Genomic DNA, 115,343 nt, shown 5'->3' with positions numbered 1-115,343 from the left:
TACTGGTCACTACCAAAAGAGGGGCTGAAGGTAAGACAAATATTCACTTGGAAACAGAACAATCAATATCTACCATTGCCAAAAAGCTAGATCTATTAAGTGCAAGTGAATATGCAGAATTCTATAATGAGTATCGTCGGGAAAAGGGGGCTAATCAAGATTTCTTTTCTCCGGATGAAATCACTCAGTGGAAAAAAAATGGAGGTACAGACTGGCAAGATCTAATGTTCAGAACAGCTCATACTCAAAATTATAAACTCTCTATTTCAGGAGGTATTCCGAAACTTCAATATTTGGTATCTATGAATATGATGGACATAGAAGGCATTTTGAAGGAATCGAAAAGTCAGAAATTCAGTTTACGGTCTAATATAACTGCTGATGTAACTAATTGGTTGAAAATGAACTTAGACGTAAATGCAGTAAGACGAAAAACAAATAAAAATGGTCCCCGTGGAGGAGTCGGAACTATTATAGCAGATGCAATTACCTATAGTCCTACCTTGAAATTAAAAGATGAAGAAGGAAACTGGTTGAGAGATAATATCAATTCAACAAAAGATAACCCTTATGGCCGATTAACTCAAGATTTGGATGAAAGTTACACTAATTATCTAGCAGCAAATTTACAGTTTATGGTACAATTACCAGTAAAAGGGTTGAGTTTGAATTTCCAAGGTGCTGCCCATTATAAAGATTACAAGAATCGTTGGATGAAGTCGAATGCAAAGGATTTACGAGCTCAAAACAATTCTGCAAATAATAATCAAAACGATAGTTTTGACTGGTATAATGTAAATCAAATAAATTATGCAAGAGAATGGAAAGAACATAAGTTGAATCTTATGGGAGCCATAGAATTATCACAATCAACAACTACAGGATTGTCTAATGAAGTAGCTAACCTGAGAACAGAATCTGTTGATTTTTGGAATTTGAGTTTGGGAGATATGAATCTGTTTAGCAATTCATTTTCACGCTCTTCGTTAGTTTCACTTATGGGACGTGCAATGTATCAATTCAAAGATAGATACTTACTTACTGCGACTATTAGACGAGATGGTTCTTCCAAATTCCAAGGTAAGAATAAATGGGGAAATTTTCCATCAGTTGCCGTTGCCTGGAGAATGTCAGAAGAATCTTTTATAAAGAATCTCAATATTTTTGATGTCTTAAAGTTAAGAATGAGTTGGGGCAATACAGGTAACCAAGCCATTGGAGCCTATTCAACCTTAGGGCTTCTAGCTGAGTCGAAGTATGGTTGGGGAGGTACAAGTGATTATCCCGGATACGGAGTTTCCGGACCTGCCACTCCTAATCTGACATGGGAAAAAACTACTCAATATGATTTAGGCTTAGATATGGCATTTGCAAATAATAGAATTCTGGCAAATATCGATCTATATCAAAAGAATACAACCGGGTTGTTACTAAAGAAACCTATACCATACTATGATGGCGGAGGAACCACTTGGGTAAATCTTGGTGAAGTGAAAAACAGAGGTATTGAATTCTCTTTAACCGGAATTCCTATTCAAAACAAAAATTTAATATGGGAAAGCACATTTAATGTATCCTACTCAAAAAATGAAGTTGTCAGTTTAGGAGATGAAACAAGATTACATCCGGGAACAAAATTAGACCAAGCTTCTCTCAATACGGCCGTATTGCAAGTAGGAAAACCATTAGGTAGTATCTATGGATATATTTGGGAAGGTTTATGGCGTACTGACGAGGCCGAAGAGGCAGCCAAATGGGGGCAAAAGCCAGGAGATAACAAATTTAAGGAGAAAAATGTGAATTACAAATTGGAATCTGATGACGCAGATATTATCGGACAAGCATTTCCTGATGTAATATTAGGATGGAATAATACCATCAAATGGAAGAATTTAGATTTCAATTTATTCTTTCAAGGTTCACTGGGAGCTGACCGTTTGAATTTATCACGCTATCTCACCAATGAATGTGTCAGTGATTCACGTTTTATCACCTCTAAAGAAGGTTATTATAACAGATGGACACCCGAAAATCAAAATACTAAAATACCAAACCCGTTCAGTTCGACAATCAATTCCAGATTTGAAACTGCTCAATATTTGGAAAAAGCTGATTATCTAAGATTAAAGAATATAAGTATTGCATATACAATCCCCAGAGCAAAAACAAAATTTGCAGATATCAGAATCTCCCTGAGTGCTCAAAACCTGTTTACGATCACGTCTTACACAGGATATGATCCGGAAGGAACTATGGATATCACAAGCAATGGCGGCAATAGTGACATTAACGCAGGCGTTGATGGCGGTTCATACCCATTACCAAGAACATTTACTTTGGGGCTTGGATTCTCATTTTAGTTTAACCAATAAAATAGATGCAAAATGAAAAAAATATTGATTTATAGCATATTATTATTTGCTTTATGTTCTTGTGACAATTTCCTGGAAGAAGACCCTCGTGGCAAACTTACCCCTTCCTCTTTCTTCTCAAGTCCGGAAGACTTGGATATGGCTATAACTGGGATGTACAACAAATATTACCAGACTAATGCTCGCGTCTTCAGAGCCATTTATGTGTGGTGTGCAGATGATGTAACAGCCCATAGTGGTGGTAATAAGTCACGTTTTTCGGAATATGACCGGTTTAATTTCAACTCGGGAAATACAGATATTCTTGAAATGTATCAACTCTATTATCAGACAATCAAAGCTTGCAATTATGTAATTAATAATGCAGAAAGAACACCGGTTGAGAAATCTTTCCTGGAGCCGAGACTGGGACAAGCCTACTTTTTAAGAGCATTAAACTATTTTATGCTTGTACGCATTTGGGGACGTATACCTCTAGTCACAGAGAATGAGATAAATTACAATACCCCAAAAGCAGAGGTGAATAAAATATATGAATTAATAGAATCGGATGCATTAACAGCAGAAAGAATGCTGCCGGATAATCATAAGATAGCCCCCTATTTTCAGAACGGAATTAATGTAGCTCCTAACAAAGGCGCTGCAAAAGCTTTACTAGCCTCTGTTTACATGACGGAAGCAGGCTGGCCTTTGAAAAAAGGAGCGGAATATTATGATAAGGCGGCTGCAAAGTATAAAGAAATCATTGAAAACGAAGATACGTATGGTTATATATTAGAACCGGACATACGTACATTGACTAAAGAACCTGAAGCTAATTACTCCAAGGAAATAGTATTTGGAGAGTTCCATAACAAAACGAAAAACTATTTCTCTGGACCCAAAAGCGAATTACCAGAGGAGTCCGGCGGATGGTGTGACTATATGGTTGAATTGGAATTCTTTAAAAGTATGCCGGAAGGAATACGCAAGGATGCTTGGTTCCTGACCAAGGTGACGATGACCGGGCAGGAGCGTAACCCAGAAACGGGACGCTATCCATTACTAAATTGGGATGATCCCGCAACCAATCAGAAACATCCTTATTGGAAGAAAAATATAGAAAGTTCAGACTGGGTATTTAATTATGATGACGGGTATTATGAAACCAAAGGAATTTCAAGCGCAAGCGGGAAAACCAGAATGATATTTAGATATGCTGATATCTTACTATTGTACGCAGAAGCAGTTGCTTATGGAACTAAGAGTATTGATGATTTAGCATTTGACTGCATGTGGAGAGTACAAGAAAGAGCTGGAGTACCACTTATTTCAAAGGATGTCACTAAAGAATATTTCCAAAAAGCTGTTCTGGATGAGAGACGGTGGGAAACCGCAGGTATGGAACATAGCTGTATGGGGCGTTTCTTTACTATGCAAAGACATGAGATTCTTCATTTGCAAAAGAATTATAGAGATGCAGCCGAGCTTTCTTTAAATCCCAATTTAACATTAAGCGAAGAATTCTATTATTTTCCGATACCAGACAATGAACTCTTGATAGTTCCTGGATTAAAAGATTAATTCTACTTTTCTAAAATGAGGGTTTTAAGAGTTCGCGTTTCTTTTGAAACCCTCTTTCATTTATAAAACATTTAATATGAGATACTTTAGTATAATATTTGTATTATGCTTGGCCCTTTCTATGGTTCAAGCTCAGCAAACCTCTTTTGTAAATCCTTTCATTGGTACTTCCGATGATCATGGACAAACCGATCCATCCGCAACCATTCCGTTCGGGATGATTAAACCGGGGCCAGAAACTATACCTCGCGGAAACGGAGGTTATGATTATCAATCACAACAGCTGAAAGGATTCTCACAGACCAGAATGTCTGGAGTAGGCTGTATAGGCGTCGGAGGAAACCTGCTGATAACACCTTTTGTCGGAACAGCATGCAAGACTTTAAAAATGGATAAGGCGTCAGAAACTGCAATTCCCGGATATTATAGCGTAACTTTAGATAATCAACTTAAAGTTGAAATAACCACAGGTAGGACTGCAGCTATCTATCGTTTTACCTATCCTGCTACAGAGACCGCCGGCATAAAAATAAATTTCAAACATTCTTATGGTAAGCATATTGCCGAAGAACATAGCATTATAGGAGACAATGCAGTAAAAGGATTTGTGCGTTCTGCTTGCACTTGTGATTTAGGCAGTTACAGATTTTATTATTATATTGAAAAAGATAAATCTACTTATAAACCAGAAGATAACGATTCAGAATTACTATGGAAGTTTCAAACAGAGCCTAATGAACAAATTATACTGAAAATAGGATTATCCTCTGTCAGTGCAGAAGAAGCTGAGGCGAATCTCAAAAAAGAGTGCTCGAATCAGTCTTTCGAACAGATACGCACCAATGCACGTATTGCCTGGGAAAATCTATTGGGACAAATACAAGTAGAAACTTCTGATGAAGATTTAAAAACATCATTTTATACGCGGCTCTATCATGCCTGCCAGATCCCTTTCACAATCAATGATTATTCCGGTAGTTATAAGGGAAGTGACGGAAAAGTATATAAAAGCCAGCAGTTACCCTATTATCATGGTTGGTCTATTTGGGATACCTACCGAACAAAATATCCTCTGTTATCTATTGTTTGTCCCACGGAATACAAGCACATGATCTCCTCACTTGCGGAATTATACAAACAAGGCAAGCCTCGTTCTGCAACAAAGACAGAACCATTTCTGACAACACGTACTGAACACTCTATTATCACGATTTTAGATGCATTACAAAAAGGAATGTTTGATGGTTCTCTCGACGAGCTACTTCCACTGATGCTAAAAGAGGCAGAAGATATCTCCAATGACTCACCGGACAAAGCATTGGAACGAGGATATGATTTCTGGGGAGTTTCTGAACTCGCAGGGAAAATGGGTAATAAAGAGTTAAAAAAAGAGTTCTCTTTACGCTCAAAAGAATACAGACCAATATGGTTACAAAAATTTAAGGACATTGGTCCAACTTCAGATATAATGCATGGTGACGGTTTGTACGAAGGTACTATATGGCAATATCGTTGGTTCGTACCTCATGACTTCGACTGGGTTATTGCGACTTTGGGTAGCAAGAAAAAGGTTTTGAGTGAATTAGATTATTTCTTTGAGAACAATTTATTCAATATGGGAAACCAACCTGATATACATGTTCCATTTTTATATTATTACCTTGGAGCGCCATGGAAAACGCAAAAGTTAGTCCGCCAAATATTACTTGAACCGACCACTAATTATTATGGGACACATGAAAAGTGGGAAAAACCTTATATCGGCAAAATCTTCAATACCACTCCACAAGGGTACTTGAAAGAAATGGATGATGATGCCGGAACCATGTCCTCTTGGTTTGTGCTCTCTTCCATAGGATTATTTCCTGTCTGCCCGGGTATACCCTATTATTGGATAAATGCTCCGGTCTTTGATACGGTTACATTACACCCAACGTCTCAACAAGAATTTAAAATCCATGTAAATCGCCCTGATGCAGAGTGTATCTATATTCAAAAAGCAATTTTAAACGGTAAAGTTTTAAATAGAAGTTGGTTAAGCTATGACGAAATCATGCAAGGCGGAGATTTGACCCTAGAGTTAGGAAAGCTTCCTAATAAACATTGGGGACATAATACTGATTTTATAAAGTCACTATTAAAAAAATAAATTAAATGAAAAGAAAGGAATGTTTTTGGTGGGTATTTGCGATAATTGGAGTATGCTTTCTGAGCATAAGATGTAGTAATGTAAAAGAGGATTATTGCTGTTATGTAAATCCCTTTATTGGTAATGCAGATAATGGCCACACATTTCCAGGAGCTTGCGTACCATTTGGAATGATACAAGTAAGTCCGGAAAGTGGAAATGGTTCGTGGAGATATTGCTCTGGCTTTAATATTGAGGATGACTCTATCATGGGATTTTCCCAAAATCATTTGAACGGTACGGGATGTCCCGACTTAGGAGATATATTGATTCTACCATTTTGTGGTGATATACAAAATGAAAAATATAAAAGTAGATATGAGAAAGAACATCAAAAAGCTCATCCAGGATACTATTCAGTAGTTTTATCTGATTTTGGAGTGGAGGTAGAATTGACTGCGACACAACGCACGGCCATGCATCGTTATACTTTCAGAAAAGCAGAACCGGCACATATTCTGGTAGACCTTCAAAGTGGAATCGTAAGTAAGAATGAGCAGCTACGAACTCATGTAATAAATGCAGAAATGCAGCTGTTAGACCAATATAGTATCGTCGGAAAGAACAAGGTGAAAATGTGGGTAGAAAGAGAGTTCTTCTATGTTATCAAATTCGACAAACCCTATATAGCTATTGAAGAACTTCAACCTCAAGAAGGAGAAAAAGCCAAACGCCTTCTTCTTTCATTTGATTTAAAACCAGGAGAAAATGTTCAAGTAAAAGTCGGTCTGTCTACTGTCAGCATAGAAGGTGCACAGGAAGCATTAGAAAAAGAAAATCCAGATTGGAACTTTGAAAAAGTAAAGGCTCAATCTGCCGAAGCCTGGAACAATCTGTTGTCACGGATAGACGTATCAGGCACAGAAGAACAAAAAGTAAACTTCTACACTTCCATTTACCATTTATGTATCCAACCTAATAATATAACTGATGTGGATGGAAGATACAGAGGTCCTAATGACAGCATCCTCTACTCTCCCATAGGAGAATACTATTCTACCCTATCCTTGTGGGATACTTATCGTGCAGCTCATCCATTATATACTCTTTTAGTACCGGAGAAAATTAACGGATTTGTCAATTCAATGTTATCTCACTGTGATACACAGGGTTATTTACCCATATGGGCTTTATGGGGTAAAGAAAATCATTGTATGATCGGTAACCATGCCATCCCCGTTATTGTAGATGCATATCTGAAAGGATATAAAGGTTTTGATCCTGAGAGAGCTTATGAAGCAATCAGAAAATCATCATTAGAATCTCACCCGAAGTCTGATTGGGAAACCTACAATCAATATGGATACTATCCTTTCGATCTTATTCCTGAAGAATCAGTTTCCAGAACTTTAGAGAGTTGCTATGATGACTATTGTGTGGCACAAATGGCAAAAGCATTAGGAAAGAAAGAAGATTATAATTTCTTTTCCAAAAGAGCCCGTGCATATACATCCCTGTTTGATCCGGTAACCAAACTAATGCGCGGGAAGGACTCACAGGGCAAATGGAGAGAACCTTTTGATCCTTTCAGACTATCACATGCCGGAACTTCCGGAGGGGATTATACTGAAGGAAATGCATGGCAATATGTATGGCATGTGCAACACGATGTAGATTCTTTAATTGAGATGATGGGAGGAAATAAAGCATTTACAGCAAAACTCGATTCACTCTTCTGGCTTGAGAACAATACTGTAAATACAGGTTTTGTATCTGATGTGACCGGACTCATAGGACAATATGCCCATGGGAATGAACCTAGTCATCATGTAGCTTACCTATACAACTATGCAGGGGAATTCTGGAAAACCCAAAAACTTATCCGAGAAATCTTTGATCACTTTTATCTGCCCGTTTCCGACGGTTTGTGCGGAAATGACGATTGTGGGCAGATGTCCGCATGGTATTTGTTCTCAGCTATGGGATTTTATCCTGTAGATCCTATCAGTAAAGAGTATATTATTGGTGCTCCTCAACTGAAGGAGATGATATTACGTCTGGAGGGTGGAAAGAATTTCATCATTCGTGCCGAAGGCTTATCAGAAGAAAATAAATATGTAAAGGCAGTCTTTTTGAATGGAAAAGAATTAAAACGGTTTAGAATCTTTCATCATGAAATCACAGACGGAGGTATTTTAGAATTTATCATGACGGATAATCCGTCAAAATCATTTAATTAATTATGAAAGTATACATATTATCAATCCTTTTCTCCCTGTCTTTTTCGTTAGTGTGGAGTAAAGAGTATAATGCATCTTTTTTTGGCATAAAGTCTGATGGAGTAACATTGAACACCAACTCTATCCAGACTGGTATTAATTATATTCACAAAGAAGGGGGAGGCGTTTTAGTTTTTAATGTCGGCCGTTATTTAACAGGTAGCATTGAACTCAAATCGAACGTAGCGATACAATTAAAGGAAGGAGCAGTGCTGGTAGGTTCCCTAAACCCTTATGACTATAATATGGAAGGTCCTTGCTATAGTATGATTCGAGCTATAAACCAAAAAAATATAGCCATTTATGGAAAAGGAATAATTGATGCACAAGGGCGTCAAGTATCATACAACATAATCGACCAAGTACATAAAGGTTTTATCAAAGACCCTTTGGAAAACGACAGACCGCGTAGACCGCGAGGAATTCATTTTAAGCAATGCCGAGGCATAACTATAGAAGGGATTACTATAAAAAACACCTGTGATTGGACACAGGAATATGAAGAATGCGATTCGCTATGGGTCAGGGGTATTACAGTCGACAATAAAGCATATTGGAATAATGATGGTATTGATATCGTCGATTGCCAGAATGTTTTGATAGAGAATTCTTTCTTTGACTCTTCGGATGATGCAGTTTGCCTGAAATCCCATAAAACTGAAACTGCATGCCGGAATGTAGTAATTCGTAATTGTACTATGCGTTCGAGTGCCAACGGGATAAAATTAGGTACTATGACAGTTGGAGGATATGAAAATATCCGGATCATAAACAATAAGATTTATGATACTTATCGTTCGGCATTAACAATAGCTACTCCCGATGGAGGATACGCCCGAAACATAGTAGTGGATAGTCTGCAAGCCTATAATACAGGAAATGCTATATTTCTTCGAATAGGCAACCGTACGCATTCGAATAAAATCGGAACAATGGACTCTATCCTTATTTCTAATTTGTATGTAGAAATTCCCGAAGGAAAACCGGATGCAGGCTATGAATATGAAGGCCCCATAGAACATATGCCTAGAAATATATCTCCGGCAAGTATCATTGGGCTAAAAGGGCATCCCATAACACACGTGACACTGAAAAATGTGGTAATCAATCATCCGGGTGCAGGAAAACCGGAAATAGCAAAAGTTGGTATGACTCCGGAAGAATTAGATAGAGTTCCTGAATTGGCTGATTCATATCCTGAATTTTCATGTTTCAAGGAACTTCCAGCGTGGGGCCTCTATCTTCGACATGTTGAGCGAATTGTTTTAGAGAATGTTACATTTATTGCCCGAAAAAAAGATTATAGACCAGCTATAGTACTGGACGATGCACATCATGTCAGCATGAGTAAAATGAAAATCCAGGAACCGGGGAAAAAGAAGCAACAGATACATATATATCAATCTACTAATATCACTAAATAGAAATTACAATGAAACAATTACTAACAACTTTACTATTATTTTGGAGTATCAATATTTTTGCACAGCAAACATATGATATTGTTATAGTGGGAGGAACACCCGGCGGATTGACCACAGCACTCGCAGCTGCTAAACTTGGGAAAACTTCTGTTATTTTAGAACGAACACAGCATATAGGAGGTCTGCCCTCCAATGGACTGGGAGCAACGGATATTGTAACCCGGGCAGCAACAACAGGATTATTCAGAGAGTTCACCTGCCGCATCAAAGACTATTACAAAAAAAAATATGGTGTAACTTCTATACAATATCAGAGATGTGATGATGGTTTCCGTTTCGAACCTTCAGTGGCAGAACAAGTATTCACAGACTGGTTAGGAGAATATAAAGATCTAATCACAGTTTTGACAATGCGGCAATTCGATTCCAGTCCTCATAATATAAAAAAAGTAGATGATAAAATTGTGAAAATCAACGTTCTGAATCGTGATAATAATACTCAAGAAGAGTATCAAGGCAAGATTTTCATTGATGCCACTTACGAGGGAGATCTGGCAGCAGCAGCCGGTGTCCCCTTTAGAGTAGGGCGCGAAGGTAAAAATGAGTTTGGAGAACCCGGAGCAGGAAGTGTTTACAAATACTGGCATGGCCCGGAAATGGATGCTTCCACTTTTATTGGAGATAATGCTGTCCAGGCATACAACTACCGATTGTGCCTGACCAAAAATCCGGATAATAAAGTACCTATAACAAAGCCCAAAAATTATGACCGTAATGAATATGCATCTATTATCGATGATGTCTGGACGGGACGTCATACCCAAGCAGAAATGGTGAATGTTACTTTGGAAATGTTAGAAGCTAATAAGAAACATATAGCTAAGGGCAATCCGACTATGATTCCTGGTGACAAATGGGGGCTTGGTAAAGTAGTAAACCTGGTTGAAATTCCAAATGAAAAAACAGATGCTAACAACCAGCATGCTGCTTTTGTCTCATCAGATCTGCCTGAAGAGAACTGGGCATGGCCTACAGCCGGTTGGGCATGGCGTGACAAGTTTGCTACAAGACTGAGAGAATATACAGAAGGACTGCTTTGGTTTGCCCAAAACGATAAAGAATTACCGGTTCATTTTCGGAAAGCAGCTCGCGAATGGGGGTATGCAAAAGATGAATATACTGATAATGGGCATTTTCCCAGACAAGTATATGTACGTGAAGGACGTCGGTTCGAAGGACTTCATTTTTTCATAGCAAGTGATGCGATGCCTGTAAAAGGCAGTGGAAGACCTCCTGTGTATTCATCAAGCATCACAGCCAGCCATTATGGATTTGATTCACATGCCACCCATAAACGGGAACCCGGTATGGTGCACCTGAATGGATTTCTGGGTTATCCAACATCACCTTACACTGTCCCTTATGGAGTGATTGTTCCTAAGGAGATAGATAATTTATTATTTCCAGTTCCCATTTCCGGCTCTCATATCGGTTTCTCTACACTTAGAATGGAACCATGCTGGATGGCTATGGGGCAAGCTGCCGGTGTAGCATCTTCAATTGCAATAGAAGAAAAGGTAAAAGTCAGGAATATCAATATAGCTATGATGCAAGATGTCTTGCTTAAACAAGGCACTACTCTGATTTATTATAAAGATATTTCATTAGATGACGAAGATTTCTTAATGGTACAATACATGGGACTTCGGGGCTTTTTGCCCGAATGGGAAGCAAAATTAGATGAAGCGATAGAGGAACAGACTTTAAGTAACTGGAAGCGTTTGTCTAAATTGAATATAAAAATTCAACCGGGAATTTCTACCCGAAGGGAAATTTTGAATGAGTTATATGCAAAGATGAAAAAATAATATCTTGATACAATGCTGAAAAGAAAATTACTATATACTTTGTTGACTCTATTCCTCTATTGGACTGGTGTCCAAGGAAAAGATTACTCTATAATGGATTTTGGGGCAAAACCTGATGGGGTAACTTTAAACACGCATACCATCCAATATGCAATTGATTATGTTCATACAGCAGGAGGGGGAAAACTCATTTTTGATGCCGGAAACTATTTGACCGGCACCATATATTTAAAATCCAATGTTACTTTACACTTAGCGCAAGGGGCTGTCTTATTAGGTTCGTATAATGCCTTAGACTATAAGAAAGATGAGTATATACAACGAACAGCTTTACTTTTTGCCGTACGGCAAGATAATATCGGAATAACAGGTGAAGGTACAATTAACGGTAGGGGATTCATAGTAGCCAACAATCTGATATCATACATTCAGAGAGGATTGATAGATGACCCATTGCATATGGATAGGCCTGATGAAATAAACCGTCCCCACAATATTTATTTTAGAGAATGTCGAAATGTAAGAGTTGAAGGAGTACGGATGCACGATCCGGCAAGTTGGAATCAAGCCTACGACCAGTGTCGGCAAGTCATTATAGATAATATAAATGTTGATTGTAAATCTTACTGGAATAATGACGGTATAGATATCGTAGATTGTGATAGTGTCAGAATCAGCAATTCTTTTTTCGATGCTGCCGATGATGGAATCTGTTTCAAATCGCATGAGCCATCGCAAATCTGCCAAAATGTAGTAGTTGATAATTGCATCATACGTTCAAGTGCCAGTGGCTTAAAATTCGGAACAGCATCAAAAGGTGGTTTTCGTGATTTTATCATCAAGAATCTCACGATTTATAACACTTACCGTTCCGCCGTGACATTCGCCACTGTGGATGGAGGCATTATCGAAAATATACTTGTTGATAGTGTACGTGCCGTGAATGTAGGAAATGCATTCTATCTACGAATAGGAGACCGCTGGAATTCCGGACGAAGACCGCTTATGAAGAATGTTACCCTTTCCAACTTCAACGTGAAGCTGGCAAGCTCTAAGCCTGATGCAGGTTATTCATACGAAGGCCCGGTAGAACATCTACCTCGCAACATCTCTCCTGCAAGTATTATCGGTTTACCTGAAGATAGAATTCAAGGAATTATTCTCAAGAATATAGATATAGAATCTCCAGGAGGAGGTAATCCTTTCTATGCCAAATGCGGAGTGACCGCAAAAGAACTGGAAGGAATACCTGAGATGAGAACAACCTATCCGGAGTTTTCACAATTTAAGGAGCTTCCTGCGTGGGGAATCTTCATACGTCATGCAGATGACATCCGGTTGGATAATGTGAAATTAAAAGTTCACACCTTTGATTACAGACCTGCTATTGTAACATCGGACGTAAAAGGAGTTATTTTAGAAAAAGTAGATGTACAATCAACCCTTAATGATAAAAAAGAACAGCTTTTTATGTATAAAACATTTAATGTCATCCAATAGATATGCTGAAAAAAATATTAGCCCTGGTTATTATATGTTGGACTGTAACACTTGTCCACTCTCAGGAAGTATTATCTGAATGGGAGAATCCTGAAATAAATAGTGTAAATGCAGAACCAGCTCATGCCTCTTATATACCTTATCGATCTGTTGCAGAGGTAGAACGAGGAGAGTCTTCCATGGTACATTCTCTGAATGGAAAATGGAAATTTAAGTATATTTCCGGTATAGAAGCCTCCCCTACTGCTTTTTATAGCGTAGATTACGATGATAGTTCATGGAATTATATTAATGTTCCTGGTAATTGGCAACTACAAGGAGAATATGATCCGCCTATTTTTACAAATGTGAAATACCCCTTTGAACCTAATCCTCCCTATGTTCCCAAAGATTCCAATCCAATAGGACTATACCGTCGAAACTTTGTTGTTCCGACTGACTGGAAAGATGAAGAAATCTTTTTGCACTTTGCCGGAGTACAATCCGCCATGTATGTTTGGTTGAATGGGGAAAAAGTGGGATACCATGAAGATGGAATGTTACCGGCAGAGTTTAATATCAGCAAATATTTGCAGAAAGGTGAGAATCAGTTGACTGTCCAAGTCCTAAATTGGTCTGACGGCAGTTACTTAGAGGATTTGGACTATTGGAGATTAAGTGGTATATACCGTGATGTCTTTTTATTTGCACTTCCTAAAGTCCATATCAGAGATTTCTCCATTTTCTCTAACTTGGATACGGAGTATAAGGATGCAGAATTAAATGCAATCGTTTCTATAAAGAACGAGACAAGCGAATTTGTCAAAGATGGTTGTTTGCGTATTTCTTTAAAAGAAACATCCGGCAAATTAATATGGACAAGAAAGTTTTTGTTCAGTGTAGCTTCGGGTGAAGAGCAAGAAATCTCATTCTCAGAGAAAGTTTCTTCTCCTTTAAAGTGGACAGCAGAAACACCTGAATTATATCGCTTGGATATAGAATTATCCCCAAAGCATGGCAGCGTACAACAAGTTATTCACCAAAAGGTAGGATTTAGAAAGGTAGAAATAAAAGATGGACATCTGTTGCTTAATGGACAACCTGTAAAAATAAAAGGAGTTAACAGACATGAATTCGATCCTTATACCGGGCGATATATTACCCGTGAAACGATGGAACGTGACATCAAATTGATGAAATTATTTAATATCAATGCGGTGAGAACTTCCCATTACCCCAATCACCCGGATTGGTATGACTTGTGTGACGAGTATGGACTATATGTAATGGATGAAGCTAATGTAGAGAGTCATGGTTTGTGGGCAAAAGGATTCTATGTAGGAGAAAGAGATGAGTGGGAAAGTGCTATTGTCGAAAGGAATGTGAACATGGTAAAAAGAGATAAGAATCATCCTTCTATCATCTTCTGGTCTATGGGGAATGAATCTGGTTGGGGAAAGAACTTTGACAAGGCTTATGAAGAAATAAAAAGATGTGACCCAGAGAAACGTCCGGTTCATTATGAGGCAAAAAATCCTGCTTATGCAAAAGTACTTTCAAGGTATGATTTCATTTCAAATATGTATAATCCTCTTAATGAAATTATCAAGCAGTATAATGAAGATCAGTCACGCCCTATGTTGATATGTGAATATGCTCACTCTATGGGAAATGGTTTAGGCAATTTCAGAAAGTTCTGGAATTTATTCTATAAATATCCCCGTATACATGGAGGGTTTACTTGGGATTGGGTAGACCAGGGACTACGTTTGAAAGATAAAAATGGCAAAGAATATTGGGAAGTAATAAATTATAGTGACGGTGCAAATTCAAATGATGGTTTAGTAAATCCTGATCGGGAAGTTCAACCGGAGTTATATGAATTGAAGAAAGTTTTTCAAAATTTCAATGTAGAAAATATAGATATAAATGAAGGACTTGTTTCTATATCAAATGCGAACTATTTCACTGATACAAAAGGAATTATTTTATGTTGGACATTATTAGAGAATGGTCTTCCTATAGATCATGATACGATTACGGCCTTGAATATAGCTCCCCAAAGCAAGCAATTGATAGAATTGGACTTACCCAGGCAAAGCTTAAAAGCTGGAAATGAATACCATGTAAACTTTAGTTTTTATGATACTGAACAACGGAATTATTCTGACGGTAGTATTGAGATCGCTTCAGAGCAATTAGCTCTAGATATACTTCCCGAACCGTTCATAGAGAAAGAAGTTCAAACAACCTCTCCTCTTCGGGTAGAAAGAAAAAATGGACTAACAGTTATAGGGAAAAGTTTTCATATACAATTTGACAGACTCACCGGAGCGATATCACAGTTCAGTTATAAAGGAAACAATTTGCTGGAATCTCCTCTATTACCATGTTTCTGGCGGGTTCCGACCGATAACGATGAAGGACGTAATAATTCTTATGCAAGTTCATGGTGCAAAGTAGGATTGGATGATTATAAAATAAAAACCAAACAATTGGATTTCGTGATTTTACCTACCGGAGATGTGCAAGTTTATGTTAATAGCCTATTAGAATTCAAAGAAGGTAATATCCTGCAAAAAGCAAATTATACAATCTCACATGAAGGTGAAGTTCTCATTGATGCCATCTTTTATATAAATATAGATGTGCTGTCATTGGCAAGAGTCGGAATGAAGTGTGCATTACCTGTTGAGTGGAAAAATCTCACTTGGTTTGGAAGAGGCCCTCACGAAAGCTATGATGATAGAAAAGAATCAGCTTATGTTGGTATTTATAATGGAATTGTCAGTGAACAGTCTTTTCCACATATTATGCCTCAAGAAAATGGAAATAAAACGGATAACCGCTGGTTGGAGATATATGATGATTTCGGAAGCGGAATACGTATAACAGGAAAACCATTTTTCAATTTTAATATTCAAAATTACTCCGATAAAGATTTGAACCGCAGTAAAAAAGCGCATACATTAATTCGTGGTGAAAAGAATTGGTTACATATTGATTATAAGCAGATGGGGCTTGGAGGAGATGACAGTTGGTCACCTAGAGTTCATAAAGAGTTCTTATTAAAGAACAAAGTATATCACTATACGTATGCCATAGAACCTCTTTGATTATGGGACTCACATTATGACTAGTCGAGGCTGTAATTAAAACTGTGTCAGCAAAGCAAACAAAAAAAGTATTAACTTTGCTAACACAGTTTTTTTATGAGTGAAGAATTTGATTTTGAAAGGATCAAGAACAAGGCAATCGAGCAGCTCAAGGCTGGCAAGCCCTTGTTGGGTAAGGACGGAGCTTTTGCCCCGTTATTGGAGAGCATTTTAAATGCAGCCTTAGAAGGTGAGATGGATGCCCATCTTTCCGAGGATGAACGCATGAGTGGCAACCGTCGTAATGGCAAGATGCAGAAGCAGGTGCAAACTTCTATGGGTGAGGTGACCGTTTCTACACCCCCGTGATCGTAATTCCAGCTTCGATCCTCAGTTTATAAAGAAGCGGGAGACCATTCTTGCGGAAGGTGTTGCTGACCGCATAATCGGCCTTTATGCCCTTGGTAATAGTACACGTGAAATAAGCGACTGGATGGAAGAGAATCTTGGTAACCGTGTGTCTGCCGAAACAATCAGTTCCATCACTGACCGGGTACTTCCGGAAATAAAAGCGTGGCGTTCGCGTAGCCTGGACTATATTTATCCGATAGTTTGGATGGATGCCATTCATTATAAAGTCATGGATGAGAGAGGCTGTGCCATTACCCGTGCAATCTACAACGTATTGGCTATAGATAAGGACGGTCGTAAAGATTTGCTTGGGATGTACATCTCTAAGAATGAGGGGGCAAACTTCTGGTTGAATGTGCTGACCGATTTACAGAACCGTGGTGTACACGACATTCTCATAGCTTGTGTCGATGGTCTGAAGGGCTTCCCGGATGCCATCCAAAGCGTATTCCCTGATACCATAGTGCAACTTTGTATCGTCCATCAGATACGTAACTCCATCAAATATGTCGGCAGTAAACACCAGAAGGAGTTTCTTAAAGATCTGAAACGGGTTTACGGTGCAGTCAGCAAGGATGCCGCTGAAACGGAGCTTCTTGATTTAGATCAGAAATGGGGAGAGAAATATCCTATCGTCATCAAGTCGTGGCAGGACAACTGGGAAAAGCTCACTGAATACTTCCAGTTCACATCCGATATACGTCGTATGATTTATACGACGAATACCGTTGAAGGCTACCACCGGCAAATACGGAAAGTTACAAAAAACAAGGGCGTGTTCCCTAATGACACCGCCCTTGAGAAGCTTGTCTACCTCGCTTATCGCAACATACGCAAGAAATGGACTATGCCACTGGCTAATTGGGGCACCATTGCCCAACAACTGGCGATAAAGTTTGGAGATAGATTTAAGTTGTTGTAATTTTACGCTCGTCGGGAGTGCTGGTGCACCCCCTTGGCGCTGGCCGATCCCCGACCGATGAGCTTGAAAGAAAAACAGCGCATGACACAGTTTACTTTACGCCACCGACTAGTCCAATAAACCCTTTAATGGGGTTATTTAGGACTAGTCATATTTCAAGTATATTCATAATATCCCACAACGTTGTAATCATAAGTACTTCTTAACCCAGTACATACGACACAACACACCAATTACAATATAATTCAAAATCAGACGTAATTCTTCAACAACTTCTCCTGATATTTTGAATGTGTGCGATTTATTCTAGTCCCAAATTGGGGATCGAATCTGGAAGTCATCATACAACTACCATTCAATACTGTTTTCTCCTGGTACGAGAGAACGATCAACTCCGATAAACAAATTTATTACTGTCACCTATTGGGGCAATTTTTTCCCATACTATTTCATAATGAATCAGTTTCCTATCAACTCTTATTTTAAAGGTAAACTAATCTCCAATTTGGAGTCCTTGCCCGTATAGCAATTTCCAACTATTATTTTTCCTTCTTTCGGCAACTGCAAACGTATAGTTTTGTTGGCAGGCAAATTATATTGGAAATTATTTATCAAAAGGATATAATTCAAATCGGAAGTATTACATAGTTCCGTATAGCCACTATTGTTTTCTATCATCCTGAGATGTACAGATGCTAAGAAAAGTCTTCTAAGAATATCCTCTTTCCCCGCTAACACGCCATTGAATAATATAGCTGTACGTCTAGCAAACAAAGCTTCCTTTACTCCTTCTTCAGATCGTTCAGAAGAAAAAACCAATGTTATGGGACGTGCTAATTTTTCTCCACCATAAGTTTCAGTAACTAAATTATGAATATCAGAATTACCCATATAAGCCAAATTATATTTATTAGCATAATCAAATGCAATGGGATAATACTCTAGAAAATTGAAGCATTCAACTCCATCTATAACTTTATCTTTCAAAAGTTGTTCATGAATTGAATATAAAGTACTCTTATCATCGGGCCATCCCGGATGATTCCACATAATGAATGCCCCTTGCTTTTTAGCTTCACGCAAAGCATCCACAGGATCTTCTTGATCAAGTTTATTAGCATCATTTATGAATAAAGCATTAAGATGTCCTATGGGTTTTTCTCGTGTAACCTCTGCACCTTTGATAACAATGAACCCCAAATAATCAGCATGAGCCTTAGCTATTTTATAACTTTCATTCAAATCACCTATAACCATATCTTTAAAAGGACGATATTCAATATGGTCTGTAATAGCTATAGCATCCAACCCTTGTTGCCACGCCTCATTGACTCGCATGTCCGGCCATACTCTCCCATCAGAAAAAACCGTATGAATGTGAAAGTCACATTTCAACACTTCATATCCATCGAAGCCTGGAATATTAATATTTTCACGAATATTTTCTTTCCCCATTTCAGGTAACTTATAAACATCAGCATTTCTTAATTGTCCGAAAACTAATATTGGAAACACTAGCAGTAAACTAAAACAAAACTTTTTCATACTCTATCTTAATTTATTATTAAACATTCTTTCTAAAAAATCGTGTAGTCCCACGAATATATTTCATAATCCGGGTGAGGATTATCGATTATCATTTTTACCTTATATTTTCCATATGGCAAGTCATACTTCCAAAAAAAATCATGCTTACGAAGCTTATAGGAAGTAGGAAGAACACAGCGCTCTACTTCTTTATCATTTATACAAAATGTTACATTAAAGACATAGTCATTTAAATCTTTGTTTATTTTCGTAGCTTCACCACGCCAAGCAAACCCAGTACCTTCAAATTCAAAAGAAACTTCTTTATCAACAAGCCTCCAGAATGATTCTTTCTTTTTAGGAATCAGATTGGGGTAACTTTGTTCAAAGCGTACTTCCTTAAGATTTTGGAGTAAGATTTCAACACTATCTTCCTTTATAATTCCACCATTACGTTCAATCATCAACAAAGCATGTTTAAAACTAATTTCATAAGTCTTTTCTAAAGACATATTCGTATATTTAAAGTTTAATTGTTCCGCCTGAGAAAGGCTACTCTTCCAATATGTAGGAATTTTATCATATCCTATCATTGTTGCCAATACTCCGCCGGCCGTCGATGGATTACAATCTGAATCTTGCCCTGCCCGGGTACTTATTTCAAGCGTTCGAGTGAAATCTCCATTACCATATAATAAGCCCATAACCACATAAGCAGCATTTAATTTTGCATCAATATTGAAAGGTACAAATACACCTTCCGGACAAGCCTTATCTTCCGACCACTTCTTTTGTATCTCAAACCAAGTCTGATGCCAATCTTCCGGATATTCTTTATGCCATCTTATAACATCAGCTATACACTGGTAAAAAGTACTTTGCTGAGGTATAGTTTTCAAAGCTTCCGTTACAATCTCATAAATATTATCATAAACAAAAGCCAAACTATACATTGCCCCTACATATACACCACCATACCAACCATCACCATAACACATTATATGTCCTATTTTGTCACTAATATCAGAAGCTACATTAGGCATTGCAGGAGACATTAACCCCGCAAAATCCGCTTCGATTTGATAGTCAATATCATCGGCATGGGGATTATTCTTCCAATATCCAGATTTAGGAGGAAGTACTCCATTTAGTATATTATAACGAGCCGCTTGGTTAGCATGCCATAACATATAGTCAGCATTAGCGAAAGCATAAGCAAATGAGTCAACTGGTGCATCAAAACCTAGACGCTCAAATACTTCCACAAATGTAAGATCCATATAAAGATCATCATATAAGTCAGGCCATGAAAGCATTGTATTCTTTATTTGATTATCATTCCAAGGCAACGGCTGATAATCTTGAATAAAAGTGCCATTGAATTTGAATTCAGTTACTCCTCCAAAAGTTACTCCAATTGTTTGACCTGCCCAGCCACCCTTAATCTTATTCTCTAAATCAGCCTTACTTAAATGCAAATATTTCCTTTCTACATCAGAAGAAGTAGAATTACACGAACAAAATATTACGAGCAACAAAATAAATTCCAAATATAATCGTATCATCTTCATTATTAGTCTTTCTCTTTTTCAAAAATAAGATAATCAATTTTCACTATAGTATTATCCATCTTCTTTTTTCGTACGGTCAGAGTTTTAACCTGTTCGGATATTTCAATTTCTCCAGCAAAAGAAGTCGACTGAAGGTCCTTATTGCTTACAATCCATTCTGAAACCTGATTTGTCCGTTGCCATATAGAGAAGGGCTTATTTTCTTCTAAACCTGTATGAACAACATATACTTTATATTTACCATTATCCATTCCTGTAAGATCGAATTGTACCATAGGTACAGCCTCAAAATCAATATTGGTAGTCCAATGTTCTTCTCGTTTTGATGAAATAATCATTGAACTTCCATCAAATGAAGCCTGAGTGAACCAATAAAGCCGCATAGTCATATCTTGAGCCAAAAGAATATCTCTACGTTGCACTTCGTCAGTAACATCAAATAGATGCTTGTTCTCAAACTGTGGGCTATCTGAATAGAACAACCCAACAGAAGTATAATCCACATTCAATTTATTACCCTCAGGACCATGTTCGATAGTTAACACATAGGATGAATCGAAATTAACCTTATCTGATAAATAAAAACGATATCCACCCGTACGTGCCGTTTTCAAATCATATAATAAAGCCCCATGTATAGGCAAACTTACTCCTCTGTCCCAACGATCCATCACAGCGTACCAGCCACCATTAAAATAATCCTCAGAGCCTGTTCCATGTATGCGCATTTCTCCATCAATCAGAGAACAATCATCACTTTCCCAGTATTCAGTCATTCCTTCATTCAACCCTTGAGCAATAAGAATTGTACCTATGTAATGACCTTTTCCAAGCACATTGGCAATTGTAAAGGGAGAACCTACCGGAGGCAAATATTCCCTACGCGCCTGAGCATACAGTTTCCCTTCCCTTTTCCTATCACGCTTTTCTTCTATAAAATAAACTCTCCCTGAAATCGTAATTTCCCCTCCGGTACCATTATCTTTATATTCTACAGACAACTTCGCCTTGTTATCAAATGGCATCGGTAAATAAGAATAACACATAGATAAAGTTGATCCAAGCAAAATAGAACTCATGGATGGCTTTCCTGACACATATCCAAAAAAGCTATTGAAAGGTACATCTATTGCAGCCCTTACTTCATCATCCCAATTGGCTTTCAATAGCAGTTTTTCACTTTTTCTTTGCAAATCATATCCACCATCTAATTCTATTCCTACTATCCTACCACCATTTTGAAGTTCAAAGATTTCCCCTTCCTCTCCTTCTTTAATCGTTACATTTATTTGCTGTATGCTTACTTTATCACCATATACAGAAAGAGGGAGACAATTCCAAATTTTATCTATTTCAGGTAATAGCAACGTATTATCAAAATAGCTCCATGAAAAGCTTTTGACCTTTTCTTTACCAGACAATTCTCTGTATTGTATTTGGTGAAACTTCAAATCATTCCCTTTATATACAATTTTAATTGATTTTGCATAGGGTATAGGCATATAACAATAATATCCTCCTATTTCATTTCCACATAATGGGGCAATAAAAGGATAAACATTTCCGGAAAAAAGATCTATAAAAGGAATATTTATCCTCGGTTGTTGTTCTCCATCAAAATAAAACTGAATAGTATCTTTAGTAGGAGTAGGAGTCCATATCCGGTTAATAACCCCTGCCCCTTTGATGTCAGCCACCACTAAATCATTCCCTTCTTTACGAATGTAAGAGTACCTGCCAGAAAACCCATCATCATTGCCACCAGTACGATCATAACTGGATAATTGATATATGTTGCCTGTACGATATTCAGGCAATCGAGAAATATCTGAGAGATTCTGCAATTCCCATTTATAAAAATCAATTTGAGAAAAAACTTGGATATCAAATAACAACAAGATAGCAAGTAATTTGATTCTTTTCATAATATATTTAATTAATGATATATGTTTTTAGTTGAAGGATACATCTTCAAAAGAAAACTGATGCTCTTTATCCAATTTATACTCACGTAAATAAGGAGAATATGTTTTCACATCTATCTGTTTTTCCTTTACATTAATATCTATAATACGTAAAAAACCGTTTTTCCCCCTAATAGCTCCTTCCACACCATCTTGATAATTAGCTAACATTTGATATACCTTATTACCATGTATTCCAGTGCTAACTAAGGTACCAGTTCCATCATTTAAAACATGACCACTAAATACGAATAAAATATTAGGACACTTTTTTATTAGCTTATCCCATATCTGCTCTCCATTGTTCACTGTATTTTCTCCCGTATCTTTCCCAATTCCATATTCTTGGGGTAGCCAACAATCATTAGTTCCCATACGAGTATCATCTGAATACATATAAGCATGGGTATTTATAATTACTTTATAAGTAGGGTGAGAGTCTATAACCTTTCCCGCCCAATCTAAAACCATGTTACGAGGACCAAATTCCAAACAAAGAACTAACCATTCTAATCCACCTGCTTTAAATGAATACCATACATTATCCATTTTCCCTTCCTCGAATGCTCCACCAAAATGCCTCATCTGACTATGTTTTATATACGGAAAGTATTCATTAAACAATTTAGAATCTCTTTTATCAGAATTGTTTCCTAAATCATGATTGCCCATTACAAAGGCATATGGTACTTGATTGTCCAATATGTTCATTCCAGATGCTGCAACTTTCCACTGTTCATCAATATTATTTTCAGTCATATCTCCTTGTTGCAAGACAAATGTAATACTATCTGCATGTTCTTTAATCCATCTAGTTTGGCATTCTAAGATCTCAGGATAAAGTCGCGTATAGGTCTGTATATCCGGCATTAAAACAAATCTTATGTTTTTTTGCCCAGTACAACCGGTCACTATAATTATAGTGACTAGCAGAATTATTGAGTTTGTCAGGTATTTCATATGTTTTAATAGTCCTTTGTTATGTATTAGGCTTTTCATTCACCTCATTTCCCCACAATTTTGATCCATTTCCTGAATTCTTTCTCCATTCATGTCTCCAACGGTGCATATCCTGATCCCGAATAAATTCCTTAGGAGTTCTGTCAGCTTTAGGTGGGGCAGGAGGAAGAATACCAGCTTCAGACTGATACCAATAAGCAACACTACTTATATCCAACGTTAGATTGTTATTATGCCCATGTTCAATAGTTCCCTTCAGTGATTTTTCAAAATATATGGGATCGGAGATAAAGAAACGATATACATGGGTTCTTCCCAACCAACCATTATCATTATTTACTCTTGCATAACCGTAATAAGGATGAGTAAAGATAGTTTTAGGGCACCATGAAGTATTAAAAAAGTCTTCTGTCCCTGTTCCTAATAATGATGCTTTTTCTTCACCATCTATAAATATCATGTCATCACCTTCACCATACCACATGGGTGAAGGAGAATGGACATAATAGTTAATTCCAACAAACTGTCCTTCACCTTTAATATCTGCAAACAAATAGTTATCAGCACCATCTACATTATTAGTTTGTGGTCCCACCAACCCCCATTCAGTTTCACCTTCTGGTAATGCATCTGTTAATTCATGGTTATACCATGCATGAAAACGCCCTAAATCATTCGGCAGTTTTTTCATTTCCACATAATCTATATAAAAATAAAGGCGAGAAATTGTTTCATCACTTTGATTCTCTATTTCCAAACGAGCACCATTGGCAAAAGGCATCTGGAAATAAGAAACAAGCCCCGTTCCTCCTTGAGGACCTACAGCCAATGGAAGAGAAGCAAACTCATAATATTCATCCCAACCATTACCGAAAAAGGCAGCTAGAGGTGCTTCTACAGAAGGATATGATTTACCATCCCAATAAATTCTAAATACAAGATTATTTCTCATGATATTCATTGGAGAAATAGTAAACCAAATATGATTAATAATGCCTGTACCTGAGATTGCCACACTCCATTTCTCACCAGGCTTTATTGAATCTATCCAATCACCATTATTACTATTTTTATCAGTGCTACTTATTCTACGATTACGAAACCCTTTTTTAATTGCAGCTAGATTCCCAAGTTCTCCTCCAACTTTTTGAGCCTGACAATCAATATTCGTCAACAATAGTCCAATAAAAACCGATATGACTAAAAATAGTTTTTTCATAATATATATGTTAAGGATTTAAACTGTTTGTTTCATTATCTAACCCATCTTTCCAAATAAACGGAGCTATTTTTAACCCGTATGTTCCATCGAACCATCCGGCGCTACTGATGTAGTAGTTCCCTTTTTTATCTTTGATTAATTCAGATGCCCGACAATCATTTATTTCCGCTATCAAGTTAGCCTGTTCAAACTGTAGCGGATCATTACTAATATATACATCCGTATGCCCTCCATCACACAAAAACATATAATATTTATCACCACGTCTCACAACGAAAGGAGACTCGGTAGGTCCTCCGAAAGTTCCTTTTCGGGAATGGACAAAAACTATTTTCCTATCTGACCAATGAAATAAATCTTTACTAACATAAGCTGCAATGACATGATTTCCCCCCATTGGTGTAGAGTTTGCAGTATAGTACATTATCCATTGGTTACCATCCCTAATAATCATCGGATCACGTGCATCAAATCCATCCACAAATAACGGATTTTGCTTATATCTTTCCCAGTTCTTCAAATTTTTGGATATATAAAGATTCATTTGGTATGAATCATGAACATGTGCACCACCTTGCGATCCGGCACACACATACATGTAATATTTCCCCTTATGATGTACACAATAAGGAGCCCAAAGAACCGATTCCTTATATTTCTTAAAATCAGCAGTCAGTGCATGAGGATGAATCTCCCACGGAGTTTGAAATAGGCTATCTGCCGAAATATGAAGTAGATTGAGCCCAGGATCTTTTATATAATCCATTTTTCGGGCATGTGTTATACCGATCACATGCCATTTTTTCTTTTTTTTATCGTAAATGAAAGTATGGTCATTGATACACCATGGATCATCAGTCACCCCCCATGCAGGATTATGTACTTCTTTGAAGTTTCCAACTTCAAAATACTTGTTGGAAGTTTGTAAAGTCTGTGCACACAACATGGTGGTAGCAGAGAATAAAAACACAGCTAATAGTTTCTTTTTCATAACTTTATTGTTTTACTTATTATCATTCAATAGAATAAATGGTTGCCCTAGGAAGGATTTAAACTCTTCCTCTCCGGCATCACCTTGTGTAGGTACACAATATACACCTCCACCATTTCCCCAAAATACAGCATAAGAAAGATATTCGTACATATCAGAAATGGTTTCTAATAAATATTCCATTCGTTTAATGTCTACTTTTTGCGGATTATCCTTTTTAATAAAATATCCCACTTCAGTCAATGCACAAGGTTTCTTCTTCTCATTTGCCAAGGCTCCGACAATACGAATCCTCTTCCGAGCCTCATTCGTCCTTTTTTTATCATATTTGAAGTCTTCATAATCATCAAAACCTAATATATCAACATAATCATCGCCAGGATAACGCAATAGATAGTCCTCACGAGAATCAAATTTTATATCAGGAGAAAAAGCATAAAGCATATTATGGACATTCAGAATATCTCTCAGATAGTGTACTGTAAATCTCCACAAATCCTTGAATTCTTCCGGTTCATTGTAGGCTGCTCCCCACCAAAACCATTCCCCGTCAAATTCATGAAAAGGACGAAATATAAAAGGAATTAATTTACCGTCATCATCACGAAGAGATGATGAAAATTCTGCTACTTTCCGCAAATCCTTTTTATAACGTTCATGATTTTGACCGCCCGGAAGTATTGACTTAAATGACATCATTTTAAGTTCCTCAATCGGCAATTCTTTTGTATAAAATGTTTTTTGTGTATATGGATCATTATAATGCCAGCACATAGTTATAAAGAGACCTTCACGATTTGCAGCAATAATCCTTTCGCGTATTTCATGTTCTCTTATTCTAAACCAAGAGCCTTCTGTATTGTTTACATTGGTTATAAACATAAAATCATAACTTGCAATAGCTGGTAACCTACCAGATAATTTATGAATATGTCCTGTTATCTTTTTTCCTTCCTCCATCCACACACCATCGTGTTGGCCAAGCATTGTTCCTTTGCCCTGTATTTGGTGTATATTATATAACAGAGCAGCCGTTTCATCAGTCATTTGTGTATCAACGGCCTTTTTCTTTACATTTTTAATAGTCCCTCCTGCAAACATAGAAACGCCTACAAAAAGCACTACCATAAAAGAAAATAGTCTTTTTAAAATTATATCCATACTTGTACTATTTTACGATTAACGAATTTGGCATTTTATAAAACCAGAATATAAATATCATTGAAATATCTCCGCCCCATATCTATCTAAAATGCGATTAAAAGCTTCGGAAGCTGCGCCATTTCCCCAATCATAAATAGTAAACTCTCCCATACCTTCTCCAGTAAGTGAAGTGCGTCCTCCGTGCCCATAGTTTTCCATTGTAAAGCCATAATCCTTTTCATTAAAAAATGGCCACACTTTTTCCCATTGTTGCTTTGCTTTTAGATTTTGAGGGCAATACATCATTTCAAAGGATGTTTTCAAAGCACATATTCCTCTCTCTTTATATTCAGGAATATCCAATAGCTTTCCATATTGTAAGATAACTTCAGCAAATAAGCTTCCTCTTGAATCATTCCATTCACCATCAGTATTCATGACTCCAAACCCTCCTAGACCATTTACATATATATACGACGGTTGCCAAGATGCCTGTGTCATTAACATTTCATCTAATACCCTTTGCCCTAGTTTCAAGTAATCAAAACAACCAGTTATACGATAACACTCCAACAAGGCTTCCGCTGTCCAAAACATGGAAAAATTACATTGCTTATACATATTATTTCTCGTTACTTTTTTGCCAACCCATTGAGGAGTACCTATTCTACAACAGGACCAATAAGTCTCAAAATCTTCCCAACGTCCTTCTGTAATAGCTTCTTTAACAGCTTCTATACCTTTTAGAGCTGCAATTTTATATTTTTCTTTCCCTGTCATCTCATACAGTTTGAGTAAGAATGTAACCGATAGAGACGTTTCCGGAGAATCATTCAAATACTCCATAGGTTGCAATTTTTCCAGATCCAACCAGCCTGGAAAATATCCATTCTCATATTGTACCCCCAACAATGCACGTGCATAAGTCTCAGCATAAGCCAACAGGCGTGCATCCTTCTCCAATTCTTCATACCAACGAAGCATCAGCAGTGCAGTCCAACTCATATCCAAAATGTGGAAAGGTGATTGTCTGGCATCCCACGTAAACGGATTCCGATTGGAATTACCCCAAAAATAATGGTCCCAGCCCTTGGAACGATTGCATTTTTTTCCATCCATCTCTACCTCACACATATCGGTACCGATAAGACCGTAGAAAAATCCATCTTTCATCGGAAATGACAATGCCAATTCTTTAGTCAGATTCGCTTTTTCCAACAGCGTTCTGTCAGCAGTCCGTCTAGCATATCTGAACAATCCACTTGCCGAACGCAAAGAACTAAACCAAGCCTGATTCCAAATGGACCTAAACTCCCGTTCATTCACTTCACCCGGATAATTGGGGCTCTGGGTCGTATTTACAATAAATACAGGTGCACCCACTTTCTTTCCATTCAGTGTAAATTCCTGCCAAACACTTTTTTCCCAAGTATTAAACGCCCAGTTATAGGTATATTTTACATAAGGCTCAAAATCTTCAGAAGACAATTTCACCAATCGATCGTGTCCCCATTTGTTCCACATAAACTGCAATGGTAGACGAAATGGATTTGCCAACTCTTGCTTTTCCGTATATTTGATTATATAAAATCCATATTCCACAATACCACCCTCATAAACTGCTCCAGGCTGACGTTCATATAATACATGGTCAGATACCTTGCTTGCAGACATACCCAACGAAAGGATATTATTCTCCGCATCCATATCCATATACCACCTATTTTTACCAGACCTAGACAGTATATCCAAATCAGGTATGATTACGATACCCCGTTGTTGGTCTGTTGCAATAAGCGCAGGCGAACGAAAAACATGCTGGTCAATAATATTATTAACTGTAGGAGTCAAATGAGGTGCCCAGTTGAATTCAGGTTTGAAAGCCGGCTTTATCTGCACCTGCCAATCATCCTGTTTGACTGTATCCTTAAGGTCGAAACGGATATGTACTTTTACTATATTTTCATCCACTTGTGTAACTTCCGATGAGAACTCTGCATCTCCCAACCTATCTATCTCTATCGACTTTATCAATGAGTCACAATCAATGGGAAATTCTTTCAACTTCAAGCCATATTGCTCACGGACACTCGACGATGAACATCCGTATAAAAGGAACAATAGTAAAAATATATAAACTGAATATCTCATAACATTTCACTTTTCAATTTACTTCAAGTTCCTCCCAAGAAACCATTTCCGGGAACTTATTATGGGGCTCTGCTTGATACCAAAATGCAACAGATGCGATGTCTGACTTTTGAGGCAAATAACGACCACCTGCACGCCAGCCCAAATCCTGTATAGTAACTTTCAAATCTTTTTCAAATCGAATAGGATCTGTAATATGCCAGCGATACAATCCAAAACGTTGCTGGGAATTGTAAGTACCGTCCGGTCTGATCACCTGATGCAGACCGGCATAAGGAGTACAGAACTCTTTGTATTGACCTCCCCGGTCAAAATTGTACGAGCCACAGAAATAATCCTCTGTACCCGTGCCACATATTGTAGGGAACTTCTTATCACCATCCATAAAGAACTTGATTTCTCCTTCTCCCCACCATCCATTGTTGTTTACCCCCCATGCAAGGTAAGTACCGACAAAGTGTCCTTTTCCCTTAATGTTGTCAACAATTGTATAGTCTGATGTATGATTGGGATTCGTTCTTCTCCATTGAGCATGGAAGTAGGCCGCATCTTCAGGTACATCCGTCAATGTATAATCAACCTGATAATATAAATTCATTGCTTTCTCTTCATCTATATTCTCAATTGTAATCTTACATTTCTTTCTGAAAGGCATTGTCCAATAGCAGTTGAAAGCACTGCCGGGATTGATACAGACTGCCAAAGAAGAAAGTGGAGCATATATTCCCCAGCCCATACAAAAGAAATCACCGACAGGACATTCCACAGAAGGTTCCTTTTCATCGTCCCAATAAATGCGGATGATGGAGAAGCGCCAGTTTCCGGTAGGGGTCATCCAGATGTGCTGAATGGCACCCGGTCCTTCCATTTCAGCAATGGTAATGGTCTCTTTGGGATTTATGATAATATACGGATTCACTTTCCAGCCTTCACCAAGGTCTCTTGCCGCATATGCCGCATTGGCAATGTTCCGTTTCCCGCGGTCACAGACTTGAGCCATACCGCCTTTACCTTTCTCACCAGTAAAATTTTCGGGACAGATGGAGCGGGTCTTGGCATCAGACAGCCGGAACAGATTGCCCATGTGCACGTCCAGTCCGTCGAACGATTTATTTTGTGCCGATACTCCCCATATAGAGAGGCAACAGATAAGAGTTAAAATGATTCTTTTCATATTCTTTGGTCTATCTCTATTGATTATTTTAATAACAAAACGTTAAAAACAGCAACAGAGATAAAAGATATTCACCTCTGTTGCCACTTTATAATCATTATTTCATATTCTTTTCTTTTTTACAGATTCGACATGAATAAATGTTGCAACGATTAATCTTCAGGAAGCGGATCCATACGGAAGTTGTCAAGGCTGATTCCGGCTGGAAGAGAAGGACCAATCAGACCACTTAATGCCCACTGTCCCATAGGATGTCCAGTATCAAAATCTCCACCTATACCTAAGTCTTTGACTTTGCACTTAACGGTTATCCATTTCCCGTCGGTTGATTCGGGGAAGAAGTTACCAATCCAACACCATGTCCATCCCAAATCGAAGTGACCAGCCCATAAAGAAGCACCAAACGTACCTTCGTCAATTCTCACGTCAAGCTTAATCTCATACTCATTCATTTTTAAATCACCATCAGGACGGTTTCCATGCACATGACAAATAAATAAATCGCCACTGCCTGTATCTTCTGCCGTATAAATATAGGTATTGTTCCAAAAGAAATCATCCTCTGATTGTTCCTCATGAACAGCCACAAATCCGCTTGCCTTTATATCACTTACGCCGTTTGCAGGGTCTTCATGTTCGAAATCAGTAATCATGAAAGTTTCATCCGTAATCGGGTCGCACAATGCGAACGGATTTTGCCAAGGTATCACGATGTCAATTTTTTCATCCAAGTCCATTGTCTCACCATTCTTGAAAATGAGCTGTAGTGACACTACATCTCCTTTCTCGAAATTGTCAGGAATTATAAATTTGATATCATCGTTCGATTTACGTAGCAAATGCTTGTTATCTACCATACGCTTTTCTCCATTAACCATAAAAGCTACGGCATCGACAAACAATAGATCTTTACCTAAAATCGACATCTTAGTATTGATGGCAGCACCTTTCTTGTCGGTGAACAGAAAAGAATTAAACGCCGGTTTGGCGCGACGTATGGTTTGACGGCTGGAAACTTCCTCGCCCTCTCCTCTCACAATCAAGGGTGCTGCTTCTTCCGATACTCCGGCGGGTACAGTAACTTCAAACGAATATTCATCCTTTACGGTAATATCGGTAGCTATAACGCCACTGGGAAAAACCACCTCTTTTACCGATTTTACGTCTGTACCAACCACAGTCAGATTAATCCCTTCCATCACGATTGAGGGATAGAAGTCCACCACAGACAATCTCGCATTCTGCTCTTCGTCGTCATTCGAGCAAGCACAACAGGATACCAATGCCAAAAAGAGAATAGCCAATTTATTTATAATCTGCTTCATAATCTATGCTTTATTTTTATTAGTTCCAACCCGGGTTCTGTCCCAAATACTTGTTCTTGTTATACTCACTAAAAGGAATCGGAAAGAGATAATACTTATCTTCCCAACGTCTTTGCTCCTGCTTGCGTGTCAGGATAATGTCACCTGAAGCGTTCTTCTGCAATTCGGCAATGGAGATTTCACTCAGTTCCGAACCACACTTCCAACGACGTACGTCCCAAAAGCGTTGGTCCTCAAATGCCATCTCCACCATACGCTCGCGTTTGTAGCGTTCGAACCAGTTGGCAGGAGTTCCGTTCCAGTGAGGCATCATCACATCGGCACGATCGCGCAACAGGTTGATAGCATCATTAGCAGAGAAGCCGCCTTCGCCCTTTGCTTCAGCATCGCCATAGTATTGGAACATTGCCTCCGCATAGTTCAGGTAAAACTCACCCAAACGCATCACTACCCAAGCATGAGGAGAAGTGGTGGGGTTGTTCGTTGCCAGACTCACGTTGGGATCGCAATACTTCCGTAGATAGTAGCCTGTCGGAGTGGAGTTATGAATCGGCGCAGCGTTCAATCCACCTATAAAGGTCTCGATAGGATTAGGATTGTAATTCGGCCAAATATCACCGTTCTTCACTACCGTCATAAAAAAGCGGGGATCCAAACCAACGTAGGGGTCTTCTTGTGTGAGGTTAATCACTGTGTTGGAATGACGCTCGCCAAAGGTCTGGTTGCTGCCATCGTTATACTCATAGTTGTCGACCAAAGTTTGGGTAGGACACATACCACCGTTGGCGTTCTCCACACCGATGGGGTAGTTGTACGATTCCCAATAGTTACTGGTACCACGCTTAATGGCCCAAATCATCTCGATGCCGTCACCGTTGCGAGGTCCCCAAATCTTAGAGTACCTGTCCAAACCAATGCCCCACTCTTGCGCACGGAGTAAAACCTCACCATTAGCTCTGACGGCATCCAGCCACCACTCTTTATTATTCTCATTGTTAAACAACGGAGAAGCCTTATAAAGCAATGTACGGGCTTTCAGCGCCAAACACATCATACGGTTTGCACGACCTGTTTCCGGGCTCAACTCATCGGTGAAAGAGATAGGCAGATATTCAACGATGGCATCCAACTCTTCTGCAATCCAATCCATGATGGCAATGGCTGAAGTACGTTCGATTCTATTCGCTTCTTCCACTGTTAACGTTTTCAGCGTGAAAGGCACGTCACCGTAGGCACGGACCAGTTCAAAATAGAAATAAGCACGCAAGAAACGGACCTCATACTCAAACAGCTCGAACTTCTTTTTCATAGCTTCGAAGTCCAGGTTGTTCTTATACTCGTCCAAATTGATTTTATCGCGCTTCTCATGGAAGGTGTTCGCTTCGGCGATAGCCGCATACGAATTGCTCCACGTAAATGAGAAGGGATTGTTAGGATTCCATCCACCGTTGTAGAAACGGTGAACTGAAGAGTAAGACAATGCGCACTCTGCCTCATCGGTGGCAGCCGCCAGCGTAGCCCCTCTACCGCCCTCGTAGTTTTTCTCAAAACCATTGGGTACACGTGCATAAATGTTGTACACCAATTTCTGGATACCATACATAGGGCTTTTATATATCCACTCCTCATCGGCTGTAGTCACCTCAGTATAGTCCAAATTGACACAGCTCACTGTAAATGCGGAGAGTATTACTGCACAAAATATATTTTTAATTCGATTCATATCTGTTTTTTCTTTATCCGTTAAAACTTTACAGAAACTCCTAAGTTAACTCCCATCAAAGTCGGAAAATTGGTACCGATGTTCTCGGGATCCATCGCCTTCAGGTTAGACAAGGTCATCAGGTTCTCTCCTTTGACAAACACTTTGCATTGTGACATCTTCACTTTAGAAATCCAATTTTCGGGCAACATGTAATATACCTCGCAGTTTCTCAGTTTAAAGAAGTTCACATTTTTGTACCAAACATCGTTACCACGGTAGTTGTTAAGGTTGGTGCGTGAAGTCAGACGCGGATAAACCGGGGTCTCGCTTCTATCCCAGCAGTTGTTATAATACTCTTTAGAAAGGTTGGCACCGTCGATAATCGGAGTCCATACACCCACCGTACCTAAGTATGCGGTATACATACCTGCACCCTGAAACATGGCGTTCATACCAAAGTTCTTGTAGCGGAAACCCAGATTCAATGAAAAGTTCAGTTCCGGCACGCTGGTATCGTACCCCATTTTCACCACGTCGTTTTCATCGATGACGTTATCGCCGTTCTGATCCTTATACTTGAAGTCACCCGGACGGCAATTATCGAAGTTCTGTTGCGGTGAAGCGGTGATATCTGCTTCATCCTTGAAAAAACCGACTACTTCCAGCCCCCACGCCTGGCTTACACGTCCACCGATAGCTGACAAATAGTCATAAGCCACGTTCTCAATGTTACGTTTCTGCTTATTACGTCCCCAAGTCAGATTAGAACCCAAGTTAAAAGAGAGATCTTTGTTCATCTGCTTAACCCAATTCACACCCAGTTCAACACCGTAGCTAGCTACGCGTCCCCAGTTTACGTAAGCGGAAGGCCTACCGAATACAGCTGAATTCAAACCGTCACCCGACAATAGGATATCGTCACGCAATTGATAATAAACATCAAAGTTCACATCCACCTGTTTGAACAAGCGCAGGTCAGCCCCCCAATTGAATTTATAGGCCGTTTCCAAGTTAAAGCGTTTGGTAGGCTGGTAACCGAGAAACGTACCCCACTGCCATGAACCGTCACCTAGGCCTGTCAGATAACTACCTGCACTTCCATTGTAGTTCTCTAGCCACAATCCCTGAATAGGCACATAGTCGGTGTGCTGAATACCGGCTGAGAAACGCAATTTACCGAAGTTTAATATTCGGTTGTCCTCCTTGTTGGCAAATACATAACCCAAAGACAAAGTGGGAGAAAACGACCACTTCTCCGGATAGGAGCGGTTAGAACCATTCATCGCCAATACCAAGTCGGCTACATACTTCTGCTGCAAATCGTAGTGCAGGTAAGCCATCACATTCATCCGGTTGAAAGTCATATACTGGTCGTTATAGGTGGAGTTCTTTTGGTGCCATATCAATGAGGCAGAGAAATTATCATCGTCACGGAACGAAGTATGATAGTCAGTCGAAACTTCCAAGAAAGAAGAACGGTTGTGCTGGTTGGTCCAATGATCGAAGGTCAAGTTGTTGGTTTTGTCACCGGCAGAGTAGTTTATTAGCTCGGTCGGATGCCCGGCCTCGTCGAAGCGATAACGCTCGTAACCATACATAAAACCCAACGCGTTGGTCTCATAAATCTGAGAGAAGTTATTGTAACCCAAACGTGCCGACACACTCAGTCCCTTCGTGATGAAGTCCAGGTTCTGAATAAGCGAGAAGTCACCTTGGAAAGAACGGGAGTGGCTCTTCGTAAAGCCGGAAGCCCGAACCTGTGCGACCACGTTGTTAGCGCCATAGGTAGTGTTACCACCCCAAATCCCTGCCAATTTACCTTCCGGGTCGTTCATTACCGGAAATGCGGAAGCCGGAGTACGATAAAGCAGGTCGGTCAAACCGTTTTCGGTCACACCGTAAGGACGTTTGGTCTCTACGAAACTACCCACCGCATTCAAAACGAACTTGGTTGTCGGAGTAAACTGCACGTCCAAGTTGGTACGGATATTGGCTTTAGAGAATCTCATCTGTGAAGAGTATTGCTCTTGATCTGTTTTATCCAACAAACCACGGCTATCAGTATAATCCAACATAGAGAAATATTTCAACTTCTGGTTACCGCCCTTCATGGATAGGTTGAATTGGTCTTCCGAACCGTAGTTTTTGAATACCTCTTTCTTCCAGTCAACGTTCGGATAGTAGTAGGGATGAGTACCGTCAGCAAAAGCCTGCAACTCATAATCGTTGTACATCGGTGCCAAACCGTCGTTGACACGCGCTTGGTTCAAAGCATTAGCGTAGGTAGGAGCATCTACAAAATTAGCCACTTTTGGATTGAACGTGAACTTATGATCGTAAGATACAGAAATCTGACGTCCCTCCACACCACGCTTGGTCTTCACCAAGATAGCACCGTTCACGCCCTGATAGCCTAAAAGAGCCACAGCGGCAGCATCCTTCAATACCGTAACCGATTCTACCTCGTCAACAGTCAAATATTCGATAGAACGCTCGATGCCGTCTACCAGCACCAATACACCATTCTCCGTCGTAGTCTGCTGACCACGAATGTTGAATACTGCTCCGGAGCTGTAGTCACTGACCGTTCCGCCTGGACGCAACACCGTAAGTCCCAACAATTTTCCATAAAGAGCCTCTTTCAAAGAAATAGCGGCCGTTTTTTGCAACTCATCGCCACTAACCACCTCCACGGAAGCGGTAGTCAACATCTGACTCTGCTCAACACCCATTCCTAAATCAACCTTATCGGACTGGTAGTCTATAAGCGAACTTTGCGCCGACAAGTTTAAAGTGAGCATAGACGATACCAAAGCTATGCCCCACTTTAGTGTTTTATGTTTTCTATTCATTGTTTGCTATTTTAGAATTAAGATTTTAATACCATCCCGGGTTTTGTGTCAAACCATAGTTCTTATTAATTTCATCAGGTGGCAGCGGAACGAGCAACCACTTATTGGACCAGCGTTCGGGGTGTTCCCAAACAAAACGTGGGTTTGCAGTCATTCCCGTAGGTGATTCTATCTTTGACTCCTTTCCATCTTTTATTATAGTATAACCTACAGCTGTAGCATCTCCTTCATTCAGGTCATATGGCACATATAAGAATTTAGTCGGGAAAGGATCGCCGCTATCTTTCGTCCATTTCTCCAATACCAAATCATTATCATCATCCAAACGATAGATGTGGATTCCATGCAGATGTTTCTTAAAGTCTTTTTCCATGACACGACGATTCATGTCGTGTAAACGGGTTTCATACTCAAATCCTAATTCACAAGCACGTTCACGCATGATTTCTTTTATTAAGTTCTCCTTATTGGTAGTCAAGCTCAATTCGGGGTTCATTACTTCGAGTTTACCTAAACCTACACGGGCTCTTACCTTGTTGATTTGCTCCAATGCCTTTACGTTGTTACCAGTCTCTGCCAATGCCTCAGCGTAAATCAGATAGAGCTCGGCCAAACGAATATAAGAGGTTTGGAAAGGCTCTTTATCAATAGTACCTTTACCACCTTGAATAGCATCACCCAAATCCAATACAAATTTATAAGTAGGTAATCCCCAAGGCTTACAATTATATCTTCCACCGGAAGTCAAGAACTCACCACCTTCCCACAACTGTATGGGGTTATCCTCACCATAAATCTGATGTTTATAGTCACGCTTTTGTACGACGATAGATTCATACAAACGGGGGTCACGTTTTTCGAAGATATCCTTCTGCGCGGGTCTTTGATTGTAATATTTCTGTCCATCGTAGTTCTTACCATCAGCCCACGGGAACATTTCCATCCACTCCAAGGTAGGAGCGATACCACCATCATGCCAGAAACCGCCAGGTTGGTTATCCCACTCCAACATATATACACGGTCATGTACTTCAAGCAGAGACTCTCTGTTACCACGGGCACGGTATGCCTTGCGGAAAGCAGCACGATAGCCAGCTTCATCGGGAGTAGTTGCCTCTTCCAACTGGTAATAGTTACCGTTGGCGGAGTTCATCCGGAAGAACTCTTCACACGCATCTACCACAGCTTCCCAACGCTTCACGTCGTAATTACCATACCACACCTGAAGGGCGTTAACAGCCTCCTGGGGCTCTTCAACACAATACGGAGTATCGCTATTGAAGATGGGACTTGCCACATAGTTCAACAATTTTGCCTTAATACCCAATGCCGAAGCTTTGGTAACACGTCCTGCCCAAGTAGCCAATTCTGAAGTGGGAATGTTCCACGGCAATTCAGGTTCGGCAATGGCTTCATCCAGCAAACGAACAACAAATGTTACGGTTTCCTCAATGGTAGAGCGCGGTTTCTCCAAGACTTCGTCTGCGGCGAGTGCATGATCAACGATAGGCAGACCACCAAAATTGTGAATACCGTCAAAATATTTACTTGCCATAATCACTTTCGCCTCGGCTTTGTAACGTGCCTTTTCCGCATCGGTCATATCGGGCACGCGGTCGACATTATCCAACAGCAAGCAACAGTCGCGTATGCCGGTCCAAATGCAACGAAAAGCTGTATTACTCATATTCTCCATCCCCCCCGATGTAATGTAAGCCGCACGGGCAACCAACCAGCCCGGGTTAGCGTTAGAGGCAGACAAAACACCTGTATAATGGAAACGCCCCATAGAGTCCCATCCCTCTTCAGAGTGCATGATATCGGACAAGGTTTCAAATTGTCCATTACCTGCATAACAATTCTTAAACGGAGTAAAAAGTCCCTCGTAGCACTGCCATAACAAATAATCGGTATATACCTTCTTGGAGAAAATAACATCTTCGTTCACGTCTTCTCCCGGAGCCTTCTCCAGAAACGCATTTCCGAACTTAATCTCGTCCACACAAGCTACACCCACGAAAGAGATGATCGTCAGCAGCAGTATGGATTTTATTGAATTTCTTTTTTTCATATACAATTATTTAGAAGTTAACTTTCAAGCCTAAATTAACAACACGCATCAGCGGGTATCTAAATCCAGAACCACCACCTGTATTTTCAGGGTCGTTGGCATCAAACGGAGTAAAAGTCAGCAAATTGGTACCGTTTAGGTAGAAACGCATATTCGTGGTTTTCGGCAACCAAGACTTGTTTCTCAGCGTATAGCCAATCTCCAAGTTCTTCAGACGGATATAACGGGCATCCTGATACCAAAGGTCGGAGTTAGCACGGTTCTGCTTCTCATTGGTAAAGGTAAGACGTGGCAGATGTCCACTGGGGTTATCCTCTGACCAAGAGTTATCATACACCCACTGCATCAAAGCGGAACGATGAGATTCACCGAAGGGATTACGGTAAGGACCTTGTAGGATACGGTTCACCTGGCCAGCTCCCGTCCACAACATAGTAAAGTCGAAATTCTTATAACGGAAATCGAAGTTCAAAGAGAATACATATTTTGGGTTATCCGTAATTTCAGAGTAAATCTGGTCGTACTCTTCCAAAATCAAACCGTCACCGTCCAAGTCAACATAAACAGCATCACCGTTCTTCAAATCAGGAACCAGCTGCTGAGGAATATCCGTTCCATAAGCGTTGCGGTAAGCCTCTTCAGTTACACCTTCCTCGTAAAGGCCGAAGAAAACATATCCACGACGGGCACCAATGGCATGACCGGTTGAATAGGTCCAGTCCGGAGAAACCACTCGGTCTTCGGTCAAACCTAATTTACGACCCATATAACTATCGGCTTTCACCAACTTGTCTTTACGCTTCAACTCAGAATATTCAAGAACCTTATTCTTGGCATAAGATACTGAGGGAGAGATAGTGAAAGAAAAGTCCTCGCCAATTTTGTCGGAGTAAGACAAAGTCACCTCATAACCGTGGTTTTTTACGCGACCATAGTTGATGTAAGAAGGACGGACAGCTGTAGGTGACTGAATCATATTCACGTTAGAAATCAGGATGTCCTTACGGTTCTCCTTAAACAGGTCAACATTCAAGCCGATTTTGTCTTTACAGAACTTCGCATCGAAACCTATGTTATACTTTACTGCGGTTTCCCAAGTTACATCAGGTGAAGAAGAAGACATCTCACGTGCCACGTTCAAAAAAGTATTGTTCGTGGTACCGAAGTTATAACCTTGGTAATCTTGCATGCTGGAGAAATATCCGTTCCAAATGCCCCATGCAGAAGGCAGGTAAAGGAAACGACGGCCTTGGCAGTTGTCGTTACCTACGGTACCGACAGATGCACGTATCTTCAAGTAAGAGATCACTGACTTGATGGGTTCCCAAAATTTCTCTTCAGAAATGCCCCAACCAACAGATACAGAGGGGAAGAAGCCGAAACGCTTGCCTTCGGCAAAGTTCTCAGAACCGTTATAACCCATGTTAGCATCGATCATATAGCGGTGCTTATAGTCGTAAGTGGCACGTGCAACCAAACCTACATAACCGTAGGGGATAGAAGTATAAGAACCGGGGTAGTAGGTCTTAGACTGGTTGTACAGCAACAAAGCGCCTACGTTATGGTAGCCAAACGTGCGGTTGTAGTTGAAGCTTGCCTCAGCATACCAGTCACGGTTAGACCATGCAGACTCACTATAACCCGGATTCCAGTAGTCACCGGAACGTTGATAAACGACTTCGCCATTCTCTGTGAGATAAGGACGGAAAGAAGCAGGCTTACCACATGTACGGTTCTTTGTTTGCCCATAAGAAGAGTTGTAAGAAGCCTTTACACGGAAATCCAATCCCTTGGTCAGGAAATCCATGTTCAATTTGTAGATGATATCGGCATTCAACACGTTAGTAGAGGAAAAAGTATAACCCTGACCATAGAACGTGTCCAAACCGTCAATACCACTCACGATATTTTCAAGACCCGTCGGGTCGATAAGATCTCTATTAGCGAGTACCCATCTGCCATCTACAATACCGGCACCGGAGAAAGGTTGCGCATCCATCAAATAGACAAAGATACGTTCCTCCGAACTGCTAAGACTGTGCTTGTTCTCAACACGACCACCAAGGTTGATGGAGAGTTCGTGATATTTACCTAAAGAAAGGTCCAAGTTAGCACGGTAGTTGTAACGTTTGTATGAGAAGTTGGTGTTAGGATCCTTGTCGAAAGTACGGAACAAACCATCTTGGTCGAGGAAACCAGCTGACACGAAATAGCGTGCCACCTGGTTACCACCCGATACGGATATGTTGTGCTGGCTCTGCAAAGCACGGTCTTTCATCACATAGTCTATCCAATCGATGTCCGGATAGAGAAGCGGATTATCGTGATTCTTAAAGTGATCGATAATAGCAGGCTGGAAAGCCGGTTGATTACCGTCCGAAATACGGGCGTTGTTATAAGCGGTAGCATAGGTATAGGAGTTCGCCATATCAATAAAGTTGGTCACACTCTGTACACCCCATGAGGTAGATGCGGATACTTTAGTTCTACCGACTTCACCACGCTTGGTGGTTACCAAAATAACACCGTTAGCACCACGCACACCATACACAGCGGTAGCGGATGCATCCTTCAACACGGTGATGTCGGCAACCTCATTCGGGTCAATCTGCGTGAACGAACGTTCTACACCGTCCACCAAAATCAAAGGCGATGAACCATTGAATGAAGATTGACCTCGAATCAAAATCACAGGATCATCAGCACCGGGAAGACCTGAATACTGTACCGTAGAAAGCCCCGGCAACTTACCGGAAATGGCGTTACCCAAAGATGCTGACGGTGACTTCAGCAATGCTTCGTTATTAATACTTGACATAGAACCTGTAACCGAGACTTTCTTCTGTTGTCCGTAAGCTACGACAACGACTTCGTCCAGATTTTGAGCCTCTGGCTCCATCTCTATGTTCAGTTTTTTAGCTCCGTTTATGGAGATTTCTTGACTTTTATATCCGATATAAGAAATCGACAAAACACTATTCTTCGGAACAGAAAGCGAGAAATTACCGTTTACATCGGTAACTACTCCGGTTGATGTTCCTTTAACCAATACTGATACACCTATCATTGTTTCTCCTGTTTCATCGGTAATGATACCATGTACATTAATGTTCTGTGCGGAAACCGCTTGGATTATCAAGCCTAAGAAAAGAATGATAAGCCACTTTTGTAGCATATTCCTGTTTTTCATCAGCGTTAAGATTAAATGTAACTACTCAGATATCCACGATACCTTAATTCATTGATTATCAATATAATTTATTAAAGATTCTAATAAATTGAGTCTAATAAGACTCAAAACGAAGCATATTACTAATTATACCACATTAAATGATAGCAAGTCTGTATAACTGAGTAGTTACGATTAAATATTATAACATTAAATTTAGATAAAAAATATAGTTTTCATAATACTCGTTTAATTCACTTTACTTTCTTTCATTACCCCACAATTTAGAGCCATTGCCGAAGTTCTTTCTCCACTCATGTCTCCAACGATGCATATCTTGGTCACGGATGAATGGTTTCGGTGCTCTGTCGGCCTTAGTCGGAGCGGCAGGTAACTCATGAGCCTCGGACTGATACCAGTAAGCGACACTGCTGAGATCTAGAGTCAAGTTGTTATTATGTCCATGCTCGATAGAACCTTTGAGAGAGGTGTTGAAGTAGATGGGGTCGGCAATAAAAAAACGGTAAGCGTGCGTTCTTCCTAACCAACCGTTGTCACGGTTCACACGGGCATAGCCGTAGTAAGGATGCGTAAAGATGCTTGCCGGACACCAAGAAGTGTTAAAGAAGTCTTCCGTTCCCGTACCTCTCAAGGCTTTCTTCGGTTCACCATCGATGATAATTAGGTCATCGCCTTCGCCATACCACATAGGCGACGGACAGTGGATATAGTAGTTGATACCTACAAAGTGTCCTTTACCTTTAATATCAGCAAACAGATAGTTGTTGGCACCATCTACATTGCAACCCGGAGTGCCAACCAACCCCCACTCGGTTTCGCCTTCGGGGAGAGCGTCGGTTGTCTCGTGGTTGAACCAAGCGTGAAAACGTCCTGAATTGGCAGGTAACTTATCCATCTCGGTGTAGTCCACATAGTAGTAGAGGTGAGTCAAGGGCTCATCACTCTGGTTCTCAATCTCCAGACGTGCGCCCTTCTCGAAAGGCATCTGGAAATAGCAGGCAAGCCCCGTACCATCTCTTGGACCAACTGCCAATGGCAGAGAGATGAACTCATATTTCTCGTCCCAACCGTTTCCGAAGAAGGCAGCGATAGGAGCTTCTACAGAGGGATACTTGTTTCCATCCCAATAAATACGGAATATAAGATCGTTTCTCATGATGCTTGTCGGAGCGATGGTAAACCAAATGTGGTTGATGACACCTGTTCCGGGAATTTCCACGCTCCATTTTTCTCCCGGCTTAAACTGCCCTACGCAGTCACCGTTATTACCGGTTTTATCGGCACTGCTTATCCGACGGCTACGTAATCCGTCTTTGACTGTGGTCAGACTTCCTAATTCTCCTCTATCAATCTGAGCCGAACCATCAATAGTCAGAGCGGACAAGCTTATTAAAGTTGTTAAGAATAAAAATACTTTTTTCATGATATTTTGTTTTTAAATTATAAGTTTTCTACATACAATCCCCACTTTCCTGTTTTCTAGCAATGAAGAAACCATAATAGGCAATCACTGCAAAAGCGATGGCCGGTACAACATATGCAGCCATAATACTACCCGTCTGGTCGGAAACAATACCCTGGATTTGAGTCAGAACAGCAGCACCGGCAATAGCCATTACCATGAATGAACCACCGATTTTAGTGTCATTACCCAAACCTGTAAGACCGAATCCGTAAATGGTCGGGAACATCAATGACATACAGCCGGAAATACCCATCAGGCAATAAACTCCGAAACTTCCCTTACCGAACATGGCGCCCAAACAGCACATTACAGCAAGAAGGGCAAGACCTATCAAAAGTTTATAGGCTTTCACATACTTCATCATTGCAGTACATACAAATCTCATGATCACAAAAAGAATGAGTGACATGATATAGTAAGTGGCCGCAGCCTGTTCCGCCGTACGCGGCAGTAAGTCATCCAATCCGAGCCATTCGCATCCGTTATAGAATGCGGCGGCCACCGGTTCCACACCGCGCAATGCGTTGACAACGGCCTCCGCAGAGGCTGAGTCACCTAAAGAAGCCAATACACCATCAAAATTAAGTTGTTGCATAGCATAACGGATGACGAAAGACCATACGGCTATCTGTGCACCAATATTGAAGAACTGTGCAACCACCCCCCATACATAATTCCTGTTCTTTATCAGGCGACGGAGAGTAGCAGTAAATTCCACCTTTTCCCCTTTCTCACTGAGGTTCGGCATCTTGGTAAACCGGATAGCAAGCAGAAGCACCAACATCACCAGACCAAGTACCACATAAGCCGTAGTGACAGCACTCAGCTCCTGTCCCTGGATGGCAGCTAACTCCTCAGCCGGAAGTTGAGCACGCTCTGTCGCCGTCATTCCATTCAATTGTGAGAGGATGAAAATCTGACTGATTACTACTCCCGTAATTGCCCCGAACGGATTGAAAGCCTGCGACAGATTCAGACGGCGTGTTGCAGTACTTTCAGGACCGATTGCCAATACATAGGAATTGGTAGATGTCTCCAGGATTGAAAGCCCGGCAAAGAGAACAAAGATTGCAAGCAGATACATAAAGAAGCTGAAATCAACATTCACTCCCGAACTGAGCATGGCAGGATAGAACAGCAAGGCCCCAAAAGCATACAGCCCAAGTCCCAGCATTACACCTGATTTATAAGTATACTTCTTGATGAACAAGGCACCGGGAACAGCACAGCATCCATATCCTAACAGATAGCACACCACTTGTATCCAGGCCGTCTTCGAATCACTCATACTCATGATGCGCTTGAAAGCCGCAAGCATGGTATCCGTAAGATTGTTCGGCACAGCCCAGGCAAAAAAAAGTGTGGTGAGCAGGATGAACGAGAAGAGGATCCCTTTCGGTATTATCTTATTCGATTCCATACGAATTCTCCTATTTTTTATATAATTACCCTATTGAAACTTTGTCTTGATTACATTCAAATCCGCTCCGAACAATTTTTGCACGATGGGAGCCAGTTGCTCATCCTTCCCCTGTATATGGATTACTTTCTGTGTATGGACCAACGATGCGCCGGGAGCCAATTCTGCGCCGGGTGAGGAAGTCTCGATTTCATAGAAAGGCCCCATGATAGAGCCGTCTTCTACCGGACCGTCATTATAAGAATTGATTACATCACCAGCAAACGGATCTTCCTGAGGCCCCCATTGACCGTTTACATAAATTGAAGGGGTTTCGGGAAGACTGCACCACAATATGGTGAGCACGCCCTTCGATGAATCATAGCTTCCGCATAAATCCGTTGCGCGTGAAGCCGGCAATCCCAGTTTGGAGCGATAGAGCCCGTCAATCTTGAAATAGATGATGCCGTTTTCCTTTATCAGCCTATCTGCAGGAATCTTGCCAAAATATTCGTCATTTACGATAACCCCTTCAGCATTCTCCTTATAAGGAATGAATACAGTAGTGGTCGGCGTAGGATTAAAACAACCGAGCATCCATACAGATACCAGTCCGCCTTCTTTTGTCCACGCATTGTCCCCCGTATTGGTAATCTTATTCTCGCTCTTGTAAGCCACCATCTTCATGTCGTCTGCAAGTTCGATGTCAAAGTCCGCAGCCACTTCACCGGCATCCATCAACGATACAGTACGGTCAATATTCATATCAAAAGCAGTACCGGAAGCATTTGTCAAACGAGTATCTTTCACAAAACGGATGCTGCTGTTGTCTTGTGACTTAATGTCAAAAGCTTCAGTATCAAGTACCGGAGGAACTATCCAATTATCATAAACCTGCTCTTGTCCTTCCTTGAAATAGAGCGAGAACGGCCCACCTTCGGGACCAAGCCAAAAACGTTCTTCACCTCCTACCGGATTAAACTGAGAACTAACTTTGCCTTCATTTATGAAACGATAATTAATCCAGCCGTAGCTATCACCTTCATCGCCAGAAGCAGAAGTAGTCATTACACGGCCTTGCCATGCAGGAATAACCATCACTTTAGAATTTCCATCAGCAGATACTAATTCAGTATATTCAACGCCATGGTCCTTTAAGAACTGGGCATCATAAGCATAACTTCCCATCTTGATTTCTTTTTGTCCGCCGCACGATACAAGTATTGTAGTTGCACCTACCAGCAGAGTGTTTTTCAGTTTGGTTGATTTCAACATAACGCTTGTTTCTTTTATTTATAGAGAGGTCCATAATTCTTGCAAGCTCTATAATCACTGCCTTCCATATCTTCACCAAAAGCAGTCCATGCGCTGGGACGGAAAATATCTTCCTCAGAGACATTGTGCATGCATACTGGGATACGAAGCATGGAAGCCAAAGTTATCAAGTCAGCACCGATATGACCATAACTGATAGCACCATGATTAGCCCCCCAGTTATTCATAACAGTATATACATCACGGAAATATCCCTTACCTGTCAGGCGCGGAGCGAAGAAAGTAGAAGGCCACGTACGGTCAGTACGTTCATTGATAGCCTTGAAAACATCCTTATCCAAGTTTACTGTCCAGCCTTCGGCAATCTGCAATACTGGACCTTGACCTTTTACAAGATTCAAACGACACATTGTTACTGGCATCTCACCACGAGTCAAGAACTGAGAAGAATAACCACCACCACGCATATATTCGCGACTGGCCGGATACCATTTAGTTACTGAAAGACAAGCTTCCACTTCTTCTTCCGTAATTTCCCAGAAAGGCTTCATTACCGGTTTATTGTCACGTGTCTGACAACCTGTTCCATCAAGCGTACAAGAACCGGAGTTGATGAGGTGAATGAAACCGTTTGCCGCCTTACCTTCCAATTTCTTACCCGTTACCCGTTCTATAGCATTCGGACTCCAATAAGTACGCACATCTGCAAATATCTGTGCAGTATTAGTCAATAGATGATTGAAGAGCATTGAAGTACAATTCAGCGTATCATTTTCCGTAGCAAAAGTAAATGCTTCACGGATACCGTTCCAATCAAAAGAAGTGTTCAGAATAGCTTCTGAAAAATCACCGTCAGGCTTATAATCCGTCCACTGGCGCTGTCCTTGGAAACCTGCAGCAATCGCATTATGCCCCATTGACTCTTCCTTGAACCCCATTTCAGCTAATTTGGGATTACCAATCATCATATCACGGAAAATAAGGGTCATTTTTACCACGTATTCCCAACGGGCATCTTTCTCTTCACGGGAATATACCAGATGTTCCGGATTAAAATCTGTCCCTTCATTACTCTTGCAATACCTTTCTGTCCATGCCATGGCACGTTCAAACTCTTCATGGTCATAAATGCTCAACTGAACACGACGTTCTATTTCACTGGCATCTACATACTCATTACGCATGCCCAAATACTCCTGGAAGAAATCAGGATTAGGAATAGAGCCTGCAATACCCATAGATACACTACCGATTGAAAGATAGGATTTCCCCTTCATTGTAGCCACAGCTATACCTGCACGGGCAAAGCGCAACAGTTTTTCCTTTACGTCTCCCGGTATCTCCATATTGGTTACTTCCTGTACATCACGTCCATAAATGCCAAAAGTAGGTAATCCTTTCTGTGTATGACCAGCCAATGCAGAAGCCAAATAAACTGCCCCCGGACGCTCTGTACCATTAAATCCCCAAATAGCTTTTGGCATTTCTCCATCCATATCAATAGTCTCAAATCCATAACACCAGCAAGGTGTTACAGAGAGCACTACACCTACTCCATTATTACGGAACTTCTCAGCTGCCATAGCAGCTTCTGCAACTCCGCCAATAGTAGTATCAGCAATGATACACTCCACAGGAGTACCATCACTATGATACAACTCCGAAGAATAAAGTTCTGCTACTTTGCGAGCCATAGTCATAGTCATATCTTCCAATGACTCACGAATACCTCCACGACGACCATCAATTATAGGTCGTATACCAATTTTCGGTTTTCCACCAATTAATCTTGAATTTTTCATGGTTCAACTAATTTAGTTCAATATACATAAATGGTTAAATCGTTTAAGCAACCATATAAAAAAAAAGACTCTCCTAAGGAGCCATTTCTATAAACTCTCCCTCTGCAAGAACAGACTGTACTGTATTACCATTAGAGATATTATCCACTAATATACCAAGTGCCTTTTGCACCAAAACATCTATTGGTTGCCGAATGTAAGATATAGGTGAATAAAAAAAGTCAAATACAGGATTGCCATCAAATCCCACTAAACCGATTTTACTAATAACCTCTTGTCCCATATCCTTAATCGTATATAAACAAGCCAACGAAATCATATTAGTTCCAAAAAGGAATGCATCCGCTCCAGACTCAACCATCTTAGGGAGCAAACGGTCTGCAGATTTTTTAGGAGAGTCCTGCTTCAGAAAGACTACATTTATCATTTTTTTCTTACCTGCATCACTCATAGCCTTCTTATACCCACGTACGCGTTCCTTCATATGAATAAGATTAACATCATAAGCTACCATACATGGAGCATTATATCCAGAATCCAACAGATATTTTGTTGAGACATAAGCAGCATTAAAATTATTCAAAGCTACATAACTAACATTTATTTCAGGGAAATACCTATCAAATAAGACCACAGGTATATTGTCATTAACAAGTGAAGCTATAAATTTCTCTGAGTTTTCACAGGGAACGATCATCAGTCCATCAACACCTTTATTAAGAAGACTACCTACGATATGATTCATTTTACTCGCATCTTCATCGGAACTGCCAAAAAGTACAGTATACCCTTGTTTGGTGGCTTCATCTTCCAACACACGCGTTAATTGAGAAAAGAAAGGATTCGAAATATCAGAGACTACTAACCCAATTGTCTTGGTTTTACCACTACGAAGGCTTTTGGCCGCAAGATTGGGCTGATAATTCATTTCATTCGCAATTTTCAATATGCGCTGAGCAGTCTCTTCACCTACACGATACTCTTTTTTCTTCCCATTCAACACAAATGAAACCAATGCCGTTGAAACTCCTGCAGCTTCAGCAATATCTTTTAGCGATATTTTTTTTAATGATGACATATATTTATATATAACGTTTTTGCAAATAACGATATGATAATTTGAGATTATTATCTTGTAATCATACTATTTACCATATTAGTACGATGCAAATATAGACATTATATTTAAATTAGCAAACTATTTTTGCTAATTCGTTATAATATATTATATTTGCATTATGATTTCACAGTAAAAGCGCCATTATCACATTATAGCTTGAGATCAACCATAATAAATCATAGTATATAAAAGGCGTTATTCGGCCAATTAATCCAAGTAATTATTGAAATTTTAAATAAATGTTTCACTTAAACTAATAAAAGATGGATATACATAAAAAACATGTCATTATTTCCTGCACATTATTATTCTTAGGGATTATCTTTCCGTTTACAATATCAGCACAGAAATCTTTTAAGAACTCCTTTCAAGATTTAGATCCTATTCAAGCTCCTCTTATACCAGCACCATCAGATACCACTCAATGGAAGCATTTTAAAAAGTCTCTTCTAAAATGGAGAGAACAAATTCATGAGAAAGTCAACTATAATGCATCTCTTTATGACAGAGAAGACTTCCAATGGATAAGATCATCATTCAACTGCTGTTTTTTAATGATGTACGATCAAAGATTCTATGACCGGAACAATAATTGTTATACAATAGACAAGATACTGGTTGAAGGGCAAAAAAGATTTGGAGGGTATGATATTGTTGTATTGTGGCATGCCTACCCTCGTATTGGTCTTGACCCAAGAAATCAATTTGATTTCTATCGAGATATGCCGGGTGGATTGAATGCTTTAAAGGAAGTAGCAAATAAACTACATGAAAAAGGAGTAAAAGTATATATCAATTATAACCCATGGGATACAGGGACACGCAGAGAAAGCATAGGAGATATTGATGCATTGGCAATGATCATTAAGGCTATAGGGGCCGATGGCATCTTCTTAGATACCATGGACCGTGGTTCAGAGGAATTCCGCCAAAAGCTGGATATGTCTCGAAAAGGGGTGGTTCTTGAAAGTGAATTAGCCCTTCCTGTCGAAGATATATCAAGGCATCACATGTCTTGGGCACAATGGTTTTATGATTCTCCCGTGCCTGGAATATTACGTAACAAATGGATTGAGCCTCGCCATATGCAACATGGCATTAGTCGTTGGACAGAAGATAAATCAAAAGAGCTACAGACAGCATGGATGAATGGCAGTGGCATAATGATCTGGGAAAATGTTTTTGGCCAATGGGTTGGCTGGTCTCCCCGTGATTCTTATATACTTAAAACAATGTATGGAATCCAGCACTACTTCTCAGAAATGTTCACATCGGATCAGTGGGAACCTTTAGTTAATAATACATTAGCAACAGATGTCTACGCCAGTCTTTGGTATGATGACAATTGCCAGTTATGGACATTAGTAAATCGATCATATATACAAAAAGACGGTCCTCTATTACAAATAACACTAAATAAGGACTGGGCTTATTATGATTTAGTAAAAGGAGAAGAGGTGTTTCCTGACAAATCAGGTGTGATTGAAGGACAAATTATACCACGTGGTATTGGTTGTATAGTTGCATTCCCCAAAGACAAAACACCTAAAGATTTTGACAAACTCCTCTCATCTCAATCTCTTATAGCACAAGAGAAAACATATAATACTAAGTCTGTCCAGATTAAAGCCTCCTTAAAGCCTGTTTCTCCAACCAAACTATATAAGAGCATACCTCAGGATATGGTTGAAATAGACAATTATGAAGGAGAAATTCCTGTTGTTTTTAACTGTAGAGAAATTGGCTATTACCAGTCTTTAGAACATGATTTTATAAATAGAGGTCCCGCTGTCCCCCATCAGAAAATAACTTTTTCGCGCCACATTAAAGTGAATCATGTTGCAATAGATGCAACGCCTGTCACTAACGCCCAGTACAAAGAATTCCTTGAGGCCACAGGTTACAAGCCTCGTTTTCCCGAGAATTTCTTAAAACATTGGAAGAATGGAGAAATACCAGTAGGTTCAGAGCAACACCCTGTTGTATATGTTGATCTGGATGACGCAAGAGCCTATGCTAAATGGGCCGGCAAGCGCCTACCTCGCGAAGAGGAGTGGCAATTAGCCGCTGCTGGAAAAGAGATGTATAAGTATCCTTGGGGAAATAATATACAAGCCGGACACTGCAACGAACATACAAATGGTATAACCACTCCTGTAAAAGCGTATCCTTTGGGCAGAGCTACATGTGGAGCATGGGACATGTGTTCCAATACATGGGAAATGACTGAAAGTGAATATAATGATGGACGTAATCGTTTTTGTATTCTTAAAGGTGGCAGCAGTTATAAAGCAGAAGGATCTGATTGGTATTTTGACGGAGGTATTCAAACAACAGATTTCGCCGCAAAGCAATTATTACTATATCCTGGCATTGATCGTTGTAGCACAGTAGGCTTTCGCTGCGTTATAGACCTTAAAAAATAAAAAACACAAAGTGCATCGTAAAAGTTCTTATTCAACTTTCGTGATGCACTTTATACTCCCAAAAACAGTTTCTACCTTTAATAGAGAGCTACTCCAGATAAAGCGGCTCCACCTCCGTCACATTATCATGGAACCACTCGTCGAGCTTTGCCTCTACCTTATCCTTTATCTGCGGTGTGATATATTTCTTCACTTTTTTATAAGCATAAACAGCAGCAAATCCTTTACCTACCATAAAAATCTGTCCCAGAACATCCTCTATACTGGTAGGAAACACAATGGCCACCAAAGCAAGCATTATATTGGTCCGCTCATTATCGGGAGTCGTATCGGCAGTCATTACATAATAAGCCGTAAGTACGGGGCGACCGGTAGCACGACCTGCCTTTTTAATATACTCTTCTACTTTCGTACGGATATCATCCATGGATAAATTTACTTTCATAGTTCTTATTATTATTTATTCATTTACTTATTAGACGCAAGAAGATAAAGTTTGGTTGCAGAATATTGCTGTTTTTTTATCAAATAGTTCTATTTCATCATCCGAATTCACCGATTCATACCCGGAACTCATCGGCTTTTCTACCGGAAATCAGCCGGAAAGGCTATATGGAGAGGAATAATTCGCTTACCTTTGAGCCATCAACCCATGACAATGGAATATGAATCAATAACAATAGAAACAATGGAAAAGAAACAAAACTTCCCGTCTCATGCAGGCTTATCAGGTAAGGCACTGATAGCTTCGCTCTTCATCATCTCCGGAATATTACTATTTGCCCGTAACGTAGGGTGGATTACGTATGACCTATTCAATGTAGTGGTATCCTGGCATAGTCTTCTTATTATATTAGGTATTTATACGATGACACGCCGCCATTATCTGAGCGGAGCCACCCTAACCTTAATAGGTGTTTATTTCCTGATCGGAGGATTATCATGGCTACCGGAAAATTCACAGACCATCGTCTGGCCTGTTGCACTGATTGTAGCGGGTATCCTATTTTTTGTAAAGGCTCGTCGCAGAGAACGCTGGATGAAAAGCCACATGAACGGCCATTACCGGGATTGGGCCAAAAGAGGAGGCGGACACATGCACATGAATATGGAAAACAATGAGCAACAATGCGAATCGGAAAACGGGTATCTGCGCTCCGACAATGCTTTTGGCTCTGTACGCCATGTCGTTCTGGACGAATTATTTAAAGGCGCCAGCATCCGGGCTTCATTCGGAGGAACTGTCATTGACCTGCGCCACACGCATCTTGCACCGGGAGAAACCTACATCGATATCGACTGCACCTGTAGTGGAATAGAACTGTACATTCCTTCAGACTGGAACGTTCTACCCCAATGCAATGCTTTTGCCGGCGGATGCGAGGATAAGCGTTGGCAGGGAGCGAATATTAATAAAGAAAGTACATTAATAATCCGTGGAAACATTTCCTTCGGCGGATTAGAAATAAAAGACTAATCCTATGAGAGCACATCCAATCATAGATTACCCTTACCGTTGGTTTCCGATGCTTGTGCTGGCATTGGTTCTGGCAATCATCCAGGCGACTTTGTCGTGGGGATATGCCGGAGTTGACTGGTTGCCGGCCATCATAGACGGAATCACGACCATCGGATGGTTTGCAGCACTAGCATACCTGGCCTGGTTTGTGGTGGGCTACGTATCCATACTCCAGACAAAGGTCATCACGGTCGCAGCAGGAATATTACTCTGGATTGCGGGCAGCTTCATGATTTGTGACATTATGGTAAGAATAGCGGGAATACCTTATATATCTTTTGCTTCTACCATACCTTTCCGCTTGTTGTTTGGCGTACCAACCTGGATCGCTATCATTTTGTGGTATCAACTGATAGTAGTGAAAGATCCCGTACAGGAAGAAGAATTCATAGCACCGCAAGCAGCAGCAGAAGAAGAAAAGCCGGAAGCACAAGAGGAAATCATCGACCGTATTACAGTAAAGGACGGTTCACGTATACACATAATCAAAGTGGACGAACTACTCTACATCCAGGCATGCGGAGATTACGCAACCCTGGTTACCCCAACAGGCGAATACATCAAGGAACAAACCATGAAGTATTTCGAAGGGCATCTGCCGACAAACAATTTTGTACGTATCCACCGTTCCACTATTGTAAACGTGACACAAATATCCCGGGTTGAATTATTCGGGAAAGAGACTTATCAAGTATTATTAAAGAACGGGACCAAGCTGCGAGTCAGTCTGACGGGCTACCGTTTATTGAAAGAACGACTAGGAATATAAAAACCTGAACTATTTTATAAGCAAAAGCGAAGAATTCCTCCCCTGTTTCAAGGGGAAATGAATTCTTCGCTTCTTTTTTAAATGACAGAGAAAGTTATCTGATTATTTCTTCTTTTCGTCTTTCTTCGGTTCTTCATTCTTGGTTTCCTGCTTGTCTTCCTTTCCTTCCGGATGGAGGATTCCCTTCACAGTCTCACCAATAGGCAACTTATCCAATACACCCAAACTTGGAGCAACCGTCTTCACCAATGAACTCAAAAAGTTACTCGTCCCTCCGTTTCCACCATCGAATACAGTGATGTTTCCTAAGTTCATGTGTTCGAATGCCTTCACCTGTTCTCCGGCAATTTCCTTCCACTGATCTACCATCTTGTACTGGATGGCGATAGCCGGATTGGATTCCGCTGCACGTACCATGGCCTCAAAACCTTCAGCCTCGGCAAGCAATGACTTCTTCTTACCTTCAGCTTCGGCCTCCAGTTTCATCTGAATAGCTCTTGCTTCAGCTTCAGCCTGCGCCAGAGTAGCCTTTGCACGAGCTTCCGCCTCACGGGTAATCTTTTCGGCAACAGCATCAGCCTGAAGAATGGCCTCCTGTTTTGCAATCTCAGCAGGCACAATCTTTTCTGCCTTCAAAGAAGACTCCACCTTGCGTGCTTTAGCTTCTTCCACTTCCTTCTGTGCTATTTCACGGGCAGTCTGCACGGCAGCTTCCGAACGTGCTTCAGCTTCACCGGCCTGCTTGTCAGCATTGGCGCGAGTCACAGCCAGTTCAGCGTCAGACTGTGCCACAGCTTTCTGAGCTTCATTTCGTCCGATAGCAGCTTTCTTTCCGGCTTCTGCCTGTTTGATTTCCATGTCGGAGTTCAATTCGGCAATGCGGCTTTCCTTCTCGGTGTTGGCCTGTTCAATTTTGATATTCTTTTCGGCTTCCGCCTTTGCCACCTGTGATTCTTTTTCAGCATTGGCAATGGCTACCTGTGAGATTCTATCCTTATCCGCATTAGCCACAGAGATTTCCTGCAACTTCTTCGTTTCAGCAATAGCGATATCCTGGTCTTTACGTGTTTCGGCAACTTTCGTTTCACGCTCCTTTATCTGGTTGGCAATCTTGATGGCACCCAGTTTCTCCTGTTCTTCTATATTTGCCTGAGCCTCATTCAACGCCTTACTTTCAGCTTCCTTACCCAAGTTGACAATATAATTGGCAGCATCACGAATATCACTGATATTGATGTTCATCAGATACAAACCGAATTTACGGAGTTCCGTATCGATGTTGTCCTTTACTTTGGAAAGGAATTTGTCACGGTCAGAGTTCAACTCTTCAATCGTCATATCGGCAATAACCAGACGCATCTGGCCGTATACAACATCCGTAATCAGATTCTGCTTATCATCTATTGATAGCCCCAACATACGTTCGGCGGCATTCTGCATGACGTCGTGATCGGTACTGATAGCTACAGTAATAGTAGTCGGCACATCCACACGGATATTTTGAGCAGACAAAGCTCCGGTTAGTTTACAGTCTATCTGCATCGGCTTCATGGACAGGAATTCGTAACCCTGAATAATCGGCCATACAAACGCGGCACCACCATGATACAACTTGGCAGACTTCTTATCACCGCCCGTTTTACCATATACTACCAGTACTTCGTCACTTTTACATTTCCGGTAACGGGAAAGGATACCAATGAAGGTAAGCAAAATAACCGCCACGAGTATGGCGGCCATAATCATCATTTCTTGTGTCATAAATCTATGTTTTTGAGTTTCGTTTTTATTGAATATACAGTGTTCCTTCCTTGTAAGTCATGATAATGGTTTTGTCGCCCGTCTGATAAGACTTACTTGCTTCTGATATTACATCTATCTCTCGCATGGCTCCATCGCGGCTCACCTGTACAGTATATCTGCCATCCCCCTGTTTAAAGTAGATGGTACATTCTCGCCCTACAAGCTGTTCCGTCTTTTCCGTCTTATTCACCTGCTGCAACTGATAGGCTTTCTTATAGAGAAACCACACGGCAAATACGAAAAACAGACCAATCAGAATGGCAATGACATAACTCTGAATGTCAGTATTTCCAATCAGATACATGTACCAGCCGAAACCGATACCGAAATGTGTCAGTCCCTTAAAAGACACCATGCTGCTGATGTCGGCATCCACGTCTACATCCGCATCAATGTCTCCGAAGAAGATGGAAAGGATAAACTGTATCACAAAAATACCTGTTGTGACTACAGCGATAATCAGAAATATGTTACTGCTCATAGGAATTTGAGTTATTGTGGTTTACGATATATTTAGATATATTATTCCAAATATACACATTTGCAGAACATGTGCAAAGAAACCGTTCTCTATTTAACAAAATTTTCTTGAAGGGGAACACAACATTACACAAAGATATTTGTTATGTTTGCGGACGCTATGATGAAACATCTACACTATATATTCTTGTTTATGTGCCTCGCATTAGGAATGTCCGCCATTCTGCAAGAGGAACAGCCGGCACTTCGGATGCTTACCGAAGCCTCGGCAGATGCTTCTGTCACTCCTGCCCCAACGGGATGTTTCATTTCAATGTCAACCGATTACTTCTCGACCATTGCCCACCGCCCCTTCTTCAACGATGAAAATAATGAGCGTAAAATCAATGGTGTCCTTTTCCAGGAGAATTTCTACAATCAGGCCAGTGCTCCCTCAAAGCTGCTGAAACTAAAGATCCATCCATCTGTAGAACAGATGCAACGTATATTTTCCACCCATTTACCGGTGGAACAGAATGCCAGTCTTTCTTTCACTCCCAGCGCTATCCGTTATTCTTACGGGTATTACGTCTACGAGCTGAAACATATTCTGATTTAAACCGCCACCTTACTTATTACCAATCATCTTTCCGGAGGCATGCCATTGGCGTGTCTTTGGTCAGTCTATTGTTTATTCACTTCTAAATTAATGCAATAACTATGCTCGATTTATTAATAGCCACCCTCGAAATGATGGGGCTTACATTCGTAATCGGCTTCTTCGTGGCCTTCATCATCAAAATGATTGCCTTTGCCGCCGACTCATTCGACTTCTACAGCTCACACCAGAAAGAGCTGCTTCGCCTGCGACGTCTGCGCAAACTGCGCCAGAAGGTAGAACTCATGATACGGGACATCCCCATGGAAGATAACGGACTTCTCGATGACAAACGCGAAGAGTTCAGCCGGGGAGTAAACCGGGAACTCACCGACTATCACGGATATTACCACGGAGTAAGCACCGGAGTTTCCAAGACCAACCTGGTAGATTACTACTACCCCGAAGATACACACATGATGTACCTGAATCAACAAGAAGAGATGCTATATCAAAAAAACAAGAAACACTCCGGCAAATCAGCCGATAAAACCAAATAAGAAACAATATGGAAAATATAGATTTCGCAACCCTGTTCCAAGGTTTTGGAACGATGATGGAAAGTGGCTACCTGCTCGCGTCAGCCCGTGTATTTTTAATCCTTTTAGGTTTGCTACTTATATATCTGGGCTGGAAGGGAGTGCTCGAACCTATGGTAATGATTCCGATGGGACTGGGTATGGTCGCCATCAATTGTGGAACACTTTTTATGCCGGACGGCACATTGGGCAACCTCTTTCTCGACCCGATGCTTTCGGACACGGACGACCTGATGAATACGATGCAGATAGACTTTCTGCAACCTGTCTATACGCTCACCTTCAGCAACGGATTGATAGCCTGCTTTGTGTTTATGGGTATAGGCACATTGCTGGATGTAGGCTTTCTGTTACAGAAACCTTTCGTCAGTCTTTTCCTGGCTTTATGCGCCGAACTGGGTACTTTCCTGACTATCCCCGTAGCTTCGGCTCTGGGACTGACCTTGCAGGAAAGTGCTTCCGTAGCCATGGTAGGCGGTGCAGACGGCCCTATGGTTCTGTTCACGTCACTGGCTCTTGCCAAACATTTGTTTGTACCTATCACCGTAGTGGCTTACCTGTATCTCGGACTGACTTATGGCGGTTACCCATATCTGGTGAAACTCCTGGTTCCGAAACGCCTGCGTGCCATCAAGATGACTTCAAAGAAAGCTCCCAAGAATTATGATGCCAAAGTGAAACTGGCATTTTCGGCTGTACTGTGTGCGGTGCTGTGTTTCCTGTTCCCGGTAGCTTCACCGCTGTTCTTCTCCCTCTTCCTGGGAGTGGCTGTACGTGAATCGGGTATGAAGCATATCTATGATTTCGTCAGTGGTCCGCTGCTTTATGGTTCTACATTTATGCTGGGCGTATTGCTGGGTGTGCTTTGTGACGCGCACTTGTTACTTGATCCGAAGATTCTGAAACTGCTGGTATTGGGTATAGTGGCATTATTGCTTTCCGGTATCGGCGGCATCATGGGTGGATACATCATGTACTTTATCAAGAAGGGAAATTATAATCCGGTGATCGGAATTGCCGCCGTCAGTTGTGTACCCACTACGGCTAAAGTGGCTCAGAAGTTGGTGAGCAAAGATAATCCGGACTCGTTTATCCTGGGAGATGCCTTGGGAGCGAATATTTCCGGGGTTATCACTTCGGCCATTATTACGGGTATTTATATTACGATTATCCCACATCTTTAAATGAATTCATTCACCACAGAGTAACACAGAGTTTCACGGAGTTCTATTCTTTTGATTTCAAGTTGATTAAACTCCGTGAAACTCTGTGTTACTCTGTGGTGAAAACTCACTTCCATCCCAAAAGGAATTTATTCCACCAATAAGTTTATCAGCTTTTAACCTGTGCGAGTCTGTAGTGATTGGTAAATACCCGTATATCCCAGCAGAATCCTCCTCTTCAAAATAGTATCATTAAACAGCAAAATCTAATCATATCGGAAAAGGCATGTTCTGTACATTTGCACACAGAATAATAAAACCTTTAAACGTACATACCGATATGTTCAGACACATCCTTTATTATGTAACTTCAGTCTTCCTTTTACTTCATCCGTACGTCTGTTATTCCACTGATTACAAACCGGATAAGGAGACAGAAAAGCGTATCGAGGCACTCCTCGGAAAGATGACACTGGAAGAGAAGATAGGGCAAATGAACCAATTGCACTGTGAGAACTTCCCATACCTTAAAACTGAAACACGCAAGGGCAGAGTAGGCTCCGTGATGAGCATAACCGACCCAAACATCTTCAATGAAGTACAACGCATTGCCGTAGAAGACTCCCGCCTCGGTATTCCGCTTATCAACGCCAGAGACGTGATACACGGATTCAAAACCATCTTCCCTATACCTTTGGGGCAAGCCGCCAGTTTCAATCCGGAGATTGCGGAAACCGGTGCCCGGATTGCCGCGACCGAAGCTTCCGCTGCAGGAATAAGATGGACATTCGCCCCCATGATAGATATCACTCATGATCCTCGCTGGGGACGTATAGCCGAAGGATTCGGAGAAGACCCGCTTCTCGTCTCTCAAATGGGCGTTGCAGCGATAAAAGGTTTTCAGGGGAGTAGCCTAAACCACCCGACCTCCATTGCTGCCTGCGCCAAACACTTTGCCGGATATGGTGCTTCGGAAGGAGGCAGAGATTACAACTCTACCTACATCACCGAACGCCAATTCCGCAACCTTTATCTCCGCCCTTTTGAAGCAGCCGTCAATGCCGGAGCAGCCACCCTGATGACGGCATTCAACGATAATGATGGTATCCCCTCTTCAGCCAATCCTTTCCTGTTGAAGGATGTGCTCCGCAATGAGTGGAATTACCGGGGCACGGTAGTATCGGACTGGGCATCCGTCTCCGAAATGATCCGCCACGGATTCTGCGAGGACGAGAAGGAAGCGGCACTGAAAGCTACAAATGCAGGGACCGATATAGAGATGGTGAGCGAAACCTATATCAAGTATCTCCCTCAATTGATAAAAGAGGGAAAAGTTTCCATGGAAACCATCGACAATGCGGTAAGAAACATTTTGCGATTGAAGTTCCGGTTGGGATTATTCGAACATCCATACATTGCCGACCAAAGAAAAGAGACATTCTATCGCCCCGATTTCCTGGAAGCGGCGCAGACAGCGGCCGAACAATCGGCTGTTTTATTAAAGAACGAAAGGGGAACTTTACCCATTCAGAGCAACATAAAGACAATTCTCGTTACCGGACCATTGGCGGACGCACCCCATGAGCAATTAGGTACCTGGGTGTTTGACGGTGATGCCTCATACTCGCAAACGCCTCTACAAGCATTGCGCCGGATAAGTGGCGACAGCATCAAAGTGCTATATGCCCCGGGATTGAACTATTCACGCGATACGGCCACCAGCCAATTCAATAAAGTAGTGGAATTAGCCCGGGAAGCGGATCTTATTCTTGCTTTCGTAGGCGAAGAAGCCATACTTTCCGGTGAGGCGCATTGCCTTGCCAACCTGAATTTGCAAGGGGCGCAATCCAGGTTACTGCACCGTTTGTCCGAAACGGGAAAACCGCTGGTTACAGTAGTCATGGCAGGGCGACCGCTTACCATCGGACGGGAAGTGAATATCTCGGATACACTGCTCTATGCTTTCCATCCCGGAACAATGGGCGGTCCCGCATTGGCAAACCTTCTTTTCGGCAAGGTTGTGCCTTCCGGCAAATTACCCGTAACCTTCCCAAAGGAAACCGGACAAATCCCCATTTACTACAACCACACCAGTACCGGACGCCCGGCAAGCGGAAGTGAAAAGAATATCTTCACCATCCCTGTGGGTGCCGAACAAACTTCTTTGGGGAACACCTCTTTCTACCTGGATGCAGGCAAAGATCCCCTATTCCCATTCGGATATGGCTTATCCTATACAACATTTGCATACAGTAATCTGCAATTATCCTCCACTCAATATACCCGGAATGAAGTAATTATCATTACCTTTGACCTAACTAATACCGGCAGAACGGACGGTACCGAAATAGCGCAACTCTATTTCCGCGACCTGGCAGCATCCGTGACCCGGCCGGTAAAGGAACTGGCTGCTTTTGAGCGTATTCATCTGAAAGCCGGAGAGACACGGCACATACGGATGGAGCTACCGGTAAAGCAGTTATCCTTCTGGAACTATGCGATGGACTATTGTGTAGAGCCCGGAAAGTTTGATTTGTGGATAGGAGGCAACAGCCGGGAAGGATTAAAAGCGACATTCAACATAACTCAATAACTAACAGTCATGAAAAAACCGAATTTGAACATGAAGCGAGCGTCACTACTGACCTCATCACTCTTGTGCAGCGCCCTGCTAATAGCCGTTCCTCTCCGGAAAGAGTTGAACGAAGGCTGGCAATTCAAACAAGCCCGGCTAAGCAACTGGTATCCCGCCACCGTTCCCGGAGTGGTGCACACCGACTTAATAAACAACAAGATCATCGAAGATCCCTTCTTCCGCCTCAACGAACGCGGTATGCAGTGGATAGATAAGGAAGACTGGATCTACCAGACCTCCTTCCAACTGACTCCCGAAATAATGGAGAGGCAGAATATAGACCTCGTATTCAAAGGACTCGACACTTATGCAGACGTATATCTGAACGAAAAGAAAATACTGGAGACCAACAACATGTTCCGTGAATGGAAAACAAACATAAAGGCGGAACTGAAACCCGGAGAAAATATCCTGAAAATCTATTTCCATTCTCCCATCAAGGTGGACATCCCCAAATGGGATGCACTGCCCTACCATTACGAAGCCAGTAACGACCAGTCCGAAAACGGTGGATTATTCGACAAGAAAGTCAGCGTATTTGCCCGCAAAGCCGGTTATCACTACGGCTGGGACTGGGGACCTCGCTTAGTGACCTCCGGCATTTGGCGTCCTGTATACATTGAAGCATGGGACGACGCCCGACTCAGCGATGTCTTCATCCGTCAACAGGAAGTCAGTAAAAGCCGTGCATCCATCGTGGGAGAAATAGAAGTTCAATCGGACAAGGAAATAGACGAAGCCACCCTTACGGTGACTGATGCCGCTTCCGGCAGAGTAATGGCAGGCAAAACCGTTTCCCTCCACAAAGGAAACAATAAGATTTCCCTTCCGTTTATCATCCGGAATCCCCGATTGTGGTGGAGTAACGGACTGGGTGAGCAGCATTTATATGACTTCCGTACTGCGCTTACCATCAATAACGAAACATCCGACATTCAGAGCACAAAAGTGGGTATCCGCTCGCTGAAGATCATCAACCGCCCGGACAAGGATGGAAAGACTTTCTATGTGGAACTGAACGGCGTCCCCGTCTTTGCCAAAGGTGCCAACTACATTCCGCAAGACAACTTCCTGCCACGCGTCACACCGGAACTGTACGAAAAGACAATCCTTGACGCCGCCAATGTCAACATGAACATGCTTCGCATCTGGGGCGGCGGCATTTATGAGAATGACCTGTTCTATGAACTCTGCGACCGCTACGGCATCCTTGTCTGGCAAGATTTCATGTTTGCATGCAGCCTCTACCCCGCTGAAGGGGAATTACTGGAGAATATCCGCCAGGAAGCCATCGACAATGTGAAACGTCTGCGAAACCATGCCTGTATCGCCCTCTGGTGCGGAAATAACGAATGTAATGACGCCTGGTTCAACTGGGGTTGGCAGAAACGATACAAGGCGCAGAATCCGGAATATGAAAAGAAGATCTGGAAACAGTTCACCGATCAGTATTACGTCACCCTTCCCGAAGTTGTGAAGGAATACGCACCCGAGAGCTTCTATTGGCCTTCTTCCCCTTTCGCCCGTGAAGACGGCGGCAGCGATGACCACAACGGCGACCGCCACTACTGGGATGTGTGGCATGGCAAAAAGCCCATCGAGACGTACAACAAAGAACGAAGCCGTTTTTTCAGCGAATATGGCTTCCAATCCTTCCCCGAATTTGAATCCGTGAAGCGCTACGCTCCCTGTGAAGAGGACTGGGATATCTATTCGGAAGTCATGATGTCCCATCAGCGCGGAGGCATGCACGCCAACCAACTGATTGAGACTTATCTGCTGAACGAATATCGCAAACCCAAAAACTTCGAAGCCTTCCTCTACATGAACCACGTGCTGCAAGGAGATGCCATCAAAACAGCCATCGAGGCACATCGCCGGGATATGCCCTACTGCATGGGAACGCTCTTCTGGCAACACAACGACTGCTGGCCCGTGGCTTCCTGGGCAAGCCGCGACTACTACGGTCGCTGGAAAGCGCAGCATTACTTTGCCCGCAAGGTTTACCGTGACATCCTCGTTTCTCCCATCACCGACGAAGGCGAAGTATTGAACATCCAGGTGGTTTCCGACCGCCTCAAATCCTGCAACGGCACGCTCCAGGTAGAAGTTATGAAACTGACAGGAGAGAAAGTGAACAGTTACAAACGAAATATAAAGATAGACGCCAACAGTAGCCAGACGGTATTCTCGGTTCCTTTGGGTGAAGCCTTAAAAAACACACCTAAAGAAGATGTATTCGTTCATGCCGTCCTGCTGACCGACAAAGGGAAAAACAGTTATGCCAATAACTACTTCCTCGTGAAACAGAAAGAAGTGAACTATCCCAAAGCTGCTATCACTTCGAGCATAGAGCCCATCGAAGGCGGTTTCGAACTGACCCTCAACAGCGACAACTTTGCCCGTGCCGTATTCATAACCATCGGCGATGTGGACAGTTCATTCAGCGACAATTACTTCGATATATTGCCCGGCGGTTCTGTGAAAGTGAATGTCTATACCGATTTACCGCAGCCTGCATTTAAAAAACAATTAAAAGTTATTTCCCTGAGCGACGAATACTAATCCATTCGTACTTTTCCATTCGCATATTCCGCATCGCTTAGTTCTCCCTGGCTTCCCAATCGCCATCACCCGTATTCAGGTGATGATGATTGGGAAGCTTTTTTATTGTAAGGAATTAAGAACGCGGTATTCGCTCATTGATACAAGCATTGAAAGAAGATCGATTGGCTACTTTATATTTTTTTCTACCTAATCTTACTTGTTATTATTGCCTAATAGAAATTCGGTTTACTATAGTATATTTTTTGAATAACTATAGTAAACCGAAAAGTAACAAACGAATCATATCCTAATAGGAGGAAACTTATTTCACCTCCACATTCTCAGGCATCTGATACATGTCCGGCAGATCGCTACTGAAGAAAGTAAGCTCATTAGCATGGAATTTAATGAAATCCGCCTCAGAAGCATGTCCCTTGAATACAGAGAAATAATGCATATCCGATTCATTGCCTCCGACAAACTTATTGCGCCACATCACAATCATGCTGACTTTGCGCCCAGTTGCAGGAGTAAGTATCTGCTTACTCCAATAATCCTTATCAGTAAATCCTTCGACACCGGTTTCCGTCACTCCGCAAGGCTTCTTCTTTTTCTTCGATAATTCGGAAATAGTCTTTAGATTGGAAGAGAAAGTGGCAGGATTCAGACCGTGGTAGCAATCCATACCTATAAAATCGACATACTCATCACCCGGCCAACGGAAAAGGAAGTCCTCTTCACGCTTCACGGAATCCATCTGCGGGGAAATGGCATAGACAAACTGGTGTATACCTTTTGTATCACGGAGATAATTGACTGTAAACTTCCAGAGACCGATAAACTCCGCCTCCGTAGTGCAACTTTTTCCCCACCATGACCAAGTCTGTGTATGCTCATGGAAAGGACGGAAAATAACAGGGATCGGCTTCCCCTGATCATCTTTCAATTCACCGGCAAATGTAGCAAGACGGTCAAGCCAGGTCTTAAACTTAGCCTGTACGGCACTTCCGTCTTCCAAAATCCCACGTACGACTTCGGCACTTGAATTATCCCACGAATCACCTCCGGTCAAAGGATTATTCAGGTGGCAGCATGCAATAATTACCTCCCCACGGCGACGTGCCTCAAGAATACAGCGTTTGCGAATAGCGTTAGCCTCATTCCCTTCGCAGCGATCATCCATAATCTCCGCAAAATCTACACTGAATACAGCCGGATAATCTCCGCATACCTCCTTCGTATCGGAATTGCCCGGAACATCATACCATTTACGGCCATAAAACAAATCATCATGGTGTCCGAACATGAACCCGGTTTGCTGTATATCCCATAGACGGGCATACAAAGCCTTAGTTTCGGCTGTTGCACTTTTATCTACCATGCTCAGTTCGACAGTTTCGGTACCCGGCGGTTCGGGTGCAGAATCATCATTATCTTTAGAGCAGGACGAACAGCCCAACAAGGCGATAAAGATTGCCATATATACTTTTTTCATAACTATCTTATTATTGAATATCAGTTAATAACTGGAACGTCTGTGCCTTCAAGGTCGTTTTATACGTTCCTTTCAAATGAAATCCCGTTTCCTGGGGAACAGGAAATCCATCGGCATCCTTGGGTTGAAGATTTTCCTCATATTTATAAAGGGAGGCATTCTCCATCGGACGGGGTAAAGTGAGCTGCACAGATTTATCTTTCTCTCCCACATTCACCATAGCCACCGTCAATTTGCCCTGGTAAGTACCTGCCACCACATAGACATCTTTATCTTCCGAAGCTACAGCAGTATGCAATATATCCGTTCCGGCAGGAAAATAACGGCACATCAGCGACCAGGTATAGAACCAGGGCCGTATCTGTTCTTCATCGGGTTTATTAAATACTTCCTCTCCCAGAATATTCCACATACCCCATATCTTAACATCTTCCGTCTTTCCGGAATCTCCGCTGCTATGCATTGCATCATCCAGCATCCACACAGTCATACCCGAATATCCTCCGTTCATCACTTCCATGGCAAGCAACGGCATATCGAGGCCATAGAAATAGTCGTAACAGAGCATATTGCAGTCACTCCCTTTAGTGAAAGGATGCCCTTCGACCCGGCGGTTATATTCTGCCATCAACAAAGAATCAGCATCACGCCAATACTTATAACCGGCCTCACCCAAAACAATCTTTTTCCCCTCGGGAACATGACGTTTATAGCGGGAAAGAATTTCAGGATATTGTCCGGTACGCACTTCATTCTGACCCGGATAAGCATGGACATCGTACAATCCGATAATGGAGTCAGCATCCAGTGCCGTTTGTTTCACCCACCCCTCGGCATCATAGGCAGAAGCCTCATTCTTGTAATCGGCTACTACATCCGGCCCTGCAAGCATCACCTTTTCCGTCAGCCCGGGATACTCTTTCATTTTCCGGTGAAAACGGAAAAGCATTTGTTTCCACATTTCATAATCACCATTGGTAGATGCCCAGTTTCCATCAGGCTCGTTGAAGATTACAAAATACTTGATGCAGGAGAAACCAAGGTCATTCACCAGATAATTAAGATAGTCGACGGACATATCCACCCATTTCTGATCCTGCTTCATATCCCAGGCAGGCGGATTGTATTCACCGTACATGACGGTTATCCCCCGCTCGGTACAATACCTCAAGAGTCGGGAAATGGAAGCTATATTCCGCGTTTTATCATACGTGCCTGTTGCGGAATCATAATAGCGATAGGGGCTGTTTATCATGCAACGTATATACTGCGGCTTCATAAAGTCGAGTCGTTTGCAGAGTGTTTCCCAGTCTTTATCAGAGATAGAAGCACCCCAAGCTTCAGCCTCATCATAGGGATCCCACTCGGCACCATTGCCGATATATCCGGCATTCGTCACTTCCGGTGAGACCGTAATATCCACCACTTCTTGCGAGGTGCAAGCTGATACGAGCCATAACAGCATGCAACTTAAAATCATATTTATCTTCATCATAATCTTATTATGAACGGTTATCAATTAATAATCGAAATTCGTATATACCACCAGAGACTCTCCGGGCATTTGGAATGCCTCGCCTTTGGCCGGGCGCAATGTCACCCCCTGGCGATGGGGTAATAATCGGCAATCACCTTCTTTCTGCAACCGGCCTTCGGCATACAAGTACTGTTTCACACCTTTCAATACGGGGAGAGAAGTACTTTTAAGCAATACAGATTTCTCTTCCCTGGAAACATTGACCACGGCAATCATATATTTACCGTCTTTTTCCACAGCAATCGCCTTAAGAGACTTGTCTCCTTCCACCTCAACCTTATAAGCACGCGAACCGGCAGGCATATAGCGCGTCAGCAACGACCAGGCATAAAACCAGGGACGCACTTCCTCTTCTTCCGTACCGAAATACTCTTCGCCAAAGATATTCCAAAATCCCCATACCTTCAGTTTATCAGGTGCTTCTTTCGCATGCATGGCATCATCGAGCATCCACACCACCGAACCGGAATATCCGGCGTTTACTGTCTGGAAAAGAGCATCTGCCATGTCGGTACCATACATGAAATCATAAACAAACATTTGAGAATCATCCATCGAAGCATAAGGCTTTGCCGCTGCCCTACGAAGGTTTTCACGCTGATAAACAGAATCGGCAGGTTCCACAAACTTAAATCCGATCTCACCCATCACGATTTTCCGACCTGCCGGAACAGCTTGTTTGTAGGCACGGATAATGTCAGTATACTCCCCGCTGTTCACCGTTATTTTGGAAGGATAGGTATGGATATCATAAAGACCAATCTCATCTTTCAGATGCGTAACACAACTATCCACCCACCAGGCCTCATCAGCCGTCCAGATTGCAGCATCAGGCCCCACAACCGAAAGTTTACCTGCAAGTTTGTTCTTTTGCAATTCTCCATAGAAGAAGCGGATGGCACGTGCCCAAAGGGAGTATTTTCCGTCCGTTGAAGACCAGTAGCCATTCGGCTCATTCACCAGATTGTAGTATTTAATACAGGAATACCCTTTTTCCTCTATCAGAAAACGAACATATTCGGCAGCAGCGGAAAGATTCTTTTCACGGATCACCTCTTTCCGGGCATCTACCATTCCCCCACCCCAGTCACCGAACATTACTGTCACATCACGCGATTGGCAGTAATCCAATATATGAGACAAATGCTCCAAGCCACGTTCGGGATAAAGAACTCCATCCTGCATTACCGATGTAGTGTTGGTCATGACACGTATAAACTGAGGGCACATAAAGTCCAGACGGTCATACATCTTCTTCCAGTCGGCTTCGGAAATGTCCAAACGTCCTTTTCCGTAATCCAATTGATAAGGGTCCCACTGAGCACCGTTGCCGATGTAACCTTCATTGATAATCTGTTTCGCATCTACAGAAACAACAGTCTGTGAAGCGGCATAGCCGCCCCACAGAAAGAAAACAGAGAGTATAACAAACCGTTTCATAGGATATATCAACGTTTGGAGACAGAGATCCAGTAACGGCGCACTTTCTTGACAAACTTGTCATAGTCACTGTAAATATTCGTCCAGTCATCCGTACCACTCAGGTTGAAGGCAAAGGCATTCCGCTCGATAGTCATGCTCAGTCCGTTACCCAGGTCTTCTGTTCCGGCAGCCACTAAAGAACCCGTAGTCTTCCGGCCCTCTTTATCTGTAAAAGTAATCGTATTCGCTGCATAATCACGTACCCATGTACTTTCACCTTCAGGAATCTGGCGATAGAACTTCTTCAAGTCAATATCTACACCGGGATTCTCTTTGTTACCGTCACCCAGGAAGATGAAATCAGCATATTTTCCATCATCTCCCGCATCATTGATACAGATACCGCTTGTATTGCCCTCATCCGTCACTCCGGTCATTGTAAAAGTAAGCACATTGTCGCACTCAGCCTGCGGGCCATACGTTTCCGACCAGCACCAGGGCTTGTCCGTCAATTGCATCACGGCACCTCCACCATATTCCGGCCCGGTACCACCATAAATAGTCAATTTCTTTACATCCCAGGTACCTACAAGAGTTTCCGTAAATTCGGATACGGTAATCGTATAATTACGTGTTTCTCCGGTAGCGGAAGTAACAGTGATTGACGCACTCCTCGAACCATTCTCGAAATTCAAGGCATCTCCTACCTCTAAGGAAGCTTCCGCCTGATAGGAGAGTTGTAGCTTTTTCAGCCTGATGTTCGACAAATCGGGTACGGCATCAACATTAATAGCCAGGTTTATATCTCCCGTAGCAGCATCCACAGTCTCAATAAGGGCGGTTCCTATCTGATTTTCAAATTGTATATCCAGTATGGTACGTTCATGATTCCAGCCACCATCATTGATGTCGTCCTGCAAATCTTTCACACATGCCTGCTGGGTCAACACAATGCAGGCAAGCAAAATGTATTTCGTTAGTTTCACCATAATCTTACTTCTTTTTTAAGGTCTGAGACTTCCATTCAAATTTATTTCAGCCTGCGGTATCGGATAGAAAGTCACCTGATCTTCCGAAAGCCCGGCTGCCTCGGGAACATCTGTCGTAATCCGGTTCCATCGGCGCAAATCATATACATGATCGCCTTCAAAGGCAAGTTCAAAAGTTCTCTCTTTCAGTATTTCCCTGCGGAATTCATCTTTCCCCAGATTCGGCTTCATATCTCCCAAACCGGCACGGCTACGAATGAAGTTTACCAGTTCATAGGCCTTAGCCGTAGGACCTGCCGCCTCTGCATAAATAAGCGCCACATCAGAGAAACGGAGCAGGAAAGGCCGGGTACTGGTCTTGTCACCTTCAAACTTCGGATCTATATATTTGCGACAGAACGGATAAGGAATCTTTCCGGGATATTCTCCCAGCAGCGTACCATCTGCCTTGTAGACTTTATCAACAATAAGTTCTGTTTTGCGCTTATCACTTGCATCAAAAGTATTGTAAAAAGCAACCGTGGTCTGATATTCGCCCCAACCGTCATGAGTGGGGATATACTCATCCTTATCCCCCTGTTTCAGATACAGAGTGGCTCCGTCTATATAAGGAATAAACATCTTGGATATTTTAGAGTATTGCCCTTCGGAAGAACCGCTCCGGTCCATCGCCATGATAAAGATATGCTCTTTGCCGCGTGCTTTCTCAACGTCATAAATATCAAGCAGCGAGTTCTCGAAGCCATATACTGACTGCTTTTCAATCACTTCACCTGCAAAATATGCAGCACTGTCGTACATGACTGTTGCATCGCGGTGCATATCACGATAGAGTTTCACCCCATGTTCTTTAGCCGACGCCACATACAAGTATGCCTTTGCAGCCAGGGCCTGCGCAGCCACCCGGTCGGCACGCCCTATCTTAGGAGTTTCATAAACAGGCAGTAACTCTGCAGCCCGGCGACAATCCGAAAGAATCAGGTCGTACATGGCATCCATATCAGGCGCAAGCGCGGTTGAAGTCTGATCCACCGTTTCCACTACTGATTTATGCAAAGGAACAAGGCCGAAGTTACGCACCAGGTTAAAGTAATTCCAGGCGCGGAGGAAATAAGCCTCACCCAGAAAAAGGTCTTTTTGCTCTTGGCTGAAGCCTGCATCCGGCACTTTTTTAATGACGGCATTGGCACGGTTCACACCGATGAAGGCATACTTGAAGAAATTCTCCAACGAACCGTTTGTTTTAAAGTTACCCACTTTCCAGTTATTCAGGTCCTGATTGTCGGCACTTGCATCCGACTTGGTCGTCATGGTCTCACTTGCCATATCACCCAAAAAGAAAATGGTTCTGGAATATTCCAGGTAGTTCAGCGTGCCGTACGCATACATAACTGCGGCCTCTGCATCGGCTGCCGTCTTGAAGAAATTATCTTCAGAATAGAACCCGTAAGGAGTCTCATCCAGATTGCATGCTCCCAATGCCAGGGTTCCGGCAAGCAGTGATATTACAATTCTATTTTTCATATTGTATCAGTTATTTAGAAGGTTAAGTCAAGTCCGAAAGTCCATTTACGCAAACGGGGATATCCGCCGCTATAAACTCCATCCAACCCTACTTCGGGGTCGTATCCCTTGAACTTGGTGAAAGTGTATAAGTTAGAAGCATTCATATAGATACGCGCTTTAGAAAGGAATGACTTTTTCGGTAAGTCAAACGTATAACCTATATTCAGATTCTGAACACGCAGGAACGATCCGTCCTCTATCCACCAATCAGAAATCTTCACCTGACGACCGTCGCGTAAGCTCGGATACTTATTTGTCGGATTATCGGGTGTCCAGCGTAATGGAGAGTTACTGGGCTCACCGAATGCTTTCGTATTCAACACGTCCTGGCCAAATACCCCGTTAAGGAATACGCTCACATCAAACTTCTTCCAAGACAGGTTCAACGCCAAACTGGCTGTAAAGTCCGGATTAGGATCACCTATAATGGTCTTATCCGCTTCCGATATTTCGCTGTCTCCATTCAGATTCATGTATTTGAACTCTCCGGGGTTAGCATAATCGCCGGACAAACCGGCATCGATTCCTTCATTCAGGGTCTGGACAATACCATCCACTTTATATCCATAGAACACATTTACCGGTTGACCGATAGCCAGTATATTGGTATAGTCGCGATATTGCTCAAGACTATTGCCCGAATACTCAAAGAGCATCCCCGTCATCGGGTCGGTAACCAAACCGGATTCCAAAGTGTTACCCAAGTCTTTCACTTTATTGCGGTTGCGCGAGTAAATCAGGGTTCCGCTCAACTGCCAGTCTTTCGTTTGCAGGATATCGGCATCTACCGTTACTTCAAAACCACGGTTCTGGATTTTACCATCATTCACCCACATCTTGTCATATCCCGAAGACAGAGCCAGATTACGTTCACGAAGCAAGTCGCTGGTCTGTTTATCATAATAGTCAAAAGAAACTCTCAGACGACGGTTGAGAAATGCCATGTCGATACCAAAGTCGGCTTGTGCAGTTGTTTCCCACTTCAAATCAGGGTTCGGAATGCCACTCCATACCCGGTAAATCCATCCCGGACCTGTCCAGCCGGAAACATATCCCGGACCGATGGTAGTAGCCCAACTGCCATCATTATAATACTTATCCGTACCGTAACGGCTTAAAGTCTGATAAGGACTGATTCCCTGATTACCGGAAATACCATAGCTGAAACGGAATTTCAACTCATCAAATACATTCAGATTCTTAATGAACGATTCTTCATGCGCTTTCCAGCTAACAGCTCCTGAAGGGAACATAGCCCACTTGTTATTCTTACCGAATTTAGAGGAACCATCGGCACGAGCCGTCAAGGTCAGCAGATACTTATTATCGTATACATAGTTCAGACGGAACATTCCTGAAACGAGTTTATTATCCGAATATCCATTCCATATTTCATTCTTCTCCGGATTTCCGGCACCCATATTCTCATTGCCCAATGCTTCGTTCACAAAATCCTTACCTGTCAGGCCGGAACTTCTGGACATATAGTATTCATAAGAATAACCCACCATGGCACCAATGTCATGCTTGTCGAATTTCTTCTGGAAGTTGGCGAAAGTTTCAGAAACCAGATTGTGTCCCTCCCAGTTCTCTATCTCTGCCTGACCGTTGCTGAATTCTCCGGCTTCGGTATATTTCTTCGGATAGTATCTGTCGGATACGGACTTGCCAAACTTATAGTTCAATTGGGAAGTCAGTTTCAGGAAAGGGAAGAGTTGCCATTCCAACGCTACGGAAGAAATGACATCCAAAGACTTAGTTTCATTCTTCTGCAAGTCTGTAATCGCCATCGGATGGCTGAAGTCACTTGCATTGGTCAGATAATAGTCCCCGTTTTCGTCATAAACCGGATAAATAGGGTTTCTCCAGTACGACAAGCCACCATTGGCATTGCGCACACCGCGGGAAAGGATATTGGAAAAGCGTACTTTGAAGTTATCATATATATTATGATCTACACTCAAATTGTATCCACCTTTTGTGTAGTCATCTTTTATATACATACCATTATCTGTATAGAAATTAGCGCTAAGATTGAAAACAGTCCGGTCATTGGAACTGGAAATCGTAGCAGTGGTATTATTGGAAACCGGAGTGTCACGGAATACCAGATCATCCCAACGGGTATTGGTAGTCCAGGTAGTTTGCAGTTCTTCTACCGATGGATAGTAAACACCGGTGGAACTTACTTTTCCCACATAAAGCGGATCAAGCCCTCCATTGATGCGCGACTCGTTGTTTAAGGAAGCCATCAATACGGGGTCGCGCCACAAATCAAGTTTCGTATCAAACTGCGAAAGGGTAATCTGCTGGCGAACCGTTATGTTGGTAGTTCCTGTCTTCGCACGCTTTGTTGTAATCATAATAACGCCGTTCGCACCGCGGGAGCCATAAATAGCAGAGGCTGAAGCATCTTTCAGGATTTCCATATTCACGATATCCGACGGATTGATCTGCTTCAGATCTCCGGCATCTCCCAACGGAAAGCCATCTACTACCACCAGTGGAGCATTGGAACCACGCAACGAACTACCACCACGGATACGCACCGTAGCGCCGGCTCCCGGGTCCTGTGAAGAATTGATGACCTGCAGACCGGCTGCACGTCCCTGTAACAATCCTTCCACCGAATTGGCGGGGATTTCTTTCAAGGCTTCCGTCTTGACGGACGTAACCGAACCTGTAACGTCGCTCTTCTTCACACTACCGTAGCCTATCACCACTACCTGCTCCAGTTGAAGTGCATCGTCAAGCAGAGTTACATTGATCGTACTCTTTCCATTGACGGGCACTTCCTTATTTTGCATACCTACATAAGAAAACACCAATGTTGCCGTACGCGGCACATCTTTCAATATATAATTACCATCGATATCGGTAATCGTTCCGCCGGATATTCCTTTGACTTGCACAGTAGCGCCAATCAGGAAGTCTCCTGCTGCATCCTTTACACAACCGGCAACTGTTATTTTATCCGGTGACTGTGCATAAGAAACGGGAATGTTACTAAAGAACATGCATAATGCCATTATCTGCCAAGACAAAAATACATGCCACCAACTTTTTGATTCATTTTTCATACTTATCAAGAATTAAAGAACACACACATTTTACATTCATAGAATTCTATTTTTCATTAGCTATATCATGATAGGACAAAAGTAGGAGGATTATGAATGACAGCATTTATATTACTTGTTCAATGATTGTACTTTTTTGAACGTTTTTCCGGCTATAATCCACACCCCGCTACCGTTTTATTTCCAAGAGGTATCAATTATCGCATTTACATGGGATAACTATAAGAGATCAATAACAAAAGGGGATTTAGTGCAATCTACAGCTATCGGAAAGTAGATAATCAAGTAATTCATCAACGGCGCAAGTAGCTACACAGACATATTTATCGGCACTGCCATAGTATACGAAGAGTTCGCCGTCCACAATTACATTTCCTGTAGGAAATACACAACCATTATACAGACCGGACGTTTCAAAATCCAGTTCCGGTTCAAGTATAGGTTGAGGAGTTTTAGCCAGAATGTGCAGCGGATTTTCCAGATCAAGCAGCAGAGCGCCAACACGATAGTATCCCCGTCCGCCATGCTCCACACCATGATACAGCACCAGCCAACCCTTTTCCGTTTTAAGCGGAGGAGTACTTCCGCCCAACTTTTCCTCCCATGAGTTCTCGGTTCCGGTAATCAGCAAATGGCTTTCCTTATCCTCCCAATTCAACAGATCATCCGAGAACTTCATCCAGATGGATGGATAATCCACGCCATACTCACCGCCTATGTATTCTTTAGGACGATGCAGCATCACATACTTTCCCTGAACTTTTTCCGGGAAAAGAATAACATCCCTGTCGTCCAATACCGGAGAGGTCAGACGTCCCAGTCTCTTAAACTCACGGAAATCAGTAGTAACAGCCAACCCCGTATTACCCAGATTTTTACGGAGAGCCATAGGAGCATCACTACCGCAATCCGGCAACAACACTTCATCATGGCTGAAGTTCCAATATTGCCCCGGTGCATACGGACGATAGGCATAAGTGATGTAATACTCCGTATCATACTTCACAATGCGGGGATCTTCCACACAACCCGAATCAGGACCATCCTCACTGGGACCGAACACCGGAACATCGGATACACGCTCAAAGTGGAATCCGTCTTTACTGGTGGCCAATCCTAAACGGATCACATGTTCGGCATCATTTCCTGCAGCTCTGTACAGCATATAGAACGTACCATTGTCATAAACCACTCCGGGATTGCAGGTTACCAACGATTCCCAATCATTCGAATCCAACGGGGAAAGTATCGGATTTCCCTCAAACTTCTTTAATTTCATCTTCTTATTTCTTTATAATTATATAACAATCAACTGAATATAATCCATATCAATACACTCAACACCAACAGGACAATCGCCCATGAATGATAATTCTTGTACCACACCAGAGCACGGTTCGCCCGGAACTCCGCTTTCAGTTCACTCATGGAGAAGGTGGTATCCACAAGCTTCTCGGCAACCGGTTTCGAATAGCACATACTGACCAGATAAATAACGATCCCGCTCACCGCCAACAAGAAAGGAACAATCAACAGGAAGTGCATATCGCCAAATATTTCATTCTTATAGAAAAGCATCACAACCGCTATAGCCAAACCACTGAGCAGTCCGGCAAAAGCACCATTTCCATTCACACGCTTATTAAACACACCTAGCAGAAATGCCGCAACAACAGGTGGAGCAATGTAAGAAAGCATCTCCTGATAATACTTCAGCAACGAACCGAACTTCCCGATCTGAGGTGCCCATAAGGCGGCCGCAACAATAATGACGCAAGAGGTTATCTTTCCGATAATCACGAGTTTCTGGGAACTGGCATTCTTATTATATTGCGCATAGAAGTCCATTGTGAACAGTGTAGACGTAGAGTTAAGAATAGCGCTCAAAGTAGAAGTCAAAGCAGACAAAAGCGCTGCCAGCATGATACCCAACAATCCCACCGGTATCAGTTGAAGCACCATATTGGGATATACCATATCCGGCTTTTCAAGCCCCGGAAACAAATGGCGGGCAATCACACCCGGTATGGCAATGATAAAAAGAGTCAGCATGGTAAGGAAACCCGTAAACAATACACCCTTACGTCCCTCATCCACTGACTTTGAGCTCAATACACGCTGCACCAACGTCTGGTTATTTGCCCAGAAATAGATGCCCAGAACCGGCATACCGACTATCAGCCCCAGCCAGGGAGTGGCCGTATCCGTCAACGGACGAATCAGCTTCACCGATATATCGCCACTGGCAAACAACTGACAGAAATAATCCCCGCCTTGCTGGAAACAGTAGAAAGTCAGCAAGATAGATCCTAATATAAGAATGACAGCCTGTATCAATTCCGCATTAATGGCAGAAGACAAACCACCCGGGATAGTATAAGATGCAGCAATAATCGCAAACACAATAATGATCAGTTGCAAATCAGCATCGGGAAGTATCAGCTTAATAATCAGCGCAGCAGCATACAAAGCCCCAGCTGCGTCCAGGAAAATGTTTCCTATGATGCAAATGGCAGAGAAGTAATAGCGCGAACGGCGGTCAAAACGCTTCTCCAGAAATTCCGGTATCGTGAATATACCCGACTTAATATAAAGAGGTAGCAGGAAAACTGCAAAGAACACCATTACCACAATACCCGTCAGGTTATAATTAAACACAGCGATACCCGTGTGATAAGCATCACCGGACTGACCTATCAAAGTGGTACTTGAAATACTGGCAGCAAACAGCGACAACCCCACTACCCACCAAGGCATTGAGCGTCCCGCCAGAAAATAGGATTGGGAGTCTGAGCTCTTACCATTCTTCAGCCCCCACCAGATGATAAAGGCCAAATAAACAAGGACTATTACAAGATCTAAATTGCTTATTGAAAATGTCTCCATAGCATAGAAATTAATTGTTTTGAATTCATGCTGCAAAAATAGAGGGGATTCTGATAATTCGCTTATAATATTCTGTCTATTGATTATACTTTTTTGAATACCTGACTGTATTTTCATTAGAATTCGTAGCTTTGCAAGAAAGAAACAACTACGACCATGAAAGACATACAAAAAGAAATCACTCCCATTGCCGCAGATGACCTGTTCATTGTACTCAATCATCCGAACGCCAAGTTCGACTATCCGGTACACTATCATCCGGACTATGAAATCAATTTGGTTATGGACACCTACGGAAGCCGCATCGTTGGAGATTCGGTAGAGGCTTTCGAAGCCCTGGACCTCATCATGATAGGTCCCAACCTTCCACACGCCTGGAAAGGAGAAGTAGTAGAAGGAAACCATGTGATTACCATCCAGTTCTCGGACAAGCTACTGAACTTTCCGATATTGGAAAAACGCTTATTCAACCCCATCAAGCAACTGCTGCTTGAATCACAACGGGGCATTGGCTTTTCCAGACAAACCCAACTGGTGATGAAAGATAAGATTATCAAGTTGACCCGGATGCAGGGATTTCATACGGTATTGGAATTTTTCTCTATCCTGCATGAGCTTTCTATTGCCGACCGCCATATCTTAGTCAGCAACCAATATGATACCAAAGACACCGTACGCACTTCCAAAAGCCGACGGATAGCCAAAGTCTGCGACTATATCGAGAAAAACTTTGAAGAGCCGATTAAGCTGGGCGACGTGGCGCAACTGGTAAACATGTCCGAATCTGCATTCAGCCATTTCTTCAAAAAAAAGACGAATTGCACATTCATTGATTATATCACGAACCTGCGGATAGCCCGCGCTTGCCAGCTATTGGCAGAAACAACCCACACAGTAGCCGAGATCTGCTACACTTGCGGCTTCAATAACTTATCTAATTTTATAAGGATATTCAAGAAGAAGAAAGGGAGTACACCGCAAGAATACCGTATGTTCTTGCAACAGATGCTTATTAAGTATTAACCTCAAGGTTATACCATACCATATCCATCTCTTATCCCGGATATGCAAAAGATGCCATCTTTCGTTGCAAAAGGTGGCATCTTTCACTGTAAAAGATGGCATCTTTTGATGTAATAGATGCCATCTTTTGCATATAAGGTCTTAGTGTTGTTCAGGACATCCCTTAACTATCGGGTTGCTTTCAATGCTTCATCCAGATCAATACCTAAAGCTTTGGCTACGCCTGTACCGTAGGCCGGATCAGCTTTGTAGCAGTTGCGCACATGGCGTTGCTTAATGAAGAGTTCGGCATCACCCATGGCACGGGCTGTATTTTCGCACGTCAGTTGCTGATCTTCAGCAGACATCAGTCGGAAAAGATCACCCGGCTGGCTGTAGTAATCATCATCGTACTCACGCTCATTGTAGTTATAAACGTCGCCATGAACTTTCAAAGGCGGTTCTTTCTTCTCGGGAGAGTCCTGCCATTCACCGTAGCTGTTGGGCTCGTAGCTCTTGGCACTGCCGTAATTACCGTCTACACGCATGGCACCGTCACGATGGTAAGCATGGAACGGGCAACGGGGCTTGTTTACCGGAATCTGTTCCGCATTCACTCCCAAGCGGTAACGCTGTGCATCACCATAAGAGAAAAGGCGTCCCTGCAACATTTTGTCGGGAGAGAAACCGATACCTTCCACTATATTCTGCGGATTGAAAGCAGCTTGTTCTACTTCGGCAAAGTAGTTTTCCGGGTTACGGTTCAGTTCCAGGATACCTACATCCTGAAGCGGGAAATCTTTGTGCGACCATACCTTTGTAAGGTCGAACGGATTGATGCGGTATTCGTCCGCCTGCTCTTCCGTCATCAGCTGTATCTGGAATTGCCACTTCGGGAAGTCACCCTTTTCGATGCTCTCGTACAAGTCGCGTTGGTGCGATTCACGATCCTTGGCAATGATAGCCTCGGCCTCCTGGTCGGTCAGATTCTTGATGCCTTGCAGGGTGCGCAGATGGAACTTCACCCAAATACGTTCGTTGGCGGCATTGAAAAAGCTATAAGTATGACTACCGAAACCATGCATATGGCGATAGGAATAAGGAATACCACGGGGACTCATCGTGATGGTCACCTGATGCAAAGCTTCGGGCAGCAGGGTCCAGAAATCCCAGTTATTGTTCGGACTGCGCATATTGGTGCGCGGGTCACGTTTTACGGCATGGTTCAAATCGGGAAATTTCAACGGATCGCGCAGGAAGAATACAGGAGTATTATTTCCCACTAAATCCCAGTTGCCTTCTTCTGTATAGAACTTCATGGCAAAACCACGGATATCACGTTCAGCATCAGCAGCTCCCCGTTCACCGGCTACGGTGGAGAAACGCACGAAGCACTCCGTCTTCTTACCAACTTCGCTGAAGATGGCAGCACGGGTGTACTTTGTGATGTCATGTGTTACGGTAAACGTACCGTATGCGCCGGAACCTTTGGCATGCATACGTCTTTCGGGAATCACTTCACGGTCGAAGTGTGCAAGTTTTTCCAGAAACCAAGGGTCTTGCATCATGATAGGACCACGTTGTCCTGCGGTCTGAGTGTTTTGATTGTCGGCGATCAGGCGCCCGTTGGCAGAAGTGAGTTTTTTCTTTTCCATGGTATTTTTGTTTAGATAATTAATATATGAAACAAATGTAAGGATTCGTAAGTTCATTACAAACTGATAAATTCTATGAGGAAATAGACAAAATCTATGTATTCGCACGGAATGGCTAATCCGGTGGGAATTCGTACCTTTGCAGGCAAAGAAAAAAAAGGCATGAAGTATATATATTATTTTCTACTTGTTCTCTGGTTTATCCCCGCATCCGCACAAAAAAGTGAAACGGCAAGATATCTGGAAAGCATCGGACTGGTGAATATTGCCGAAGCGGACAGTAGCATCATCGTAGACCTGATGTATACCCGGGCGGATAATTTCACGGGAAAGGTGCTATACGAAGATCTGCATGAGGCGTACCTGCATCCCGATGCCATGAAAGGACTGCTACTGGCGCAACAGGAACTGAAAAAGCGATACCCCGGCCGTCGCCTCATCGTGTATGATGCCGCCCGCCCGATGAGTGTGCAGCAGAAAATGTGGAATGTAGTGAAAGGCACCTCCAAGTATATCTATGTTTCCAATCCCGCACGTGGTGGCGGACTGCACAACTACGGTCTGGCAGTAGACATCAGCATACAGGATGAAGCGGGAAATCCCCTGCCGATGGGTACGGAAGTAGACCACCTCGGTCCCGAAGCTCACATCACGAATGAAGCCGCACTGGTGCAAAGCGGAAAAATGACAAAGCAGGAACAGGCGAACCGGCAACTGCTGCGGAGCGTCATGCGTACCGCAGGTTTTCGCGCATTGCCCAGCGAGTGGTGGCATTTTAACTGGTGCAGCCGACAGGAAGCTAAACAAAAATACAAGGTTATACCATAAAGTTCCTTATATTCCTTTATATTTGTGCAGACAAACCGGGTAAGAACTCCATACCATGCAACTATGAAACAAGCTCTCAAACTTATACTTTCCACCCTGTTCGGTGCATGCATCGGCTTCGGTGCAGTGGTGCTTTGCATTACATTCTTTACGGAAACCACATTAAGTGAATTCTTCGGGAATATGGGAAACATACAGTTAAGCAGACTCTTGCTTTCCTGTATCTTATCATTGACTTGTCTCATCCTTGCCGTTTTTGTACAAATCATTCTCCACGAAGGCGGGCATCTGATCTTCGGACTTGCCACCGGTTACCGGTTCGTTTCTTTTCGGGTAGGTAGCCTTACACTGATAAAAGAAAAAGGAAAGTTCCGTTTCAAACGCTTCTCCATCTCCGGCACGGGCGGACAATGCCTGCTCTCTCCACCGGATAAGCCTTACGAACAGTTGCCTTATTTCTGGTATAATGCAGGCGGAGTACTGATGAATCTGCTGACGGCAATCCTTGCACTTGTTCTTTGGGTTGCCTATCCCGAGATACCGCTACCTTTACATTTATTCCTTCTATTCTCCTTTATCTGCGGCTTCTTCCTAGCACTGATGAACGGTATTCCATTGAAGATGTCGGGCATCACGAATGATGCCTACAACCTGATATTGATGCACCGGGACCTGAATACCCGGAAGTATCTGGCACTACAGTTAGCCGTCAACGCTGAAGTTCAGAAAGGCGTAAGACTGAAAGACATGCCGGACGAATGGTTTCCGAACGATGAAGTGACAGATTACAGGAATATCATGCAGGTTGCCGTTAAACTGCTCTATATTTCGCGCTATGTAGACCGGAAAGAATTTGAAACCGCACACGTCCTGTTTAGCAAAATAGAGCGGCATAAAGAGGAAATTGTCGGACTATACGTAAAAGAAATCGAGTGTGAACTCCTGTTCCTCGAACTGATAGGTAAACGGAGAAAAGAAGAAGTAGAGCGGCTTTATACAGATAAGATAAAGAGATACATCCAACGGTATAAGATTATGATGTCTTCCAAACAACGCTTGCTGTGTGCTCTTGCCTTGTATTGGGAGAATCAACCGGAACGGGCGAAAGAGATTTATGAAAAAGTAGCGCGCAAGCGGGATAAGTATTTGCTGCAAGGCGAGGTTAACTCTGATCTGGATATTATGGAGACGATGCTCCGGGAGGCACAAGTACAGGTCTAAGTGAAGCCACCATTATTTTCTTTGCATTATTACTTTATAATAATTATCTTTGCATAATCATCATAAAGTAAAGAAGCCATGCTAATCATCCGAAACCCTTTCATTATAAACGGATACATATCCCCCGCCTATTTCTGTGACAGGAAAGCGGAGAGTGAGATGCTTATCCGGCAAATTACCAATGGTAATAATATCGCGTTAATCTCAACGCGAAGAATGGGTAAGACAGGATTGATACGTCATTGTTTCCAGAGTAAAGAAATTCAAAAGACATATTACACATTCTTTATTGATATATATGCGACCAAATCTCTGCGTGAATTTGTGTTTGCTCTCAGCAAAGAAATTATCGAGTCATTGAAGTCCTCGGGCAAGAAAACGATACAGACTTTCTGGGAAACGATGAAGTCACTGCAAGCCAGTCTGACATTCGACTTCAATGGTAACCCTTCATTCAATTTAGGCTTGGGAGACATCCAATCTCCGGACGCTACGCTGGATGAAATATTCCATTATCTGGAACAGGCGAACAAGCCCTGTATCGTAGCCATCGACGAATTCCAGCAAATCACAAATTATGCGGAAGACAATGTGGAAGCTATCCTGCGCACTTACGTGCAACATTGCAACAATGCCCATTTCATCTTTGCCGGAAGCCAGAGGCACATTATGGGCAATATATTTCTGACAGCCTCACGCCCTTTCTATCAGAGTGTATCGATGATGCATCTGGAAAGTATTCCTTTAGAGGAATACATCAAATTTGCTCAGAAACACTTCAAAGAAGCAGAGAAGAACATATCCAAAGAAGCTATCGAACAGATATACCAATATTTCGAAGGCATCACCTGGTATATGCAGAAAGTATTGCATACCCTGTATGACATGACGCCTGTTCATGAGGTTGCAGATGTTTCAATGGTTGAGGAAGCCATCTGTCAAATCATAGGCTCATTCCAATATACCTACTCCGAAACCCTTTTCCGGATGCCCGAGAAACAAAAAGAACTGCTCATTGCCATTACCAAAGAAGGGAAAGCAAGTGCCATCACTTCCGGTGCATTTATCAAGAAATATAGATTGCCATCTTCCAGCTCTGTACAATCGGCATTAAAAGGACTGTTGGAGAAGGATTTTGTCACACAAGAGGCGGGAGCTTATCAGATTTACGACCGTTTCTTCGGATTATGGCTTCAAAGAAACTACTAAACGACAAGGTTTATGGAATTGAATGGCGAAACCCTTCGTTTTATACGTGAACATTGCAAGGATGATGTACGCAGCCTGGCACTGCAAGCACCGAAATATCCCGGTGTGGATATGCCTGTTGCACTGACGCAGATAGCGGGCAGACAGGCGGCAGCTGAGAAAATACCGTCCTGGCATGAGGAAGAAGGCGTTCTATATCCCCGTCACCTATCGTTAGAGCAATGTTCTTCGGAAGCTACGGCACGATACAAAGCATCTATCATTCCGGAGTCTTCCTCCGGCACACTGACCGACTTAACCGGAGGCTTCGGCATAGACTGTGCTTTTCTTTCTCCGAAATTCCATCATGTCACCTATGTGGAACGGCAGGAAGTTCTTTGCGAGATTGCATCGCACAACTTCCCATTACTAGGTCTGAATCATATCCAGATAGAAAACAAAGACGGCATCCGGCATCTGCAAGAGATGTCTTCCGTCGACTGGATATTCATTGATCCTGCCCGTCGTGACGGGCATGGCGGTAAGACTGTTGCCATTGCCGACTGTGAACCGAATGTAGCAGAACTGGAATCCCTGCTACTCGAAAAGGCGCAGCACGTAATGGTGAAGCTCTCCCCTATGCTCGACCTGTCTTTGGCTATTCAGGATTTAAAGTACGTACAGGAAGCACATATTGTTTCTGTAAACAATGAATGCAAGGAACTCTTGCTTATCCTGGGACACAACACTGTTGCCGCAGAGAATATTCCTATCCATTGCATCAATCTGCAAACGAAGGATGGGAGAAATACAAAGACAACCGGACAGTTCTTCACCTTCACCCGCGAACAGGAACAATCAAGCCCGAGTGAATATACCGGTACTTTAGATAAATATCTGTACGAACCCAACGCGTCCATCCTCAAAGCAGGGGCTTTCCGCAATGTAGCCTGTATATATAAGGTAAAGAAGCTGCATCCTAACAGCCACCTCTATACTTCCGGTGAACCGATAAAGAACTTTCCCGGAAGAAGTTTCCGGATAACGGGGGTATGTACATTAAATAAGAAAGAGCTAAAAGGCGTATTAGGAGATCTGAAGAAAGCCAATATCACGGTTCGTAACTTTCCAAGTTCAGTAGCGGAACTCCGTAAACGTATCAAACTGAGCGAAGGCGGAGAAGTTTATCTGTTCGCTACGACCTTAAATAATGAACAGAAGGTTCTGATCCGATGTGAGAAAGCAGAAGGAAGGAACTAATATGATTTGTTGGCGCAATTGATTCCTTCTTGTAGGGTTATGAATTAATTCACCACAGAGTAACACAGAGTTTCACGGAGTTCTATTCTTTTTGATTTCAAATTGATTAAACTCTGTGAAACTCTGTGTTACTCTGTGGTGAAAACTCATTACTATACCGGAAAGAAACAAATCCCGCCAACAGGTTAACACAACAAATTACAATATCCCCCTCCGGAATATAGCCTGTAACAGGCATTTTTCTCTTTAATGTAACCTCAGCAAAACAAGATGTAACATCCGGAGGAAATCTGTAACATAGACTCAACTTTCTGAAATACGATTCTTCTTCCAAATCCTCTTTTCTGCCTATTTTTGTAATCGTCATCCACAATGACAAAACAGAAGTCTATTAATAACAATAAAAACGCACTAATACCATGAAAAGAAAACTTCAGTTGCTCACCGGAATCGGATGCCTGTGTCTGTGCTTCCTTTCCTGTTCACAACCTCCCTACAAGAACCCGGCTCTAAGCCCGGAAGAACGCGCCAATGATCTGGTAGGCCGACTTACATTGGAAGAGAAAGCCGCATTGATGCAAAACACATCTCCTGCCATCCCCCGACTGGGTATAAAAGCCTATGACTGGTGGAACGAAGCGCTGCACGGCGTAGGACGTGCCGGACTGGCCACTGTATTTCCGCAAGCCATCGGTATGGGAGCTTCTTTCAACAACGAACTGCTTTACGATGTATTCACCGCAGTTTCGGATGAAGCACGTGCCAAGAATACCGAATTCAGCAAAGAAGGCGGATTAAAACGTTATCAGGGGCTCACCATGTGGACACCCAATATCAACATCTTCCGTGATCCGCGCTGGGGACGGGGACAGGAAACTTACGGAGAAGATCCTTACCTCACAGGGCAGATGGGTATGGCAGTGGTACGCGGCCTGCAAGGACCTGAAGGAGAGAAGTATGATAAGCTGCATGCCTGTGCCAAGCACTATGCCGTACATTCCGGTCCGGAGTGGAACCGCCATAGTTTCAATGCCGAGAACATCGACCCGCGTGATTTATGGGAAACTTATCTGCCCGCTTTTAAAGACCTGGTTCAAAAAGCGCACGTAAAAGAAGTGATGTGTGCCTACAACCGCTTTGAAGGTGAACCCTGCTGCGGAAGTAACCGCCTGCTTATGCAAATTCTGCGTGATGAATGGGGATATAAAGAAATCGTAGTATCGGATTGCTGGGCAATCAGCGACTTCTACAACAAAGGTGCCCATGAAACTGATCCCGACAAACAACACGCTTCCGCCAAAGCCGTACTCTCCGGAACAGATGTGGAATGTGGCGACAGCTATGCTTCACTGCCCGAAGCCGTAAAGGAAGGATTGATTGACGAGAAACAGATAGACATCTCTCTGAAGCGCCTGATGAAAGCCCGCTTTGAGTTGGGTGAGATGGACGAACCTTCACAAGTGTCCTGGGCACAAATTCCTTACAGCGTAGTAGATAGTAAAGAACATCGTGAACTGGCACTCCGTATGGCACGTGAGAGCCTTGTATTGCTGCAAAACAATCAAAGTTTACTGCCTTTAAACAAGAACCTGAAAGTGGCCGTGGTAGGACCTAATGCCAATGACTCCGTAATGCAATGGGGCAACTACAATGGTTTTCCCTCACATACCATCACTCTATTGGAGGGTATCCGCGAATATCTGCCCGAATCACAGATCATCTACGAACCCGGATGCGACCTGACCTCCGACGTCACTTTGCAAAGTGTATTCCAGCAATGCAGCATGGATGGCAAGCAAGGTTTCAGTGCCAAATACTGGAATAATACGAAACAGGAAGGGATACCGGATGTAACCAATCACATCAGCACACCCTTCCACTTCATCACCACCGGTGCCACGACCTTTGCTGCCGGCATCAACCTACAAGATTTCTCCGCCAGTTACGAATCCGTATTCCGTCCCGCCAAGAGTGAAGATATCGCCTTCCGTTTCCAGACCCAAGGGATAACCAAACTCTCAATTGACGGCAAGGAAGTTGCCGCAGGCATGAATTTCAAAAACAAGTCCAAAGTCTACACCCTCCAGGCAGAAGCCGGAAAAGAATATCGTATCAAGATTGATTTTGCTTTCCGCAACCGTGATGCCGCACTCGATTTTGACATGGGACGCGAAGTTCCCGTTGACCTGAAACAAACCGTAGACAAAGTAAAAGAGGCAGATGTTATCATCTTTGCCGGAGGTATATCCCCGGCAGTGGAAGGTGAGGAAATGCATGTCAACATTCCCGGCTTCAAGGGAGGTGACCGCGAAACCATCGAACTTCCGTCTATCCAAAGCCGTCTGCTTGCCGAATTGAAGAAAGCCGGAAAGAAGATCGTATTCGTCAACTTCTCCGGTTCCGCTATCGCCCTGACTCCCGAATCGAAAACATGCGATGCTATCCTGCAAGCATGGTATCCCGGTCAGGCAGGTGGTACAGCCATTGCAAACGTTCTATTCGGAGATTATAATCCGGCAGGACGTCTTCCGGTGACTTTCTATAAGAGCACCAAGCAATTGCCGGACTTCGAGGACTACTCCATGAAAGGACGTACTTACCGCTATATGACGGAAAACCCGCTCTTCCCCTTTGGTCATGGGTTGAGTTACACGACTTTCCAATATGGAAACGCTTCTTTGAATACATCTGAAATCAAAGATGGGGAACAAGTTACTTTGACTATTCCTGTTAGCAACACGGGTAAATACGATGGTGAAGAAGTGGTACAGGTATATCTGCGCCATCCGGGCGATAAAGAGGGACCTTCACATGCACTCCGTGCCTTTAAACGTGTAGCGATAGCTAAAGGGGCAACAAATAATGTCACCATACCTTTGAGCAAAGAAAATTTTGAATGGTTTGATACAAGTACCAACACTATGCGTCCGATAGAAGGTGATTATGAAATTCTGTATGGCGGTACATCGGAACTGAAACAACTGAAATCAATTCCTGTCACTATTAAATAGCTCGCTTAACTCCTTTAAATTCACTAAAAACATTCCTTTATGAAGAATTTATTCTATCTCCTCCTCTGTCTCATCGCCGGAGCATCGTGCAGTCAGGCAGACCCGACAAAGCCCTGGGATAAAGGTGCCTTTGAGACACAGAAATACCGGAATCTCTTTGCCGAGATGGGTTATAAACAGGCAGACATTGACGCCAAACTCAAATCCGTCTTCGACGGTGTGTTCTACGGCCCTGACAAAGTATATTTCGAAGTAGGCGATTCTATGGCATATATCAGCGACGTCAAAAATCATGACGTCCGCACCGAAGGTATGTCCTACGGATTAATGATTGCCGTCCAGTTCGACCGTCAGGATATCTTCGACCGTCTCTGGCGATGGGGCACAAAGTACATGCAGCACCAGGATGGTCCACTGAAAGGTTACTTTGCCTGGAGTTGTGCAACGGACGGTACCCGTAACTCCCAAGGCCCCGCCTCCGACGGAGAGCTTTACTATGTAACCGCCCTCATCTTCGCTTCCAACCGTTGGGGAAATGACACCGGCATCAACTACCTTGCCGAAGCCCAGAATATCCTGAACTGGTCCATGGAGAAAGACGGCACAAACCGTGTAATGCCTTTCATCAATGTGGAGCATAAGCTCATCACTTTCGTTCCGGACATACATGGCGGACGTTTTACCGACCCGTCTTACCATGTACCCGCTTTTTACGAAGTATGGGCACGCTGGGCCAATGACGGCAGAGCTGACTTCTGGCGTGAATGCGCCGAACGCAGCCGCGAATATCTGCATAAAAGTATCCACCCCGTAACCGGACTAAACCCCGATTATAACAACTATGACGGCAGTTTGCTGGGCAACAACCGCATCATCGGCGATGCTTTCCGCTTTGACTCCTGGCGCGTACCTATGAACATCGCCTTAGATTACTCCTGGGCATGTGCCGACAAAGAGTGGCAACAGGAATACGGCAATAAAATCCAGAACTTCCTTTACAGCCAGGGTATTGATACCTTCGTAGATCAGTATAACGTAGACGGCACGCAAGTAAAAGACACCCTCCGGGCCGGAGAGCATAAGGCATTAAGACATTCTTTAGGTCTGGTTGCCACTTCTGCCGCCGCCTCACTGATGTGTACCCACGAGAAAAGCCGCGAGTTTGTAGATAAGTTATGGAACGCAAAACATGAGCCGTATGAAGACGGATATTTCGATGCTTACTATGACGGATTGCTCCGCCTCTTCGCTTTCATGCATCTGAGCGGAAATTATAGAATCATATTCCCGGAAAAGTAAAGAATAAGTAACAAACAATTGCAATATACTTGTAGGGGTAACATTGCCCCTACAAGTATAATATAAACACAACATTACTACAGAAAGTGTTAAAAACTACCGAAAGCACCCCTTACCACTACCATAGATCTCAAGAATGAACAAATAGTTTTATTTTTTGGTGCTATACTACTACGATTTCAAAACAATCTTCACTACGTTTGTAATAAGTAAAAGTTACGCATAATGCAACTACTTATCACAATGCCACAGTCACTTTAATTAAAACTATATGAATAAACTGATTCTTTTGGTATGCACAGTTCTGATGGCTGGATGTACCGCAACTACAAAAGAAGAACTGACCGAATCCGGATTGAAGCGAAGCGATTTCCAGACAGAAGTCAATGGTGAGAAAACGGACTTGTTCGTTCTGAAGAACAAGAACAAGATGGAAGTGTGTGTCACTAATTTCGGAGGCCGCATCGTATCGGTCATGGTTCCCGACAAGGATGGAAACATGAAGGATGTGGTACTGGGCTTTGATTCCATACAGGACTACATCAAATATCCGTCTGATTTCGGAGCAAGTATCGGACGATATGCCAATCGTATTAACCAGGGACGCTTCACACTGGATGGTGTGGAATATCAATTACCGCAGAATAACTACGGTCATTGCTTGCATGGCGGTCCGAAAGGTTTCCAGTATCGTGTGTACAAAGGGGTACAGAAGAGCGACCAGGAATTGCAACTGACTTATCTGGCAAAGGACGGAGAAGAAGGATTCCCCGGCAATCTGCAATGCACCGTTATCATGAAACTGACAGATGACAATGCCATCGATATACAATATGAAGCAGAAACGGATAAACCTACCATCGTCAACATGACCAACCATTCTTACTTCAACCTGGATGGTGATCCGTCTACGGATAACTCCGCTTACCTGCTGACACTGAATGCCGATAGTTATACTCCGGTAGACAGTACTTTCATGACAACCGGCGAAATAGTAACAGTAGAAGGAACTCCCATGGATTTCAGAAAGCCCACCGCTATCGGTGCCAATATCAACCAGGACTTTGAACAGTTGAAGAATGGCAACGGAATCGATCATAACTGGGTTTTGAATACTCAAGGAGATGTAAACAAGGTGTGTGCCACCCTTGAATCACCGACTACCGGCATCATTCTGGATGTTTATACCAATGAACCCGGTATACAGGTATATTGCGGCAACTTCCTGGATGGAACTTTGACGGGCAAGAAGGGAATCGTTTATAACTTCCGTGCATCTGTCTGCTTGGAAACACAGAAGTATCCTGATACACCAAATAAGCCGGAATGGGCATCGGCGGTATTAAGACCGGGAGAAAAGTATCATAGCGAGTGTATTTATAAGTTCTCGGTACGTAAATAAAATCTGCCCTTTTTGACAAAAAAGAAAACAATATATTGCAAGAAATAATATATAGATTATTCTAACAATATCCCATGATATAAACAAGCCGCAGGCCAATGACACAAAGTCTCGCCTGCGGCTTTACTATCTACCTCAACTTAATAAAGGGAAACGATTTTATTGATCCTTCAAGGTTTTATCGATTTTATCCACATAAAAATCTATTCCATCCTATCACAGCCCGCATTTTAACAGAAAAGCATCGATATATTCCACAATAAACGCTTTTAAGTCCTACCCAATCCATCCATTAATCCGTATCTTTGCAATGTACAATAGAAACAAAATTAATACCTATGAGAACCAAAATATTACTAGCTTCTTTAGCGCTTTCGATAGGAACACTATCTGCGCAGAACTATCAGGTACCGATATCGGAAAAAAATGAATCCATGATGCAAGGCAAATTCCAACCCACATGGAACTCACTGGAAAACTATCAAGTTCCCGAATGGTTCAGAAATGCGAAATTCGGTATCTGGGCGCATTGGGGGCCGCAATGTGTGGAAGGTTCGGGTGATTGGATGGCACGCTCCATGTATCTGGAAGGGTCATCGGAATATAAACATCACGTCGAGCACTATGGTCACCCCTCTGAAGTAGGCTTCAAAGATATTATCCCTTTATTCAAAGCTGAAAAATGGGATCCAGACAAATTAGTTGAATTCTATAAAAAAATAGGTGCACAGTATTTTTTCGCCTTAGGCAATCACCATGACAACTTCGACCTTTGGGATAGCAAATACCAGCCATGGAATTCAAAGAATATGGGACCGAAACGTGATATCCTGGCAGAATGGGAGAAAGCCGCACGCAAGTACGAACTTCCATTCGGCATCAGTTTCCATGCTGACCATGCCTGGACTTGGTATGAACCCGCTCAACGTTATGACAGGAAGGGACCCAAAGCCGGTATTCCTTATGATGGTACATTGACAAAAGCTGATGGCAAAGGCAAATGGTGGGAAGGGTACGACCCGCAGGATTTGTATGCACAAAACCATCCGATGAGTGAAAAAAGTTGGGCTGACGGTATGATTCACAGCCAATGGGCTTGGGGAAACGGAGCATGTTTACCTACACAAGAATATTGCACAAACTTCTATGACCGTACAGTAGACGCTATCAACCGCTACAACCCTGATCTTATTTATTTTGACGTAACAGTAGCTCCATTTTATCCGGTCAGCGATGCCGGACTGAAAATCGCAGCTCCTTCTATAACCATAACATAGCAACTCACAAAGGGAAACTCGAGGCCGTTATGTTAAGTAAGATATTAGATGAAAACCAACGTAAGGCCATAGTTTGGGATGTAGAACGCGGTGCCCCCAATCAAATTATGGAGCAACCATGGCAATCTTGCTCATGCATCGGAGGATGGCATTATAATACAGCTATCTACGAGAACAATTGGTATAAATCCGCAGCAGATGTTGTAAAACTGTTAGTTGATATCGTTAGCAAAAACGGTAATCTACTGCTCAGTGTCCCATTACGGGCTGATGGTACTTTTGATGAAAAGGAAGAGAAGATATTGAATGAGTTTGGAGAGTGGATAAATATTAATAAAGAAGCAATTTTCGATACACGCCCCTGGGAAGTATTCGGCGAAGGACCGATAGCCGAAGCTGATATCAAGATTAATGCACAGGGATTCAACGAAGGAGCATATAGTAAGGCTACAGCACAGGAAATCCGTTTCACTCAGACAAAGAAGGCCTTGTACGCAACAGTGCTGGCTTGGCCAGAGGATGGAAAAGTTGTTATAAAATCATTATCAGCCAACCAAAAGTTATATTCCGGAAGAATTAAGAAAGTAGAATTGCTGGGATATGGGAATTTGGATTTCATCAGAACTTCGGAAGGCCTCCAGATAAACCTCCCTGAGAAAAAGCTCAATAATATCGCTCCGGTTCTTAAAATAAGGAAATAAGAAAGAACGTTGATGGAGTAGATTCAAAATCGGTATGAAAGATCTTAATTTTGCTAGCTGGTATAAAACAACTATCGCACCATGAAAACACCCCAAATAGTATTCGCTTTATTTTTATTGATAATTTTAGTATCGACAGGCAGTCATGCACAATCGGTATACTATGTATCCCATTCTACTTCATTGAAAGAGGATGGAAGCCAGGCATATCCTTACCACTCGATTCATAGAGCAATCGAAAAGGCCAAGGAGGATAAGAATAGTGTGACAATTTACTTAAGAGAAGGAAAATACATTCTGGATAAGCCAATAGTATTAACTCCGGAAAACAGCTGTGATTCGAAAACTCTAACCATAAAAGCATACCCCGAAGAAAACGTTGTTTTGTCAAGTGGCATTTCATTGAACCTGAAGTGGGAGAAGTACAAAAAAGGCATCATGCGGGCAAGCGTTTCGGGAAATCCAATTATGGATATGCTCATTGTAAATGGAAATATAAGACATATGGCCCGTTTCCCCAACTATGATAAGGAGGCGGTTCGATTTAATGGCACATCCGCTTTAGCTACAGACCCGGCGAGAGTAAAAAAATGGAAAGATCCGGAAGGGGGTTATCTACATGCCATGCACAAGCATGACTGGGGGGATTTTCATTATCGCATTATAGGCAAAACCCCAAAAGGTGAACTACAGTTGGAAGGTGGTTGGCAAAACAATCGTCCAATGGGAATCCATAAAGAGAATAGGATGGTGGAAAACATCTTTGAAGAACTGGATGCTCCCGGAGAATGGTATTATAACCAAGATGAAGGTTGGTTGTATTATTATCCTTTACCAGAGGAGAACATTAATGAGGCGACCTTTGAAACTCCGCAACTTAAACATTTGATTGAAATCGTAGGAAAAGAATCCGCACCGGTGAAAAATGTAACCATTGAAGGGATAGAACTCACGCAAACCGTTAGAACGTTTATGGAAGATTATGAACCGCTTCTTCGTTCGGACTGGACAATATATCGAGGTGGTGCCGTTATATTCAGAAGAACAGAAAATTGCATTTTACATGATTGTTATATCCATAACGTAGGAGGCAATGGCATATTCTTTGATAAATATAATCGTCATTCGGCAATAACCGGTTCTTTCCTGACTTCCATCGGAGCTAGTGCCATCTGTTTTGTCGGAGATCCGGCAGGACTACGGTCTCCGAGTTTTAGGTACGAAGAGTTTGTCACCCTGGATAAAATGGATCGTGCTAAAGGTCCTCTAAATGAGAATCACCCAGCCTATTGTGAGGTATATAACAATTTGATATGTAATATCGGTTTGTTTGAAAAGCAAATAACCGGAGTAGAACTGTCCATGTGTCGCAATATTACGATTAGCCATAACAGCATTTACGACACACCACGTGCCGGAATAAATATTAGCGAAGGCACATGGGGAGGACATATTATTGAACACAATGACATCTTTAACACCGTAAAAGAGACAGGAGATCATGGTTCTATTAATTCTTGGGGACGTGATCGTTTCTGGCATCCGGATTATAATGTCATGGCACAAATCGTTTGTGAACACCCGGCATTAATTCTGGCAGATATAGTTAACCCCATCATAATTCGCCACAATCGTTTACGTTGTGACAGAGGATGGGATATAGATTTGGATGATGGTTCCAGCAATTACCAGATTTATGATAACCTGTGCTTGAATGGAGGAATTAAATTGAGAGAAGGATTTTATCGAACTGTTGCAAACAATATTTTAATCAATAATACACTCCATCCGCATTTATGGTTTAAAAATAATGGAGATGTTTTTTCACATAATATTGTAATGACTGAATATAAGCCTATTAATCTTAATGGGTGGGGAAAAATGGTAGATTATAACATTTTTACCGACAGTGCGGCATATATTGCAGCTCGCAGATGGGATAATGACATTCATTCCATAGTAACAACAGTGCAATTTGTGGATGCCGCAAAAGGTAACTTTAATGTAGCTGATGATTCTGAAGCCATAACCAAAGGAGGATTCCATAATTTTTCAATGAATGACTTCGGGGTATTATCACCTCATCTAAAACAAAAGGCGAAAACACCTTTGATGCCGGTACCACTTATGGCAAATAATGCCATGGATAGCTCCATCATGACTTGGAAGGGGATTACACTCAAAAGCTTGAATACATTAGGAGAACGTTCAGCTACAGGTATGGATGTGGAACGCGGGGTTTATGTGATTTCTGTCGACGCTTTAGGAAGTCCTGTTAGAGATTTTATCGCTCCCAATGATGTTATACTAGGCATAAAAGGAATTCCTGTGAACAATTTGGAAGACTTGAAGGAAGCATTGAAACATATTGTTGCGAAAGAAAAAGCTGAAATCACTATTTTCAGATCACAGAAGGAGCAAAAAGTTATTATAACCTTTTAATACTGTACAGAACTTCTAATGGAGCAATTACCAACCTTAATGGGCATTTTCCAATTGTTGCCCCCCAAACGTACGACTCCGATAACTTTCATCGGGTATCAACCTATGAAAATAGGTTCTCAGAGTATTCATATTAGGATTACCCACGCACTGAGCTGAATAAATCTTTCAGCATGTGATCGATTTCACAGAGAGTCATTGGCACTAATAAAGATATAAAATTGAAACAGGATAAGGATTGATGATTATTAGGAAATAACTTAAAACATATAAAATGAAAGAAAAGGGATATCGGATAAACGAATATGGTTGCCCTGTAAAAAGGTATTGTCAGACATTAAGCCTTAAAAAAGATCCGGAACTTATTGCAGAATATCGCAATATTCATAGTCGGGAAAAAGCTTGGCCTGAAATTAGACAAGGAATTCGCTCCATAGGGATACTAGAGATGGAAATATACATATTGGGCACATATTTATTCATGATTATAGAAACACCTCTTGATTTTGATTGGGAAACAGCCATGGATAGGTTGTCACGCTTACCCAAGCAAGCGGAATGGGAGAACTATGTAGCTAAGTTTCAGGAATGTTCTCCTAACAGCAGTTCTTCAGAAAAATGGAAGTTAATGGAACGAATATTCCATCTATATGAATAGTAGCTCAAAAAATATAAGCGTTTTTACCTTGGCAAGCTAGAATATTAAATGTTATTGTTAGTCGGCTTTATTAAATACATTGAAATATGGGAAAGTACATTTATCTTATGTTGACTTTGGCTTTATGCGCCTCCTGTCAATCTACAAGCAAGAAGTCTTATAACATAGACTCAGTTGCTTCGCCTAAAGGCACAGAAATTTTCCAGCCCAATTGGGAAAACATAGCAAAGAACTATCAGTTCCCCGAGTGGTTTGTCGATGCTAAATTTGGCATATTCATTCATTGGGGAGTTTATGCTGTCCCGGCCTACAACAGCGAATGGTATTCACGAGATATGTATCAGAAAGGACACCATTCTTATAAACATCACATTGAAACATGGGGGCCGCAGGATAAGTTTGGTTACAAAGACTTCATACCTTTATTCAAAGCCGAAAAATTCAATGCCGAAGAATGGGTAGAGTTATTTAAGAAAGCTGGAGCTAAATATGTTGTTCCTGTTGCAGAACATCATGATGGTTTTTCCATGTATGACAGCGACTTGAATGAATGGAATGCCGTAAAGATGGGACCGAAAAAGGACATCATAGGATTATTGAAGAAAGCCATAGAGAAAGAGGGACTTGTTTTCGGACTATCCACTCACAGAGCCGAAAATGCCTGGTTCTTCAATGGTGGAATGAATTTCCCCTCTGATGTGCAGGATACAACCATCACCTTGTATGGCAGAAGATATGACAACGAAAAATATACTGAAGATGTGGCCCGTGAATGGCTTACCCATACCTATGAACTAGTGGATAAATACCAGCCCAAGCTCATCTGGTTCGACTGGTCAGTTAACAATCCGGTATTGATGCCATACTTTAATAAATTCATGGCTTACTATTACAACAGTGCATTAGATTGGGGTGAGAATGTAGTGGTAAATACCAAACAAGGGTATCCGACTGATGTTCAAGTATGGGACGTAGAACGGGGCAAGTCCGGAAAGATGATGCAATTCCCTTGGCAAACGGACACTTCCGTAGGTAAAAGATCATGGTCGTACATCGATGGAGAAGAAAATAAGACTCCGGAACAAATTGTACACGACTTAATTGATATCGTCAGTAAAAACGGAAATCTACTGCTGAATATAGGTCCACGTGCAGATGGAACCATCACTGATGAGCAAAAAGAAGTACTGCTTTCTATTGGCAAGTGGCTGGAAGTAAATGGAGAAGCTATTTACGGCACACGATGTTGGAAAAAGTTTGGAGAAGGTGACACTGAACCAGCAAAAGGTTCTTTCTCTGATAATGCAGCAACGGCTTACACAGCCCAAGATATTCGCTTTACAACAAAAGGTAATGACTTCTATGCTATTGTTTTGAATTGGGGCAACGATGGTGTTTTAGTGAAATCCTTGAATAAAGAAGCCATAAATGATGCCAAAATACTAGGCATAAATCTTTTAGGTTCTGATGAAAAAATCAATTGGGAACAAACTGATGAAGGCTTAAAAATAGCTTTCCCCGAAAGGAAACCCTGCGATTATGCTTACTCATTTAAAATATCTTTCGACAAGAAAGTTGGAGAACATCTTAAATCGGAAGCAATCAATGAGGTGATGAAGCATGGCTCTTAATCTGGCTTATGCAAAGTATTTGGTCCTATGGTCAATCCAATTGGACCTTACTCCCGGCACAAAAGTTCCCCAGTCAAAGTCTCACACCGGACCAGCCTTCAGCTTATCCCCCTGTCCTTATTACCTTCCCATCCTTGTAAGCCGCCTGCAATGTGGCAGCGGCTTCCTGCAGTCCTTTCACGGATTCCTGCAAACATAAGAAAAGCCTCGACACGATGATAAAAGGGAAGATACTTTTATTCTCGACCGCCGTAACAGAATCGTAATCAATTTGTCACTCTCTCTTCAGCGATTCGTAAGGCAAGCGTAATCATAATCCTCTACTTTTGCGGCAAATTCATTAACGTATCATAACAAGTATGAAACACATTTTTAGAGTATTTACGCTCTTATTCTTATTTACAGCGGTCAGCAATCTGACAAAAGCTGATGAGAAAACAAACGTAGTAAAACAAGGCACTGTACGCGGTCGTATCATCGACACTTCAAAGCAAACCCTTCCGGGTGCCTCCGTTTACATTGAAAAGCTACATGCCGGCGTAACGAGTGACGTCAACGGCTTCTACACTTTCCCTAATCTGGAACCGGGAACTTACACCGTAAAAGTAAGTTATGTAGGCTACTCACCTGTGGAATTAAAAATAACGATTCCCGAAGGACGTACCCTGGAGAAAGATGTCATACTGAACGAAGGACTCGAACTCCAGGAAGTGGTAGTAGGTGGAGCTTTCCAGGGACAACGCCGCGCTATTAATTCACAGAAAAACAGCCTCGGTATCAAGAATGTGGTTTCTGCCGACCAAGTAGGCAAGTTTCCGGATTCTAACATTGGAGATGCTTTGAAACGTATTTCAGGTATCAACGTACAGTATGACCAAGGCGAAGCCCGTTTCGGACAAGTACGTGGAACAAGTGCGGATATGAGTTCCGTCACCATCAACGGCAACCGAGTTCCTTCTGCTGAAGGCGATACACGTAATGTACAGCTCGACCTAATCCCTGCGGATATGATACAGACGATCGAAGTGAATAAAGTCGTTACTCCGGATATGGATGCCGACGCCATCGGTGGCTCCATTAATTTAGTGACCAAGAACTCTCCTTATAAGCGTTTCATCAGTGCCACTGCCGGAACCGGTTACAACTGGATTAGCGACAAAGCACAATTAAATTTAGGATTTACTTATGGTGACCGTTTCTTCAACGACAAATTGGGAGTCATGCTTTCCGCTTCTTACCAGAACTCGCCTTCCGGTTCGGACGATGTTGAATTTGTATGGGACAAAGATGTAGAAACCGGAGAACTCTGCATCACCGACTACCAGGTTCGTCAATACTACGTCACCCGAGAGCGTCAAAGTTATTCCGCCGCCCTCGACTGGGATATTAACGAAAACCACAAACTCACCTTTAAAGGTATCTTCAATAATCGCAATGATTGGGAAAACCGTTACCGCCTCACCGTGAAAGGTATCAACCTGGAAGAGGATGACAATGGCAACGAATACTGTTCTATTAACAACAAAGGTACCATGCGTGTACAGACCAAAGGCGGCACGCCCGATAACCGCAACGCCCGTCTGGAACGTCAACGCACCATGGACTTTACCCTCGGCGGTGAGCATCTCTTCGGCAAACTGGATACAAGATGGAGTGTTAACTACGCCAAAGCCAGCGAAGAACGTCCCAACGAACGTTACATCGACTATCAGCTGAAAAAACAGAAATTCAATATGGATCTGAGTGACGAACGTAAACCACTGCTTACTCCGCAAGAAGGTTCAACCATGTATCTGAACGATGATTTCAGCCTGAAAGAAGTGACCGAACAACAAGAAGACATTCAGGAAAAAGACTTTAAGTTCAAACTCGACTTCAGCCTGCCGCTTACGAAAGGAGAATTCGGAAACCACCTGCGCTTCGGTGCCAAAGTAGTACATAAGACTAAGGACAAGGAAATTGACTTCTACGAATATACCCCGCTGGATGAAGAAGGTTTCGACAAAGCCAGTCTGGCTGCTGCCGTCGACCAGAATCGTGACGGATACATTCCGGGAGATCAATACAAAGTAGGCAGTTTCGTAAGCAAAGAATATTTGGGATCTCTCGACCTGAATAATGCAAGCCTGTTCGAAAAAGAGCAAGTGCAAGAAGAACTCGCCACCAATTTCAAGGCAAAAGAAACTGTCGCAGCCGGTTATCTGCGTTTCGACCAGAAACTCGGCAAGAAGTGGGATCTGATGTTCGGATTACGTCTGGAAAATACACATGTGAAATATTCCGGTAGCCAATTCGATGCAGATGAAGAGAAAACAACCCGCACGCCCTACGAATCGGATAGTTACCTAAATGTACTTCCCTCCGTCCTGGTGAAATATGATGTAAACGATGACTTCAAGGTACGCGCTTCGTTCACCAACACCATTGCACGCCCCAAGTACTCCGCCTTGGCGCCCAACATCACAATTAAGCGCAGCGACAACGAGATTTCCCTCGGTAATCCGGGATTGAAGCCGACACTCTCCTATAACTTCGATCTGAGTGGTGAATATTATTTCAAAAGTATCGGTCTCGTCAGTGCCGGCATCTTCTACAAGAAGATTAACGACTTCATTGTAGACCAGACATTGCGCAACTATAGCTACAACGGAACCACCTATACTAAATTCAGCCAGCCGCGCAACTCCGGCAATGCTGATCTGCTGGGTGTGGAAGTAGCCTATCAACGCGACTTCAGTTTCATTGCCCCGTCCTTGAAGTGCATCGGTTTCTACGGAACTTACACCTATTCTTACTCCCGGGTAGATAACTTCAACTTCGAAGGACGCGAGAATGAAAGCAGCCTGCGCCTCCCGGGATCTCCGGAGCACACAGCCAATGCTTCACTCTTCTTCGAGAAGTCAGGATTAAGTATCCGCCTCTCTTATAACTATGCATCTGCATTCATCGATGAAATGGGTTCGGAAAAGTTCTATGACCGTTACTACGATGCTGTGAATTATATGGATGCCAATGCCAGCTATACTTTCGGCAAGAAGTTAAAAACGACCTTCTATGCTGAAGCTAACAACCTGCTGAACCAGCCTTTACGCTACTATCAAGGTACAAAGGATCGCACGATGCAAAGCGAACACTACGGTATAAAGGTAAATGCAGGTGTGAAAATCAATTTCTAACCACTTAAGTAACAATCAAAAAATATCATAATGAAAAAAGTATTCTCTCTCCTTTTAGTTATTCTCCTCAGTAATTGGGCTGTCGCACAGATAACGGACTATTCCATATTCGACAAGAAATTCAATTTTTATGTAGCCAACGATCTCGGCCGCAACGGCTACTACGACCAGAAGCCCATAGCCGAGCTGATGGGAACCATGGCCGAAGAAATAGGCCCCGAATTTGTAGTTGCCACCGGAGATATACATCATTTCGAAGGCGTACGCAGCGTGAATGATCCGTTGTGGATGACAAACTATGAGCTCATCTACTCTCATCCGGAACTGATGATCGACTGGTTCCCCGTGCTCGGCAATCATGAGTACCGTGGCAACACACAGGCGGTATTGGACTACACCAGCATCAGTCGCCGCTGGACCATGCCCGCCCGCTACTATACAAAGGCATTTGAAGACAAAGGTACCACTATCCGCATCGTCTGGATAGACACCGCCCCTATGATGGACAAATACCGCAATGACTCCGCCACCTATCCCGACGCGTGCAAACAGGATTTACAAAAACAACTCTCTTGGATCGACTCTGTACTGACCAGTGCCAAAGAAGACTGGATCATCGTAGCCGGACACCATCCCATCTATGCAGAAACTTCGAAAGATGACAGCGAACGTCTGGATATGCAGAAACGTCTCGATCCGATACTCCGCAAGCACAAGGTAGACATGTACATCTGCGGACATATCCACAACTTCCAGCATATTCGCAGGCCGGGAAGTGATATCGACTACATTGTCAACTCAGCCGGTTCCCTTGCCCGCAAAGTGAAACCCACAGAAGGAACCGTCTTTTGTAATCCGGAACCGGGCTTCTCTGTAGTATCTGCGGACAAAAAAGAACTGACATTGCGGATGATTGATAAAAAAGGCAACATACTGCATACCATAAGCCGAAAAAAATGAGAAAGGCCTGTTGGCGAAATTAATTCCATTGACGATAGTCATGAAAACGAATTCATTCGCCAACAGGTTAAAAAAAAGAGATACAGCTTTATATGTCAAAGGAAAGCAATATATTTGTGCCTATCAAATATACAAACGCTATGAAGAAGTTATCTCTCTATCTACTACTCTGTCTACTAATTGCCGCATGCGTTAAAAACGACGACAAAGACGAACCCATCCTGGTAACCGACATTGTAATGCCTGCTCAGACCAGTTTTAACCCTGGTGATAAAGTCACGATTAAAGCACAAGGTATCCAACCCGGTGACGATATTATGTTCGAAATCTATTGGCCGCTCCCCGACCAACCCGCCCTAAACTATCAGGGATATGCTCTTGGAGTATCGCCTGTCATGATTGAACAGACCACTACAAGTATCACCTTCCTGGCACCGGGACATTATCCTGCCTCAACCACCAAGGTACGTCTGCGTCGCTCCGGTGAGATCATGACGCTTGGTGAGATTTCGGTAACCAACGGCGAAGCACCCAAAGAGTTCCAACTCTACGGCATTGTAAATTCTCATTCCGACACGAGTTATGATAACTGCATTGAGCACGTAAACCTCACAGATGGCAGCCCTAAGAACATAGTAAAATTGGCAGAAGACCAGAAAGATTTCTCCTGTGTAGTCAATGTCCCGGAAAGTCAGAACCTCTGCGGAATACAGACGATAGATGGAGTGCGCAAAGTATTCAGCTACGATCTTTCCATGCATTTCTGGCAAGATATGGGACTTGAAAACATATTGACCCTTTGCAACGGCCAAAGCTCTATAATAGCCGTAAGGCAAATATCCACCGATGAAGTGATATTGGCAACCACCGGCTCCTGGCCCTACACCCGAAACATGGATCAAGCTCTAACACGCCAATATAAACTGCCTGCCAATATAAAGCTCGAATCCTTGACACGCTATCCCGGTGTACAAGGCGGCGGCAGCCAACTGCTACTCTCGGCCGCTAACGGAAACAACAGCTTCATCCCCGTTGTACTGGATCTGCAACAAAATAGCGGGAAAATATACATTGGCGATCCGATACAGGCTACCGCACTCATTCCCTTCTGGACAATAATCAGCGGAAAAGATACCGGAACTACTAAATATGTGCGTACCGGTGGATATGCCGTAGTAAGAGCCGATAATGGCCAGACAGAACTGTGTCTTTGGAATCAGACAACAATGAGCTTGGATGAGCCTTTTGCCACATTCCCCAATTCGGCACGTTCAGTAACCATGCTCGCCCAAGATACAGAGACGATGAAAATCTATGTATTGTTCGAAGGTTATCGGAACGGCAGACTGATTTATGCCTACGACTTAGTGAAAAAGGACTGGCAGCAGGTTACAGACAACTATCCTTATTCGGAAATTGTAGCCGCACAATAAAGACACTTCATTTTCTTTATCATCCGCAGCCCTGTCGGACGACTTTAGCAACATTACAAACGGATAACTATCTGTGCGATAAAGCACTTAGTGTTCCACTACATTCACTCGTAGTGGAACACCCGTTCACCCCTATTGGGAAGTACCTTCACTCATAGTGGGAGATGCCTTCTCTCGTAGTGGGAATCAGTTTCAATCCTACCGGGAGGATCGCTCATTCCCGCACCGGAAAAGGCTTACTTTTTCGGTCGCAGATCATCCTTAGGTATCGTCGTCGCACTCCCGTCGCGTGTAGCAATATAATGTGGAGACATAATTTCTATACCCTCTTCATTAAATCTATCCTGGATATTCTGGTGCAAATCGGAATAAACCTGTGCCAACTGGTTAGCATCTTTAATATATGCATTCACCTGATAGACCGGGTAATAATCCTGAAGAGACGTTTCCAATATAAACGGACGCGGATCATCTACCACTCCGGGAGTATTCAGAGCAGCCTCAACCAGAAGTTGATGTGTCTTCCGCCAGGGAATATCATACCCCACACTCACTTCCGAATGGATAATCAGCCCGTAGTCACGTGCCGACTGACTAAAGTTTACCGTATGCGAAGACATGATGAAAGAGTTCGGAATCGTCACCACCTCATTCTTCGGTGTACGGATGCGCGTCACCAACGGAGTCTTCTCTATTACATTTCCCGTAGTATCATTCAGCTTGATGCGGTCGCCCAACTTAAAGGGACGCATATAGGTGATTACCAATCCCGCAATAATATTCCCGATCACCGTACTCGAACCCAACGAAACAATCAAGCCGACAAAGACCGATATCCCCTGGAAAACGCCCGACTTGGAACCCGGCAGATAGGGATAAATCATAGCAATCATAAATGCATAAAGCAGGAAACGCACAATGTGAAACGTTGGCATAGCCCAATCGGCATAGAAGCCACTTATCTTCAGCCGCTCCGATTGAATTTCACTGGCAAGATAATGCACCAACCTCACCAGATACTTCACGGCAAGCCATATCACAAAGATGGTAAACAGGTTGGGAACATATTCTACTATACCCAGGAAGATGCTCTTTATAGGGTCCCATATATACGAGAATAACTTATAAGCAAGGTCTTTCGTTTGGGGAAATATGGAGAAAAGCAACGGCACCGTCAATATCAACTGGAGCAGCATTACGGCATATCGCAACAGATTTGCCAGGAAGACAAGCAGATTCACCTGCTTCTGCGTATCCAGCAATTCATATTCCTGAATGGAGATAGGTTTCAGTTTGGTATCCTTCAATCGTTGAATACGTACTTTCAGCTTATTGAACAACCAGGTGGTGAGTTTAAACAGCAGATACTGACCTATGATTACAAGAATGAAATAGAGAATACGTTTGCCAAGCTGCCACAGACTATGTTCGTCCTTCATTACCTTCAGCTTGTCTACGATCACTTTACGTTTGGCAGCCGCCAACTGGTCGCGCGAGCAACCTTCCCACAGGCCATCCTGATCCGTAAAAGAAGAAAGAACCTTATTACCGTACATCAGATCGGTAACAATATCACTGCTCTCTAAGTAAACCGAATCCGGTTGCAGATTAAATCGCTTGCCCAGTTCCGTTATTGCCGCTGCATTCATTTCGGCACGTTGCTGCGGAGTATGACCACCACGCTTGGCAAACAGGTAATATAGCGTATCGCCTTCCACCACCACCGGCACGCCTGTTGTCATCCGCCTGAGCGAATCAATACGCAATCGCTGCTTTGCCAGCTTCAGGGAGTCCGCCGCATCATACTTCAGCCTCATTTGCTCTATCTCCATCCTGAGATTAGCCTCATTCAACCTTGCAACCTCCAAATCCTCTTTCATCTTCAGCAGATGAATCGAGTCTGTATCTGCCCTTTGAGCAACAACAGTCCCCAAAGTATCGTCATTAAAGACATCTAATACCTTCTCTACCAACTGGGCAGATGCAACGCCCGCAGGCAACAGCAAGAACCAAAGACACAACGCACGTATTCCCTTCATATAAAAGCCCTTAATCATGTTATTTAGAAACAACAAATTAATTAACGTGCCAAACATACGGAATGTTTTTCGCTTTTCATGAAAGGAATTAATTATATTTGCACAAAAAACAGAATTCTCATGGATATTCTTTCTCTTCTCGGAGGTCTTCTCCTCATCCTTTTAGGTGCCAACGGACTCACAGACGGAGCCGCATCCATCGCCAAGCGCTTCCGCATCCCTTCCATTGTTATCGGCCTCACCATCGTAGCTTTCGGAACTTCCGCTCCCGAACTGACGGTCAGCGTCTCTTCGGCTCTGAAAGGCAGTGCGGACATCGCCATCGGAAACGTTGTAGGCAGCAATATCTTCAATACACTGATGATTGTAGGCTGTACGGCACTCTTCGCTCCAATTGTTATTTCCAGAAATACACTGCGCAAGGAAATCCCGCTCTGTATCCTATCCTCCATAGTATTGCTGATTTGCGCGAATGATGTCTTTCTGGATCATAGTTCTGAAAATATAATCAGCACTACAGACGGACTGTTGCTGCTCTGTTTTTTCATCATTTTCCTCGGATATACCTTTGCCATCGCTTTTCAAGGGAAGAAAGAGGGAGAGACAGAAGAGGAAATCAAACAACTTCCCATGTGGCGATCCATACTATATATAATAGGTGGGCTGGTGGCACTGATTGCCGGCGGTAATTTCTTCGTAGATGGCGCCAGCGGCATTGCACGCAATCTGGGAGTAAGTGAATCCGTCATCGGACTGACTCTGGTAGCAGGCGGCACCTCTCTGCCCGAACTTGCAACCTCCATTGTCGCCGCCTTAAAGAAGAATCCGGAAATTGCTATCGGAAACGTGATTGGCAGTAACCTGTTCAACATCTTCTTCGTACTGGGATGCAGCGCTTCCATCACACCGTTGCACCTGACGGGCATCACGAATATGGATCTATTGGTACTGGTAGGCTCCAGCATACTGCTATGGATATTCGGATTGTTCTTCGCCAAACGCACCATTACCCGCATAGAGGGCAGCATACTGATACTTTGTTATATAGCATACACCACCGTACTCATTTACAACGTTTAATGGAAGGCATCAATATATCATACTTCATGAATGGAGCTGCATTCATGTTTTTCGGATATGTCAGTTTTCGTTTGCTTACACATAGGCCACGCTCACGCATTCAGAGAATACTGGGGCTAACTCTTGCTTTCTGGGCATTACTGGAACTCAAAGATATATTACTCTATTTCCCTTCACTGAAAACCGAACGTTTGGTCAACTCCCTGCTATTCATTGACGGATGGGCAGTTGCCGCCTGCTCCTTCTATCTTCTGGAATTAACAGCGCCCGGATGGCTCAACTGGAAGAAAGTATTTTCACTTCTCAGTCCCTATCTTGCATTTACAATTGCCTATTTGTGCACCTTTTATGCCCCTATATTTCCTTTTTATTTCGGATTTATACTGATCTATAGTGCAATTATTGTACTTATAGTAACTTTTGCCGCTCGCCGATATCAACGCTATATACGCAATAATTACTCTTATTCGGAACATATCGATGTGGCATGGTTGAAAAAAGCCACATTTATTCTCGCCATCTGCTTGGTGACATGGGTATATACCAGCATAAATATTACAGGTTGGGGAGATACTATTTATTACATATCCTCAGTTCTCTTATGGTCTGTCATTGTCCACTATTCAGCTTATCAGATCAGCATCTCCATGCCAAACAACCTGAAAGGCAACCTGCTGTCTAAAAAAAACATAGAAGAGAAAGAAGAGGTTGAAGAAGAACAAGAAAACGGTTCTTATTACGCCTTTCAGGAAATACTGCACAAAGTAATGGAAGAGCAACAACTCTACCTTAACCCCAAGCTTACTATCAGTGACGTAGCCAATGCCATCGGAACAAACCGCACCTACTTATCCTCCTATTTCAACAATAAGCTGAATATCACTTTCTACGACTATATAAACAATCTCCGCATTGAGAAAACCGGCAAGCAATTACTGGCTACCTATCCTTACACCATGAATATAGACGAAATAGCCGAACGTTCCGGATTTAACTCCACTTCCACATTCCGACGTGCTTTCTTCAAAAATACGGGTATGACACCTTTACAGTATCGGAAAAGCATACAGAAATAGATTAGTTTTTATCTCTGCCACGTGGTATTTTAAAGATTATCATGTATCTTTGCCACTTCATTAGACATAAAATTATGGCAATAACAATCAAAAAAGTTTCCACAATGAAAGAATTGAAACGGTTCATCCGCTTCAATTACCGGCTATACAAAGGCAACCCCTACTCCGTTCCCGATCTCTACGACGACATGCTCAACACTTTCAATAAAAAGAAGAATGCGGCGTTTGAATTCTGTGAAGCAGAGTATTTCCTGGCTTACCAAGACAATAAAATAGTGGGCCGCGTAGCTGCCATAATCAACCACAAGGCTAATAAAACCTGGGATAAAAAGAATGTCCGTTTCGGCTGGATTGATTTCATTGATAACCCGGAAGTATCCGATGCCTTGATCCACACGGTAGAAGAATGGGGAAAAGAACGTGGAATGACTCACATACAAGGCCCGTTGGGCTTCACAGACTTCGATGCGGAAGGCATGCTGATCGAAGGCTTCGATCAACTCAGCACCATGGCAACCATTTACAACTATCCTTACTATCCGCAACACATGGAGCGTATGGGATTTGAGAAGGAAGCTGACTGGGTGGAATATCAGATCTACATTCCGGATGCCATACCGGACAAGCACAAACGCATCTCCGATCTTATCCAGCGTAAATATAATCTCAAGATTAAAAAATATACATCTGCAAAGAAGATTGCCCGCGACTATGGACAGGCCATCTTTGAGTTGATGAACGAAGCTTATAAGCCCCTGTTCGGTTATTCCGCTCTGTCCCAACGGCAGATTGACCAGTACGTGAAAATGTATCTCCCCATCGTAGACCTCCGCATGGTGACGCTTATCACAGATGCCGACGACCAGCTTATTTGCGTAGGCATATCCATGCCATCCCTGTCCGAAGCTCTACAGAAAGCTCATGGACGGTTATTACCCTTCGGATGGTACTATCTGCTGAAAGCACTGTTCATGAAACGGCGTGCCAAAATGTTGGATTTATTGCTTGTTGCCGTGAAGCCGGAGTACCAGAACAAAGGTGTTAACGCATTGTTATTTTCCGATTTAATTCCGGTTTATCAGAAATTAGGTTTTATATTTGCAGAAAGCAACCCTGAACTTGAAATGAATGGCAAAGTACAAGCCCAATGGGAATACTTTGAAACCAAACAACATAAACGGCGCAGGGCGTTTATTAAAGAAATTAAATAAAAAGGGGACAAGGAGACAAGTTAACAAGGAAACAAGGGGTTGCACTATATTTGCACTATTATAAAGCAGACTCTTTCCCTCGTCAACTTGTCAACTGCAGACCTCGTCAACTAAATAAGAGTTTATGGAAGAAATCAACGGACTGATGCCCGAAGGCAATGTAGAATATACGGAAGACAACATTCGTCATTTGGACGACATGGAGCACATCCGTGTCCGTTCGGGTATGTATATCGGTCGTTTGGGCGACGGTACGCAGAACGACGACGGTATCTATGTATTGCTAAAAGAGGTAATGGACAACAGCATCGATGAGTTCAAAATGGGTGCTGGTAGACGGATCGAGATTAACATTGAGGATAATCTCCGTGTCAGTGTGCGCGACTATGGTCGTGGTATTCCGCAAGGAAAGCTGATTGAAGCGGTGAGTAAACTCAATACCGGCGGTAAGTACGACAGTAAAGCTTTCAAGAAAAGTGTCGGACTGAACGGCGTAGGTATCAAAGCTGTGAATGCACTTAGCAGCCGCTTTGAAGTACGTAGTTATCGCGAAGGTAAAGTCCGTATCGCCATCTTTGAAAAGGGTAATCTCCAGAGTGATGTAACGGAAAGCTGTAACGAGGAAAGCGGAACTTATATCTTCTTTGAACCGGACAGCACGTTATTCCTGAACTATTCCTTCCAGGCTAATTTCGTGGAAACGCTGTTGCGTAACTACACGTACCTGAATACAGGACTTTCCATTATATACAACGGCCAGCGCATTATTTCACGCCATGGACTGGAAGATTTGCTGAACGACAATATGACCGCACAGGGCCTTTACAATATCATCCATCTGAAAGGAGAAGATATTGAAATAGCCTTTACGCATACGAATCAATACGGCGAGGAATACTATTCCTTTGTCAACGGCCAGCATACCACACAGGGTGGAACACACCAAAGTGCACTTAAAGAACATATTGCCCGCACCATCAAGGAGTTCTACAACAAAAACCAGGAATATGCCGACATCCGCAACGGTATTGTTGCCGCCATTGCCATCAATGTGGAAGAACCCCAGTTTGAAGGACAGACCAAGACCAAACTCGGTTCCCCCTCCATGTCTCCCGGCGGTGTAAGCGTGAATAAGTATGTAGGCGACTTCATCAAAACAGAGGTAGATAACTATCTCCACAAGAATCCGTTGGTTGCGGAAGTCATGCTGCAAAAGATACAAGACTCCGAAAAGGAACGTAAAGCCATTGCCGGTGTTACCAAACTGGCACGTGAGCGCGCAAAGAAAGCCAACCTGCACAACCGCAAGTTGCGCGATTGCCGTTACCACCTCAATGACGGCAAAGGAAAGGAACAAGAATCCGAGTCCTGCATCTTTATCACTGAGGGTGATTCTGCCAGCGGCTCCATCACAAAGAGCCGTGACGTAAATACGCAGGCTGTATTCAGTCTTCGTGGTAAACCGTTGAACTCATTCGGGCTGACAAAGAAAGTGGTATACGAAAACGAAGAATTCAATCTGCTACAAGCTGCCCTGAATATAGAAGACGGCATTGAAGGATTGCGTTACAACAAGGTGATTGCCGCTACCGATGCTGATGTGGACGGTATGCACATCCGGTTGTTGCTCATCACATTCTTCCTGCAATTCTTCCCCGATCTGATAAAGAAAGGGCACGTCTATATCCTGCAAACTCCGTTGTTCCGCGTGCGCAACAAGAAAAAGACAATTTACTGCTACACGGAAGAGGAACGGCAAAAAGCCATTGCCGAACTGAGTCCCAATCCTGAGATTACGCGTTTTAAAGGTCTGGGAGAGATCTCCCCTGATGAATTCCGGCATTTCATCGGCAAAGATATGCGTCTGGAACAAGTTACTTTACGCAAAACGGACCTCGTAAAAGAATTATTGGAATTCTACATGGGTAAAAATACCATGGAACGGCAAAACTTTATTATTAACAATCTGGTTATAGAAGAAGATCTGGCATCATGAGAAGAGCAATCTTTCCGGGAACATTCGATCCTTTCACTATCGGACATTCATCGGTAGTGACCCGCGCACTGACTTTTATGGATGAAGTCATTATTGGAATTGGTATCAACGAGAATAAAAACACCTACTTCCCTATTGAGAAGCGCGTGGAGATAATACAGAAATTCTACCGGAACGAGCCACGAATCAAGGTCTACTCCTATGATTGCCTGACGATTGATTTTGCCCGGCAGGTAGACGCGCAGTTTATTGTTCGCGGTATCCGTACCGTGAAAGATTTCGAGTATGAAGAGACCATTGCCGATATCAACCGCAAACTGGCAGGTATTGAAACCATCTTGCTCTTTACCGAACCCGAACTGACATGTATCAGTTCGACTACTGTCCGCGAGCTTCTACAGTTCGGCAAAGATATCAGCCAGTTTATCCCCGAAGGAATGGATATTTAATGATTAGTGAATTAGTGAAAAGTGATAAGCAAAAAAGAATGATGAAGAAACTTCTTATCTTTATAATATGTATATGCGGTGCCATGGCTTCCATGCAGGCGCAGAATATGGGCAACTTGGCTGCCCGCAAGTTACAAATGGCAGAATTTGCCATCGCCAATCTGTATGTAGACTCGGTAGACGAAAATAAACTGGTGGAAGAAGCTATTATCCGTATGCTCGCCCAGCTCGATCCGCACTCCACGTACAATGATGCTGAGGAAGTGAAGAAAATGAACGAGCCGTTGCAAGGTAACTTCGAAGGTATCGGTGTGCAGTTCCAGATGATAGAAGATACATTACTTATTATACAGCCCGTCAGCAACGGACCATCTGAAAAGGTTGGTATTCTGGCAGGTGACCGTATCGTGGCAGTGAACGACAGCGCTATTGCCGGCGTAAAAATGTCCACAGAAGATATAATGACACGCCTGCGCGGCCCGAAAGACTCAGAAGTAAAACTAACCATTGTCCGTCGCGGAGTGAACGATCCCTTATACTTCACTGTAAAACGGGATAAAATACCCATTCTAAGTTTGGACGCTTCGTATATGATACAGCCCAAGACCGGTTATATTCGTATCAACCGCTTTGGTGCCACTACCGCCGAAGAATTTACCGCCGCCCTCAAAGAACTACAGAAGCAAGGAATGAAAGACCTGATACTTGACCTGCAAGGCAACGGTGGCGGCTATTTGAATGCAGCAATTGATCTTGCCAACGAGTTCCTGCAACAAAAAGAGCTGATTGTATATACCGAAGGAAGAACCTCTCAGCGTAGTAATTTCTATGCCAAAGGCACAGGTAACTTCAAAAACGGACGCCTCATTGTGTTGGTAGACGAATACTCCGCTTCAGCAAGTGAAATCGTAACCGGTGCCATACAGGACTGGGACAGAGGCGTAGTTGTAGGGCGCCGTACTTTTGGTAAAGGGCTGGTACAACGTCCCATCGAATTGCCCGATGGCTCTATGATCCGCTTGACTATCGCCCGTTATTACACCCCATCCGGACGTTGCATCCAGAAACCGTACGACCATACAGCCAATCTGGACGGCAGAGGCCTTAGTAAAGATGACGGCCAGGAGAAATACAATATGGAACTGGTAGATCGCTTCAACCGTGGAGAAATGATGCATGCCGACAGTATCCATTTTCCTGACTCATTGAAGAACTCCACTAAGAAGTTGAAACGTACCGTATATGGTGGCGGTGGCATCATGCCCGACTATTTCGTGCCTATCGATACAACCCAATATACCGATTATCACCGTAATCTGGTTGCCAAAGGCGTTGTCATCAAAGCAACAACCAAGTATATCGAGAAAAATCGGAAAGAACTCCAAGAGAAATATAAGAAGTTCGATACCTTCAACAATAAATTTGAGATAGACGAACAGATGCTTGCAGACATATGCGCTGCCGCCGATAAAGAAAAGATTGAGTTCAACGAGGAGCAGTACAACAAATCATTGCCTCTGATAAAGACGCAGTTGAAAGCCTTGATAGCCCGTGACCTGTGGGATATGAACGAATACTTTCAGGTGATAAACACCACGAACAACAGCGTGCAACAAGCCCTTGAGTTATTGAACGAAAAGATTTACGAGAAGAAACTACCACTTTAATAAACCATTTGCAGCGTCTATATGTCCAACATCTTGGATATATAGATGCAACGCATTGGATATATAGATGCAACACGTCCGATATATAGATGCAATACGCAGAATATATAGATCCGATACAGTGCAATTCTTAATTGCCGAACAACCACTTATTCAGCCAACGGTTCACATAGATATTTACTACAGCACATCCGGCTCCGATAGCTGCACCCGCCAGCACATCGGATGGATAGTGTACGCCCTCATTCATACGGGATACCCCGACAGAACATGCCCATAAGGCAGATGGAGCGATTACATACCATTTCGGATACTTCACACAAAGTGAAGTTGCCAATGCAAAAGCAGTTGCCGTATGTCCGGAAGGAAAAGAAGGACTGGTTTCATGACTATAAGCATGAACCCGGTCGGGATAGCGGTCGAACGGGCGTTCACGATCTATAAGATACTTCATGCCATAAGTCACAACAAAAGCACCGGCAACACTGGTACCTACATACACAGCATCCTTCAATAATTCGCGGTCTTTTTTCACCCAAGCAGCCAATGCCATCGCCACGGGAACCCCCACGGCAATATAAGGTTCAGTACGAGAAATTATTTTATTATAATTACGAATGAACTTACCATCCCAACTATTTATTTTATGCAAAGTATTAATGTCCCAGTTCTGGGCAGAAATATTGAATACAAGTAATGATGCAAAAAATACAAAAAAAATAGTCCGTTTCATGTAGTCTTTCTTATAGTTTGCTGCAAAGATAGGCGATTTTGTTAGAGTATTCACAAAAAAATTCTATCTTTGTTGCCATAATTTTAGTAATTCGTCTTATATTTCATGACAAAAGACACTCTTTGCACACGGCAAGTAGATTGTACTCTATGCCCAAAAATCTCAGACGGGACATTGGTATACCGCCAATATCCCCAGGGGCAGCATTTCTCAGCGGAGAAGTGTACCCAGAACTGCATGATCTTTATGTTAAAGGGAGAATTGTTGATAAATAGTAACGAATACCCGGGCACTACGCTCCAGAGCAGACAATGTGTACTGCAAGCCATCGGTTCAAAAATGGAGTTGTTAGCACTGACCGAGGTGGAATATATCGCCTATTGGTTTACGGAACTTCCACTTATATGTGAAGACCGTTACAAGGAAATCCTCGAACGTTCTGAGGCTCCGCTGACCTACACGCCGCTGATAGCCAATACCAAACTGGAGCGATTGCTTCATGATATCGCCGACTATTTTAAAGAACAGCCTTCCGCATGCGGGAAATATCTCGACATCAAGCGTCAGGAACTGGTTTACATACTAACCTGCTATTATCCCCTGCGCCAGATAAGTACGTTCTTCTATCCTATCAGTACTTATACGGAAAGTTTCCATTATTTCATTATGCAGAACTACGACAAGGTGAAGAATGTGGAAGAATTCGCCCATTTAGGTGGATATACAACCACTACATTCCGTCGTTTGTTTAAAAATATGTATAATGTTCCGGTGTACGAATGGATACTGGACAAGAAGCGTGAAGGTATTCTGAACGATCTGCAATTCACCAAGCAACGTATCTCCGTGATCAGTTCACGTTATGGTTTCGACTCCCTGTCGCACTTCGCTCATTTCTGCAAGGACTCCTTTGGAGACACCCCTCGCTCCTTGCGAAAACGTGCTGCCAGCGGAGAGAAAATCACCATTATAAAAGAAAAAAATGACGACCCAGCCAGGGAACAGGGTGACGAGTAAGAGTAATCTTCCCTTGTCAACCTGTTCCCTGACTCACTTGTCAACTTCTATCTATTCCCTGAATTACGGAATTATTTCTTTAATTCCTTGTTTAATCAATGTATTTCTTCTATTTTTGCGGGAAATTAGTGTAAGACCCTAAGTAAAAGCAAATTTTCTAACTATTAAATAATTTAAATTCAATCATTTATGTGGTTAAGTAATTCATCTGTAGGAAGGAAAGTGGTGATGAGCATTACCGGTATCGCCCTTGTCCTGTTTCTGACGTTTCACATGGCGATGAACCTGGTTGCATTAATCTCGGCAGAGGGATACAACATGGTTTGTGAGTTCCTGGGGGCAAACTGGTATGCCTTGGTGGCTACGGTAGGTTTGGCCGCCCTTTTCATTATTCACATCATCTACGCTTTCTGGCTGACAATGCAGAACCGCAAAGCACGCGGTACTGAACGTTATGCCGTAGTTGATAAACCCAAAACTGTAGAATGGGCTTCTCAGAACATGCTCGTATTGGGTCTTATCGTAATCGTAGGTCTGGGTCTGCACCTGGTAAACTTCTGGGCAAAAATGCAGCTTCCTGAGTTGATGCACAACATGGGTATGCATGCTGACACGCTTACACTGGCTTATGCCGCTAACGGTGTTTATCACATTCAGAACACATTCAGCAATCCGGTATACGTAGTGCTTTATCTCATTTGGCTCGGCGCACTGTGGTTCCACCTGACCCACGGTTTCTGGAGTTCTATGCAATCCCTGGGTTGGAACAACAAGGTATGGATTAACCGTTGGAAATGCATCTCCAACATTTACTCTACTATCGTCGTTGTATGTTTCGCCTTGGTAGTTGTCGTATTCTTCGCAAAATCATTGTGCGGCGGTGCTTGCTAATTTGTAAATTGTAAACGATTAAAATGTAATAGCATTATGACTAAGATAGATTCAAAAATTCCGGAAGGACCGGTGGCTGAGAAATGGACCAACTATAAAGCTCACCAGAAATTAGTTAACCCTGCTAACAAGCGTCGCTTGGATATCATCGTAGTAGGTACGGGCTTGGCAGGTGCTTCTGCTGCCGCTTCACTCGGTGAAATGGGTTTCAGAGTATTCAACTTCTGTATTCAAGACTCTCCGCGCCGTGCACACTCCATCGCAGCACAGGGCGGTATCAACGCTGCAAAGAATTACCAAAACGACGGTGACTCTGTTTACCGTTTGTTCTACGATACAGTAAAGGGCGGTGACTACCGTGCCCGCGAAGCTAACGTTTACCGTTTGGCTGAGGTTTCCAACAGCATTATCGACCAATGTGTGGCACAAGGTGTTCCCTTCGCTCGCGAATACGGCGGTTTGCTGGATAACCGTTCTTTCGGTGGTGCTCAGGTATCACGTACGTTCTATGCCCGCGGCCAAACCGGACAGCAGTTGTTGCTGGGTGCTTACTCTGCACTGAGCCGCCAGGTAAACGTAGGTACCGTAAAATTATACACTCGTTACGAAATGCAGGACGTTGTCCTCATTGACGGACGTGCCCGCGGTATCATCGCTAAAAACCTCGTAACCGGTAAACTGGAACGTTTTGCTGCACACGCAGTAGTAATCGCTACCGGTGGCTACGGAAACGCATACTTCCTGTCTACCAATGCAATGACTTGTAACTGTACAGCCGCCGTTTCTTGCTATCGCAAGGGTGCCTGGATGGCCAATCCGGCTATGGTACAGATTCACCCCACTTGTATTCCCGTTCACGGTGACAAGCAGTCTAAGCTGACTTTGATGTCAGAGTCTCTGCGTAATGACGGTCGCATCTGGGTTCCGAAGAAGAAAGAAGACGCAGTGAAGCTCCAGAAGGGTGAAATCAAGGGAAGTGATATTCCTGAAGAAGACCGCGACTACTACTTGGAACGCCGCTATCCGGCATTCGGTAACCTGGTTCCGCGTGACGTTGCCAGCCGTGCTGCAAAAGAACGTTGCGATGCAGGTTTCGGTGTGAACAATACAGGCCTGGCAGTATTCCTCGACTTCTCTGAGGCTATCAGCCGTTTAGGTATCGATATCGTTCTTCAACGCTATGGTAACCTCTTCGATATGTACGAGGAAATCACTGACGTTAATCCAGGTGAACTGGCAAAAGAAATTGCCGGTGTGAAATATTATAATCCGATGATGATCTATCCGGCTATCCACTATACAATGGGCGGTATCTGGGTTGACTACGAACTGATGACTTCTATCAAGGGTCTGTTCGCTATCGGTGAATGTAACTTCTCTGACCACGGTGCAAACCGCCTCGGTGCTTCCGCATTGATGCAGGGTCTGGCTGACGGTTACTTTGTATTGCCTTACACTATTCAGAACTATCTGGCCGACCAGATTACAGTTCCCCGCTTCTCTACCGACCTGCCTGAATTTGCAGCAGCCGAGAAAGCTATCCAGGACAAGATTGACTGGATGATGAATATCAAGGGTAAGAAGTCTGTAGATTCTATCCACAAGGAACTGGGTCACGTAATGTGGGAATATGTAGGTATGGGCCGTACAGCAGAAGGTCTGAAGACCGGTATTGCCAAACTGAAAGAAATCCGTAAGGAATTCGAAAAAGATCTGTTCATCCCGGGAGATAAGGAAGGCATGAACGTAGAGTTGGATAAAGCTATCCGTCTGTACGACTTCATTATCATGGGCGAATTGGTTGCTTACGATGCTCTGAACCGTAACGAAAGCTGCGGTGGTCACTTCCGTGAAGAATACCAGACTGAAGAAGGCGAAGCAAAACGTGACGATGAAAACTTCTTCTACGTTGCTTGCTGGGAATATCAAGGTTCCGATGAAAAAGCTCCTGAGTTGCTGAAAGAACCGCTGGTTTACGAAGCAATCAAGGTACAGACTCGTAACTATAAATCATAATTAGTTAACCAGGGGACGAGTTAACAAGGGAACAAGGCATGAGAAATCATAAAGATTTAATTGTTTGGCAAAAGAGTATGAAA

Annotated in this window: 73 protein-coding genes and 2 pseudogenes (2 of these 75 cut by a window edge); 42 read left to right on the top strand and 33 right to left on the bottom strand. The window is 42.7% G+C overall.

Annotated elements, in window-relative coordinates:
• The 9 genes and pseudogenes from K429_RS0111980 to K429_RS28690 form a co-directional block, all read left to right on the top strand.
• Positions 1 to 2,360: the 3' portion of a TonB-dependent receptor gene (locus K429_RS0111980; protein ID WP_026367075.1), read on the top strand. It extends 988 nt beyond the left edge of the window; 2,360 of the gene's 3,348 nt are visible here — the last part of the coding sequence; its start codon lies beyond the left edge, outside the window; the stop codon is at positions 2,358 to 2,360.
• Between the two features lie 24 nt (positions 2,361 to 2,384).
• Complete coding sequence (locus K429_RS0111975; protein ID WP_022208354.1) at positions 2,385 to 3,935, top strand: RagB/SusD family nutrient uptake outer membrane protein; 1,551 nt, start codon at positions 2,385 to 2,387, stop codon at positions 3,933 to 3,935.
• 76 nt (positions 3,936 to 4,011) lie between these two features.
• Positions 4,012 to 6,084 (top strand): glycoside hydrolase domain-containing protein, encoded by a 2,073-nt coding sequence (locus K429_RS0111970; RefSeq protein WP_026367074.1) that lies wholly within the window; start codon positions 4,012 to 4,014, stop codon positions 6,082 to 6,084.
• A gap of 5 nt (positions 6,085 to 6,089) precedes the next feature.
• Positions 6,090 to 8,303, top strand: coding sequence for a GH92 family glycosyl hydrolase (locus tag K429_RS0111965; protein WP_026367073.1), 2,214 nt, complete (start codon positions 6,090 to 6,092; stop codon positions 8,301 to 8,303).
• 2 nt (positions 8,304 to 8,305) lie between these two features.
• A complete protein-coding gene (locus tag K429_RS0111960) occupies positions 8,306 to 9,766 on the top strand; it encodes a glycoside hydrolase family 28 protein (protein ID WP_026367072.1) in 1,461 nt (486 codons plus the stop codon).
• Between the two features lie 8 nt (positions 9,767 to 9,774).
• Positions 9,775 to 11,634 carry an FAD-dependent oxidoreductase gene (locus K429_RS0111955; protein WP_026367071.1) on the top strand — a complete coding sequence of 620 codons (1,860 nt, stop codon included), beginning with the start codon at positions 9,775 to 9,777 and terminating at the stop codon, positions 11,632 to 11,634.
• A gap of 12 nt (positions 11,635 to 11,646) precedes the next feature.
• Positions 11,647 to 13,134, top strand: coding sequence for a glycoside hydrolase family 28 protein (locus tag K429_RS0111950; RefSeq protein ID WP_022208349.1), 1,488 nt, complete (start codon positions 11,647 to 11,649; stop codon positions 13,132 to 13,134).
• Between the two features lie 2 nt (positions 13,135 to 13,136).
• Positions 13,137 to 16,229 carry a glycoside hydrolase family 2 TIM barrel-domain containing protein gene (locus K429_RS0111945; RefSeq protein ID WP_026367070.1) on the top strand — a complete coding sequence of 1,031 codons (3,093 nt, stop codon included), beginning with the start codon at positions 13,137 to 13,139 and terminating at the stop codon, positions 16,227 to 16,229.
• 96 nt (positions 16,230 to 16,325) lie between these two features.
• A pseudogene (locus tag K429_RS28690) lies at positions 16,326 to 17,541 on the top strand (IS256 family transposase).
• Positions 17,542 to 18,018: 477 nt separating this feature from the next.
• Here K429_RS28690 and K429_RS0111935 read toward each other — a convergent pair.
• The 19 genes from K429_RS0111935 to K429_RS0111845 all read right to left on the bottom strand — a co-directional run bounded on the left by K429_RS0111935 (position 18,019) and on the right by K429_RS0111845 (position 48,406).
• Positions 18,019 to 19,086, bottom strand: coding sequence for a PHP domain-containing protein (locus K429_RS0111935; protein WP_022210462.1), 1,068 nt, complete (start codon positions 19,084 to 19,086; stop codon positions 18,019 to 18,021).
• Between the two features lie 32 nt (positions 19,087 to 19,118).
• A complete protein-coding gene (locus K429_RS28685) occupies positions 19,119 to 20,639 on the bottom strand; it encodes an ADP-ribosylglycohydrolase family protein (protein WP_044096635.1) in 1,521 nt (506 codons plus the stop codon).
• Between the two features lie 2 nt (positions 20,640 to 20,641).
• Positions 20,642 to 22,564 (bottom strand): glycoside hydrolase family 172 protein, encoded by a 1,923-nt coding sequence (locus K429_RS0111925; protein WP_044096633.1) that lies wholly within the window; start codon positions 22,562 to 22,564, stop codon positions 20,642 to 20,644.
• Between the two features lie 27 nt (positions 22,565 to 22,591).
• Positions 22,592 to 23,563, bottom strand: coding sequence for a metallophosphoesterase (locus K429_RS0111920; protein WP_026367068.1), 972 nt, complete (start codon positions 23,561 to 23,563; stop codon positions 22,592 to 22,594).
• Positions 23,564 to 23,582: 19 nt separating this feature from the next.
• A complete protein-coding gene (locus K429_RS0111915; RefSeq protein ID WP_026367067.1) occupies positions 23,583 to 24,782 on the bottom strand; it encodes a glycoside hydrolase family 172 protein in 1,200 nt (399 codons plus the stop codon).
• A gap of 10 nt (positions 24,783 to 24,792) precedes the next feature.
• Positions 24,793 to 25,776 (bottom strand): family 43 glycosylhydrolase, encoded by a 984-nt coding sequence (locus K429_RS0111910; RefSeq protein ID WP_026367066.1) that lies wholly within the window; start codon positions 25,774 to 25,776, stop codon positions 24,793 to 24,795.
• Between the two features lie 12 nt (positions 25,777 to 25,788).
• Entirely contained in the window at positions 25,789 to 26,937 is a 1,149-nt protein-coding gene (locus K429_RS0111905) for a glycoside hydrolase family 26 protein (protein WP_081750873.1), read from the bottom strand.
• Positions 26,938 to 26,994: 57 nt separating this feature from the next.
• Positions 26,995 to 29,070 (bottom strand): hypothetical protein, encoded by a 2,076-nt coding sequence (locus K429_RS0111900; protein ID WP_026367064.1) that lies wholly within the window; start codon positions 29,068 to 29,070, stop codon positions 26,995 to 26,997.
• A gap of 13 nt (positions 29,071 to 29,083) precedes the next feature.
• A complete protein-coding gene (locus K429_RS0111895; protein WP_022210470.1) occupies positions 29,084 to 30,244 on the bottom strand; it encodes a glycoside hydrolase family 172 protein in 1,161 nt (386 codons plus the stop codon).
• Between the two features lie 152 nt (positions 30,245 to 30,396).
• Positions 30,397 to 31,569, bottom strand: coding sequence for a hypothetical protein (locus K429_RS0111890; protein WP_022210471.1), 1,173 nt, complete (start codon positions 31,567 to 31,569; stop codon positions 30,397 to 30,399).
• A gap of 19 nt (positions 31,570 to 31,588) precedes the next feature.
• The gene (locus K429_RS0111885) at positions 31,589 to 33,292 is read right to left on the bottom strand and encodes a RagB/SusD family nutrient uptake outer membrane protein (RefSeq protein ID WP_026367063.1); all 1,704 of its coding nucleotides are present in this window, start codon (positions 33,290 to 33,292) and stop codon (positions 31,589 to 31,591) included.
• A 20-nt stretch (positions 33,293 to 33,312) separates the two neighbouring features.
• Positions 33,313 to 36,126 (bottom strand): SusC/RagA family TonB-linked outer membrane protein, encoded by a 2,814-nt coding sequence (locus tag K429_RS0111880; RefSeq protein ID WP_022210473.1) that lies wholly within the window; start codon positions 36,124 to 36,126, stop codon positions 33,313 to 33,315.
• A 25-nt stretch (positions 36,127 to 36,151) separates the two neighbouring features.
• The gene (locus K429_RS0111875) at positions 36,152 to 38,197 is read right to left on the bottom strand and encodes a RagB/SusD family nutrient uptake outer membrane protein (protein WP_022210474.1); all 2,046 of its coding nucleotides are present in this window, start codon (positions 38,195 to 38,197) and stop codon (positions 36,152 to 36,154) included.
• Between the two features lie 10 nt (positions 38,198 to 38,207).
• A complete protein-coding gene (locus tag K429_RS0111870; RefSeq protein WP_044096631.1) occupies positions 38,208 to 41,387 on the bottom strand; it encodes a TonB-dependent receptor in 3,180 nt (1,059 codons plus the stop codon).
• A 238-nt stretch (positions 41,388 to 41,625) separates the two neighbouring features.
• A complete protein-coding gene (locus tag K429_RS0111865) occupies positions 41,626 to 42,810 on the bottom strand; it encodes a glycoside hydrolase family 172 protein (protein WP_022210476.1) in 1,185 nt (394 codons plus the stop codon).
• Positions 42,811 to 42,838: 28 nt separating this feature from the next.
• Complete coding sequence (gene fucP / locus K429_RS0111860) at positions 42,839 to 44,272, bottom strand: L-fucose:H+ symporter permease (protein WP_022210477.1); 1,434 nt, start codon at positions 44,270 to 44,272, stop codon at positions 42,839 to 42,841.
• 30 nt (positions 44,273 to 44,302) lie between these two features.
• Complete coding sequence (locus K429_RS0111855; protein ID WP_022210478.1) at positions 44,303 to 45,526, bottom strand: DUF6786 family protein; 1,224 nt, start codon at positions 45,524 to 45,526, stop codon at positions 44,303 to 44,305.
• Positions 45,527 to 45,540: 14 nt separating this feature from the next.
• Positions 45,541 to 47,328, bottom strand: a complete 1,788-nt coding sequence (locus K429_RS0111850) for an L-fucose isomerase (RefSeq protein WP_022210479.1) — start codon at positions 47,326 to 47,328, stop codon at positions 45,541 to 45,543.
• A gap of 73 nt (positions 47,329 to 47,401) precedes the next feature.
• Positions 47,402 to 48,406 carry a LacI family DNA-binding transcriptional regulator gene (locus K429_RS0111845; protein WP_022210480.1) on the bottom strand — a complete coding sequence of 335 codons (1,005 nt, stop codon included), beginning with the start codon at positions 48,404 to 48,406 and terminating at the stop codon, positions 47,402 to 47,404.
• 305 nt (positions 48,407 to 48,711) lie between these two features.
• On the opposite strand from K429_RS0111845, the gene K429_RS0111840 reads away from it, so the two are divergent.
• On the top strand, positions 48,712 to 50,874 hold the full coding sequence (locus K429_RS0111840; protein WP_026367060.1) for an SUMF1/EgtB/PvdO family nonheme iron enzyme: 2,163 nt from the start codon (positions 48,712 to 48,714) through the stop codon (positions 50,872 to 50,874).
• Positions 50,875 to 50,962: 88 nt separating this feature from the next.
• On the opposite strand, the gene K429_RS0111835 is transcribed toward K429_RS0111840, so the two are convergent.
• A complete protein-coding gene (locus K429_RS0111835; protein WP_022210482.1) occupies positions 50,963 to 51,319 on the bottom strand; it encodes a hypothetical protein in 357 nt (118 codons plus the stop codon).
• Between the two features lie 243 nt (positions 51,320 to 51,562).
• On the opposite strand from K429_RS0111835, the gene K429_RS0111830 reads away from it, so the two are divergent.
• Positions 51,563 to 52,351 carry a LiaF domain-containing protein gene (locus K429_RS0111830; RefSeq protein WP_007219199.1) on the top strand — a complete coding sequence of 263 codons (789 nt, stop codon included), beginning with the start codon at positions 51,563 to 51,565 and terminating at the stop codon, positions 52,349 to 52,351.
• A 4-nt stretch (positions 52,352 to 52,355) separates the two neighbouring features.
• A complete protein-coding gene (locus K429_RS0111825) occupies positions 52,356 to 53,162 on the top strand; it encodes a LytTR family DNA-binding domain-containing protein (protein ID WP_007219198.1) in 807 nt (268 codons plus the stop codon).
• 102 nt (positions 53,163 to 53,264) lie between these two features.
• Here K429_RS0111825 and K429_RS0111820 read toward each other — a convergent pair whose 3' ends face one another.
• Both K429_RS0111820 and K429_RS0111815 read right to left on the bottom strand, forming a co-directional pair.
• Positions 53,265 to 54,923: a flotillin family protein gene (locus tag K429_RS0111820; protein ID WP_007219197.1), complete on the bottom strand. Its 1,659-nt coding sequence runs from the start codon at positions 54,921 to 54,923 to the stop codon at positions 53,265 to 53,267.
• 25 nt (positions 54,924 to 54,948) lie between these two features.
• Positions 54,949 to 55,446, bottom strand: a complete 498-nt coding sequence (locus K429_RS0111815; protein WP_007219196.1) for a hypothetical protein — start codon at positions 55,444 to 55,446, stop codon at positions 54,949 to 54,951.
• A 159-nt stretch (positions 55,447 to 55,605) separates the two neighbouring features.
• Between K429_RS0111815 and K429_RS0111810 the strand changes: the two genes are divergently transcribed.
• From K429_RS0111810 to K429_RS0111785, 5 genes are all read left to right on the top strand, one after another.
• On the top strand, positions 55,606 to 56,043 hold the full coding sequence (locus tag K429_RS0111810) for a hypothetical protein (protein ID WP_225979469.1): 438 nt from the start codon (positions 55,606 to 55,608) through the stop codon (positions 56,041 to 56,043).
• 101 nt (positions 56,044 to 56,144) lie between these two features.
• A complete protein-coding gene (locus tag K429_RS0111805) occupies positions 56,145 to 56,582 on the top strand; it encodes a hypothetical protein (protein WP_007211656.1) in 438 nt (145 codons plus the stop codon).
• An 8-nt stretch (positions 56,583 to 56,590) separates the two neighbouring features.
• Entirely contained in the window at positions 56,591 to 57,805 is a 1,215-nt protein-coding gene (locus tag K429_RS0111800) for a sodium ion-translocating decarboxylase subunit beta (RefSeq protein ID WP_026367059.1), read from the top strand.
• Positions 57,806 to 58,124: 319 nt separating this feature from the next.
• The gene (gene bglX, locus K429_RS0111790; protein WP_044096801.1) at positions 58,125 to 60,377 is read left to right on the top strand and encodes a beta-glucosidase BglX; all 2,253 of its coding nucleotides are present in this window, start codon (positions 58,125 to 58,127) and stop codon (positions 60,375 to 60,377) included.
• 9 nt (positions 60,378 to 60,386) lie between these two features.
• On the top strand, positions 60,387 to 62,984 hold the full coding sequence (locus K429_RS0111785; protein ID WP_026367057.1) for a glycoside hydrolase family 2 protein: 2,598 nt from the start codon (positions 60,387 to 60,389) through the stop codon (positions 62,982 to 62,984).
• Between the two features lie 304 nt (positions 62,985 to 63,288).
• Here the strand turns inward: K429_RS0111785 and K429_RS0111780 are convergent, their stop codons facing one another.
• The 8 genes from K429_RS0111780 to K429_RS0111745 form a co-directional block, all read right to left on the bottom strand.
• Positions 63,289 to 64,461, bottom strand: a complete 1,173-nt coding sequence (locus K429_RS0111780) for a glycoside hydrolase family 26 protein (RefSeq protein ID WP_026367056.1) — start codon at positions 64,459 to 64,461, stop codon at positions 63,289 to 63,291.
• A gap of 10 nt (positions 64,462 to 64,471) precedes the next feature.
• Complete coding sequence (locus K429_RS0111775; protein WP_044096627.1) at positions 64,472 to 65,956, bottom strand: hypothetical protein; 1,485 nt, start codon at positions 65,954 to 65,956, stop codon at positions 64,472 to 64,474.
• 24 nt (positions 65,957 to 65,980) lie between these two features.
• Positions 65,981 to 67,438 carry a hypothetical protein gene (locus K429_RS0111770; protein WP_026367054.1) on the bottom strand — a complete coding sequence of 486 codons (1,458 nt, stop codon included), beginning with the start codon at positions 67,436 to 67,438 and terminating at the stop codon, positions 65,981 to 65,983.
• Between the two features lie 8 nt (positions 67,439 to 67,446).
• Positions 67,447 to 68,409, bottom strand: coding sequence for a hypothetical protein (locus K429_RS0111765; protein WP_026367053.1), 963 nt, complete (start codon positions 68,407 to 68,409; stop codon positions 67,447 to 67,449).
• Between the two features lie 15 nt (positions 68,410 to 68,424).
• Positions 68,425 to 69,933: a RagB/SusD family nutrient uptake outer membrane protein gene (locus K429_RS0111760; protein ID WP_026367052.1), complete on the bottom strand. Its 1,509-nt coding sequence runs from the start codon at positions 69,931 to 69,933 to the stop codon at positions 68,425 to 68,427.
• A gap of 14 nt (positions 69,934 to 69,947) precedes the next feature.
• Positions 69,948 to 73,055, bottom strand: coding sequence for a TonB-dependent receptor (locus tag K429_RS0111755; protein ID WP_026367051.1), 3,108 nt, complete (start codon positions 73,053 to 73,055; stop codon positions 69,948 to 69,950).
• A gap of 247 nt (positions 73,056 to 73,302) precedes the next feature.
• Positions 73,303 to 74,334: a glycosidase gene (locus K429_RS0111750; protein WP_007219167.1), complete on the bottom strand. Its 1,032-nt coding sequence runs from the start codon at positions 74,332 to 74,334 to the stop codon at positions 73,303 to 73,305.
• A gap of 29 nt (positions 74,335 to 74,363) precedes the next feature.
• Positions 74,364 to 75,941, bottom strand: coding sequence for a sodium:solute symporter (locus K429_RS0111745; RefSeq protein WP_026367050.1), 1,578 nt, complete (start codon positions 75,939 to 75,941; stop codon positions 74,364 to 74,366).
• Between the two features lie 156 nt (positions 75,942 to 76,097).
• On the opposite strand from K429_RS0111745, the gene K429_RS0111740 reads away from it, so the two are divergent.
• Positions 76,098 to 76,964, top strand: a complete 867-nt coding sequence (locus tag K429_RS0111740) for an AraC family transcriptional regulator (protein WP_007219165.1) — start codon at positions 76,098 to 76,100, stop codon at positions 76,962 to 76,964.
• Positions 76,965 to 77,131: 167 nt separating this feature from the next.
• On the opposite strand, the gene K429_RS0111735 is transcribed toward K429_RS0111740, so the two are convergent.
• Entirely contained in the window at positions 77,132 to 78,598 is a 1,467-nt protein-coding gene (locus K429_RS0111735; RefSeq protein ID WP_026367049.1) for a catalase, read from the bottom strand.
• A 162-nt stretch (positions 78,599 to 78,760) separates the two neighbouring features.
• Here K429_RS0111735 and K429_RS0111730 point away from each other — a divergent pair, with 162 nt between their 5' ends.
• From K429_RS0111730 to K429_RS0111665, 14 genes and pseudogenes are all read left to right on the top strand, one after another.
• Positions 78,761 to 79,426, top strand: coding sequence for a M15 family metallopeptidase (locus K429_RS0111730; protein ID WP_026367048.1), 666 nt, complete (start codon positions 78,761 to 78,763; stop codon positions 79,424 to 79,426).
• Positions 79,427 to 79,489: 63 nt separating this feature from the next.
• Positions 79,490 to 80,647: a M50 family metallopeptidase gene (locus K429_RS0111725; RefSeq protein ID WP_026367047.1), complete on the top strand. Its 1,158-nt coding sequence runs from the start codon at positions 79,490 to 79,492 to the stop codon at positions 80,645 to 80,647.
• A gap of 78 nt (positions 80,648 to 80,725) precedes the next feature.
• Complete coding sequence (locus K429_RS0111720; RefSeq protein WP_026367046.1) at positions 80,726 to 81,856, top strand: ATP-binding protein; 1,131 nt, start codon at positions 80,726 to 80,728, stop codon at positions 81,854 to 81,856.
• Between the two features lie 12 nt (positions 81,857 to 81,868).
• Positions 81,869 to 83,095: an SAM-dependent methyltransferase gene (locus K429_RS0111715; RefSeq protein ID WP_026367045.1), complete on the top strand. Its 1,227-nt coding sequence runs from the start codon at positions 81,869 to 81,871 to the stop codon at positions 83,093 to 83,095.
• 419 nt (positions 83,096 to 83,514) lie between these two features.
• The gene (xyl3A, locus tag K429_RS0111710) at positions 83,515 to 86,106 is read left to right on the top strand and encodes a xylan 1,4-beta-xylosidase (RefSeq protein WP_026367044.1); all 2,592 of its coding nucleotides are present in this window, start codon (positions 83,515 to 83,517) and stop codon (positions 86,104 to 86,106) included.
• Between the two features lie 39 nt (positions 86,107 to 86,145).
• Entirely contained in the window at positions 86,146 to 87,405 is a 1,260-nt protein-coding gene (locus K429_RS0111705) for a glycosyl hydrolase family 8 (protein WP_026367043.1), read from the top strand.
• Between the two features lie 271 nt (positions 87,406 to 87,676).
• The gene (locus tag K429_RS0111700; RefSeq protein WP_026367042.1) at positions 87,677 to 88,807 is read left to right on the top strand and encodes an aldose epimerase family protein; all 1,131 of its coding nucleotides are present in this window, start codon (positions 87,677 to 87,679) and stop codon (positions 88,805 to 88,807) included.
• Between the two features lie 338 nt (positions 88,808 to 89,145).
• Positions 89,146 to 90,785 (top strand): annotated as a pseudogene (locus tag K429_RS28680) (alpha-L-fucosidase).
• An 81-nt stretch (positions 90,786 to 90,866) separates the two neighbouring features.
• Positions 90,867 to 93,227, top strand: a complete 2,361-nt coding sequence (locus K429_RS0111690) for a PDZ domain-containing protein (RefSeq protein ID WP_026367041.1) — start codon at positions 90,867 to 90,869, stop codon at positions 93,225 to 93,227.
• A 274-nt stretch (positions 93,228 to 93,501) separates the two neighbouring features.
• Complete coding sequence (locus K429_RS0111685; protein ID WP_007211630.1) at positions 93,502 to 93,885, top strand: L-rhamnose mutarotase; 384 nt, start codon at positions 93,502 to 93,504, stop codon at positions 93,883 to 93,885.
• 86 nt (positions 93,886 to 93,971) lie between these two features.
• Positions 93,972 to 95,516, top strand: coding sequence for an alpha-L-fucosidase (locus K429_RS0111680; RefSeq protein ID WP_026367040.1), 1,545 nt, complete (start codon positions 93,972 to 93,974; stop codon positions 95,514 to 95,516).
• Positions 95,517 to 95,875: 359 nt separating this feature from the next.
• Entirely contained in the window at positions 95,876 to 98,692 is a 2,817-nt protein-coding gene (locus K429_RS0111675) for a TonB-dependent receptor (protein ID WP_026367039.1), read from the top strand.
• Between the two features lie 30 nt (positions 98,693 to 98,722).
• Positions 98,723 to 99,652 carry a metallophosphoesterase gene (locus K429_RS0111670; protein ID WP_007211626.1) on the top strand — a complete coding sequence of 310 codons (930 nt, stop codon included), beginning with the start codon at positions 98,723 to 98,725 and terminating at the stop codon, positions 99,650 to 99,652.
• A 140-nt stretch (positions 99,653 to 99,792) separates the two neighbouring features.
• Entirely contained in the window at positions 99,793 to 101,085 is a 1,293-nt protein-coding gene (locus K429_RS0111665) for a WD40-like domain containing protein (RefSeq protein ID WP_026367038.1), read from the top strand.
• 236 nt (positions 101,086 to 101,321) lie between these two features.
• On the opposite strand, the gene K429_RS0111660 is transcribed toward K429_RS0111665, so the two are convergent.
• Positions 101,322 to 103,124, bottom strand: coding sequence for a mechanosensitive ion channel family protein (locus K429_RS0111660; RefSeq protein ID WP_026367037.1), 1,803 nt, complete (start codon positions 103,122 to 103,124; stop codon positions 101,322 to 101,324).
• A 120-nt stretch (positions 103,125 to 103,244) separates the two neighbouring features.
• On the opposite strand from K429_RS0111660, the gene K429_RS0111655 reads away from it, so the two are divergent.
• The 6 genes from K429_RS0111655 (at position 103,245) to K429_RS0111630 (ending at position 110,603) form a co-directional block, all read left to right on the top strand.
• Entirely contained in the window at positions 103,245 to 104,204 is a 960-nt protein-coding gene (locus tag K429_RS0111655) for a calcium/sodium antiporter (protein ID WP_026367036.1), read from the top strand.
• Positions 104,205 to 104,230: 26 nt separating this feature from the next.
• Positions 104,231 to 105,280, top strand: a complete 1,050-nt coding sequence (locus K429_RS0111650; protein ID WP_227087405.1) for an AraC family transcriptional regulator — start codon at positions 104,231 to 104,233, stop codon at positions 105,278 to 105,280.
• A 74-nt stretch (positions 105,281 to 105,354) separates the two neighbouring features.
• Positions 105,355 to 106,491, top strand: coding sequence for a hypothetical protein (locus K429_RS0111645; protein ID WP_007211621.1), 1,137 nt, complete (start codon positions 105,355 to 105,357; stop codon positions 106,489 to 106,491).
• A 124-nt stretch (positions 106,492 to 106,615) separates the two neighbouring features.
• Positions 106,616 to 108,487, top strand: a complete 1,872-nt coding sequence (locus K429_RS0111640) for a DNA topoisomerase IV subunit B (protein WP_007211620.1) — start codon at positions 106,616 to 106,618, stop codon at positions 108,485 to 108,487.
• On the top strand, positions 108,484 to 108,936 hold the full coding sequence (gene coaD / locus K429_RS0111635) for a pantetheine-phosphate adenylyltransferase (protein WP_007211619.1): 453 nt from the start codon (positions 108,484 to 108,486) through the stop codon (positions 108,934 to 108,936). The genes K429_RS0111640 and coaD overlap by 4 nt, the downstream gene beginning before the upstream one ends.
• Positions 108,937 to 108,977: 41 nt before the next feature.
• Positions 108,978 to 110,603: a S41 family peptidase gene (locus K429_RS0111630; protein WP_026367035.1), complete on the top strand. Its 1,626-nt coding sequence runs from the start codon at positions 108,978 to 108,980 to the stop codon at positions 110,601 to 110,603.
• Between the two features lie 130 nt (positions 110,604 to 110,733).
• Here K429_RS0111630 and K429_RS0111625 read toward each other — a convergent pair whose 3' ends face one another.
• Positions 110,734 to 111,336, bottom strand: coding sequence for a phosphatase PAP2 family protein (locus K429_RS0111625; protein WP_026367034.1), 603 nt, complete (start codon positions 111,334 to 111,336; stop codon positions 110,734 to 110,736).
• A gap of 105 nt (positions 111,337 to 111,441) precedes the next feature.
• Here K429_RS0111625 and K429_RS0111620 point away from each other — a divergent pair, with 105 nt between their 5' ends.
• The 4 genes from K429_RS0111620 to K429_RS0111605 all read left to right on the top strand — a co-directional run.
• Positions 111,442 to 112,353 (top strand): AraC family transcriptional regulator, encoded by a 912-nt coding sequence (locus K429_RS0111620; protein ID WP_026367033.1) that lies wholly within the window; start codon positions 111,442 to 111,444, stop codon positions 112,351 to 112,353.
• Positions 112,354 to 112,542: 189 nt separating this feature from the next.
• A complete protein-coding gene (locus tag K429_RS0111615; protein WP_022208625.1) occupies positions 112,543 to 113,244 on the top strand; it encodes a b558 family succinate dehydrogenase (Or fumarate reductase) cytochrome B subunit in 702 nt (233 codons plus the stop codon).
• A gap of 36 nt (positions 113,245 to 113,280) precedes the next feature.
• Positions 113,281 to 115,260, top strand: coding sequence for a fumarate reductase/succinate dehydrogenase flavoprotein subunit (locus K429_RS0111610; protein WP_026367032.1), 1,980 nt, complete (start codon positions 113,281 to 113,283; stop codon positions 115,258 to 115,260).
• Positions 115,261 to 115,298: 38 nt separating this feature from the next.
• Positions 115,299 to 115,343, top strand: the 5' end (the start) of a protein-coding gene (locus K429_RS0111605) for a four helix bundle protein (protein ID WP_026367031.1). 318 nt of this gene lie beyond the right edge of the window; only the first 45 of its 363 coding nucleotides appear in the window; the start codon lies at positions 115,299 to 115,301; the stop codon falls past the right edge of the window.

Source organism: Bacteroides sp. 14(A) (assembly GCF_000526555.1).
Taxonomy (GTDB): Bacteria; Bacteroidota; Bacteroidia; order Bacteroidales; family Bacteroidaceae; genus Bacteroides; species Bacteroides cellulosilyticus.
Note: the sequence above shows the minus strand (reverse complement) of the source record. Positions and strands in the feature narration are given on the sequence as shown.

Coding starts and splice junctions, on each gene's coding strand:
- K429_RS0111830 (WP_007219199.1), top strand. CDS start 51,563: ATGGAAAAGAAACAAAACTTCCCGTCTCATGCAGGCTTATCAGGTAAG.
- K429_RS0111640 (WP_007211620.1), top strand. CDS start 106,616: ATGGAAGAAATCAACGGACTGATGCCCGAAGGCAATGTAGAATATACG.
- K429_RS0111965 (WP_026367073.1), top strand. CDS start 6,090: ATGAAAAGAAAGGAATGTTTTTGGTGGGTATTTGCGATAATTGGAGTA.
- K429_RS0111765 (WP_026367053.1), bottom strand. CDS start 68,409: ATGGTGAAACTAACGAAATACATTTTGCTTGCCTGCATTGTGTTGACC.
- fucP (WP_022210477.1), bottom strand. CDS start 44,272: ATGGAATCGAATAAGATAATACCGAAAGGGATCCTCTTCTCGTTCATC.
- K429_RS0111820 (WP_007219197.1), bottom strand. CDS start 54,923: ATGACACAAGAAATGATGATTATGGCCGCCATACTCGTGGCGGTTATT.
- K429_RS0111775 (WP_044096627.1), bottom strand. CDS start 65,956: ATGATGAAGATAAATATGATTTTAAGTTGCATGCTGTTATGGCTCGTA.
- K429_RS0111905 (WP_081750873.1), bottom strand. CDS start 26,937: ATGGATATAATTTTAAAAAGACTATTTTCTTTTATGGTAGTGCTTTTT.
- K429_RS0111815 (WP_007219196.1), bottom strand. CDS start 55,446: ATGAGCAGTAACATATTTCTGATTATCGCTGTAGTCACAACAGGTATT.
- K429_RS0111705 (WP_026367043.1), top strand. CDS start 86,146: ATGAAGAATTTATTCTATCTCCTCCTCTGTCTCATCGCCGGAGCATCG.
- K429_RS0111955 (WP_026367071.1), top strand. CDS start 9,775: ATGAAACAATTACTAACAACTTTACTATTATTTTGGAGTATCAATATT.
- coaD (WP_007211619.1), top strand. CDS start 108,484: ATGAGAAGAGCAATCTTTCCGGGAACATTCGATCCTTTCACTATCGGA.
- K429_RS0111920 (WP_026367068.1), bottom strand. CDS start 23,563: ATGAAATACCTGACAAACTCAATAATTCTGCTAGTCACTATAATTATA.
- K429_RS0111975 (WP_022208354.1), top strand. CDS start 2,385: ATGAAAAAAATATTGATTTATAGCATATTATTATTTGCTTTATGTTCT.
- K429_RS0111840 (WP_026367060.1), top strand. CDS start 48,712: ATGGATATACATAAAAAACATGTCATTATTTCCTGCACATTATTATTC.
- K429_RS0111715 (WP_026367045.1), top strand. CDS start 81,869: ATGGAATTGAATGGCGAAACCCTTCGTTTTATACGTGAACATTGCAAG.
- K429_RS0111690 (WP_026367041.1), top strand. CDS start 90,867: ATGAAAACACCCCAAATAGTATTCGCTTTATTTTTATTGATAATTTTA.
- K429_RS0111825 (WP_007219198.1), top strand. CDS start 52,356: ATGAGAGCACATCCAATCATAGATTACCCTTACCGTTGGTTTCCGATG.
- K429_RS0111785 (WP_026367057.1), top strand. CDS start 60,387: ATGAAAAAACCGAATTTGAACATGAAGCGAGCGTCACTACTGACCTCA.
- K429_RS0111910 (WP_026367066.1), bottom strand. CDS start 25,776: ATGAAAAAGAAACTATTAGCTGTGTTTTTATTCTCTGCTACCACCATG.
- K429_RS0111675 (WP_026367039.1), top strand. CDS start 95,876: ATGAAACACATTTTTAGAGTATTTACGCTCTTATTCTTATTTACAGCG.
- K429_RS0111720 (WP_026367046.1), top strand. CDS start 80,726: ATGCTAATCATCCGAAACCCTTTCATTATAAACGGATACATATCCCCC.
- K429_RS0111755 (WP_026367051.1), bottom strand. CDS start 73,055: ATGAAAAATGAATCAAAAAGTTGGTGGCATGTATTTTTGTCTTGGCAG.
- K429_RS0111615 (WP_022208625.1), top strand. CDS start 112,543: ATGTGGTTAAGTAATTCATCTGTAGGAAGGAAAGTGGTGATGAGCATT.
- K429_RS0111845 (WP_022210480.1), bottom strand. CDS start 48,406: ATGTCATCATTAAAAAAAATATCGCTAAAAGATATTGCTGAAGCTGCA.
- K429_RS0111645 (WP_007211621.1), top strand. CDS start 105,355: ATGGCAATAACAATCAAAAAAGTTTCCACAATGAAAGAATTGAAACGG.
- K429_RS0111760 (WP_026367052.1), bottom strand. CDS start 69,933: ATGAAAAATAGAATTGTAATATCACTGCTTGCCGGAACCCTGGCATTG.
- K429_RS0111780 (WP_026367056.1), bottom strand. CDS start 64,461: ATGAAAAAAGTATATATGGCAATCTTTATCGCCTTGTTGGGCTGTTCG.
- K429_RS0111665 (WP_026367038.1), top strand. CDS start 99,793: ATGAAGAAGTTATCTCTCTATCTACTACTCTGTCTACTAATTGCCGCA.
- K429_RS0111610 (WP_026367032.1), top strand. CDS start 113,281: ATGACTAAGATAGATTCAAAAATTCCGGAAGGACCGGTGGCTGAGAAA.
- K429_RS28685 (WP_044096635.1), bottom strand. CDS start 20,639: ATGAAGATGATACGATTATATTTGGAATTTATTTTGTTGCTCGTAATA.
- K429_RS0111620 (WP_026367033.1), top strand. CDS start 111,442: ATGACAAAAGACACTCTTTGCACACGGCAAGTAGATTGTACTCTATGC.
- K429_RS0111890 (WP_022210471.1), bottom strand. CDS start 31,569: ATGAAGCAGATTATAAATAAATTGGCTATTCTCTTTTTGGCATTGGTA.
- K429_RS0111950 (WP_022208349.1), top strand. CDS start 11,647: ATGCTGAAAAGAAAATTACTATATACTTTGTTGACTCTATTCCTCTAT.
- K429_RS0111960 (WP_026367072.1), top strand. CDS start 8,306: ATGAAAGTATACATATTATCAATCCTTTTCTCCCTGTCTTTTTCGTTA.
- K429_RS0111915 (WP_026367067.1), bottom strand. CDS start 24,782: ATGAAAAAACTATTTTTAGTCATATCGGTTTTTATTGGACTATTGTTG.
- K429_RS0111885 (WP_026367063.1), bottom strand. CDS start 33,292: ATGAATCGAATTAAAAATATATTTTGTGCAGTAATACTCTCCGCATTT.
- K429_RS0111745 (WP_026367050.1), bottom strand. CDS start 75,941: ATGGAGACATTTTCAATAAGCAATTTAGATCTTGTAATAGTCCTTGTT.
- K429_RS0111740 (WP_007219165.1), top strand. CDS start 76,098: ATGAAAGACATACAAAAAGAAATCACTCCCATTGCCGCAGATGACCTG.
- K429_RS0111805 (WP_007211656.1), top strand. CDS start 56,145: ATGCTCGATTTATTAATAGCCACCCTCGAAATGATGGGGCTTACATTC.
- K429_RS0111875 (WP_022210474.1), bottom strand. CDS start 38,197: ATGAAAAAAAGAAATTCAATAAAATCCATACTGCTGCTGACGATCATC.
- K429_RS0111670 (WP_007211626.1), top strand. CDS start 98,723: ATGAAAAAAGTATTCTCTCTCCTTTTAGTTATTCTCCTCAGTAATTGG.
- K429_RS0111835 (WP_022210482.1), bottom strand. CDS start 51,319: ATGAAAGTAAATTTATCCATGGATGATATCCGTACGAAAGTAGAAGAG.
- K429_RS0111800 (WP_026367059.1), top strand. CDS start 56,591: ATGGAAAATATAGATTTCGCAACCCTGTTCCAAGGTTTTGGAACGATG.
- K429_RS0111935 (WP_022210462.1), bottom strand. CDS start 19,086: ATGAAAAAGTTTTGTTTTAGTTTACTGCTAGTGTTTCCAATATTAGTT.
- K429_RS0111855 (WP_022210478.1), bottom strand. CDS start 45,526: ATGTTGAAATCAACCAAACTGAAAAACACTCTGCTGGTAGGTGCAACT.
- K429_RS0111900 (WP_026367064.1), bottom strand. CDS start 29,070: ATGAGATATTCAGTTTATATATTTTTACTATTGTTCCTTTTATACGGA.
- K429_RS0111945 (WP_026367070.1), top strand. CDS start 13,137: ATGCTGAAAAAAATATTAGCCCTGGTTATTATATGTTGGACTGTAACA.
- K429_RS0111660 (WP_026367037.1), bottom strand. CDS start 103,124: ATGAAGGGAATACGTGCGTTGTGTCTTTGGTTCTTGCTGTTGCCTGCG.
- K429_RS0111810 (WP_225979469.1), top strand. CDS start 55,606: ATGATGAAACATCTACACTATATATTCTTGTTTATGTGCCTCGCATTA.
- K429_RS0111655 (WP_026367036.1), top strand. CDS start 103,245: ATGGATATTCTTTCTCTTCTCGGAGGTCTTCTCCTCATCCTTTTAGGT.
- K429_RS0111700 (WP_026367042.1), top strand. CDS start 87,677: ATGAATAAACTGATTCTTTTGGTATGCACAGTTCTGATGGCTGGATGT.
- K429_RS0111925 (WP_044096633.1), bottom strand. CDS start 22,564: ATGAAAAGAATCAAATTACTTGCTATCTTGTTGTTATTTGATATCCAA.
- xyl3A (WP_026367044.1), top strand. CDS start 83,515: ATGAAAAGAAAACTTCAGTTGCTCACCGGAATCGGATGCCTGTGTCTG.
- K429_RS0111770 (WP_026367054.1), bottom strand. CDS start 67,438: ATGAAACGGTTTGTTATACTCTCTGTTTTCTTTCTGTGGGGCGGCTAT.
- bglX (WP_044096801.1), top strand. CDS start 58,125: ATGTTCAGACACATCCTTTATTATGTAACTTCAGTCTTCCTTTTACTT.
- K429_RS0111730 (WP_026367048.1), top strand. CDS start 78,761: ATGAAGTATATATATTATTTTCTACTTGTTCTCTGGTTTATCCCCGCA.
- K429_RS0111750 (WP_007219167.1), bottom strand. CDS start 74,334: ATGAAATTAAAGAAGTTTGAGGGAAATCCGATACTTTCCCCGTTGGAT.
- K429_RS0111685 (WP_007211630.1), top strand. CDS start 93,502: ATGAAAGAAAAGGGATATCGGATAAACGAATATGGTTGCCCTGTAAAA.
- K429_RS0111850 (WP_022210479.1), bottom strand. CDS start 47,328: ATGAAAAATTCAAGATTAATTGGTGGAAAACCGAAAATTGGTATACGA.
- K429_RS0111625 (WP_026367034.1), bottom strand. CDS start 111,336: ATGAAACGGACTATTTTTTTTGTATTTTTTGCATCATTACTTGTATTC.
- K429_RS0111870 (WP_044096631.1), bottom strand. CDS start 41,387: ATGAAAAACAGGAATATGCTACAAAAGTGGCTTATCATTCTTTTCTTA.
- K429_RS0111880 (WP_022210473.1), bottom strand. CDS start 36,126: ATGAATAGAAAACATAAAACACTAAAGTGGGGCATAGCTTTGGTATCG.
- K429_RS0111650 (WP_227087405.1), top strand. CDS start 104,231: ATGAATGGAGCTGCATTCATGTTTTTCGGATATGTCAGTTTTCGTTTG.
- K429_RS0111865 (WP_022210476.1), bottom strand. CDS start 42,810: ATGAAAAAAGTATTTTTATTCTTAACAACTTTAATAAGCTTGTCCGCT.
- K429_RS0111725 (WP_026367047.1), top strand. CDS start 79,490: ATGAAACAAGCTCTCAAACTTATACTTTCCACCCTGTTCGGTGCATGC.
- K429_RS0111970 (WP_026367074.1), top strand. CDS start 4,012: ATGAGATACTTTAGTATAATATTTGTATTATGCTTGGCCCTTTCTATG.
- K429_RS0111680 (WP_026367040.1), top strand. CDS start 93,972: ATGGGAAAGTACATTTATCTTATGTTGACTTTGGCTTTATGCGCCTCC.
- K429_RS0111735 (WP_026367049.1), bottom strand. CDS start 78,598: ATGGAAAAGAAAAAACTCACTTCTGCCAACGGGCGCCTGATCGCCGAC.
- K429_RS0111895 (WP_022210470.1), bottom strand. CDS start 30,244: ATGAAAAGAATCATTTTAACTCTTATCTGTTGCCTCTCTATATGGGGA.
- K429_RS0111630 (WP_026367035.1), top strand. CDS start 108,978: ATGAAGAAACTTCTTATCTTTATAATATGTATATGCGGTGCCATGGCT.